The following is a 115,343-nucleotide window of genomic DNA, read 5'->3' on the forward strand; positions in this document are numbered from 1 at the left end:
GATCATCGGCGTCCCGACGGGCGTGAAGATCTTCAACTGGCTGTTCACGATGTACCGCGGCCGTGTGCAGTTCACCGCACCGGTGCTCTGGACGATCGGCTTCATGGTGACGTTCTCGATCGCCGGCATGACCGGCGTGATGCTGGCGATCCCCGGCGCGGACTTCGTGCTGCACAACTCGCTCTTCCTCGTTGCGCACTTCCACAACGCGATTATCGGCGGTGTGGTGTTCGGCTACCTGGCCGGCCTGCAGTACTGGTTCCCGAAGGTCTTCGGCATCAAGCCCAACGAGAAGCTCGCCAAGGCGTCGTTCTGGTGCTGGTTCGTCGGCTTCTGGGTGGCGTTCACGCCGATCTATGTGCTCGGCTTCATGGGCGCAACCCGTCGTCTGAACCACTACGACAACCCGGACTGGCAACCGTACTTCGTCATCGCGGCGATCGGCGCGGCCATCATCGCCCTCGGCATCGTGTTCCAGGTGCTGCTGTGGGTGATGGCATTCGTCAACCGCAACAAGGCGGAGTGCAAGGACCTGACGGGCGATCCGTGGGGCGGCCGTACGCTCGAGTGGTCGATCTCGTCGCCGCCGCCGGTTTATAACTTCGCGGTGATCCCGCACGTGCAGGAACTCGACGAGTTTGCCGATATGAAGGAAACCGGCCGTGGCCTGGGTCTTCAGGCGCACTACAGCGACATCCATATGCCGTCGAACACGGCAGGTGGCTTCCTGATCGGCGTGTTCAGCCTCTTGCTCGGCTTCGCGGGTGTGTGGCACATCACGTGGCTGGCTGTGCTGGCGCTCGTCGCCATCGTGTTCACGGTCGCTGCCCGCAGCTTCGGCAACAACGACGGTTACTACATTCCCGCCGCACGCGTGCGTGAAATTGAAGAAAGGCGTCATCGCGTCACTGCTGCAGACCGCGAACTTGCCGCTGTGGAGGCCAACTAATGTTGCAGAAAACCAATACGGCGAACCTCGCCGATTTCGCTCACGACGATCACCCGGAGTCGCATTCCGTATTCGGCTTCTGGATCTACCTGATGACCGACCTCGTGCTGTTCGCCTCGCTGTTCGCGGCGTTCGGTTGCTTCGCGCATCAGTTCGCGGGTGGCCCCACGGGCAAGGATCTGTTCGATATCCCGGGCGTCGCGCTCGAAACCGGCGTGCTGCTGCTTTCCAGCATTACCTACGGTTTTGCGATGCTCGGCGCGCACCAGCGCAAGAGGGGCGCGGTGCTCCTGTGGCTCGCGGTGACCTTCGTGCTCGGCGCGATGTTCATTACGTTCGAACTGCGCGAGTTCTCGCATCTGATCGCCGAGGGTAACGGCCCGCAGCGCAGCGCGTTCCTGTCGGCGTTCTTCACGCTGGTCAGCACGCACGGTCTGCACGTGTTCTTCGGTCTCGTCTGGATGGCCGTGATGATGCTGCAGGTCCTGCGCCGCCCGCTCGGGGAGCAGGAAATCCGCCGGCTGACGTGCCTGAGCCTCTTCTGGCACTTCCTCGACATCGTGTGGATCTGCGTGTTTTCTTTTGTCTATCTCGGGAGCGTGGTCTAAATGGCTCATTCTCAGTCGCAGGCTCACGGCAGTCTTGGTGGCTATGCCGTGGGCTTCATCCTTTCGGTGATCCTGACCGCGGCCGCGTTCGGTCTCGTGCTGCACGGTACGTTCACGTCGAGTAGCGCCTTGTTCGTGCTGGCCATCCTCGCGTTCGTGCAGGTCATCGTTCATCTCGTGTTCTTCCTGCATCTGAATACATCGAAGGGTCAGGGCATGAACGTGCTGTCGCTCGGCTATACGGTGCTTGCTGCCGCATTCCTGATCTTCGGCACGATCTGGGTCATGAACAACGTCACCATGCTCATGATGTCGCGTTAAGCACGGCAGCTGTTTCGCGGCGGTTTGTTGCCGCGATACAGTTTTCGTTAGCGTGCCCAACGGCCGCACAGACTTTGTGTCTGTGCGGCCGTTTCCTTTTTGGTGCACCAGTTTGCGTGAGGGGCGCTTGTCCGGTGTTTCCTGCTGGCATCAGTTTGATTTGTTCGACCGACGACCATGGTTGCGCACAGGAGCGTAGCCGTAACATGCGCGGCGTGATCAGGTGCGTCTGCACAATGCCTCGCGACAAGCGTGCCTCAAAACGAAAACGCCGGTGCGCAGCGATCAATTCGCTGCGCACCGGCGTTTTTCACAGGGCGCCCGGGGGGCGCCCGCTTTGCTTTACAGGCCGCCCATGCACATGTACTTGACGACGACGTAGTCATCGACGCCGTAATGCGAGCCTTCGCGGCCGAGGCCCGACTGCTTCACGCCGCCGAACGGCGCGACTTCGTTCGAGATCAGGCCAGTGTTGATGCCCACCATGCCATATTCGAGCGCCTCGGCGACTCGCCATACGCGGCCGATGTCGCGGCTATAGAAGTACGCCGCAAGACCGAACTCGGTATCGTTCGCCATCCTGATCACTTCTTCATCCGTCGAGAAGCGGAACAGCGGGGCGAGCGGGCCGAACGTCTCGTCGCGCGCGACCTTCATCGCGGGCGTCACGCCCGTGAGGATCGTCGGTTCGAAGAAGCCGTGGCCAAGCGCGTGGCGTTTGCCGCCCGTGATGACCTGCGCACCCTTCGCGAGCGCGTCTTCGATGTGCGATTCCACCTTCAGCACGGCGGCTTCGTTGATGAGCGGACCCTGCGTCACGCCCGCTTCGGTGCCGAGGCCGACCTTCAGCTTTTCGACGGCATCGCGCAGTTTGGCCGCGAACGTGTCGTACACCTTGTCGTGAACGTAGAAGCGGTTCGTGCAGACGCAGGTCTGGCCGCTGTTGCGATACTTCGATGCGACGGCGCCCGCAACGGCCGCGTCGATGTCGGCGTCGTCGAACACGATGAACGGCGCGTTGCCGCCCAGTTCGAGCGAAACCTTCTTGACGGTCGGCGCGCATTGGCCCATCAGCAGACGGCCCACCGGCGTCGAGCCCGTGAACGACAGCTTGCGCACGGTCGGGTTGCTCGTCAGTTCGCCGCCGATCGCCTTGGGGTCGCCGGTGATGACGCTGAAGATGCCTGCCGGCACGCCCGCGCGCTGCGCGAGCACGGCCATGGCGAGCGCGGAGAACGGCGTGGCTTCAGCCGGCTTCACGACGATCGGGCAGCCAGCGGCCAGCGCCGGGCCGACCTTGCGGGTGATCATCGCGGCGGGGAAATTCCACGGCGTGATCGCTGCGCAGACGCCGACCGGCTCCTTCGTGACGACGAGGCGGCGGTCGTTCGCGACCGTCGGGATCGTGTCGCCGTAGATGCGCTTGCCTTCTTCCGCGAACCATTCGAGGAACGAGGCGGCGTAGCCGATTTCGCCTTTCGCTTCGGCGAGCGGCTTGCCTTGTTCGGTGGTGAGGATCAGCGCGAGGTCGTCGGCGTTTTCGACCATCAGGTCGTGCCACTTGCGCAGGATTGCGCCGCGCTCTTTGGCGGTCTTCGCGCGCCAGGCCGGCCAGGCGGTGTTTGCGGCGGCGATCGCGCGTTTCGTTTCCGCCGCGCCCATGCGCGGCACCGTGCCGAGCAGTGCGCCGGTGGCGGGGTTCGTCACGTCCAGCGTGGCGCCATCGTCGGCGCCTTGCCATTCGCCGGCGAGGAACGCCTTGTTTTGCAGCAGCGATGCGTCTTTCAGGTTCATGGATGAACTCCGGACTAGCTTCGATTCAATTGATCAGTGATGCGAACGGATGGTGCTTTCGTGCCGCCCGTGCGTATGACTCAAAACGTCGGACGGCACAGCGGCGCGTGCCGCTGTGCCGTCCCGAGCGCGTGAGGTTACGCGCTTTCGCTCGATCAGGCAGCGACGCCGACCGCTTCCTTCAGCGATTCCGCGATGATCGCGAGCGCTTCGTCGAACACGTTGTCCGGCGTGGTCAGCGGGAACAGGAAGCGCACGACGTTCGAGTACACGCCGCAGACGAGCAGAATCAGACCGCGCTCGAGTGCCGCCGCCTGAACGCGCTTCGTGAAGTCGGCATCCGGCTCGGTCGTGCCCGGCTTGCAGAGTTCGACGGCGATCATCGCGCCCGGACCGCGCACTTCGGTGATCTGCGGGACTTCCGCCTTCAGCGCGTTGAGCTTGGCCTTGAGCTTGTCGCCGAGCTTCGTGGCGCGCTCGCAGAGCTTCTCTTCGTCGATGACGTCGAGCACCGCGTGCGCCGCCGCGACGGCCAGCGGGTTACCCGCGTAGGTGCCGCCGAGGCCGCCCGGCGCTGCTGCGTCCATGAGTTCGGCACGGCCGACCACGCCCGACAGCGGCATGCCGCCGGCGAGGCTCTTGGCGATCGTCATCAGATCAGGCGCGACGCCATGGTGTTCCATCGCGAACAGCTTGCCCGTGCGTGCGAAGCCGGTCTGGACTTCGTCGGCGATCAGCAGGATGCCGTGCGTATCGCAGATCTTGCGCAGGCCTTGCACGAAATCCGTCGGCGCCGGGCAGAAACCGCCTTCGCCCTGAACCGGTTCGAAGATGATTGCAGCGACACGCTTCGGATCGACGTCGGCCTTGAACAGCGATTCGATGGCCTTCAGTGCGTCGGCGGTCGTGACGCCGTGGAGCGCGTTCGGATACGGCGCGTGGTAGACGTCCGACGGGAACGGGCCGAAGCCGAGCTTGTACGGGGCGACCTTGCCGGTGAGCGCCATGCCCATCAGCGTGCGACCGTGGAAGCCGCCTGCGAACGCGATCACGGCCGGACGGCCCGTTGCGGCGCGCGCGATCTTCACGGCGTTTTCGACAGCTTCAGCGCCGGTCGTGAAGAAGGTGGCCTTCTTCGCGAAGTTGCCCGGGGCACGCTTCACGATCTTCTCGGCCAGCGAAACGTAGGACTCGTACGGCACGACCTGGTAGCAGGTGTGCGTGAAGTGGTCGAGCTGCTCGCGGACGGCAGCGATGATCTTCGGATGGCGGTGGCCCGTGTTGCACACGGCGATGCCGGCCGCGAAGTCGATGAAGCGGCGGCCTTCGACGTCCCACAGCTCCGCGTTCTCGGCGCGCGCGGCGTAGAAGTTGCACATCACGCCAACGCCGCGCGGGGTGGCGGCGTCCTTGCGGCTTACCAGTTCAGCGTTCTTCACATTCATCTCCTTCACGGTCGATTCTGGGTATGGGTGTATCGGTGTTTCGGTGGTTTCAGGCCGCCTGGCGGCCGATGGAGCGACTATACTCAGGTTTGGCTCTAAATTTCAGAGCCATTTAGTAAAATTCATAGGAGCCAATTTCGATGCGAGCGAGCGTCCTGTCCGACTGGCTGGCCCAGCGGCTCGAGCGCGGGAGCGGTCAGCCGGTCTATCGGCAACTGCACCGGCTGCTGCAACAGGCGATCCTGTCCCGCGAATTGCCCCCGGGGACGCGCGTGCCGTCGTCGCGGCTGCTGGCGGCCGAACTGGGGATTGCGCGCAATACCGTCACGCAGGTCTACGAGCAACTGGTGCTCGAGGGGTACGTCAGCTCGGCGACCGGGCGCGGGACTTTCGTCGCGGATTCGTCGCCGGACGAGATCGTGGGTGCGAACGAGTCCGGCTACATGGGGACGGATCGAATGGCGCTGACGCGCGGTGCCGCCGCGAGCCTGGTCCCTGCCGCGTCGCCCTCCTCGGGCAGCGCGGTGGCGCCCACAGTCGGCACGCATTCGTCGCGCGAAGCCGCACGCGCGCTCTCGTCGCGCGGCACGCGGCTGATCGCGGGTGCGGGGGTCTCGAAGCGCCAGGGCGGGGCGTTCATGCCAGGCGTGCCCGACGTTTCCCGCTTCCCGTCGCGCGTGTGGACGCGGCTGCACAACAAATACTGGCGCAGCCTGCGCCCGGACCTGCTGACTTACGCGCCGGGCGGCGGCCTCGCGCTGCTGCGTCACGTGCTCGCCGATTACCTGCGCACTTCGCGTTCGGTGCGCTGCTCGCCGGAGCAGATCATCATCACGACCGGCATCCACCAGTCGGTCGACCTGGCCGTGCGCCTGCTCACCGATTCCGGCGACGTCATCTGGACCGAGGATCCGTGTTACTGGGGCCTGCGCAGCGTGCTGCACGTGTCGGGTCTGAACTCGCGTCCGATCGCCGTGGACAGCGAAGGCATCAATCCCTCAGCCGATGACTTCGCCGCGCCGCCCAAGCTGATTCTCGTCACGCCGTCGCATCAATATCCGCTCGGCATGGTGATGAGCCTCGCGCGCCGCCGCATGTTGCTCGAATACGCGCGCCAGCATCAATGCTGGATCATCGAGGACGATTACGACAGCGAGTTCCGCTACGGCAGCCGTCCGCTCGCGTCGCTGCAGGGCCTCGATGATGCGGGGCAGGTGATCTATGTGGGGAGCTTTGGCAAGACACTGTTTCCGGGGTTGCGCGTGGGTTATCTGGTCGCGCCCGAGTCGCTCGCCGAGAGCTTCGCGATGGCAAGCGCCGAGCTTTATCGTGAAGGGCAGTTGCTCCAGCAGGCCGTGCTCGCGGAATTCATCGCCGAAGGGCATTTCACGTCGCACATCCGCAAGATGCGCGGGCTGTACGGGCAGCGCCGCGAGGCGCTGCTGCATGCCGCCGCGAGCCGCTACGGCGACGCGCTGCCCGCGATGGGCGGCGACGCCGGCCTGCACGTCGTGATGCAGTTGCCCGAGGGCTGCGATGACCGCGCCGTCGCGGAAGCCGCGCTCGCGCGCAATATCGTCGTGCGGCCGTTGTCGGGGTATTACGCCGAGCGTTCGCGTGCGGCGTCGGGCTTGCTGATCGGCTATGCGTGCGTGCCCGACGAGGAAATCGCGCCCGCGTTCAATACGCTGGCCGAAGCGATCGACGTGACGCTCCCGGCGATTGCCTGACAAGCAACACGGCGCAACGCGTTCACAGCCGGATCAGCACGGCGCCACCCGTCACGAGCGCGCACGCGATCAGGTGGCGCGCCGTGAGTTTTTCCTTCATGAAGAGCCAGCCGATCAGCACGGCGAAGATGGAGCTGAGTTCGCGCAGCGCCGAGACCGTCGCGATCGGCAGATAGCGGAACGCTTCGATCACGAGGCAGTACGCGGTAAGCGCGATGAGGCCGGCCAGCATGCCTTTCGCGACTTCGTTCTTCGACGCGAAGAACTGCTGCCTGCCGCCGCGCAGATGCCAGACCATGACGAACTGCGGGATGTTCCAGAGCAGGTAGACCCACATGATGTAGCTGAGGCTATTGCCCGCGAGCCGCGCGCCAAGGCCATCGACGACCGAGTACGAAGCGATGAAGAAGCCCGTGAGCAGCGCATAGGGCACGCTTTCGCCGGAGAAGCGCATGCCGCGCCGGAACGCGAGCGACATGATGCCGACCGAGACGAGCGCCACGCCGGTTGCCGCGAGCGGCTTGAGCGCCTCGTGCGCGAACACGAGCGCGCCGACGAAAACGAGCATCGGCGAAAGTCCGCGCGCGATCGGATAGATTTGCCCGAAGTCGCCGCTGCGATAGGCGCGGATCAGCGTGATGCAGTAGGCGAATTCCAGTACCACCGATGCGGCGATATACGGCCAGCTAGCGGGCAATGGTGCGGGCAGCACCATCACGCCGATCGCGCTTACGACGAGGTACGGAATCGACATCATGCCGAGCAGCCAGAGGCGGTCGCCGGACAGATGGAGAAAGGCGTTCCAGCTCGCGTGCAGAAGTGCCGAGAGCAGGACCAGCAGAACGACGAAAGTGGCCATCAGGGAAGGCGGGCGCGTTACGCGTCTTTGTTGTGTTGGGCTAGAACGCGATTATTCCAGCTTTTTTAGCATGCGATGCGCGCCGCCGGGATGGCTTTGCGAAAGGCGTAGTGAACGCGTTCAGATGACGCGCTCGCGCAGCCAGGCGGAGATGAGATCGATCAGCGTGACTACGGCGATCACCATGATCAGCACGGCGCAGGTCTGCCCGTACTCGAATGAACGGATTTCCTCGTACAGCACGACCCCGATGCCACCGGCGCCGACCATGCCCACCACCATGGCGGAACGCACATTCGATTCGAAGCGGTAAAGCGCATACGAGATCCACAGGGGCATCACCTGGGGCAGCACACCGTAGATGATTTCGTCGAGCGGTGTCGCGCCCGTCGCGCGCACGCCTTCGGCGGGACGCGGGTCGATGGCTTCGACCGCTTCGGCGAAGAGCTTGGCCAGCACGCCCGTCGTGTGGACCCACAGCGCAAGCACGCCCGCGAACGGGCCGAGCCCCACCGCGACGATGAACAGCATCGCGAACACCATCTCGTTGATGGCGCGGCACGCGTCCATTGCGCGGCGCACGGGATGGCGGATCCACGCGGGCGTGAGATTGCTCGCCGACAGGAGCCCGCACGGCACCGAGCAGACGATCGAGAGCGCTGTGCCCCATAGCGCGACTGCGAGCGTCACCCACATTTCGTGGACGTAGGTACGCCACTCCGTGAATTTCGGCGGAAAGAAATCGCTTGCGAACTGGGCCATGTTCCCGGAATCGGTGAACAGGTCGAGCGGACGCATGTCCGCGCCGCGCCACGCAGCGCCCAGCAGCATGAACAGAATGGCCCAGCCGGCCAGAGAGGACCAACTGCGCTTCGGAGGCTGGGCCGCCACGACGCGCGGCGCGAGTGCATCAGCCGGCGCCGGGCGTGCCATGGGCGTCGGCTGCGCGCCGGCGCTGTCCTGCACGACGCGCGCGGCGTCGAGGTCCGTCGTGTTCATTGCTTCGACGTTGCGGCGAGCGCGCTGATTTTCGCGTCGATGGCCGCGATCTGGCTCTTGCGGTCGCCCTCGGAGAGACTCGTATCGGCGGCGATCTTCTGCTTCTGCTGGAACAGCGCGATCTGGCGGACCGGATCCAGTTGTGCGTCCGTCGACGGTGCGAAGCCGGCGTAGCCCGTGATGTCAGCCATAATCTTCTTCTCGCGCGGATCGGTCTTGGCGTAGTGATAGAAGAAGTCACGCAGCTTCTGTTTCGTCGCTTCAGGCAGATCCTTGCGGAAGACGAGCGGGTCGGACGGGATGAGCGGAGAAGTCCACAGCACGCGCACCTGCTGGAAGCGATCCGGGTGCTTCTTCTCCAGCGTCGCGAGCTCTTCCGTGTTGTTGGTCGCGATATCGACCTTGTTGTTCACCACGGCGAGCAGGTTCGCTTCGTGGCTCGACGGCAGCACGGTCTTGAACGACGTCGAGTTGACCGGCACGTTGTGCTGCGCGAACAGGTAGTAGCCCGGGACCAGCGTGCCCGAGGTCGAGTTCGGATCGCCCCAGCCGAGCGTCACGTCTTTCGTGTTCTTGAACACGTCGTCGAGCGTCTTGAAACGGCTGTTGACGTTGGTGATCAGAATCGATTTGTAGCCCGTGTCGCCGTTTGCGTACAGCACCTTCGCAAATACTTCGCCATCCGAACGATCTACGGCTTGCATTGCCGACGCATTGCCGAAATAGCCGATCTGCACCTTGTTGAAGCGCATGCCTTCGATAATGCCCGAGTAGTCGGTTGCGAAGAATGCCTCGACGTGCAGGCCGGTCTGGCGATTCAGATCATCGATGAACGGCTGCCAGCGCTGTTTGAGCACCGCGGACGAATCCGTGGAGATGATGCCGAAGCTCAGGTCTTCGGCATGCGCAGCGGTGCCGGAAAACGCGACGCAAGCGGCGCTCGCGGCGAGCAGGGAGCGAAGCAGTTTCATGGGTTACGGTCCGTTTTCAGGGGGGGAAATCGTTCAGGCCACTTTCGGCTGCGTGCCGAAGTGGTTTGCAGCAGTCGGGGCCGCGGGGTCGAGCAGTTCACGCGCGGCGCTGCCGTAAAGCTGTTGAAGGAGCGCGGGTGTGAGCGCCGCGCTCGGGCCGTCGTAGACGACGCGGCCGTCGCGCAGCGCGATCGTGCGCGCACAGTACTGCATGGCGATATCGACCTGATGCAGCGACACGACCACGGTCAGCCGGTGATTGCGGTTCAGCATGGTCAACATGTCCATCACGCGGCGCGACGATTCGGGGTCCAGCGAGGCGATCGGTTCGTCGGCGAGAATGAGGCGCGCGTGCTGGACGAGCGCGCGCGCAAGCGCCGCGCGCTGCTGCTGGCCACCCGAGAGATTCGCGGCGCGTTCGTGCACCTTGTCGCCGATGCCCACTTCCGCGAGCGCCTGCCGCGAGCGTTCGCGTTCGCTTTGCGGAAAGCGCTTGAGCAGACGGCGCCACAGCGGCAGGCGCGCGAGCGCGCCGATCAGCACATTCGTCTCGACCGTGAGCCGGTGCACGAGATTGAACTGCTGGAACACGAAGCCGATGTCGCGACGGATGCTGCGCACCTCGCGCACGATACGGCCGTTCTGCTGAATGGGGCGGCCGAGAATTTCGATCTGCGAAGGTTGCGGGTCCGAAGCAGTGAAGCCCGCGATGTGACGTAGAAGCGTGGACTTGCCCGAGCCCGATGCACCGATCAGCGCAACCATCTCGCCGATACCGACGCGCAGGTTGATTTCGTCGAGTGCCTTGCGGCCGCTCGAAAAGGTCTTCGACAGGCGTTCGATGCGTATGGCGTCCATTTCAGTTCGCGACCGGAGTCAGGCGTAAGCCGTTGTGTCGGGGACATTCTAGAAAGTGAGTGTGACGGTTGAGTGAAGGCGTCGCGACGTCTAGACGACTATATGTTTTCGCGGTGTTTTCGAGGCGGCATGTGACAGCCGCGTGACGCCTCGAATGTGACACGCGCACGGCGGCGTGAAGGGGCTATATTGTGGTTTACAGATGTGCTGTCCCCTGTTTCATGGCCACGCGCGGCAGAGTCTTTTCATACAACTTTCGAACCGGCGCCGGAGGACTGCATCGATGTCACAAGCTCTGAGCTTCCTCCCCGACAGCTTTGCCGAATATGAGGATCTCAAGTCGATCCTCGATGACGGCAGCCGCTGGTTCCAGATCCGCAGCGAGGGTGAGGTGGAAGTGCGCGGCCGTATGTTCGACCTGTTCGTCGCGAGCATTGGATCGAACGATCCGTCCGCGCCTGCCATCGGCTTTTTCGGTGGCATTCACGGACTCGAGCGCATTGGCTCGCAACTCGTGCTGGATTACATGCGCGCGCTCGTGGACCGGCTCGCGTGGGACGAACTGCTCATGCGGCAGCTCGAATCGGTGCGGCTCGTGATGTTTCCTATCGTCAATCCCGGCGGCATGTGGCTCGCCACACGCGCGAACCCGAGCGGCGTCGATCTGATGCGCAACGCGCCGCAGGACGCCGACGGTCACGTCCCGTTTCTCGCAGGCGGTCAGCGTCTCGGCCGATGGCTCCCGTGGTATCGCGGGCATCGCGGCGAGCCGATGGAGATCGAGGCGGCGGCGCTACTGAGGATCGTCGAAGAGGAACTGACGCAGCGGCCGCTCAGTTTCGCGCTCGACTGCCACTCGGGCTACGGCTGGGGCGACAGCATCTGGTTTCCGTATGCGCGCACGCATCAGCTCATGCGTCATCTACCCGAAATGTACGTACTCAAGACGATGTTCGAGCACGCGCATCCGCATCACGGCTACACCTTCGAGCCACAGAGCCATCAATACCTGCTGCACGGCGATCTCTGGGACTTCGCCTACGATCGCGCACCTACGCAAAATGCGTTCTTGCCGCTCACGCTCGAACTGGGCTCGTGGCTCTGGATCAAGAAAAATCCGCGGCAGATTTTCTTGCGCCAGGGCATGTTCAATCCGTTGCTTCAGCATCGCACGGCGCGCGTGCTGCGGCGTCACACGAATCTGTTCGAGTTTCTCACGCGCGCCGCGTATTCCTCGTCGCATTGGCTGCCGCAAGGGCGGCCGCGGCAGCAGTTGCTGCACCGCGCGATCGAACATTGGTATCGCAAGTCCGACGTATGAGCACGTGGATTCTGCTGCGAGGCCTCACGCGGGAAACCCGGCACTGGGGACGGCTGCCGGTCCTGCTGCGCGAAGCGTCGCCTGCCGCGCGCGTGCTGATGCTCGACCTGCCGGGCAATGGAGCAAGCGCCGCGTTGAGCGCTCCGCTCTCGGTGGAAGACATGGTGACGTTCGTCAGGCGCGCTGCTTTGCAGCACGGTGCGCCGCCGCCGTATCGCGTCCTCGCCATGTCGCTTGGAGGGATGGTGGCGACGGCGTGGGCGCAGGCTCATCCAGGCGAGGTGGAGCAGCTCGTGTTGATCAATACCAGCATGCGCCCCTTCAATCACGCGTGGGAGCGGCTGCGTCCGCAACGATGGCTCGAACTCATTCGGCTTGCCATGTGCTGGCGCGACGCGCGTGCCGCGGAGACGGTGATTCACCGCATCACCTGCAACCGCCGCGACGCGTTCGATGCCGACCTCGCGGAATGGGTTGCGATTCGCGAAAACGCGCCGGTCAGCCGAGGGAATGCGGTCCGCCAACTCATCGCGGCGGCGCGATTTCGAGCTTTGTCGAGCCCGCCTGCCTGCCCGGTGTTGTTGCTGTCTTCGCAGCAGGACCGGCTCGTGAACGCGGCATGCTCGGCGAGCCTTGCCACCGCATGGCGCGCACGCCATGCTCAGCAAGCCTCGGCGGGGCACGATCTGCCGCATGACGATCCTGACTGGATCTGCGCCATGGTCGCGAGCTGGCAGGCTGAACTGGCGGCGGATCCGGTGCGCAGCGCATGAGTTCCGATATTTCGGATTATATGATTAATCCGGATAATGGTTATTAAACGTTGAGGGTGATTATATTTGCAATTATTGTGTGTCGGCGTACGTAGCTCCCTGGTGCCCGCTGTGACGTTTGTGTTAAATTTAATCGTAAGAAAATGTGTTGGGTTTGATGTTTATTTACGTGCGCTGCCGGTTAAAATAAAGGGACGACGCAGGACGGGTGAGGTCGTAAAAGATACGTTTTTGGATAACTCGTGTTTTTGGCTGGGAGGTCCTGTTTATAAGGCTGTTCAGCCGCTTTCCCCGATGCACCAAGGGCGTGCAGATGAATATATACATTAATGATATTAAACCTTGATGTAATTACTGATGTGGATCATGTAAAAAGAGAAACGTTTTTTGGTTGGTGATTTTAACGTCATATGAAAAATATAATTAATTGAATTTAAAGGGTTTTCCTGATTCATGTCGCGTGCCTGTGCGCGCGGTCCTGATTTGCATGTTTCACTTCTGAAACATAAACGGCAGTCGAAGTCCCAGGTAGCCCCGGCGACCCGTGGCGAACATCGTTTTTCCCCGTAAATTCAATCACTTAAATGCATGGCATCGCCTATGCGTGGAGTCGCCCGGATTGGCGCAGTCCGGCCAAGCCGCCCCCTTCATCAATAGGAGGATCCCATGCGAATGACAATACTGGCGACCGCTGCTGCCCTGGCCCTGGGTTTCAGCGGATACGCGATGGCAAATCCATGCAGTGGCAGCAGCGATTCATGCACTCAGGACGCGGTTGGTGGCTCGAACACGCTGACAAGCGAGGCATCTGCGACCCAGTCGGCGGGCACCGGTAGTAACGCCAATGAAGTTGCGGGTAACGTCTGGCAAGACAGCGGCAACAGCACCAAGGTTGTGGCGCTAAGCCGGCTCGATGGCACCGTCTCCAACGTCGGCGTTTCGGGCATCGGCAATTACGCTTCCAACTCCGGTAGCGTGGCTGGCGGTCGTGGCGGCCGTGGCGGTACGGGCTTTGGCGGCATTGGCTTAGGTGGTAACGGCGGTAAGGGCGGCGCAGGCGGTTCCGGTGGTTCAGGCGGCAGCGCGTCGATTGGCAACGCTTCGGCTGGCGACGCGACGATCGGCGATGCTACGGCCGGCGACGGCAACGCTGGCAATGGCGGCAAAGGCGGTTCCGCGCACGCAGGCGGCACGCAGGGCGGCAGTGGTACCGGTGGTGGCGGGTCTGCCGCAGGCGGTAGCGCAGCGCTGGGCGGCCTTGCTGCAGGCGCTGGCGGGACCAACGGCGGTGCCGGCGGCAGCGGTGGTTCTGGCGGAAGCGGCGGAGCCGGCGGCAACGCGAGTGGCGGCACGGTAGCAACGGTCACGTCGAGTGGTGGTGGCGCGGGCGCTGCAGGCGGAGCTGGCGCTGGCGGTGGCGGTACGGGCGGTGCTGGAAGCGGCACGGGCGGCGCGGCGACTACTGGCGCGGCTACCGGTACCGGCGGTGCAGGTACGGGTACCGGAGGCAATGGTGCCGCGGCGACGTCTACGGCTGGTGTCGGCGGAGCCGGCGGCACGGGTACGGGCGGAAGCGCAACCAACGGTTCAGCGACTACCACGGCCTCGAACGGCGCGGCAACGGCAGGCGGCGGTGCTGGCGGTGCAGGTGGTGGTGCTGGCGGCATGGGTGGCACGGGCACGGGTGGCGTGGGCAATGGCGCAGCGGGCGGAGCAGGTGGAGCAGGCGGTACCGTCACAGTCGATGCCGGCACGTTCAACATGTCCAACACCATGACGGGCGCTGCGCAATCGGCAGCGGGCATCGTGGTGATGAGCCAGAACAGCGGCGCAGCTTCGCTCGTGCAACAGGCTGTTACGGTGCAGGCGAATCTGACTGTTGGCCACTAGCCATCGGGAGGCTCTTATGCAACGAACTCTGATGGCGGCAGCTGCAGCGCTGGCATTAGGCTTCAGCAGCTATGCAATGGCCAACCCGTGCAGCGGTAACAAGGACTCCTGCGATCAGACCGCGGTGGGCGGTTCCAATGCCGCGACGGTCTCTGCGTCCGCGAACCAGACGAGCACGACGTCAGGCAGCAATGCCAACGAAGTGGCCAGCGGTGCAAGTGTCACTCAGGACTCCTTTAACAGCAGTACGGCAGTAGCTGCGAGCAAGCTGAACGGCACGGTCAGCTACCTCGGTGTCACGCACATTGGCAACGTTGCCTCCAACACAGGCAGCGTCGCTGGTGGTAACGGCGGCTCAGGTGGCACGGGCTTCGGTGGCATCGGTATCGGCGGCAAAGGCGGCAAACCTGGCAGTAGTGGCAGCGGTGGCGACGGCGGTACGGCCACGGTTGGCAATGCCACTGCCGGCGATGCCTCGGTCGGCAACGCCACGGCTGGTAACGGCAATGGTGGCGCCGGCGCTGCTGGCGGTTCCGCGTCTGCAGGCGGTACGCAGGGCGGAAGCGGTCACGGCACGGGCGGTGGCGCGCTTGCTCTCAGCGGGGCTGCGGGTGGTCTCGCGGTCGGCCTCGGCGGTAGCAACAAAGGTGGTGGCGGAAACGGCGGAAGCGGCGGGAGTGGCGGTGACGGTGGTGTAGCGACCGTTACCGGCACCGGCCCCGGCGTTGCCACGGTCTCGACGTCGCCAGGCGGCAATGGTGGTACTGGTTCAGCGGGCGGCACGGGTGCTGGGACGGCAGGCGCCGCCACAGCCACGGGCGGCACGGCGACGACCGGCACAACCACGGCCACTGGTGGGGCGGGCAGCGGCACCGGCGGTAATGGCGGTACGGCATCCGCCACTGCTGGCAACGGTGGTGCAGGCGGTATGGGCACCGGCGCTAGCGGTAGCAATGGTTCAGTGTCGACGAGTGCGAGCAACGGCAATGCAACCGGAGGGGGAGGTGGAGCCGGTGCAGCAGGCGTTGCAGGTGCGACGGGTGGCGCCGGCGACGGCGGCACGGGCTCGGGCGGAGCAGGTGGTGCGGGTGGAGCAGGCGGCAACGCGACGGTCAACGCGGGTACGTTCGATATGAGCAACACGATGACGGCAGCAGCACAGTCGGCAGCGGGCATTTCGATCATGACCCAGAACAGCGCAGCTGCAGCACTCACGCAACAGACGGTCACCGTTCAGGCCAACCTGACCGTGGGCCACTGAGCCGTTTTTGTCGTGCATGAATGCCGGGGGATCCTCCGCGGGGCGTGCGCCAGTGCGCCCCGCGGCTATCACACCGAGGTCCAGCGGATAGTTCGTTTCATCGATTCGCTTTTGCCCGACCGAGGTCCCGAACACGCCGTTTTTGCGCCCATCCAGGAACGCGGCGCACATAGGCAAAGGAGACGCCCATGCAAGCGCGAAGGAGCATTTCGCTGCTGTTAGCATCAACCGTGACGGCACTGCTCGGTGTGAGCGCTTATGCGGACGACGATCCGCAGACGAGCACCGCGCAAACCGTTGCAACGGATACCGGGGCGACATCCGCGGCGCCAGATTCCGCGGTCACGCCCAAGGTGCCCGATACGCAAGCCGGAGTGACGACGCCCGATAGCGACGCGGCGACGCCCGCAAGCGGTACGAGCGGCACAAGCGGCACGACGGCCGCAGCCCCGCCGGTGAACGACGTTTTTGGTGTGGCGATGACGTCCGATCAGCTCGACCAGCAGCGCGGCGGCGATGCTTTGGTCGGTCAGAATTTCTTGACGGGTGACGTTGCGAATAACGTTGCATCGCGAGTCCAGACGGGTTCCAACACGATTACCGACGGCTCGTTCTCGGGTGCCAGCGGACTGCCAACCGTGATCCAGAATACCGGCGCGAATGTGCTGATCCAGAACGCGACGGTGCTCAACGTGCACTTCGGGAACTGAGGTCATGAAGTCCGTCGCTGTCATCGTTGCGCTGGCGGGCGGCCTCGCCGCGTCGGCGGCGCTGGCCGATCCCATCGATGTCACCGATCCGTCCGGCGGGTATTACGCGTTGCACGTGACGAGTCTGAAAGAAGCCCGGTTCAAGCGGACCATCAGACAGCAATTCGACTTCAGTTGCGGCTCGGCCGCGGTGGCGACGCTGCTGACTTATCAGTACGACTATCCAGTCTCCGAGCAGAAGGCCTTCGTCGACATGTTCCAGAATGGGGATCAGGCGAAGATCCGTCGCGAAGGCTTTTCCCTCCTTGATATACGCAACTTTCTCGCGTCGCTCGGTTTTCAGGCCGATGGCTACGAGGTGCCGCTCGAAAAACTCGAGCAGACCCATACTCCCGCGATCGTCCTGATCGTCGAGCATGGCTATCACCACTTCGTGGTCATCAGGGGCTTGCGCAATGGGCGCGTGCTGATCGGCGATCCGGCGACGGGGACACGGGCCATGTCGCGGGAGAGTTTCGAGGAGAAGTGGCAGGACCGTGTGGTGTTCGTCATTCACAACAAGCCTCAATTGGCCAGATTCAACGATGAGCGTGACTGGCATATCGCGCCGGACGCGCCGCTTTACACCGGCATTTCGCGCAGCGGCCTGTTTAGTGTCGTGGTGCCGAAGCTCGGTCCAGGTGAATTCTGAGGACGATGATGAAACCTCAACCTTTAAAGCTCGCTGGCATGGTTGTCCTGGTGTTCGGCGGGGTAACGTCAGTCGGTGTGGGCGCGATCGAGCAGGACACGCCCACCGTAACCGTGGGAATCGTGATGACGCCCGACGATGCGCTCGCCACGCCGGCTCCGATGTCCGCGGATTCCGCGATTGATGGCGTGCCGCTAAAGGACGCCGCATCGCACGACGACGATGTCGTTGCCGCCGAGCCGCAACCGGAGCCGCAACCGCAACCGGAGCACACCGCCGATCCGCTCAGCGCAATTGCGCCTCTCGATCTTGATGCTGTACCCGTCACTGAGCCCGTGTTGTCCGCGGCCCCGATTGCCATGCCTCCGCGAATCGAGGACGCAACGGTCGCCGCACCGGACACGGATGCTGCCAACGGCGATCCCAACTGGCCGCCTCCCGGAACCATTGCCTTGACGTCCGAACGACTGGACACCATGCGCGGCGGCTTCGACCTGCCGACAGGGTTGAAGGTGTCGTTCGGCATCCAGCAGGTAGCGTTCGTCAACGGCAACATGGTGACGTCAACCAACTTCAACATTCCCGATATCAGCGCAATGACGGCGCAGCAGGCGCAGGCCCTGGCATCGGCGAATACGAGCGGCCTCGTGCAGGTCGGGCATGGCAACACGGTGCAGCCTGGCGCGTTGCCAGGGCTGACTGGCGGCGTGATCCAGAACACGCTCAGCAACCAGCAGATCCAGGCGCTGACGACGATCAACACTACGGTCAACTCGCTGGGCGCGTTCAAGACGTTCAATGTCGGCTCGACGATCAACAGCGCGTTGATCAATGCAGTGCGCCCCCGTTAGTGCTCGGGGGCGTACTGCAGTATTGAGGTTCGCTGGTGGAGGCGGGGCGCTTGCTGCCGTTTCAGAGTGACATCGGTATACGCAGCGTCAGCGTCACATCGGGTGTATCGCGCGTGAGGCCTGCGCCGATGGAAAAGTTGAGCGTCGTCGTGGGCGACAGCCGGTACGAATAGCCGATCAACAGCGTTCCAAGTACCACGCGCACCGATCCGGGCACGGTCTGGCCGTTCTGCGAGGTCGGCAATATGATGCTCTGGTCGTAGCCGATACTGACCGAAGCCTTCTCGTTCAGCGCGAGGCCCATGCCGATATTGAAGCCCCAGATGTCGCCAGGTTGAACGTTGCCGAGGAACTGGGTGGCGCCGTTTCTCAGCGTCAGGGTTTCATCCTTGCCGAAGCTGTGCAGATAGCTGAAGTTGCCGAAGAACACGACCGGGTCGGTCGGGAAGAGCCAGGTCAGGCCCGGCTGGATAGCCCAGAACCCCGAACCGGTCGGTTGCTGCAATGGCAGGCCGGTGCCGGTCGTGTTCGAAATACAGGTTGTCGTGCAGTCGGTGACGACGTCGAACGGGCTCTTGCCCGTGTCAGTCTTCAAGCGCAGCCAGCCCACGTAGTAGAACTTGTCCGGGCCGCCCTGATTGAACTGGTAGCGCATCGTCATTTCCACGTCGCCGATGCCATTGCCGTTGCTGCTGATCACGCTGTTGGCCGCTGCGCCCGTGAAGATCTGGCGCCCGACCGTATCGTTGGTCTGATAGACATACGGCACGCGCACTTCAAACTCCATCCGGTTCGTGATCCCGTAGCGCATTGCGACGCCACCCGTCAGCGTGGTGGTCTTGACCTCGCTCACGTTGATGAGGCCGATCAGCAGCGCCGGGATGATCGTGTATCCGACCAGTGAAAGCTGGTTCTCCGACGAATACGCGAACTCGAAGTATGGTTCGATTACAAACGTGTGCCTTGGCGTCAGCACGCCTGGCTGATCGAAGATCGGTGCGACCGCGGGAGGCCGGGTGTCGACAACGGGCGCCTGGCCCACCGGTGCATTCTGGCCGGAGCCAGCTTGCCCGCTTTGCACCGGCGCAGATGTGACGCCGCCTGACGAAGTGCCTTGCACCGGCACGGTTTGACCGGGTGTAGCGGCCTGTGCATTCGTCGTCTGCGGATTGGTGGTCTGCGGGTTGGTGGTATCGCTGGGTGCCGTGGACTGCGCGCTGGTGGCCTGGTCGGTCGTCGCGCCTTGGGTGCTTGGCGTTGCGCCGCTCGTCGCCGCTGCGCCTATGGGGAGGCCATTGGCATCGGTTCCGCCCGTGCCGCGTTGTTGCTCGAGCTTGCCGGTATCGAGTGCACGGCTCAGTCGTGCGAAATTCGCCTCCTCTTCGGCGAGCTTGTGCTTGAGCGCTTCGAGTTCCTTGACGCGAACGTTGAGTTCCTGACGCAAGGTGGTGATATTGTCCTGGGCCGACTGGTCTTCCAGCGACTGTGCCTGGCCCGTTACGCTAAACAGCGCGAGCGTTGCATACGTTATCGCTCGCATCCGACGAAATGGCATGCGCTTCACGGAGTCTCTCCATGATTAGGCCTGCTGGTTTTCCCCCGAAGAGGTACTACGGCAACAAGCCAACGCGCTCGGCGGTGTTCGATCGCCGGACTCCGGCGCTCACCTCCTGTCGCCATGAATACGTGGGACGGATGGTGGATTCGTCGAAGCACGCGCAGGCATTGGCGAGACGATGTATCTGCGAAACCAGACAGTTCAATGTTTCGAACCGCAGTGTTGCGCGAATTCGTTTTTGTTGAGTACGCCCGCTTCTAATCCGCTTTTTGCGGTACACGTAGCAGGTTACTCGATAAGAGTAGCGCACGTACTTTTGCAAGCCAATAAGGTGAAGCCCGGCTTATGATCGTTACATAACAGAAGCGCCTGTTTTCCAGAACGTTTTCATGCATTCATCACCACGTCACGATACGTTTCGCATCGCGCGTCTTCTCATTGACATGTTGATCGAGGTTGTCCATCAGGTTCTGTGCAAACGCACTGCACTGTGGCCAATTCCGCAGATGAAGACGCGCTTCCTGAGCAACGCGTAGCACGGGTGCTGAAGCGGTCGTGAGGATGGAACGGCGGCGCGACAGCCGCGCACATGCAGGGACCGCCGGGAATGGCCATAATAGCGGTTACGCAATTTTGTCACTCACTATCATGACCGATCCAGTCGTTGCTCCGTCCGCCGCTGTGCGCCTCACCAGTCTTTCGCATGGTGGCGGCTGCGGCTGCAAGATCGCGCCGGGCGTGCTTTCCGCGTTGCTCGCGCGCAGCACGCCGCTCACGGCTGCCTTTCCCAATCTGCTGGTCGGCACCGAAACCGCCGACGACGCTGCCGTCTACAAGCTCAACGACGAGCAGGCGATCGTCGCGACCACCGACTTCTTCATGCCGATAGTCGACGATCCGTACGACTTCGGCCGCATCGCCGCCACGAACGCGCTTTCGGACGTCTACGCGATGGGCGGCAAGCCGATTCTCGCGCTCGCGCTCGTCGGCATGCCGATCAACGTGCTGCCGCACGACGTGATTGCCGCGGTGCTGCGCGGCGGCGAGGATGTCTGTGCGGCGGCGGGCATTCCGGTCGCGGGCGGCCATTCGATCGACTCGGTCGAGCCGATCTACGGCCTCGCGGCGATCGGTGTCGTGCATCCGGATCGCGTGAAGCGAAATGCGTCGGCGCGTGCGGGCGATGTCCTCGTGCTGGGCAAGCCGCTCGGCGTGGGCGTGCTCTCGGCAGCGCTCAAGAAGGACCGGCTGGACGCAGCCGGTTATCGCGCGATGGTGGACGCCGCCACGCGGCTCAACACGCCGGGCGCGAAGCTCGCCGAACTCGATGGCGTTCACGCGATGACCGACGTGACCGGTTTCGGGTTGCTCGGCCACACGCTCGAGATTGCGCGCGGCGCGAACCTGACCGCGCGCGTGCGCTACGGCGACCTGCCGTTCTTGCCGGGCGTCGAGGCGTTTGTCGCGGACGGCGTCTTCACGGGCGCGTCAGGCCGCAACTGGGCCTCGTATGGCGAAAGCGTGACGCTTGGCGCCGCGCTGCCGTCCGTCGCGCAGGCGCTGCTGACCGACCCGCAAACCTCGGGCGGCTTGCTGATCGCCTGCTCGCGCGATAGCGTCGACGAAGTGCTCGCGATCATGCATGCGGACGGCTTTGCCGATGCCCGCATCATCGGTGAACTCGACGCGGGCCCGGCGCGCGTCGAAGTCGTATGAGCGGGGAGTCACCGAAAGCCATTTTCTACGCACTCGCGGCGAATCTGGGTATCGCGGCGTGCAAGTACGTAGCGGCCGCGTTTACCGGTTCCGGCTCGATGTACGCTGAGGCGATTCACTCTACCGCCGATTGCGGCAATCAACTGCTCCTGCTGTTCGGACTGCGCCAGTCGCGCAAGGCGCCAACGCCCGTGCATCCGATGGGGTCGGGTCGCGCGATCAACTACTACTCGCTGGTTGTCGCACTGCTGCTGTTCTTCGTGGGCGGCGCGTTCTCGGTGTACGAGGGCGTTCAGCGGTTGTTCGCGCGCGAGCCACTGCAGCATGTCTACATCGCGCTCGCGGTGCTCGGCATTTCGGTGGTGCTGGAGGCGCTCTCGCTGAGAGGTGCGCTGCGCGAGATTCGTGCGCGCGAACCCAATAAGTCACTGTGGCGCTGGTTTCGCGAGACGCGCGAATCCGATCTGCTGGTCGTGGCCGGTGAGGACATCGCCGCGCTCGCGGGTCTTGCCATCGCCTTCGTGGCCGTGTTGCTCACGCTTATTACCGGCAATCCGGTGTGGGACGCGTGGGGTTCGATTGGCGTGGGTGCGCTGCTGATGTTCATCGCCGCGCTGATTGCGCGCGAAGTGAAGTCGATGATCGTCGGAGAATCGGCGAGTCCGGAAATGCGTCGCGACATTGAAGCCTTTCTGCGAGCGCGTAGCGAAATTCGCAGCATCATCAATCTCATCACGCTTCAATGGGGCAAGGAGATCGTCGTCGCCGTGCAGGCCGAGATGATCGACTACGCCGAAAGCCGCGCGATGGTCGAGGCAATCAACGTGATCGAAGCGGACCTGCAGGCGAAGTTTCCTCAGGTACGCTGGGTGTTCTTCGAACCCGATTTCGCGGTCCGGTGACGGCGGCGTTACACGTGTGATGCACGACCTCGGCTCGGTATTCGGCTCCCCGAGTAGTGCTTCACGCCCGGCAATTAAAAACTTGCCGGGCGTATTCCTGCTTCTTGCGCTCAGTGCCGGAATGGCGTCCACACGGGCGTAGTCGTGTCCCAGTGGTCGAGTTCGGACGGTTGAACCGGTTTCATGGTGATCCCTCCTTCAATTCGAAATCCTGAATAAACGTCGATGCGTTGCCTTATTGGCCCGCGCGTGCGAGACGCGTGGCGTTGTCCCGGCCTTCTTCGACTGCGATGCGTTCGGCTTGCGTGCGGCCGATCAGGCTTTGATCCGGATAGCTCGTCTTGTTGAGCGAAGGCAGCGTGCCGTCGCGATACGCCTCGACGATTTCGGCCTTCACTTCAGCGCGGTTTTTTTGTGCGCCGCTATCAGCTCGCTGCGGTTGCGGACCATAGGTCCCGGACAGTCCGATCCCGCCTGCGAACGCGGCGGGACTGGCGATGAGTGCGGCGATAAATGCGGTGGCGAGAGTGCGTTTCATGATCTGCTCCTTAAATCGAAACGCCGCGCTGCGATCGGAATACGAAAGCGGTTTGGCGACAGGAGCAAATGTAGTTGTGCGATTGCCGCGGATAAACATCCCGGAAACGAAATGAATTGTCCAAATCGCGGAACAATGCTGGAACGATTGTCGCGCGCGATGGCGTGACGAGGCGAGGCGCTGGCGCTCTTCGCGAGCGCCAGCGTGTCAGAATCCCGCGGTGCGCAAGACGCGCTTGCCGCGCTTATCGCACGGTTACGCGACCCACTCCGAAACGACTGGCGTTTCGAGGGCCGGTCCCGATTCGCGCTCTTCGAGCGTGCGCAACGAGCAGGCTTTGTCGAGCGAGGCGCGCCCGCTCAAAAGTGGGCAGCGGTCGAACACTTCGGCGATCCAGTCGACGAACACGCGTACTTTCGGCGACAGATGCCGGCTGTGCGGATAGACGGCTGAGATCGGCATTGGCAGCGGCTTGAAGTCGGGCAGCACCTCGACGAGTTCGCCCGACTTCAGATGAGGCAGCACCTGGTAACGCGCGGGCTGGATCAGTCCGAAACCTTCGACGCCACAGGTGACATAGGCATCGGCGTCGTTCACCGAGACGAGGCTCTTTAGCTTGACTTCCACTTCCTTGCCGTCGACGAGGAACGCCCAGTCGATCACGCGGCCCGTGCGGCTCGAGAAATAATTCACCGCGCGATGGCCTTCGAGATCCTCGAGCGATTGCGGCGTGCCGTGCCGTGCCAGATAGTCCGGCGACGCGCATGAAACGCCTTCGAAAATGCCGATTCGGCGTGCCACGAGCGACGAATCCTGCAGCGCGCCCACGCGCACCACGCAATCGACACCTTCCTGCACCAGATCGACCGGCCGGTCGGTAAGTCCAAGTTGCAGATCGATATCCGGATAACGCGTGTGGAATTCGCACAGAGACGGAATCACGATCAGCCGGCCGATCGAACCTGGCATATCGATGCGCAGCTTGCCGTGCGGCTTGCGGTTGCGGTCCTGGAACGTCTGCTCGGTTTCATCGACGTCCGCGAGAATCCGCACGCAGCGCTCGTAATACGCGGCGCCGTCCGGCGTGAGCGCGAGGCGCCGCGTCGTGCGATGCATGAGACGCACGCCGAGAAAGGCTTCGAGATTCTGGATGATCGTCGTGACCGAGGCACGCGGCATGTCGAGCGTTTCGGCTGCGCGAGTAAAGCTGTTCGTATCGACGACGCGGGTGAACACCTGCATGGCCTGAAGGCGGTCCATTACCACTCTCCAAAAGAGTTCGGCCACACCGCGCGGCACGCAAAGAGGTGCGCCGCGCGAAAAAAACGAACCACATTGTTCAGGTGCGCCGAATTGTGTTGCCCGATTATAGGCATTTATTCGGAGGTCTGCCGAACGCACAATTCGCTCATTCAAACTTACCCTGGCGCATTGCGCCGGTTCGACATGGAAGCATTCAAGCCTTCGGGTTCGCGGGATGTGGCCGACGATGCGGCTCAAAATGCCGATGCGCCGACCGGCAGCATGGGTTCAGGTGTCGCGGCGGGCGATCTGCTCACGACTGACGTCATGATCGAGGGCTTTGCGCAGCAGATTGCCTTGCGCCTCTATCGACCCGCCGGTGCGAGCGGGTTGCCGATTCTGCTTTATTTTCACGGCGGCGGTTTTGTGCGCGGCACGCTCGACGACGCCGACGTTGCGGCACGCAATCTCTCAACGCGACTGCCTGCACTCGTCGTTTCAGTGGGCTATTCGCTCGCGCCGAAGTATCCGTTTCCGGCAGCGCCCGAAGACGCGTATCGCGCAGCGCTGTGGAGCATGACACTGGGCCGCGCATTTGGCGGCGACGCAAAACGCGTGGTCGCAGCGGGTCATGACGCCGGTGGCCAGATCGCCAACGTGCTCGCGTTCATCGGACGCGATCGCGGTGACGTGCGGCTCGTGGCGCAGGCGCTTTTCGCGCCGATGCTCGATCCGAGTCTCACGCGACTTGGCGACGAGCGCCGCCTCGGCTCGGACATCACAGCGGGCGAATGCGCCGCGTGCTATCGCGCCTATCTGCCCGATGCGGCCCAGCGCGTGCATCCGTACGCGGCGCCGCTCGAATCGATGCGGCTTGCCGGACTGCCGCCGACGCTGATCGTCACCGCGCAGAACGACGTCCTGCATATCGAAGCCGAGAAGTACGCAAGCCGTCTGATCGACGCTGGCGTGCGCACCCAGGTGGTGCGCTATCCGCGGATTTCGCACGCGCAGATCGCGAACTATGAGGCCGCGCTCAGCGAAGCGGTGCGCTTCTTCAAAGGCTGTTTCGAGGCTGGTGCATAACGATAACGAACATTGCTCACTTCTCCTGGAGCCCGACATGTCACTCAAATCGAAATCTCGTACGCGCATCGCGCTGGCGGCGCTAGCCGTCGTCGCGGTCGCGGGGTTCGGCACACTCGTCGCAATGCGGCTCGACGGGCATCCGGCTGTCGCGGCCGAAGCGCCGCCCGCGCCCGAAGTGGACGCGGCGGCCGTGGTCCTGCGCACCATCACCGACTGGCAGAGTTACTCGGGCCGTCTGGCTGCCGTCGAGAAAGTCGATATTCGCCCGCAGGTGTCGGGCACGATCGTTTCCGTGAATTTCCGTGACGGCGCGCTCGTGAAAAAGGGCGATACGCTCTTCGTGATCGATCCGCGTCCGTACCAGGCCGCCGTCGATCAGGCGGCCGCGCAGCTTGCCGCTGCCACGGCGCGCACGGGCTACGCGCAGAGCGACTGGGAGCGCGCGCAGCGGCTCATCGGCGATAACGCGATCGCGAAGCGCGACTACGACGAGAAGCAGAACAGCGCCCGCGAAGCGAGTGCGAACCTGAAGGCCGCGCAGGCAGCGCTCGAAGCCGCGCAGATCAATCTCGGCTACACGCGCATCGTCGCGCCGGTGGCAGGCCGCGTGTCGCGCGCGGAGATTACCGTGGGCAACGTGGTGTCGGCGGGCGCGAGCGCGGCGCCGCTCACCACGCTGGTTTCGGTCTCGCCGATCTACGCCGAGTTCGACGCCGACGAGCAGACCTATCTCGACTACATCAGCCGCATGAAGGAAGGCTCGAAGGTGCCGGTGGAACTGGGGCTCGCGAACGAATCGGGCTACTCGCGCAAGGGAACGATCGAATCGGTGGACAACCGGCTCGACACGACGTCGGGCACGATCCGGGTTCGCGCGCGCTTCGACAACGACGATGGCGCGCTCGTGCCAGGCCTTTACGCGCGCATCAAGGTGAGTGGTAGCACCCCGCATCCGGCGCTCCTCGTCAACGACACTGCGATCGGTACTGACCAGGACAAGAAGTTCGTCTACGTGCTCGACAAGGACAATCACGTCGCGTACCGCCCTGTGCAGATCGGCTCGCAGCAGGGCAACCTGCGCGTGATCGTGGGTGGTCTGCAGCCGGGTGAGCGCGTCGTGGTCAACGGCACGCAGCGCGTGCGGCCGGGCGCAGCCGTGCGCGTGCACATGGTACCGATGAACGGCGACCCGAACGGCGACGCGAACTCATCGCTAGCAAAGAGCCACGATGCCGACACGCTTGCCGATGCGCCGCAGGGCAGTTCTTCCGCGAAACCCGCGCAGCCGGCGGCCGTTGCCAGACAGGCGCACTCCGGCGCGAAGAACAACAAGACTTCCTGACGCAGGACGCGCGGCGCAGGGCACGACAAATTAGCGTCAAAGAGACAATTAGACAGTTAGCTGGTTAGTGATACTAAGCGTCTACTTAACGAGCAACCCATGAACATATCGAAATTCTTTATCGACCGGCCAATCTTCGCGGGCGTGCTATCCGTGGTCATTCTGCTGGCCGGGGTGATCGCGCTGTTCCAGTTGCCGATCTCCGAATACCCCGAGGTCGTACCCCCTTCGGTGGTTGTCCATGCGCAGTATCCTGGTGCCAATCCGAAGGTGATCGCCGAAACGGTGGCGGCGCCGCTGGAAGAGGAGATAAACGGCGTCGAAAATATGCTGTACATGCAGTCGCAGGCGAACAGCGACGGCAATCTCACGCTCACGGTTACGTTCCGTCTGGGCACCGACCCCGACAAGGCGACGCAGCTCGTACAGAACCGGGTGAACCAGGCGCTGCCGCGTTTGCCGGAAGACGTGCAGCGTCTGGGCATCACGACGATCAAAAGCTCGCCGACGCTCACGATGGTCGTCCACCTGATCTCGCCGAACAATCAGTACGACATGACGTACTTGCGCAACTACGCGCTGCTCAACGTGAAGGATCGGCTGGCCCGCATCCAGGGCGTGGGCGAAGTGCAGTTGTGGGGCGCGGGCGACTACGCCATGCGCATCTGGCTCGATCCGCAGAAGATCGCACAGCGCAATCTCACGGCGAACGATGTGGTCAATGCAATTCGCGAGCAGAACGTGCAGGTCGCCGCGGGCGTGATCGGCGCATCGCCGAGCGTGCCAGGCACGCCGATCCAGCTCAACGTGAACGCACGCGGCCGTCTCACGACCGAAAGCGAATTCGGCAACATCATCGTCAAAACGAATCCGGACGGTGGCGTGACGTATCTGCGCGATATCGCGCGCATCGAACTCGCCGCGTCCGAGTACGGGCTGCGCTCGCTGCTCGATAACAAGCCCGCCGTGGCGCTCGCGATCAATCAGGCGCCGGGGGCTAACTCGCTTGCGATCTCCGATCAGGTGCGCGCCGCGATGAAGGAGCTCAAGCAGGACTTCCCCGCTGGCGTGGACTATCGCATCGTCTATGACCCGACGCAGTTCGTGCGCGCGAGCATCGAGGCGGTCGTGCATACGCTGCTCGAAGCGATCGCGCTCGTCGTGCTGGTGGTGATCGTGTTCCTGCAGACGTGGCGAGCGTCCATCATTCCTTTGATCGCGGTGCCTGTGTCGATCGTCGGGACGTTCTCGCTGTTGCTGGCGTTCGGCTTCTCGATCAATGCGTTGTCACTGTTCGGCATGGTGCTGGCCATCGGGATTGTGGTGGACGATGCGATCGTCGTCGTGGAGAACGTCGAGCGCAACATTGCGAGCGGACTCTCTTCGCGCGACGCGACCTACAAGGCCATGCAGGAAGTGAGCGGACCGATCATCGCCATTGCGCTTACGCTCGTGGCCGTGTTCGTGCCGCTCGCGTTCATGAGCGGTCTCACGGGCCAGTTCTACAAGCAGTTCGCGATGACAATCGCGATCTCGACCGTGATCTCGGCGTTCAACTCGCTGACGCTTTCGCCCGCACTTTCCGCGCTGCTGCTGCGCGGTCACGGCGAGAAGGAGGACTGGCTCACGCGCTTGATGAATCGCGTGCTGGGCGGTTTCTTCCGTGGCTTCAACAAGGTGTTTCATAGCGGGTCGGAGGCGTACGGACGCGGCGTGCATGGCGTGTTGCGCCACAAAGGCGCGATGCTGATGGTCTATGTCGTGCTGGTCGGCGCGACGGCGATGATGGCGCATATCGTGCCGGGCGGTTTCGTTCCGGCACAGGACAAGGAGTATCTGATCGCGTTTGCGCAATTGCCGAACGGCGCTTCGCTCGACCGGACCGAAAACGTGATCCGTGACATGGGTGCGATTGCACTGAAGCAGCCGGGCGTGGAAAGCGCGGTTTCGTTCCCGGGCCTTTCCGTCAACGGCTTCACGAATAGCTCGAGCGCGGGCATCGTGTTCGTGACGCTCAAGCCGTTCAAGGAGCGCGGTGGCAAGGCGCTTTCGGCTGGGGCGATTGCGGGTGCGCTGAACCAGCAGTATGCGCAGATCAAGGACTCGTTCATCGCCGTCTTTCCGCCGCCACCGGTGCTTGGCCTCGGCACGCTCGGCGGCTTCAAGATGCAGCTGGAGGACCATGGGGCGGTGGGCTACGAGGCGCTCAATCGCGCAACGGAAGACTTCATCAAGCGTGCGGCGGCGACGCCCGAACTCGGCCCGACGTTTTCGAGCTATCAGATCAACGTGCCGCAACTGAACGTCGATCTGGACCGCACGAAGGCGAAACAGTTGGGCGTGCCCGTGACGGACGTGTTCGACACGATGCAGATCTACCTCGGCTCGCTCTACGTGAACGACTTCAATCGCTTCGGTCGCGTGTATCAGGTCCGCGTGCAAGCGGATGCGCCGTTCCGCCAGAAGGCGGACGACATACTGCAATTGAAGACGCGCAACGCCGCTGGTGACATGGTGCCGCTCTCATCGCTCGTGACGGTGACACCCACGTATGGCCCCGAGATGGTGGTGCGATACAACGGCTTCACCGCTGCCGATATCAACGGCGGTCCGGCGCCCGGGTATTCGTCGGGCCAGGCGCAGGACGCGGCGGAACGCATCGCCGCGGAAGTCTTGCCGCACGGCGTGAAGTTCGAATGGACCGACCTTACGTACCAGCAGATCCTCGCCGGCAATTCGGGCATCTGGGTGTTCCCGATCAGCGTGCTGCTCGTGTTCCTCGTGCTGGCCGCGCTCTATGAGAGTCTGACGCTGCCGCTCGCGGTGATCCTCATCGTGCCGATGAGCGTGCTGTGCGCGCTAACCGGCGTATGGCTCACGCGGGGCGACAACAACATCTTCACGCAGATCGGTCTCATGGTGCTCGTGGGGCTAGCGTCGAAGAACGCGATCCTGATCGTCGAATTCGCGCGCGAACTCGAACACGACGGCCACACACCGCTCTCGGCCGCAATCGAAGCGAGCCGGTTGCGTCTGCGGCCGATCCTGATGACGTCGATCGCGTTCATCATGGGCGTCGTGCCGCTCGTGCTTTCTACGGGTGCCGGTTCGGAGATGCGTCACGCGATGGGGATCGCGGTGTTCTTCGGAATGCTCGGCGTGACGGCGTTCGGTCTGATGCTGACACCTGTGTTCTATGTGGTGCTTCGGACGATGGCGGGCGGCAAGATTCACGTCGCGCAGAAGGATCGCGCGCACACGACGTTGCCTGCAGTCGATGCCTGAGGGGGAAAAAAGCATGACTAACTATTCACTCGATATAGCGGCGCCCGGCAACGCAGGCACATTCTGGCGCCGCACGCGGCTCGCGGCAGCCGTTGCGCTCGTCGCATGGCTTGCTGCGTGCTCGGTTGAACCGGTGTATCACGTTCCCGATTCGTCTGTCCCGCCCGCATTCAAGGAAGCGCAACCCACGTCCGCCAACCCGCACGACGTGGGCACCTGGGCGCCGGCCCAACCTGCCGACAACGCGAACCGGGGCCAATGGTGGGAGGTCTTCAACGACCCGACGCTGAACGCACTCGAAAGCGAGGCGGAGGCTGCGAACCAGGATCTGAAGGCCGCCGCCGCGCGCGTGCAGCAAGCACGTGCGGTGACGCAGGCGGCGCGCGCGTCATGGTTCCCGTCGATCGACGCGGGCTTCGGGCCGACCTATCTGCGTGAATCGCCCGCTTCGCTGTTCCTGCCGCAGAACGCCAACGTACCGACGCAGACGCTCTGGCGTGCTCAAGGCACGGTGTCTTACGAGGCGGATCTGTTCGGCCGCGTGAGTTCGAACGTCAACGCTGCGCGCGCGGATGCGCAGCAAAGCGAGGCGCTGTTCTTCTCGGTGCGGTTGGCGCTGCAGGCAGACGTCGCGCAGAATTATTTCCAGCTGCGCCAGTTCGACTCGGACGTCGATCTCTATCGCCGCACGGTGGCGCTGCGCGAGGACGCGCTCAAGCTCGTCGAGCGGCGTTTCAAGGAAGGCGACACCAGCGAACTCGACGTGGCCCAGGCCCGCAACGAGTTGTCGAGCGCGCGCGCCGATGCGGTGGGCGTCGCGCGCCAGCGGGCGGCTTCGGAGCATAGTCTCGCGATCCTGCTCGGTAAGGCGCCCGCGGACTTCACGTTCCCCGAGACGCCGCTCGCGCCCGTGATCGCGCGCGTGCCACCCGGCCTGCCGTCGACGCTGCTCGAACGCCGCCCTGATATCGCGGCTGCGGAGCGCGCCATGGCCGCCGCGAACGCGCGAGTCGGCGTCGCGAAATCGGCGTTCTTTCCGAAGCTCGATATCACCGGTGCGTTTGGCTTCGAGTCGGCGACGCTCGGCGATTTGTTCATGTGGTCTAGCCGCGCGTTCCTGCTCGGACCGTTCGCGGGCACGGCGCTCACGCTGCCGCTCTTCGACGGCGGCCGTCGCCGCGCGAATCTGGCGCAGGCGCGCGGCAAATACGATGAGGACGTCGCACAGTATCGCCAGCAAGTGCTCGTCGCCTTCCGCGAAGTGGAAGACAACCTCTCCGACTTGCGGCTGCTCGACGATCAGATTCGCGAGCAGGGCAACGCCGTGACTGCATCGGAGCGCTCGGCGCATCTTTCGCGCACGCAGTATGAGGAAGGCGAGGTGAGTTATCTGAACGTGATCGACAGCGAACGATCGGTGCTGGTCGCGCAGTTGCAGGCGAGCCAGTTGCAGGGCTCGCAGGCGGTCGCGACGGTCAACCTGATCCGCGCGCTCGGCGGCGGCTGGGGTGACATCAAGGCCGATGATCCGAAGCGCGACGGCAGTGGTGCAGCGGCGCCGCTCGCTTCGCGCTGAGGCCGTTGTACGCGTTCGCGGTGCTGCCCGGGTTGTGCCGCGACGTGAGCTGCGCGCTGCTGACGCCGTTGAGCGTGCAACCGACGTTTGCGCGCAGGCGTGCCGACAAGACCCTGTGGCTCGCTTCGCAGATGTTCAGTGGGAATTGAAACAGGAGAAACAGGAAAGGAAGGGAAAAGCGCCTTGCCGTCCGGCGTGATGTCGCGCCGGACGGCTTCGCGTCTTTATATTACGTCCGGGTGGGCCCGGATCTTCTCTCCTCGCTACGCAGCCGCGGCGATGCCATCCGGCGTAACCGGAAGGTCGCTTTTGGTCTGCATGGCGCCCCGCCGCGCCGCAGCCGCCTTTTTCGTCTTGCCGGCGCGCGAAGGCGGCTGGCATGCTCCACACACGACGTTGTGCTGCAGGTCGTGTCGGTGCGCGACGAATTTGCCGCCGCAGCGGCAGCAAGGCGTCAGCTGCAGAATATCTGCATCGAAAAATCGCACCAGGGTCCACGCACGTGTGAGATCGAGCACGGGCTCGGTCGCGCCGTGGCGGCAGTGTTCCAGATACAGACGGAACCCCTTGGTCAGCGCGTCGAGATGCGAACAACGCGCTTCGTTTTTGAGGAAAAGGTACGTGTTATAGAACAACGAGGCGTGGATGTTGGCGAGCCACGTCATGTACCAGTCTGCCGAGAAAGGCAGCATTCCCTTGGGCGGCGATACGCCCCGGATCTCGCGATAAAGGCGGATCATGCGGTCGCGCGAGAGCGTCAGTTCGCTCTCGAGAACCTGCATGCGCGCGCCCAGCTCGATCAATGCAATCGCGCGAAAAACTTCCTGAGCATCTTCCGTGAGGCTGCGCCGCGTCATGGAGATCTTTCCTCAGGCGAATTGCGCGGCTGACTGTCCTGCGAGCAGGATGGCCGTGTGCGTGGTCGCCACGTCGGCATGCTTTGCGGTCTGCGTGAGCGCGGACAGCATCGCATGGTCGTCGAAGCGGAAAAGACAAAGAATCTGGTCGGAAGAGGCCAGCCTGACGATCTGCGCGAGCGACAGACCGGCGAGCAGATCAGCCAGTTCCGACGACAGACCCAGCCGGAACATGCCGACTGGCTTGTCCTCGCGCAGCATGCGCTGCGCGAGCATCAGGTACGACAAATTAATCTCGCGGATAGAATCCAGCGTCTCGCTGCTACGGTCCATTTCTCTTTTTCCGAAGCCCCGAATTATTAGCCCCCAGCGTTTGCCGCCGTTGTCGGTCTGGTCTTTGTGTGCCGGCCGTCGCTCTTGTGTTTCCCGGCGGGGCCTTGCAATTGAAACAAGGTGTTACAACTCGTAACACCTTGGCTCAAATTGTATGAGGGCCTATCTCGGAAATCAATCCCCGGTGTCAAGAATTTATTGTTCGCCAGCAAACAATTTCGGTAATTTTTTCTTCTATTTCATTTCGCTTGTATGACAGCCGTCAGCGAGCCGATGCCTGGCGTGCATTTGCCGGGACAGCCAATGAAATTAAGGCGCTGAAAAATTTCGGTTGAATATGCAACTAGTTCTGCGTGCACTGTTGGCTGGATGAGACATATTCACATTCGGAAAGATTTCCGCCTCGACGGTAAGAAATGCAATAGGCGGAATCGATAAGTGAAAAGCGAAATATGTAACAAAGGATCGAACCCCTTTGATACAAATTCGACGGAGCGCTGAGCGGACTTAACTGGCGTCGTGTAATACAACGCCGAGCGTATAACGCTGGCCCTCGCGAATGCGGCTCACCCCGTGACGCAGCATCGCACGAGCCGCGCCGCGCGCGCCCTGCAGCGGGCGGTGCCGGACCGCGAAAAGCACGGCGTCGCCTTTGCCAAGCGGCACGACTTCGACGCGCGACTGCTGCCGCGCGCGCTGCTCCGTCAGAACAAACTCGCCGCCGCGGAAGTCGGCGCCGGGCGCGCTAAGCAGGATGGTCGCCTGGACCGGAAACACGTGCTCACCATAGAGATCCTGATGCAGACAGTTGTAATCGTGGCAGCCGTAGCGGAGCAGCAGCGGCGTAGGGCGCGTCTGGCCCGCTTCGTGGCAGCGCGCGATAAATGCGTCGTGGGTGGGAGGAAAATCTACGCCGGTGCCGAGCCAGTCGGCCCAGCGGTTCGCGAGCGCAACGAGTCGGGCGTACAGCAGCGTTCGCAGTTCCGCGACAGTCTCCGGAAGCGGATACGCAAAGTAACGATATTCGCCGCTGCCGAACCCGTGGTGCGCCATCACGACCCGACTGCGGAACGGCGCGTCGCGCTCGTAGAGCGACGCGAGCGCGTCGCATTCGGCGTCGTCGAGCAGGCCAGGGATCAGCGCGTAGCCGCGCTGATCAAGATCGTTTTCGATGGCGGACCACAGTTGGGCGTCGAGGCGGGCCGCGAACTCACGGGATGACGCAGCGCGCGTATCCGGTCGAAGGGCGGTGAGGGGCATGGTGGCTCCATGACGGTGTCAGATGACGACAGTGTCGCGTCGGCCCGCCGTGTGCGCACTCCGGGGCTTGCGCTCCAATTCGCAGACCGGCTTGCTGCGACGTCCTCACCGGGAGCGTACGCGCGCCAGCCCGCGACGAGCCTGGGGGCCGGGTCCGCGTCGCCGGTTTTGCGAAAAACTCGCACGCACCGCGATGACCTCACGGGTAAGATGCAGGAGACGCAGCGTGCGCGGCGCGGCGGATTTCCGTGCATGCAGCATGCACACGCCGGCGTCGGGAGCAGGGGCAAGCTTTATCGGTGAACGTGCGATCGCCTAAAATGAAAGCGTCACAATGTGGCGTCGCGGCGAGGAGATTGCCATGAGGGAAACCGTAGTTGCCTATCTTCTGGGCCCGGCCGTGATGCTGGCGGTGTGCGCCGTCATGTGGGCGGTGTCGCGCCGCAGCCGGGGCGTGCTCGAAGCGCGCCTCACCCGCTGGCTCGAGGCCCATCGCGGCCACGGCATGCGTCACCGGCACTGAGCGTGGCCGTCGAGACGCTTCCAGGCGGAGCCTGCGCAGGACATGGCGCAGGCGCGCAGAGCCCGCCGCAATTGTTGTGCGGCGCTCCAGTCGCCGGGAAGCGATCAGCCCGCGTTGGATGCCGCGCTAGATATCTAGCACTCCGAATCAATATCGATGGTGACGGACAAGACATCCGCCGCGCACGCGTTGCCGTGCGACGATGGATGGCTTGTGTCATCGCGGGAACTGTGCGCCGGTCGCGATGTCAGTCCCATATTGCACACCGGAGCCCTTCATGATGAGACTCGCCGATTCCTTCATCATCTTCATCGCACGCCTCGCTCTTGCGGTCCTGTTCCTGTGGGGTGGCGCAATGAAACTGCTGGGTTACGCGGGCTTCATCAGCTATCTTCAGACCAAGGGTGTTCCCTACGTGCACATCGCAGCGCCCATCGCGGTGGCGGTGGAACTGCTTGGCGGCATAGCGCTCGTGATCGGTGCGCGCACGCGCATAGTGGGTTTGCTGCTGGCCGGTTACGTCATCGTCACGGCGATTTTCGGCCACGATTTCTGGAACATCGCCGATGTCGCGCTCCAGCACGACGCGGTCGTTCACTTCTGGAAGAACGTTGCGATCGCCGGTGGCTTGCTGCTGCTGGCTGTGACGGGCGCCGGGCGGGCTTCCATCGACGGAATGCGCGCGCCGCGCGGCGGGCTGCGCGGCTGACACAGGCGCAGCTACGCAGCGAGGGAGCGGGCCTTGATACAGGACTTCGATTTCAACGTGGGCGGCAAGGTCGAGCGTTTCAGCGCAAGCCTCGCCGAGGACGGTTCGCGTCGCGTGCTGATCAGCTATGCGGATTCGGCGAAGACGCTGGTCATACTCGATGCGTCTGGTTTACTCGGCGCGCTGATCGCCGAACTGGAAGAGCCCGACCGGCTGATTGCCCACGCGATTCGCAAGGCAACGATCGAGGGTCTCATCGAACGCGCGATCACCACTGGGACGATTCAGGAAACGTCGCTGTAGGTGGCGTGCGCTACGAGTTAGCGTTTTCTTCCGCGCGCCCTGCGCGCACCGCGTTCACCGCGTGCCGTCGAGGCGTGGCGCCGAAGCCGTGCGTCTCGGCGCGTGCACCGCGTCCGTGCGCACGTACCACGCCAGCACAACTGCTACTAGCAACAGCGCCGTCGATATGACGGTATCCGCGTGAAGGCCCGCGACCACGTGTGAGGCGGTGCCCGTGGCAGCGAGCGCTCCGAATGCCGCGACACCGACGGCGCCGCCCGTCTGCCGCGCGGTGTTGAGCAGTGCCGACGCTGTGCCCGCACGCGCCGGTTCAACCGAGGCGAGCACGGCCGTCGTCATGGCGGGGACGGCGAGCCCCATTCCCAGAGGTATCAGCAGGCACGGCACGAGTAAGGCGGCGAGCGGTGTCGTCGCGTCGACGAAACTCAAGAGCGCGTATCCCGTCGCAGCGACCAGTGCACCGACGATCATCGGAGCGCGTGTCCCGTAACGTGCCACCGCATGACCGCTCGCAAGATTGGAGAGCAAGAACCCGCCGGTCAGCGGTACGAATGCGAGCCCTGCCTGCAACGGCGATTCGCCGCGTGCGTGCTGCAGATAGAGCGCGAGCACGAAGATCGTCCCGTAGTAAGTGAGATTCACGCAGACCCCGAACAGCACCGCCGCGCTGAACGTCCGGTTGCGCAACATGGCGAGCGGCAGCATGGGATCGGCGACGCGGGATTCGAGCAGGATGAACCCGCAGCCCGCGATGAACGCTACGACGAATCCCCCGGCCACGGCCGGGTGCGCGAAACCGAGCGGGCGCCATTCGATCACGGCGCCGGTCAACGCCGTGAGCGCGACGATGGCGAGCAACTGGCCGCGCAAGTCGAGGCTACGCGCGGCGCGCGGTTGCGTTCCGCCGGTCCTCGTGTCGGTAGCCGGGTGCGGCGCGGGAATCCACGCGAGCGTTGCGGCGAGTCCTGCGGCGCACAGCGGCAGGTTGACAAGAAAGATGCTGCGCCAGCCGAACGCGGCGATCAGCAGACCGCCCGCGACCGGGCCCATGGCGATCGAGATCGCGCCCGCCGCGGTCCATAACGCCACGGCACGTGCGCGTAGGGCGCCGTCGTGACGGCACGCTTCGTTAAGCAGCGCGAGCGAATTGGGCAGCATCATCGCTGCGCCTGCGCCCTGCACCGCGCGTGCGGCGATCACCGCTGCGGGCGCGAATGCGAGACCGCAGGCGAGCGAAGCGAGCGCGAAGACGACGAGGCCCATCGCGTACAACCTGCGCGCACCGTAGCGCTCGCCGAGCACGCCGCCAAGGAGCATCAGCACGGCGAAGGCGAGCGTATAGGCATCGACGATCCATTGCAGGCGGTCGACGCTTGCGTTCAGCTCGGTGGCGATCCGCGCTAGTGCGATGTTGACGATGGTCACGTCGAGTTGCGTGACGACGAATCCCACGCTGACGGTCGCGACGATGCGGGCAAGCACGGGCGTGAAGGGGGCAAGGGTAGGGTGTGCGGGTTTCATGTGCCCATTCTGGGGCGCGGATTGGCTTCGACGTTTCAGGGTGACGTGAAGTGTCGTCTGCGTGGGTGCGAGGTCACCCGCGCAAAGATGACAAAGTCGCAGGAAGCGCGTGCGCTGCCGGGTGCCGTAGGACCGAGCGTTCTGAACGCGCTTCATATGGGGGCGAGTGTTCGCGCCGCTTATCGGTATCCCGACGTATGCGCCACGCATCGCCGTAGGGTTTAACTGTTGCCGCCGTCAGATTGCGAGTGGCCGCTCGGCAATTAAGATTTTTCTGATTTGAGGGTTTTGCACTTCTCCACAAAATTGCGCCAATTCCCCATCAGATCGAAGCGAGGGTTCTTATGCGTATTGCGATCCTGCAGCGTGACACGGCGCAACGTGGAAATATCGAACTCGTGCTGGCTCAGGGAGGCCACACGTGTATGCCGTTTAGCGACGAGGTTGTTCTCACCAAAGCGCTTGCTGCGTCAACGGTCGACATGCTGGTGCTCGACTGGCACGGCACGCGCCTGTCGGGTGTCGACGTGCTCAGGAACGTGCGCGCGTTGAACGGCGACCATATTCCAGTGTTGTTCGCATCCGAGGACACGTCGGATGACAGCGTTGTTCACGCGTTTGCCGTGGGCGCTGACGACTACGTAAGCCTGCCGATCTGTCCCACGGTGTTCCGCGCGCGCGTCGATGCATTGTTCCGGCGCGCGTTTCCAGATCGTTGCGACAAGGTGACACTCGACGTTGGCCCTTACCACTTCAACATGCGTCGCCAGTCCGTGACGTTGAACGGAAAGCCGGTCGTGCTCTCGGGCACGCAATATCGGCTTGCGGCGCTCTTCTTTGCGAACATCGGGCGGGTATTGTCGCGCGACCACATCTACGCGATGGTCTGGGGACGCGAACTGCACACGCTTACGCGGACCATCGACAGCCATGTGTCCCGGTTGCGTGTGCTGCTGGAACTCGACGACTGCAATGGCTTCCGCCTGCAGCCCGTGTACAAGAGCGGCTACCGGCTGCTGAGCCTGCACGATGGTGTGGAAACGTTCGATCGCAAAGCGGCCTGACGCTCACCGCCCCTTGATCAGGGGCACAAAAAAGCGGCGGCACGCAAATGCGTGCCGCCGCTTTTTTGTTTACGCCTTTTGCCCTGAACTCCCGCTCGCGTCAGCGCGCGAGGCCGAGCCCCTGGAGAACGGCGCTGCCGGCCGACGTGAGGCGGATCTTCCCGGCACTGCCGGTATTGTTCGGTACCTGCTCGACGAGACCCGCTTCCTGAAGCATCGGGATTTCGGGCTTGGCCTGCGCGTCGATCGGCGCGTGCAGCAGCAGCAACAGTGTGGCAAGTTCGTGATGGCTTAGCAGGCGTCGCAAGATCGTTCGTTTCGCCGCCTTCGGCGTCCTTGCCGCGCTCGTATGCTTCGGATTCAATGCTTCCTGGATCATCGGATCAGGTGTCGTCACGGATACCCCCTGCTACGTATCTATTCGATCAACCGATCATGCGGACGAAGACTTAAACGATTCTTAAAACAGGCCCTGAAAATGTGTCGTCTTGCTACACGCTGTTACGTTGCGTAAAAATGTGTAAACGGTGCAGCGCTCCCGCGCCGTCGATCCGGGGAGCGGGGCATGCACCTCGATGGCATTCGAATCACCGAAATAGCGCATTTCACACTGCGGCAGCGATGTCGTATTGAACCTTGCACTATGCCTGCTCACCTTGACGGTCAGGCACTCAACCACGTCGCTGACCGACCGGATGGTCGTCGTATCGATTACGGACTGGCCCGAAACGGGGTTGCTCCGGAACCACCCTACTGGCGTGCGCGCCAGCACACCGCTGGGGGTTTCCACAGGTTGTGCGGGAACGAGTGTTGCGGCTTCGCGACTATCAGACGTGTGCCGTCATACGGCCATACAAACTCCTGCAGAGCGAGATAGACTATCTGACAGATGCCACTCCGCAATCTGGCGAAATGTCAGGGAGGATACGCATGAACCGCCCGTCGATCCGGTTTCCTTTTCGCACCTTCGGCGTGGGTGTGGCCTCACTCTGGCGGTGGATCAAGTGGGGGGCGCTCATCGTTTTGCTCGCCGCCGCGGTCATCATCGCGCGTATCGTCCAGATTGAAATCGACACGTCCCGGCTGCAGGCACACTATCTTTCCGAACTTACGCGCGATATCGGTTTCGCCCTCGACAGCGGGCCGAGCCACAATATCCGCTTCCCCACGACGAACGGGCCGTATGACGTGAGGCTCGGCTATGTGCAACTGCCTTCGTTCGAACAGCGGCTCGAGGCGCGTGGCTTTGCTATCGCGTCGCAGGCGCGTGATTCCGAACGCATGATTGCGCTTGCAGACCAAGGGCTCTTTCTGCCGTATGAAGAAAAGGATCAGGCGGGTCTCGTACTGCGCGACGCGGACGGCGCGACGCTGTTTCACACGCGCTATCCGCAGCGCGCCTACGAAAGCTTCAACGCAGTACCGCCGCTCGTGCGCGACTCGCTGCTCTTCATCGAAGACAAATATCTGCTGGCCGAAGATCAGCCGAACCGGAATCCGGCCATCGACTGGGGCCGCTTCAGTCGCGCGCTAGTCGATCAGGGCGCGCGTCTCGTAAACCGTCAGCAGCAGACGCCGGGCGGCAGCACGCTCGCCACGCAAATCGAAAAATTTCGCCACTCGAACGGCGGCCGCACCGCGACGCCGCCCGAAAAACTGCGGCAGATCGCGTCGGCTTCCGTGCGCGCTTATCTCGACGGCCCGCAGACCATGCCCGCGCGCCAGCAGATCCTCGTCCACTATCTGAATTCAGTGCCGCTCTCTGCGAAGCCGGGCGTCGGCGAAGTCAACGGTATCGGCGACGGACTTGCTGCCTGGTATGGCCGCGATTTTCGCGATGTGAACCGCATTCTGCGCGAACCGGTGTCGGCTGCGACGCTCGATGAGCAGGCGCTGGCGTTCCGCCAGGTGCTCTCGCTCTTGATCGCGCAACGCGCGCCGTCGTATTTCCTGCAGCATGACAATCCTGCACTCGCGAAGCTCACTGACAGCTACCTGCGCCTGCTCGCAAGCGGCGGCGTCATCACGCCTGCGCTGCGCGACGCTGCGCTCGCGACGTCGCTGACGCTCGACCGCTCGAAGCCGCAGCGCGCACCGGCGCCGTATGTCGAGCGCAAGGCAGTGCTGTCGCTGCGCACGCAATTGATGCAGACGCTCGGTTTGAAGACGCTCTACGACCTCGACCGCCTCGACCTCAGCGCGACCACGACGCTCGACGACGATGTGCAGGAAGCCGTCAACGCGCGTCTCGCCGACGCGACGACGAAGGACGGTGCGCGCCAGGCCGGGATCGTCGGATTCGAAATGCTGAAGCCCGCCGACGATCCGTCGAAGATCGCCTACAGCTTCACGCTATTCGAGCGGCGCAACGGTGAAAACCTCGTGCGCGTGCAAACGGACAGCGTGAACCAGCCGTTCGATATCAACTCGGGCGCGCGCCTGAATCTGGGCTCGACGGCCAAACTGCGCACGCTGATCACCTACTTGCAGATCGTGAGCGACCTGCACACGCAATACGCGGCGCTCGACACGAAGGAACTGCGCGCGATCCAGCCCGATCCTTCCGATGCGCTCACCCGCTGGGCACTCGACTATCTTTCGAAGACGCATGACCGTTCGCTGCCTTCGATGCTCGACGCGGCCGTGGAGCGCAAATATTCGGCCAGTCCGGGCGAAACGTTCTACACGGGCGGCGGCGCGCAAAGCTTCAATAATTTCGAGTCGAGCGACAACGAGCAGATCCTTACGGTGCATCGCGCATTCCAGCATTCGGTGAATCTGGTGTTCGTGCGGTTGATGCGCGACATCGTCCACTACGAGATGATCCAGACGTCGGGGCCGCCATCGCAATGGCTCGACGATCCGGCCGTGCGCAAGGCGTACCTCACGCGCTTCGCGGATGGCGAAAGCCAGGTTTACATGAAGCGCTTCTACACGCGCTACCAGGGCAAGAGCGCCGACGAACAACTGGCGACTCTGCTGCAGCACACGCGCAAAGGGCCGGCGCGGATCGCAACGGTGCTGCGCAGCGTGGTGCCGGACGGCTCGCAGACGTGGTTCGACGCGCAGATGCGTGCACAGCTCAAGGGAACGAAATTCCAGTGGCTCGACGACGAGGACCTTGCGAAGGAGTACGACAAGTATGCGATCGACCGTTTTAACCTGAACGACCGTGGCTATATTTCGGGCGTGCATCCGCTCGAACTGTGGCTGCTTAACTATCTGCGCGCGCATCCCGGTGCGACGCTCGATCAGGTTCAGCACGACAGCAAGGACGTGCGGCTGTACACCTATAGCTGGCTCTTCAAGACGAAGTATTACGCGACGCAGAATCGCCGCATCCGTCACATGATCGAACTTCGCGCCTACGATGCGATTGGCCAGTCGTGGCGTGCGCTCGGCTATCCGTTCGCGAACATCACGCCCTCGTATGGCGCGGCAATCGGCGCATCGGGCGATCGACCCGCGGCACTCGCGCAACTGATCGGCCTCGTGGCGAGCGACGGCGAAAAGTTGCCGACGCATAGCTTCGAATCGCTCGAATTCGCGCGTGGCACGCCCTACGAGACACGCTTCGTGCACGCGGAGTCGAAGCCGCAGTCGCTGGTTTCGCCGGAGATTGTTCAGGTCGTGCGCGCGATGCTGACTTCGGTCGTGGAGGGCGGCACTGCCAAGCGTCTCGCCGACGGCATGAGGTTCCCGGACGGCCGCACGATGGAGGTGTACGGCAAGACCGGCACGGGCGACCAGCGCTTCAACGTCTATGCGCCTGGGGCCCGACTCATCGCGTCGCGCAAGGTGAACCGCAGCGCGACCTTCGTGTTCGTGATTGGCGACCGGTTCTTCGGCACGCTCACGGCGTGGGTGCACGAACCCTATGCGGCGCGCTACTCGTTCACGAGCGCGTTGTCGGTGCAGTTGCTCAAATCGCTCGCGCCCGTGTTGCAGCCGTTGCTGGAGCAACGAGCGTCGCCGGGCGACGGAACTCATCCCGATCTGAAGCACGGGCCGCTGAAGATGACCTTGATCGATCCGCAGACGGGTGAGGCGCGCGACGTATCGTGGCAGCCATCCGTGGGCGGTGGAACGCTGGGCCAGTAGCGCGATGCGTTTGTACTTCGCTGTTTGAAGGGGCACGAGGTGGTGCCCTTTCTTCATTTCTGGCCATAAATATGGATTACTAAACAATCGCGCAGAAACAACCAGATGACGCAACGTTACCGGACGTGCCTTGCGGAACATGCCCGGTCTGCCTCGTTCAGATCACGCCTCGTCGCGGTCGGGCCTTTCTGCCGCGACCGCGACAAGGCGGTGGGTCATTGCATGGCGGGAGGCGGCGGAGGGGGCGATCCCGGCGGCGGAGGCGGCAGATAGCGCGGTGGCGTGCTCGCGACCGGGGGCGGCATGGTCATCATGCGCCCGGAGATGGGAATGCGGTTGCCTTGCGCATACATGCATTGCATGTACGCGAAGTCGAAGCGGCGCTGCACGTCGAACGAGGAACCCTGGGCCTGGTTCATGCCGACAGCACTGCCGGTGAGCAGCCCGGCACCCGCGCCGATGGCCGCGCCCTGGCCGCCGCCGAACGCCGCGCCAGCGGCCGCGCCAAGCGCCGTGCCGAGCGCAGCGCTGCCAACCGCCGCATTGGTGGCCGCCTGGTTGGTCGCATGGCCGCCGACCTGCTGGAAGGCGAATTCGCGGCACAGGGCATCGTCGTTGCGGAACTGGTCGAAGGTTTTGCCGGTGCCCGGCAGCGCCATCACGCTCGGCCCCTGGGGGACGACGGCGCAGGCGCTGAGCAGGCCTGCTGTGGCGAGTAGCGCGAGGTGGGTGGTTTTCATTTGACGCTCGATCAGGTACAGGGGTTTAGTTCTGAGGAGCCGGTTGGGCAGGGACCGGGCGCCAGCCCGACGCACACTCCTTCACATAAGGGTAGTAGGTCTTCGACGCATCACAGAAATACCACGTGCTGCCGGCATCGCCCTGTTCATCGGGGGCGGTGTATGCGGGACCTTGCGCATACGACGGATCGCTCGGGCCGGATTCCGGTTGTCCCTGCTCGATGTAGTCAGGCGGCTCGGGCGGGGGCGCGACGACCACCGGTCCCGGTGGTCCATAGTAGTAGGGCCCGGGGACGACAGGGTAGTACCACGGCCCGCCGACGCCCACCACGACGCCCACATGCGCATGGGCCGCGCCGCTCGCGCACGCGATTGCGGTCACGGCGGCCCCGAGTAATATTTTTGACCTTCTCACAGCAATCTCCAGAACGGGTAGCCCGGGCGCGCGTGCGCCCACGTGTGAATTATCGAACGCTACGACATCGCCGGTGCCAATGCAATTACGTGAATTGCACCGTTCTTTCGAGTTGTTACAACTGCTCCGCGGGCGTCTGAAATAGGGGGCGGATTGGTGGCGTATCGGCATGCAACCTCGCGCTACACGCTGGCATCGGTCGGGGTTCACGCTGCGTCTGATCATCGGCTGTCGGCTGTAGTTATACGTTCGGTAACAAATCAGCGACGCTTGCACGCCGATTAACGATGCTGGCCTGTTCGATCCGGAATTTGCGACGCACCAACCTCCATTTTCCGAAGTCATGCATCAATCAGAACGTTCCTAATATCCCGCATATTCCCTTGCGCCAGATATCCCGGTCAAGGATGCGTCGTTGACCTCGCCATCGTGGCCTTCGAAGGGCGACGCTTGTCGGCTCAACGCCCGTGACGCCTTTGATTCAAGGTGCGCCAGCTGTATCTATATCGCAAAAAAAGCGCGAGACAAAAGCGAATTGTCATTTCGACAGGATTCGCGAAAGAGACGTGTGCCCCGCCAGTAGACTCACCGCGCGCTGCGCAATCGCCGTGGTGCGAATCCACCTGCAAACAATCAGGACTGCAACGTGAAAGAGAAACTGATTTGCACCGGCGTCGCGGCACTACTCGCGTCTGTACCGGCGTGGGCCGCGCTCGGTGGCTCACCTTCGTTTCACGGCGTGCGCGGCACGCCGTCTTCCTCCATTCGCGTCATGGCCGCCAGCGGTACAGCCACCGCGCCGTGGACGGTGAACACGACCACCCAGGACGGCGGCACGGTGATCCGCGAGTACCTCGACAGCAGCGGCACGGTGTTCGCGGTGTCGTGGAGCGGACCGCGGGTCGCGTCGCTCGACACGTTGCTGGGCAGCTATTTCCCTGCCTGGCAGAAAGGCCTCGCAGCGGCGCATGCCGCACGCGGTGGCGGATACGGGCCCGTCACGCTTCGCGAGTCGGGGCTCGTTGTGGAATCGGGTGGGCACATGGGTGCGCTCATCGGCCGCGCGTGGCTGCCAAAGGCGCTGCCGCAAGGCTTCACGACTGATCAGATCCAGTGAGCGGGGAATTCATGATGCGCAAGATCACCTTGGCCTCGGCGTTATGCCTGGCTTTGATTCTCACGGCTTGCGGCGGGGGCGGTAGTGACGGAGATTCCGCCGGCAGCGACACGTCCGCAGCTGTGTCGAACACCGGAAACAATTCAGGCGGCAGTGGGACAGGCAGTTCAAATGCGTCGGGGTCGTCTTCGAACGGCAATGCGTCCGGGGGGACTGGTACCGGCACTGGCACGTCAGGTTCGGGCAACTCCGGTACCGGCAATACCGGCACGGGCAGTTCAGGTTCTTCGGGGTCTGGCAGTACTGGCTCGGGCAGTTCAGGTTCGTCGGGGTCCGGCAGTACCGGCACTGGCGGCTCCGGTTCGTCCGGTTCCGGGAATTCCGGCTCGGGTAGCTCAAGTTCGTCAGGGTCCGGTACGTCTGGTTCTGGCGGTTCGGGTTCCTCGGGGGCTTCTGGTAATTCGGGATCCTCAGGTTCGTCCACATCCTCGGGTACATCAAATTCCTCGGGCTCCGGTGGTTCCGGATCGGGCACGTCTTCGGGCGGTGCCAGCGCGGACACCGGCAACACGATTCCCGTTGTCGTGTCGTCGGCGAGTTCCGTGCGCAATTACCCACTCGTGAGCGTGACGATCTGCAAGCCTGGCAGCAGCGCGCAAACCAGTTGCTCGACGATCGACAAGGTGCTGCTCGACACGGGTTCCTTCGGGTTGCGTCTTTACGCGTCCGTGATTCCGTCCGCGACGCTGGCAGCGCTGCCCATCCGGACCGACGCCGCCAGTGGCAGTAACGTAGGCGAGTGTGCCGCGTTCGGGTCGGGTTACACGTGGGGCAGCCTGCGTACCGCCGACGTCAAGCTTGGCGGTGAGACGGCGGCGTCTTTACCGATTCAGGTCATGTCGGATCCGGCGATCGTGTCGAGAGTTCCAACTGCCTGCGTGTGGAATACGTCCCTGAACAGTCCGGCCGCGCTGGGCGCCAACGGCATACTCGGCGTGGGCGTAGCGCGCTACGATTGCGGCACCGCTTGCGCGGGCAGCACGGCGCGATGGGGCTACTACTACGCGGACACTAATCCGGCGACCGCAGTCGTGATGCCGCTCGTCAACCAGGTGACCAATCCCGTTTCGCTGTTTGCGGTAAACAACAACGGCGTGATCGTGGAAATGCCAACGATTCCGAGTGACGGTGCGGCTACGGCCACTGGCACTGTCACCTTTGGCATCGATACGCAGGCGAACAACCTGCTCGCGGGCGCCGGCGCGGCCGTGTTCAATACGGATCTGCACGGTGATTTCACTGGCAGCTACAACGGTGCGGGCACGGTGTCCACGTACATCGATTCGGGTTCGAATGCCCTGATCTTCGAGGACGCGACGATTCCGCAGTCAGGTGGGTTTTTCGCGCCGGCCAGCGCGCTGACGCGTTCGGTTGCGTTGAGCAGCACTAACGGCTCGGCTGCAACTGTCAGCTTCAACATTGGCAATGCGTCGTCGTTGTATGCGTCGATCAACTACGCGTTCAACAACCTCGGCGCATATCTGGCGCAGACCATTGATCTCGGTCTTCCGTTCTTTTACGGCCGGCGCGTCTACTACGGTATTGCCGACAAGACGTCGGCTGGCGGCGGAACGGGTCCGTACGTTGCATTTGTTGCCAGGTGAAGATTTAATCAACTGACAGCTGGACCGATGGAAAGCGCACCTTGTGGTGCGCTTTTTTTCTTCATCAAGGCGCTCACGCTTCGAGCGCGAGCGTCGCGAACGAAGCGAGCCAGTGTTCGCCCATGTAATCTCCCGCGACGTGGTTCAGCGCGCTGTGCAAATGCTTCTGCGCTGCTTCGCGCAAGATGTCTGCGCGCACGTCGCCCACTGGCAGCGCGCCCGCCAGCGTGCGCTGGCACCACGCGCGGCTCAGGTTGAGTCCGTCGAGGTGCGCGATTTTGCCATCGGTGCGGTCGGTAACCGTCGCGGGCGTGAAGAGGGTCGCCGGCATGCGCGTGGCGACGTCTGGAAGAAAACGTCCGAACCACGCATCGAATTCGTCCGCAGGCTGCACACGACTCATCAACACGGCTTCTATCAAAGTCGGCGAAAGAAAGTCGTCGCCCGATGGCTCCCACGCCTGGCATCCCGCATCGCTCTGATACCAGCGTCGCGCGGTTTCCTCGATCTGCATCGCCAGCGCGCCGTGCGCGGTCTGGCGCGCGAAATCCAGCGCGAGCGTCAACGCAAACGCCGTGTTGAAGTGCGTGCCGACGCGCACCGGGTAGGTGGCCTTCGGCAGAAATTCCGCGAAACGTTCGACAAACGTCTCCGTGAGTGGGGCAAGCGCGCGTGACCAGCGCGCAGCCTCGGGCGTCTTCATCGTGTCGAACTGCGCGGCAAGTGCGAGAAGCCAGGCCCAGCCATATGGCCGCTCGAAGCTGCGGTTTTGCGGCAGGTCGAGATAGGCGCGCTCGCCGGCCATTTTCTCGTTGGTGAAGTGTTCGTCGATTACGGCGACGATGCGCGGTGCTTCGGGTAGATCCGGGAAGCGCGACAGCAGACGTGAAATCAGCCAGTACCCATGGACGCATGAGTGCCAGTCGTAGCTGCCGTAAAACACCGGGTGCAGTGCGCGCGGCGCCTGCACGTCCCGCGGACCGGCCAGCGAATGCGTGAGTTTGTTTGGATACTCACGCGTGAGATGCGCGAGCGCAAGCGAGGCAAAGCGGGAAGCGATCGGGGCGGTGAGCGTATCGGTCATGGCGACGGTGCGCGGCGGCGAAAGCGAAGCCGTCAGCGTACCGCGGAATCAGTCGGGTGTGGCCGCTGCGCCCGGCTTGCCCGTGGCGCGCTCCTGCTCGAGGCGGCGTACCGCGTCGCTAACGTCCTGGCCGAATCGCGCGAGTGCGGCCAGTTCGATATTGGGCGGTTGCAGCGCGATCCACAGCACGTCGACGAGCCGCTGCGCCGTGGCGTCGATATCGGTTCGCCGGTTGCCGAGTGTCGCGTCCCATAGAACGTGCTCCATCGGTCCGAAGACCAGCGAGCGCAAGAGGCGCAGCGGCATGTCGTTGCGGATCTGGCCGCTTTCCTGTCCGCGAGCGAGCACGCGCATGAGCGGCGCCGTGTAGCGGCGCTGCATTTCGGTGAGCGCTTCGCTCAGGTCGTGATGACGCGTGCGGCCCTCGGAGAGCACCAGCTCGCAGATGCCGGTTCCGCTTTCGAGCATCAGCCGCAGATGCATGCGGACAATGAATGCAAACTGCTGTCGCACGGTGCCGTCGCGCGGCAGGCCCGCCTCGATCGCTCCGATGGATTCGTCATACCAGTCGCCGATCACGCGCGCGCAAAGTTCGCGCTTGCCGCGAAAGTAGCTGAACACGGTGGCCTCGGACACGCCGAGCCGCTGTGCGATCTCAGCGGTGGTCGCACGCGCGTAGCCCTTTTCGGAGAACACGTCGCGGCCAGCCTGAAGGATCTCCTTCACGCGCTGCTGCGATTTGCGCCCCGCGGGCTGCCGGCGCGAGGCGGGCAAGGCGGTTCTGGTAGCGGCTGGCATTCTGAGTAAGGGTCAGTTAGCGGTGGGTCTGTGCGTAATTATCGGTGAATTAAGGCCTTGAGAACAAGGAATTTGCTCAATCTGAGAAATTTGAGCGTTACTCAATAAAACCTATTGACGTGTACGTAAATGTGGCGTGAAATGGGCGTCCATGGGGCGAACGGCATGCCCGTGCCCGTATCGAACTTTGCATGGAACTGGAGTAAGTGCGTTGCATGGGGCTGGAGTAAGCGCTAAAGCGCCTACTCCAGCCGACAGCTAAAGCGCTAACTCCGGTCGACCGCCCTGAGGGGGCATGGGACCGGAGTAAGTGCTAAAGCACTAACTCCGGTCGACACAGGAGACACTCATGAGCAATGTACCCGGACTGCATTTCCCGCTTGGCGAAGAAGTCGAAATGCTGCGCGACAGCCTCACCGCCTTCGCGGCAAAGGAAATCGCGCCGCGCGCGGCCGAAATCGACCGTACCGACCAGTTCCCCATGGATCTGTGGCGCAAGTTCGGCGATCTGGGCGTGCTCGGCATGACGGTTTCCGAGGAGTACGGCGGCGCGAACATGGGCTACACGGCGCATATGGTCGCGATGGAGGAGATTTCGCGAGCGTCGGCGTCGGTTGGACTTTCCTATGGTGCGCACTCGAACCTGTGCGTGAACCAGATCCACCGCAACGGCACCGAAGCGCAAAAACGCAAGTACCTGCCGAAGCTCGTGTCCGGCGAGCACGTCGGCGCGCTCGCGATGAGCGAGCCGAATGCGGGTTCGGACGTCGTCAGCATGAAGCTGCGCGCCGAAAAGAAGGGCGACCGCTACGTGCTCAACGGCACGAAGATGTGGATCACGAACGGCCCGGATTGCGACACGCTCGTCGTCTACGCAAAGACCGATCCAGAAGCGGCGTCGCGCGGCATCACGGCGTTCATCGTCGAGAAGGGCATGAAGGGCTTCTCCGTGGCGCAGAAGCTCGACAAGCTCGGCATGCGCGGCTCGCATACGGGCGAACTCGTATTCCAGGACGTCGAAGTGCCCGAAGAGAACATCCTCGGTCAGCTTAACGGCGGCGTGAAGGTGCTGATGAGCGGCCTCGACTACGAGCGCGCCGTGCTCGCGGGCGGTCCCACGGGCATCATGGCCGCCGTGATGGACGCCGTCGTGCCGTACATTCACGACCGCAAGCAGTTCGGTCAGGCGATCGGCGAATTCCAGCTCATCCAGGGCAAGGTGGCCGATCTCTACACGACCTTCCAGGCGTGCCGCGCGTATCTCTACGCGGTGGGTCGCCAGCTCGACACGCTCGGCACGGACCACGTGCGTCAGGTGCGCAAGGATTGCGCCGGCGTGATTCTCTACACCGCGGAAAAAGCAACGTGGATGGCCGGGGAGGCGATCCAGATTCTCGGCGGCAACGGTTATATCAACGAGTATCCGGTCGGGCGTCTCTGGCGCGATGCCAAGCTCTATGAAATCGGTGCGGGCACGAGCGAGATCCGCCGCATGTTGATCGGCCGCGAGCTGTTCGCGGAAACGATGTAACGCCGACGACCGTCACGAAAGGAAGCACGCGATGCCGATCATCGAATCGAAGCTCAACCCGCGCTCGGACGATTTCAAGGCGAACGCCGCCGCGCTCGAAGCGCTCGTCGCAGACCTGCGCGAGAAGATCCAGAAGCTGTCGCTTGGCGGCGGCGAGGCGGCGCGCGACAAGCACCTCTCGCGCGGCAAGCTGCTGCCGCGCGATCGCATCGCGCAACTGCTCGATCCGGGCACGCCGTTCCTCGAGTTCTCGCAACTCGCCGCCTACGGCATGTACAACGACGATGCACCCGGGGCCGGCATCATCACCGGCATTGGCCGCATTGCGGGCCAGGAGTGCGTGATTGTCTGTAACGACGCGACCGTGAAGGGCGGCACGTACTATCCCGTGACGGTGAAGAAGCACGTCCGCGCGCAGGAGATCGCGCAGGAGAACCGCTTGCCGTGCGTGTATCTCGTCGATTCGGGCGGCGCGAACCTGCCGAACCAGGACGAGGTCTTTCCCGATCGCGACCACTTCGGCCGCATCTTCTACAACCAGGCGAATCTCTCGTCGCAGGACATTCCGCAGATCGCGGTCGTGATGGGCTCGTGCACCGCTGGCGGCGCATACGTGCCCGCCATGAGCGACGAGTCGATCATCGTGAAGAACCAGGGGACGATTTTCCTCGGCGGCCCGCCGCTCGTGAAAGCCGCGACTGGCGAAGAAGTGAGCGCTGAAGATCTCGGCGGCGGCGATGTGCACACGCGGCTTTCCGGCGTAGCCGATCATCTCGCGCAGAACGATGCCCACGCGCTCGCGATTGCGCGCAGCATCGTCGGCAATCTGAACCGCACGAAGACGCCGCCTGTCGTTTTGCGTGATCCGCTGCCGCCGCGTTATGACGCGAAGAGCCTGTACGGCGTGATTCCCGTCGATACGAGAAAGCCCTTCGACGTGCGCGAAGTGATCGCACGCATCGTCGATGACTCCGCCTTCGATGAGTTCAAGGCCCGTTACGGCACGACGCTCGTGACCGGTTTCGCGCATATCTGGGGCCACCCGGTCGGCATCGTAGCGAACAACGGCATCCTGTTTTCTGAATCGGCGCTCAAGGGCACGCACTTCATTGAACTGTGCTGCCAGCGCAAGATTCCGCTCGTGTTCCTGCAGAACATCACGGGCTTCATGGTGGGCCGCAAGTACGAGAACGAAGGCATCGCGCGCAATGGCGCGAAGATGGTGACCGCTGTCGCCACAGCGAAGGTGCCGAAGTTTACGGTGATCATCGGCGGGTCGTTCGGCGCGGGCAACTACGGCATGTGTGGCCGCGCGTACTCGCCGCGCTTCCTGTGGATGTGGCCGAACGCGCGCATTTCGGTGATGGGCGGAGAGCAGGCCGCGTCCGTGCTCGCGACGGTTCGCCGTGACGGTATCGAAACGAAGGGCGGCGCCTGGAGCGCGGAAGAGGAGGACGCGTTCAAGCAGCCGATCCGCGACCAGTACGAGCGCCAGGGTCACCCGTATTACGCGAGCGCGCGGCTGTGGGACGACGGTGTGATCGATCCGGCGCAGACGCGCGATGTCCTCGGGCTGGGCCTGTCCGCGTCGATGAACGCGCCCATCGAAGATACGCGCTTTGGCGTGTTCCGCATGTAAGCGCCGGGCAGCAAGGAGACCTTGACGATGCAATACGAAACGCTGCTGGTCGACATCGCGGGCCATGTCGCGACGGTCACGTTGAATCGGCCCGACGTGCGCAACGCTTTCAACGAGACGATGATCGCGGACGTGACAGCCGCATTCACGGCGCTCGGCGGGCGCGATGACGTGCGCGCGATCGTACTGGCGGGCAACGGGAAGGCGTTTTGCGCAGGCGCGGATCTGAACTGGATGCGCAAGATGGCGGGCTATTCCGACGAGGAAAACCGCGCCGACGCAATGCGTCTTGCGCTGATGCTCTCGGCGGTCTATCGCTGCCCGAAGCCCGTCGTCGCGCGCGTGCACGGCGACGTTTACGCGGGCGGCATGGGCCTCGTCTGCGCGGCCGATATCGTGGTCGCCGTCGAGACCGCTCACTTCTGCCTCTCGGAAGCGCGCCTCGGCCTGATGCCGGCGACCATCGCGCCTTATGTGATTCGCGCACTGGGCGAGCAGGCGTCGCGCCGCTATTTCGTCACGGCAGAAGCGTTCGATTGCGCGACGGCGCAGCGCCTCGGCCTCGTGGGCGAGGCAGTGAACGCGGACACGCTCGATGCAACGGTTCAGCGCATCACCGACGCGCTCGTCGCGAACAGCCCGAACGCCGTGCGCGAGTGCAAGCGGCTCGTTCAGGACATCGCGGGTCGAACGCTCGACGACGCGCTGATCGAAGATACGGCCGTCCGTATCGCGCGCATCCGGGCAAGCGACGAAGGGCGCGACGGCGTTTCATCGTTCCTCGAAAAGCGCACGCCACGTTGGCGCGGCTAGGCCGCTTTTGTGAAGAGCAGGGCTCACCCGAACGACAGCGAGACCAAACATGTTCAACAAAATCCTGATCGCCAACCGGGGCGAAATTGCGTGCCGCGTGGCGGCGACCTGCCGCCGGCTCGGCGTGAAGAGCGTAGCCGTTTACTCGGACGCCGATGCAAACGCGAAGCACGTCGCGGCGTGTGACGAAGCCGTGCATATCGGCGAGGCCGCGGCGGCGCAGAGCTATTTGCGCATCGAACGCATCATCGCCGCTGCACGCGCCACCGGCGCGCAGGCGATTCATCCGGGTTACGGATTTCTTTCGGAAAACGAAGATTTTGCGCGAGCCTGCGACGAAGCGGGCATCGTCTTCATCGGGCCGCCGGTCGGGGCGATTGCCGCGATGGGTTCGAAGGCGGCTGCCAAGGCGCTGATGCATGCGGCGTCGGTGCCGCTCGTGCCGGGCTATCACGGCGACGAACAGGACCCGGCACTGCTCCAGCGCGAAGCCGACGCGATGGGCTATCCGGTGTTGCTCAAGGCGAGCGCGGGCGGCGGCGGAAAGGGCATGCGCGTCGTCGAGCGCAGCGAGGACTTCGCGGCGGCGCTGGCTTCGTGCAAGCGCGAGGCCGCGAGCAGCTTCGGTAACGATCGCGTGCTGATCGAAAAGTATCTGCTGCGTCCGCGTCACGTCGAAGTGCAGGTGTTTGCCGACACGCATGGCGGAGCAGTCTATCTGTTCGACCGCGACTGCTCGGTGCAACGCCGCCACCAGAAGGTGCTGGAAGAAGCGCCCGCGCCGGGGCTCGACGCGAGCGTGCGGCGCGCGATGGGCGAAGCGGCCGTCGCGGCCGCGCGCGCGGTGCAGTACGTGGGCGCGGGTACGGTCGAGTTCATCATGACCGGCGCGCACTTCTACTTCATGGAAATGAACACGCGTCTGCAGGTCGAACACCCGGTGACCGAAATGGTCACGGGCCTCGATCTCGTCGAGTGGCAATTGCGCGTGGCCTCGGGCGAGCCACTGCCGCTCGAACAGTCGCAACTCGCCGTAGAGGGGCATGCTCTCGAAGCGCGTATTTATGCCGAAAGCCCGGCGCGTGGTTTCCTGCCTTCGACGGGTACGCTCAAGCATCTGCGTATGCCGGAAGGCGTAGAGTTCGCGATCGGCGAGGCAGGGCGGCGCGCTGCGGTGCGCATCGATAGCGGCGTGCGCGAAGGTGACACGATCACGCCGTTCTACGACCCGATGATCGCGAAGCTGATCGTCCACGGCTCGTCGCGCGAAGACGCGCTCGCGCGCATGCAGCGCGCACTGGAAGCGTGCGAGGTGGTAGGGCCGCATACGAACGTTGAGTTCCTGCACCGGCTTGTGACCTGCGAGCCGTTCGCCGCCGCCGACCTCGATACGGGTTTGATCGAGCGTCATCACGATGCGCTTTTCGCGCCGCATCGCAAGCCCGTCCGTGAAGCGCTCGCGCTGGCTTGTGCCGCGCTGCTCGTGCGCGAGCGCGCGTCGGCGGGTGACGCGTCGCCGTGGACCTCGCTCGCGCACTGGCGCCTGAACGGCGGATACACGCAATCGCTCGGCTGGCGCGAAGTCGAAAGCGACACCGCGTTTTCGGCGACGTTTGCGCAGGACGGTGGCGCGCAGACGCTCGCCTGTGCGGGCCGCGTCGATTCGTATACATGGTGGCGCGGACGGGGCGCGGACGAATACGGCGCGACCATCGGCGACACGCGTGTTACCGGGCGCGTGTTTGTCGACGGCGATGTGTTCCATGTGTTCTGCCTCGGTACTGCCATGTCGTTCGAATGGCAGAACCTGCTCGCTCATGCCGCCGACGCGGAGCACGGCGAAGGGCGCCTCACGGCGCCGATGCCTGGCAAGGTCATCGCGGTGCTCGTGGAGCCGGGCGCAACGGTGGAAAAGGGTACGCCCCTCATCGTCATGGAGGCGATGAAGATGGAGCACACGATCGGTGCGCCGTTCGCAGGAAAGGTGACTGAGGTGCTGTATTCAGTGGGCGATCAGGTTGCCGATGGCGCGCAACTGCTGGTGCTCGAAGCCGATTGACGGGAATATTACGGTTGTACCCTGTTGGGCGTTTCGCGAAGGCGGAACGCCTTTTTTTTGTTCGTCGTGGATTGCCGGGGCGCGTGGCGGGGATGCAGAATGCGTTTGAACGGTCCCGCTGCCCGTGCAGTTTGCAGCGTACGGCACGGTGCGGTTCTACCTGGTTGGGGCGAGCCGACGAGGCACGCCTCGTGAAATCGGTGTGAATTTGTTGGAGGAGTGAGCGCCATGAATCAATTCGGAAACGTCGGAGTCCTGTTCATTGCGGGCTTTGGTCCTATCGTCCGAGACACGGTGGCGAGCCGCAAGCTCTATGGCGAGAACCTCGGAATTCCCTTCAAAGAAGAGACCGGTGGCTACCTTCACACGGAGGCTCTGAAAGGCGCAAACAGCTTTGCGCTTTGGCCGCTCTCTCACGCAGCCCAGTCGTGCTTTGGCAACGACGCCTGGCCCGATGATATTCCTGCTCCACAGGCCTGGCTTGAGTTTGATGTTGATAGCGTCGAGGAGGCTACCGCGGAGCTTGAGTCGCGAGGTTATCGAATGCTTGTCAACAACAGGACAGAACCGTGGGGGCAGACGGTCAGCCGTTTTCTTTCACCGGAAGGATTGCTGGTTGGTATTACTTTCACTCCCTGGATGCGAACAAACAAATAACGCGGCCATCACGGCAAGCGACACTTTATCTTTTGATTATCTATCGAAAGCTTATTTGGAAAACTTCGTTTGAGATCTCCGATCGGATGAATAGACTCTGTCCCCGCTACAAATTCCAAACATTATTCGGGGAAACGCATGAGGCTACACGGGACCACTCGCGCACTCGTTGCTGTCGTCGCAGCAGCACCGGGGTTCGCAGGCGCTACGAACGGTTATTTTTCCAATGGCAATGGGGTTGCCTCACAAGGTATGGCCGGCGTGGGCATTGGCCTGCCCCAGGATGCGCTCGCTGCAGCTGCCAATCCCGCGGGCATTGCCTTTGTCGGCAATCGTGTCGATGGTGGCGTCAGTCTCTTTCTGCCAAAACGCGGTGCTGAAATCTCGGGCAACGGTTACGGCGCTGATGGCAACTACGACGGCAATAATCGCTCGATTTTCGCTCTGCCCGAATTCGGCGTTACGTACGAGTTCCTGCCGAACGCGTATGCGGGTCTTGCGCTGTACGCAAACGGCGGGCTCGATACCGGCTACGCCCATAATCCCTTTCAGGCGTTTGGTGCCACGGGATCGGCAGGCGTGGATCTCGAGCAACTGTTTCTCTCCCCGACGATTGCCTACAAACTGTTCGACCGGCATGCGTTCGGCATCGGCCTGAACATCGCGTATCAACGCTTCACGGCGAGCGGGTTGCAGCCGTTCACGGGCCAGTCGGTCGCACCCGGCAACGTGACCGATCAGGGTGCAGACTCGTCGGTCGGGGTTGGCGTGCATCTCGGCTATACCGGTCAGATTACGCCGGCACTGACCGTTGGCGTGACGTGGGCGTCCAAAATCCACGGTCGTTTTGACAAATACAAAGGCCTCTTCGCGGATGGCGGCTCATTCGACATTCCGGAGAATTACGGCCTCGGGCTCTCCTGGAAGGTCACACCCGCATGGACGGTGGCCGCCGACTTTCAGCGCATTCTGTACGGCAACGTGAATTCGATTGCGAATCCCCTCGCCAACCTGTTGGCAGGCAACGCGTTGGGATCGTCCGGCGGCCCTGGTTTCGGCTGGCGCAATACGAACGTGATCAAGATCGGCACCAGCTATGAAGTGACGAGCCGCCTGACACTCCGCGCGGGCTACAGTCATTCGAGCCAGCCGGTGGCCAGTACGGAAACGTTCCTGAACATCCTCGCACCGGGTGTCGTGCAGAATCAGGCGACGCTCGGTGCCTCGTGGAAGAGCGATGCGAAGACTTCGTTCGGCTTCTTCTATGGGCACGCGTTCAAGAAGACGGTAAACGGCGACAACTCGATCCCCGCAGCCTTCGGTGGCGGCAACGCGAATGTGCATCTTTCCGAAGACGTGGTGGGCGTCTCGCTCGGCAGGCAATTCTGAAACCGGTTGAATCCGCAGGTCAAAACGGCCACTGGACGTGTATGAGTCAACGGACTGCTCCGGGCCTTCAAGCGCGGTTCATCTCCCGCAACGCGAGGGATGAACATCACCTCACGCGAGCAACACCACACGCGTGATCGAGCAACCCTTCGGCGGTACCCGTACCACCTTCAACATCACGTCCGCTGTTGACGATGAGCCAGCCGTAGCGGTCGGCATCGGGTCCGGCACCGGTCACGAGGATCGTTTGCGCGCCCATCGTTTGCTCGGGGACGAGATCGCGCGCCACCACCCGGAACGGATTGTCGCGCTCCTGCAGGCTCGTGACGCGCGTCACACGATAGCGCTTGCCGTCGAGAGTAATCCAGCTCCACACGCCGGGCGGGTCGGCGCGATGCGCAGCGAGGGCATCGGTGATATCGGTTCGCATGCAATCCACGTGGATGTGCAGCTGATTCTGCGAGCGCTGTGTCGAAGAGTTGATTTCGAGGCCGAGCTGGTTCGCGGCGAGTTGCATGTCGATCCTCGCATTGACGTGGCGCCCGGCATTCCATGCGCCGACCCAGTATTCCGGCGAACCCGCGTAAAGAATTTGGGGACTTTCGATGCCCGGTACGCGGTCGGTCGGAATCAGCAGATATTGCGCCCGGCCTGAGATGTCCTTGAGCACTGCAAAGCGATTCTGCAAATCGACGGTCGTGCAAGGCGCGGGTTTGCCGGTGTCGCGTGCGTTCGGTACGCATTGGCCGCCCACGATTTTCCAGAGTGCGTCAGAGTCGACCGTCGACAGGCGGGCGCAGCCGCCGACGGCGAATAGCGCGGCGGTACTGGCTGCGAGAAAGACATTCCGTATCAGCTTGGTGTATTGCATCGGCGCGGCGCGATCGTGACAGGGGAACGGACCACGCCGCTGTTGCTACGTCGCGTTGGCGGGTGGCCGGATGTTGCGGCGAGTGTAGCCGAAAGCGTGTGTCACGCGTGTGAGTACGGGTCGGCGCCGGGCCGCAAGGCATCGGGTTCCGTAATCACCAGCGAGTGCGGATGAGTCCCGGCAAGCGAAGGCATTCGCGCTCGCGCGACCGCTGTGTACCAACGGAACGTTGTGGACCGACGACAAACGCGCGCCGCTTACTTGCGCGGCGGATAAAACGTGAGCGGACGCTCGCTTTTTTTCCCTTCGGCGGCGGGCGTCGGGCCACATGAGCCGCATGTCCCGCACCCGTCGGCGCAATTACCTGTCGCGCCGCGCGGTTGCAGCGCGCGGCCGACGCGCTGTGCGAATGGGCCGCGTCCTGGCTTGAGCAGGGTGGCGGCGAGGGCGGCCTGCCGCTGCGCTGCCAGCGTTGGGGCGAGCTTGCGCAGCGTATAGAGCAGGCTCGCGGCCACGAGTGCCGCGATCACCGCATATTGGGCGATGAGTCCGGCGCTCATGCGAAGCGACTCGCGATCTGGTAGGTGATAAACGACGCGACGTACGCCACCGCGAACATGTAGCTGAACGAGATCACCACCGCGCGCCACGAGCGCGTTTCGCGGCGGATCACGGCGAGCGTCGACATGCACTGCGGCGCGAACGCGAACCACACCATCAGCGAGAGCGCGCTCGCGAGCGAGAAATTCTGCGCGAGCGTGTGGCCGAGTCCGGCGATATCGGAGTCGCCGGTCGCCACCGAATAGACCGTGGCGAGCGCGGCCACAGCGGTTTCGCGCGCGGCGAACGCCGGAATCAGCGACAGGCTGATCTGCCAGTTGAAGCCGAGCGGCGCGAACGGATACTGCAGCACGCGGCCGAGATAGCCCGCGAAGGAATAGTCGATGGCGGGACCGGTCGCGCCTGCGGGCGGCGAGGGGAACGTCGAGATGAACCACATCAGCACGGTCAGCGCGAGGATGATGCCGGTGAGGCGCTTCAGGAAGATCATGCCGCGCTCCCACAGGCCGATCGCGACGTCACGCGCGCGCGGCATGCGATAGGACGGCAGTTCCATCAGCAGCGCGTGCTCGCGATGGTCGCGGCGAAGATGCTTCATCACCCAGCCCACCACCATCGCGCCCACGATGCCCGCGACATAGAGCGCGAACAGCACGAGCCCCTGCAGGTTGAACACGTCGAAGACCATGCGCTGAGGAATGAACGCACCGATGAGGAGCGCGTAGACGGGCAGCCGCGCGGAGCAGGTCATGAGCGGCGCGACGAGGATCGTGGCGAGACGGTCGCGCGGATCGGTGATGCTGCGCGTGCCCATGATGCCGGGAATCGCGCACGCGAAGCTCGAGAGCAGCGGAATGAACGAGCGTCCGGTGAGCCCGACCGACACCATGATGCGGTCGAGCAGAAACGCCGCGCGCGGCAGATAGCCCGATTCCTCCAGGACGAGGATGAAGAAGAACAGTACGAGAATTTCAGGCAGAAAGCCGAGCACCGTGCCGACGCCGCTAAGGATCCCGTCGGTGAGGAGGCTGCGCAGCGGCCCCTCGGGCAGCAGCGTGCCGGTGGTGGCGCCGAGCCAGGTAAAGCCGTCGCCGATCGCATCCGTGAGCGGTTTGCCGAGCGAATACACCGCCTGGAACACGAGGAACATCACGAGTGCGAGGATCAGCGGACCGAAGACCGGGTGCAGCGTCCAGCGGTCGATGGCGTCGTCGCGCGCGTCGGTGGCGCGCGGTATCGTCACCGCCGCGGCGAGGATGCTTCGCACGGTGGCATGCAGGTCTGCGGTGTCTTCGGGACGGGCGCCGGTGTTCGCGGTCTGCTCGTTGGTCTGCTGGTCGAGCAGATCGATCAAGGCGTGGGCGCCGCCGCGCCGCACGGCCACGGTTTCGACGACGGGCATGCCGAGCTGGCGCGAGAGTTCCGCCACGTCCACGGTGATGCCGCGGCGCTTCGCGGCGTCCATCATGTTCAGCGCGAGGACCGCCGGGCGCCCGAGCCGCTTCACTTCGAGCACGAAGCGCAGGTGCAGGCGCAGGTTCGTCGCGTCGGCGACGCAGACCACGAGGTCGGGCACCGCTTCGCCGGGATAGCGGCCGAGCAGGACGTCACGCGTGACGCGCTCATCGGGGCTCGTCGAATCGAAGCTGTACGCGCCGGGCAGATCGAGCAGCTGGACCTTGCGGCCCGAGGGCGTCACGAAGCGGCCTTCCTTGCGCTCGACGGTGACGCCCGCGTAGTTGGCCACCTTCTGGCGCGCGCCGGTGAGCAGGTTGAAAAGCGCGGTCTTGCCGCAATTGGGATTGCCGACGAGGGCGATACGCAGTGGTGCCTGATTCACGACGCGCAAGCCTCCGCGACGCTCACGCGCAGGGCTTCGGCGCGGCGCAGCGCGAAGCGCGTCGAGCCGATCTGGACGAGCAGCGGGTCGGCGCTCCAGGGCGCATGGGCGACGACGCGCACCGGCTCGCCCGGCACGAAGCCGAGATCGCGCAGACGCTTTGCGATGGGGTCGTGCTCATGGGCGTCGTCGACGCGCTCGACGTAGGCGGTGGTACCTCTGGAGAGGTCGGTCAGACGCATGGCAGGGAGGGAGATCAAATGCGAATGGATCTCATTGTACGCCCCCGCCCAAACGATGCGTTGGCAACGACCGAGTCAATATGTCGCAATGATCTGAGATAAGAACGGCTGAATGGGCTGAATGCGCCAAGTGGCGGGATCTCGCGGGTGGGACCGCCACGCGGCGGGCGGCGCGGCAGGCGGCGCAATGCCGCACGCCGTGCCGTCAGGCGAGCGGATCGGCCACCGCCCGTTGCGGTCGATTCAAGCGGCGCCGCGCTTCAGATCGCGGGCGCGGGCAGGGTACCGAGAATTTCCTCGAACGCGAGTCCGATCGCGAGCAGACGCCGGTCGCTGCCGAGCGGCCCATCGAGTTCGAGCCCGACCGGCAGTCGCCCGTCCACCAGCCCGGCCGGCAGCGAAAGGCCTGGAATGCCGGCGTTGCTGGACGGATCGGTATTGCGCAGGAAGGCGCTCATTTCGTCGATGGGCGGAGCCCCGTCGATCGAGACGCGCGAGGAGCCGTTCATGTCGTCGATGGGCACGGCGACGAGACGCGTCGTCGGGAATAGCAGCGCGTCGACTCCGCACCCCGCGAACGTATGCGCGTAGAGCTGCTGCAGACGCGGTCGCCATACGGTAATCGCCGTCTGGTAATCGCCGCCGAGTTCGTTGGCGAGCACGGCGTCATAGGTTGCGTGCACGTCCGGGCTCGCAATGCGCGCCACGATCTCGGCGACGCTTTGCACCGGCGCCTTGTTCGCGACGAGCCACGCGTGCAGGTCCTCGAGCGGCTCGTGCAGCGCGATCGCCGTGCTCACGCGCGCGTTGATCGCGAACAATTCGCTCATTTCGACCGGTACGAGCGTGACGCCCGCCGCCTCCAGCTTGACCAGCGCTTCGCGCGCCACGCCTTCCAGCGCCGCTTCGAGCCCTTGCCAGAACGGCTCGGGCAAGCCAATGCGCAGGTTTGCGATCGACGCCTGCGCGAGCGGGCCGTGACCGGTGATGAGGCCGTCGAGCAGTGTTACGTCGGCGACAGTGCGAGCCATCGGCCCGACCGTGTCGCGCGTGTGGCTAATGGGCACGACGGCTTGCGGGTCGTGATAGCGGCGCTGCGTCCCACCGTCACCGACGGATGGCCGCAGGCCGACGATGCCGCACAGCGCGGCTGGAATGCGCGTCGAGCCGCCCGTGTCGGTACCGAGTCCCGCCGGCGCCATGCGGGCGGCTATCGCGGCGGCTGTCCCGCCCGACGATCCGCCGGGAATCAGTCCGGGATCGTAGGGATTGCGCACGGACCCCGCACCGGGGCTCAGATTCGTGCTCGTGATGCCGAACGCCAGTTCGTGCATGTTGGTCTTGCCGAGCAGGATGGCGCCCGCATCGATGAGCCGCTGCACCGAAGGCGCATGCCGGGCGGGTGTGAACCCTTCGAGCGCGGGTGTCGCCGCCGACGTCTGCAGGCCGCGTGTGTTGATGTTGTCCTTCACGACGATGGGCAGCCCCGCGAGCGGCTGGCGGGCGCGTTCGTTTTCGCCGAGCGCGTCGATGCGGTGCGCGGCCGCGAGTGCGCCTTCGACGTCGAGCACGGTGAACGCGTTCAGGTTCGAGAGCGCCTCCGCACGCGCGAGCAGCGTCGCGACATATTCGGCGGCCTTCAACTGGCCGGACTGGATCGCCTTGACGGCTTGCGTCGAGGTAAGGGCAAGCTGCTTGTCGACAGTCCACGTCATGGACTCGTTCTCCTTATGCGGCGGGCTCGGACGCGTTTGGCGGCGATGGCGCCATCAAGCGCGACACCAAAAAGCTCGACCGCGGGCATGACTGCCGGACGCGGGAATCGCGGATCATAGCCAGGCTCGTCCCGCGGTTCGCGATGGGGAAGCTGGCATCGTGCGTGATGCCGTCAGCGTCAATGCTGCTCGCGATGGCGAGGCGCCTCCATGCCAGGAGAAACCCTGTCGCGCTTGCGCGCGGCGAATGCCACAGCGGACACGCTCCAGACATCGGCTTGCGATAGCACGCCAGGCCGCTCACGAAGTGCCGGATGTATCGGCGTTTCTGGCGTGGCGCACAGTTGTGTCCGGTGATGTGGTTCGTATTCTGTCACAACCGTAAGGAAGCCTGTTCCTTTAAGCGCAGTGGCGCTGTTCGTCGATCCACATGCGCGCCCAGCGGTACGCGTAGGCGAGCGCGTGCTCTTCGTCGAAGAAGTAGTCGACGGCGTAAAACGAGCGGGTGTTGTCCGGCGGCGTGCCGATGGTCAGGTTGGCGGCGTAAAGGCCGTTCGGCAGTCGCTGCGCTGCCGTGGCGACGTCGTAGCCTTTGTAGCGGAAGGGTGCGTTCATGGCGAATGGATCTCGGCTTGCGTTCCAGGCGGCGCGCAATTTCGGTTGCGCGAGCACGAGCCAAGCGTAGTTGCAGGCGCGTGCCGGCGGAACCAATCTTTCGTCGCAAGCAAATCACGGGCGGCCTGAAACGGTCAGCAGAATGATCCGGATGAGGCGAGTTGCGTGTCCGGTTTCAATGTCGTCTGCTGGCTTTCCGCTGTCTGTGGGGTGACGCACGAGACCGGGCCGGGCATCGCGCCGGCTGTGTGCGGTGCCGGACGGTTGCACGGCGTGCGCGCCTCGCGCGGTGACCCTCAGTCGGCCGCGCGCGTGCGGTAACCCACCTGCAGCACATTGCCGTCGGGGCCGATCTGCGGCGCAATGAGCGGCGAGCGGTTGTGGCCGGGCGCCGCGTTGCCCGGTGTGGCCGGGCCGGTCGGAGGGTTTGCGCGCAACGCGGGCTGGGCGACCATGCGTGGGGTGGGGTGATCGGCGGAAGCCAGCTTGCGTTTTGTGTCGTGGTGCGGACGAGCCTTTTTGCCGGTCTGGGGGGAACGCATCCCGGGCGTGCGCGCCTCCGGGGGATTCCAGATCTCGACGTAGCGCTCTCCGGCAATTGCCGGGGACGCGACGACGCACAGCAAGATCCCCGTCGTGATGAATCGCACTTCGTCTTCTCCGTATCGATGAACGTAGCCGGCTTGCAGGCTGCGGCGGGAAACGCTTGCTCCCGTCGAGGATCGTGCCGGTTGCGGCGCTGCGCCGGGCGCGCGCCATGGGCGGAACACTTCCGGATGCGGCATCGGCCAGCGCGTTGGCGATGCGGCACGGATGGCCGAGTGCACGCACTGTACCTTCGGGCAGTCGCTAACGCAAACGTTTGCATGCGCGTGTTGGGGCGATGTTGTACGCATGGAACGGGCGGTCGATCGGGCGCTAGCCTTGCCGGGTTTCAGCAAGGTGACAACGGTAGAAATGGCGATCGCGCGGACAGGGCGGCCCGTGACTTCGTGAAGTAGCACATCGCGGGTCCGCACGGCCCGCGAATCGCGGGCGCGACGGCCGGTCAGGGGGCGCTAGTGCGCGATTCGACAGGTTATGGATTAGCGATCAGATTAGCCCTGGCAGCACAACACCGGATAGGCGTACTCCAGCGAGTGTCCATTCTGGTGCGAGATCGCGATGTCGGGCCGCTTCACCGGTGCGTTGGTGACCGATGCATCAACAGAGTTGCGATCTCTGTGTCTCGCACGGCCTGACTTCACATCGAGCAAGGGATGGTGTAAATAGTCTCGCGGTTTTCAAATGCAATGGATAACTAAATATATGCGCGTCTTGAGCGATAAACCTCAGGTCGGGACGGAACGCTTGTGCAGTTCTTTGGACGCAGCAAGCGGAATGCGCGCGTCGTCCCAGGTCGTGAGCCATTCCACTTCCTTCGACGCGAAAATCTCTCCGTGATTGCGCAGCGCGTACTGCAATGAATCGATGATGTGATTGCGGATGATTTCGGGCGTGCGCCGGTCGTCGAGAACGGCGCGGAAGGCTTCGAGTGTGGCCATCGCGTGGGCTCCAGCGGCTGTTGCGATTACGCCCTTATCACACGACAAAAAAACTCGCGCCACGCAACAAAAACCCGCGGAGAAATTAGCCGAAGCGCTCGGCACGCCAGGGACGCGGATCGGTGAAGGTGGGGGCGCCCGTCATCATGTCCGCGAGCAGGCAGCCTGTCACGGGCCCGAGCGTGAGTCCGTGATGATTGTGGCCGAACGCGAACCAGAGCCCCGGGTGACGCGGCGCAGGACCGATCACCGGGCGCATGTCGGGCGTGCAGGGCCGCATGCCGAGCCACGGTTCCGGGTCGACGCGTTCGCCGAGTCCGAACAACGGCTTCGCAATCGCCTCGGCACGTTCGAGCTGGACGCCCGTCGCGGCCGTGCCTCGCCGGGCGAGTTCAACGCCGGTGGTGAGTCGTACGCCCTGTTGCATCGGCGCGATGGCGTAACCCATTTCGCTGTCGACGACCGGCGCAGATAGCGTTCCACGCTCCGGCCGGTAGTGCATGTGATAGCCGCGTTTAGCGCGCAACGGAATGCGATAGCCGAGCGGCTCGAACACGGTGTCCGACCATGGACCGAGCGCGACGACCGCGTCGCGCGCGGCAACGAGGCCTTGCGCGGTCTGCACGGTCCACGCGTCACCTGTGCGGCGCAACGTGGTCGCGTCGCCGGTCGCGAGCGTGCCGCCCTCGGCCGCGAACAGGCGCGCGTAACGCGCCACGAGCGCGCCGGGATTGATGACCGTCTTCGGGTCGAGCCAGTGCAGCGCGCCTGCAAATCCCGGCGCAAGACTCGGCTCTCTTGCGCGCAGGCCAGTTTTGTCGAGCACGCTCACCTGCAGCCCGTGATCGCGCGCCGTGCGTTCCGCCTGTGCCGCTTCACGTTCGAAGCGCTGGGGGGTGTGATACGCCTGCAGCCAGCCGCTCGCCCGGACGAGCGATGCCGCATCCGCGCGCGCGACAAGTGCATCGTGCTCGGCGACGCTGCGCTCGATGAGCGGCAGCATGTCACGCGAGGCGGCTGCGTGGCGCTGCGGCGACGATTCCCACCAGAAGCGTGCGAGCCACGTCGCGTATGAGGGCAGGGCGCGATAGTCCCAGTAGAGATCGGTCGAACGGTTGCGCGCATAGCGCAGCAGCGTGCCGGCGTCGCGCGGAAAGCCGTATGGCACCACCGACGATCGCTCGATGAGGCCCGCGTTGCCATAGCTCGTTTCTTCGCCGGGACCGCGGCGGTCCACGAGTACTACGCGTCGGCCACGATCCTGCAGATGCAGCGCCACACTCACGCCGACAATGCCGGCTCCCAGAACGATGACGTCGAAATCCATAGGCTTGTGCGACTCGGGGTGCGGTGTGAGGTTGAGTGGCGACGGGACGCCGCCCGGCGTGTGGAGCGGGCGCCTCAAACTGTAACGACGGCGCGACCGGTTCGCAAGCGCGTGAACCGGACTGTGGCCGAGGGTGCATCGTGCGTTCGCTCGCGAAGATTTCGGGCATGCCGACGTGCGGCTCGATCTTGCCGCGGGCGTATTGCTTCACGGACTCGTCGGTGTCTTTGAACAGCAGCGGCGCGAAATCGGCCTTGTGGAGTTCGGTGTCGATGAAACCGGGTCACGGCTGCGGTCGCGCACGTTCACGCGTACCTGCTGGCAACGCGGCTGAGGCGACGGCGCAAGGCGCAACCACATACACGCACGCCGCGCCAATTAGAGGTTGCCTGTGTCCGTTGTTAAACTAGGAAGGTCGCGCAAGCACGCCGTGCGCTATTCACGAGGGGAACACAATGGTGCGGTACCGGCATTACAAGGGTGGCATCTACGAACTGGTCTGCGAGGCGACGCTCGAAGCGGATCCGTCGGTCACCATGATCGTGTACCGCGCCGCAAACGGCACGATCTGGACGCGGCCTGCTACGGTGTTCTTCGAACTCGTCGAACACGAAGGTGCGCTGGTCCCGCGGTTTGCGCCCGTCAACTGAATCCTGAAACCCTGCATGTGAGGCTCTGAGGCCATGCGTCTCCTGATTGCGATTCTCCTCCCCTGGTTGCTCTTTTTCACGATTGGACGTCCGCTGGCGGGCATCATCTGTCTGATCCTGCAGATCACGCTGATCGGCTGGATTCCGGCCGCCATCTGGGCCGTCTATTCGCTCAGCCAGTTTCATACCGACCGCAAGATCGACCAGGCGCTGGGCAAGCGTCCGTGAGTGAGGGGGCCGGAACACTGCCGTTACGCGCGTAACAAAGAAACGTAATTCGGCAAGAACTTAATTACGCCTCTGCTTTCTTACAAATAGAAAGGGGAGGTGTGCAATGCTGAAGAACATTGTTATCGCAGGCGCGGTTGCGCTGCTGGCCGGGTGCGTGGCGGTCCCGGCCTACGACTATGGTTACGGTAACGCGTACGGTTACGGGTACGATCAACCTTACTCCACCGGCTACTACGGCTACGGACCGGCCTATGTGCCCGCGTACGGGGCCGTGAACATCGGTATCTGGGGCGGCGGAAGGGACCACGACCATCGCGGTGGCGACTGGCACGGTGGCCCGCGTGGGCCGGGCGGTCATGGACCCCTTGCCCCGGGTGGTCACGGCGGTGGGGGAGGCCACGGCGGCCCAGGGGGCCCCGGCGGTGGCCGGTAGTGTTCGGCTCTGACCGGCCCGGACCAGATGAAATCGATCTGAACGGATCCAGAAGCTGGAAACAGTCAGGCCCGCTCCTCTATCGAGGGCGGGCCTGATGCGTTTATCGAACCTGTCAGCCGATCAGGGCTGTGCCGAACGGTATCACTGGCCGTATTGCGACGTCCCGGTCGTCGACGGGCCGTACGCTTGTCCAGCCTTCTGCGCCTGGATTTTTGCCTCCGCGGCCTGAGCGTTTTCCGGATAGTGCATCCAGTCGGCTGGATCGTAACCGGCGGCGCGAAACTGTACGAGTTCGTCGCGCACCTGGGCACGCGTCAGCGGTTGCTGTTGCTGCGCGAACGAAATGGCCGGGACGGCGAGGACAGCGGCTACCGCGACGGCCTTGAGAAACGATTTCACGACGTTACCTCCGATATTTCTAGTAAGGGCTGCAGCGCGTTGCACCGCCCGTCCATGCAATTTAGGTGGTAACAGGATCAGGGTAAATACGTAAAACGTGAACTTAATGTTGTCGTTGCGACAATAGTCGCTGCCCCTGTCGTTAAGACGAATATTTGCGCGAAATGCTTAAGTGGCGGGAAGGACCGGCTGGGGTCGCGTTATTGCGGGTGCGCTGATTATTGCAAATCACGCAACAGGAATTAAACGATAAAGGCATATATCCGGGTCGGGTGCTTACCTAGAATCCAGTCACTTGCTGCGAGCAGCATTGCGGCAGCAGGCAATTCAAAAAAATCCCGGAGGTTGCAATCATGAAATCGCTCGTTCAAGCCGTTGTCGTCGCTGTTGCCATCGCGGCGCCGGTGGCTGTCTTCGCCCAGTCCGCCGATCAAGGCCTGACCCGCGAACAGGTGCGCGCACAACTCGTCGAATTCCAGCAGATGAGCCGCAATCAGGTCGCAGGTAGTGACGTCGCGGTGAGCGCGCCGGCCGCTCAGGGCGACACTTCATATGGCGGCGTCAGTGGCACGTCGTCGATGGCGGGTCACGGATTTGTTCCCGAAGCGGCCCGCAGGGGGCCGCAGGCCGTGTATTTCGGCGGCGCGTAAGCGAGGCCGGGACGTTCGCGTCCCCGGACTGCCTTTCAGGGAAAGCCCGTGGCGTGTGCCGCGGGCTTTTTCATTTGCAGGATTGTGTCCGTATCCCGATGATCGTCACGACGATGTCGCGTCGGGCACGTCGAGCACGAGATCGGTCTGTGCAACTGCCACGCACGTCAGCACGTAGCCTTCCGCCTTCTCCTCACGGCTCAGCCCCGGCCATTCGATCGTAAAGCGCACTTCGCCGCTCATGACGCGGCAGATACACGTCCGGCACGTTCCGTTGCGGCACAGGCGCGGCAGGTGGATGCCGGCGAAGCCAGCCGCCTCCAGCAACGTGAGTTCCGGCGGCGCATCGAACGTGACGCCGAGCGGCTCGATGCGCACGCGCGGCACTGTGCTGTCCAGCTTGTCCGCACTCACGAAATCGATACTCCCAGCAACCGGCCAGCGCCCGCGGTGAACGCTGCTGCGACGAGCCCGATTGCGATCTGCCGGAACGCTGAAAACGCGGCGCTGCGTCCGTTGAAGAGCGACGTGAACACGCCGACGGTCGCAAGTCCGATCGCGCTCAACACGACCGACTGCACGATCGCCGTCGTGCCGTGCGCCCAGAGAAACGGCGCGGTGGGAAACGCCGCGCCGAGCGCAAACAGACAGAACGACACCGCCGCCGCCGACCACGGATTGCCGCCCAGTTCTTTCGGATCGATGCCGAGTTCCTCGCGCGCGAGGGTATCGAGCGCGTGATCTCGGTCGCGCATGATCTGTGCGGCGACGCGCCGCGATTCCTCGACGTCGAGGCCCTTCGCCTGATAGATCAGCGCGAGTTCGTGGCGTTCGGCATCGGGTGTGTGCTCGATTTCGTCGGCCTCCTTGGCGAGCTGCGTGCGCGCGAGTTCGCGTGCGTTGGTGACCGAAAGCCATTCGCCGAGCGCCATCGAACATGCGCCCGCCACGAGTCCCGCGAGGCCGGTGAGCAGGATCGCGCGGTTGGCGCTGCCCGCGCCCGCGACGCCCATGATGAGGCAGAAGTTCGAGACAAGGCCGTCGTTCGCGCCGAGCACTGCCGCACGCAGATCGTTGCCCGAGGTCGCGCCCTTGTGCCACGACTCGGCGGCGGCGATCTGCTCGCCTTTCGAGCGGCCGCGCTCGGCCCTGCTCGCGACGATCGACTGCACGATCGCCGCGTGCTGTTGCTCTTGCGCGGAGAGCGCTTCGGCACCCGGTTCATGCGCGTAGCGGTCACGGTCGGCGAATTCGGCTGCGGCGACGGTTGGCAGTACGATCGACGGACCGAAAAAGCGCGTGAGCGTCTGTAGCAGTCTGGTCTTCGCGCTGCGTCGATGCGGTCCTGGCTCGATGCCGTTTGCCACGAGTTTGTCGTGCCAGACGCGCGCATGCTCGCGCTCGGACGCAGCGAGTTCGGCGAAGATCGTCCGGCGGTTTGCGTCCTGCTCGACCGTGGCGAGTGTGTCGTAGACAGCGGCGCTGTCGAGTTCGTCGGCGAGGTTGCGCCGAAAGCGTTTGAGTTCCTGGGCAGAGGCCATGGGGCACGAAAAGGAAAGAACGGTGCAAGCTTAACCTGGCGCGCCGCGCGAGCGCTTGCGCGGCACAAGCGCGAGCGCCGGAATCGCCGGTACACGGGAGGTCGTGTGCGTGACCGCGTTCACGTGCTGCGGCCACGACGCTGAAGCAGCGGCGCCGCCCCGTCTTGCAGGCGGGCACGGTATCAGCTCGCGTCCGTCTGCGGTTGTTCCGGGCGGTCTGAGCGCACGGCGGCGACGGTATATCGCTCGCATGTTTCTCGTTGCTCCGCAGCGTGACGCGGTATTTATTTGCGCGGATTTGCGCGTCGCTTTCCGATCGCGGAACTGCGGCCAGCTTTAGACCGGATGGCACGCCGCAGATTCCGCTTGCGTTCGTTTGCGCCAGTGCCAGGATGGTAGCGAGGGCGCAGCGCGTCTCGCGCCCCGGCGGCGGCTGACGGGCCGAGGCCGGCTCCGTTTTGCGGAGTACATCATGGTGCAAAGCGAATTCAGGATTCTCGTGGCGACGCTCGCCACGTTCGTCTCGCTGTTTGGCCTGGCGGTCGTGATCCACGGACTGTTCTTCGACTTGAGCGACGTCGTGCTCTACGGCGTGGCAACGATCGGGGCAGGTGTCATTGCGTTCGTGGTGATGCTGACCCTGCATCCCCACGATGTCGAGCAGCATCGGCATCGCGAAACGTAACGCGGGTACACCGCTACCCACGTTTCGCGGCAGTGCAGCATCCGTGCACGCGGACGGGGGCAGTCTGTGCGCACGCAACCGGTGCATGACGGAAATGGTGCCGGACGCTCGTTTTCACGCATGTGGCGACGTCGACCTTGCGGCCTGTCAGAAGTCGTCTAAAGTGAATCCAATCAATCGCCGCAAACGTGTCATGCAGAGCATCAACGGACGGCGGCTGATGAGAATTCCGCGCGTGCGCCGGGGAGGAGCAGCGGTAGCGCGGCCCGGTCACCCTCAACCGAAGGCCATCCCCATGCAGATCATTTTTCCGAAAGTAGTTCCCGAATATTCGGGGGGCGAATTGACCCTGGCGTTTCCGGCGATGGTCGATGGGCAGAGGGTGGAATGCACGATCACCGCTGAGGCGCTGGAAGATCACTTCGGCGCGGCGTCGCCACGTGCCGAGGACATGCTCCATGCGTTTGACAGCCATCGCGAACGGATCGAAGCCGTCGCGCGTCGGCTGCTGTCCGATACGCGTGCCCAGTGCCTTGTGCTGCGCAGCGGCTATGTCCGCTTCGCGCAGGCCCACGGCGCCGCTTCCTGAGCGCAGGCGCCCGCGTGCCGGGCGCATTTCCTTGTGTTGTTCGCGAATGCCGGGCTTTGCGCCCGGCTTCGCATTTTCACGCTCAGATCATGCGACGCAGCGTGTTGTCGCGCAGCACGAAGTGGTGCGCGATCGCTGCCAGCGCGTGTAGTCCAACTACCCAGTAAAAGACATTGCCAATCAGTTCGTGCGCGTTCTTGAAGATCTCGCGCGCGATCGGATCGGCTCCGATTAGCGTGATCTGCAGGTCGACGCCCTGGAGCGCCACTGGGTGGCCCGCCGCGTTGATCATCAGAATGCCGAGCAGCGGCTGCACGAAGATGAACAAATAAAGCATGAGATGCACCAACCGCGAGAGGAACGCGAACAGGCGCTTCGAATCGATTTCGGCGGGTGCGCCATGCCACAGCCGCCACAGGAGGCGCAAGGTGGCGAGCGAGAGCACGAGCGAGCCCGCCCAGAAGTGCACGTTGCTCCAGAACACACGGCTGTCCGTGCCTTTCGGCCCGCGCACTTCGATCGAGAGCCAGGCGAGCGCAACGAGCAGAAAAATGAGCCAGTGAAAGAATTTCGCGGGCTTTGAATAGCGGTCGGCGGTGGCTGCGTAGGTGGCCAAGGGAACTCCTGTAATCGGTAACGCGGTAACGTATTGCGAGCAACCTCATATGATAAGGACGGTGAGCTACTGCGTGGGCTCGGACGTTGACTGATTTTGACGCGGCGCGGTATTGATGCACGTCAAGCGCTCTTGTGCGGCATGTTGCGAGGGTGTTTGGGCGGCGCTGCGTGACGGGCGCTGCGCCCAGGAAGTGATGCAACGAGCCGTGGGGTATGTGGCGCGAAGTCGCGGGGAGGGTGCGGCCGGCGCTATATGGCCGGAAAGGCCGGAGAGGCAACGGGCGGCGCAAGGCCGCCCGTTCAGCGCTTATTCGGCGCCCAGGTAGGCATAGCGGAACAGGAACACCGCCGCGACGATCCACACGATCAGCTTCACCTGGCGCGCGCGGCCGGTCAGCAGCTTCAGTCCGGCGTATGAGATGAAGCCGAACGCCACGCCGTTCGCGATCGAAAACGTGAACGGCATTGCGAGCGCGGTGAGCGTGGCGGGCACGGCTTCGGTGGCGTCGTCCCAGTCGAGGACGGCGATCTCGCGCATCATCAGGCACGACACATAGAGCAATGCGGGCGCGGTCGCGTAACCGGGCACGACGCCCGCGAGTGGCGCGACGAACAGGCACGCGAGGAACAGCACGGCCACGGTCAGCGCCGTGACGCCGGTGCGCCCGCCCGCCTGCACGCCCGAAGCGCTTTCGATATACGCCGTGGTCGACGACGTGCCGAGCACCGAACCCGCGAGGATGGCGGCACTGTCCGAGAGCAGCGCACGGTTCAGGCGGTGCATCTTGCCGTGCACGAGCAGGCCCGCGCGGTTCGCCACGCCCATCAGCGTGCCGGTGGCGTCGAACAGTTCGACGAGAAAAAACACAAGGATCACGTGCAGAACGCCTTTCGAGAGCGCCGCGCGGATGTCGAGCTGCATGAAGGTCGGCGCGAGCGAAGGCGGTCGGGCGAAGACGCCGTGAAACTCGTTGCCGCCAAAGAAGAACGAGAGGACCGTGATGCCCACGATGCCGATCAGGATCGCGCCGCGCACGCGCAGGACGTCGAGCGTGACGATCGCGAAGAACCCGATGATCGCGAGAATCGTGTGCGGATCGTGCAGGTTGCCGAGCGCGACGAGCGTGGCCGGGTTGCCGGTGATCACGCCGGCGCTCTTGAGTGAAATGATCGCGAGGAAAAGGCCGATGCCGGCCGTGATCGAGACGCGGATCGAATGCGGAATGCCGTTGATGATCGCTTCGCGCACGCGCAGCAGCGTCACGATGAAGAACAGAATCCCCGAGACGAACACGGCGCCGAGCGCCGCTTGCCAGGTAAAGCCCATTCCTTTGACGATGGTGTACGCGAAAAAGGCGTTCAGGCCCATGCCCGGCGCGAGCGCGATCGGGTAGTTCGCGTAGAGACCCATGACGATCGACGCGAGCGCGGCGACGAGGCAGGTGGCGACGAACACCGCGTCCTTCGGCATGCCGGCATCCGCGAGGATGGCCGGGTTGACGAAGATGATGTAGGCCATCGTGAGGAATGTCGTGAAACCGGCGAGCACTTCGGTGCGCAGGTTGGTTCCTGCTTCTTCGAAGCCGAAATAGCGTTGGATGGCGTCCATGAGGATCGGGCCCTTGGGTGTCGAGCGAAATGCTACGTTGGGGGGATCGACGGCGTCGCAGAGAACGCAAACGCGCAGCGTCCGCAGCGTCGTTAACGGCGCGATTGTAAACACGCTTGCGTGGAGGCGTGCCCGAATGTGGCAGCGGCAGTAGTGCAGGCGCAGCAGCGCTGGCGGGCTGAGGAATCCGCCTCGGTGCCGCTCGCGGGTGTCGATAGGGGCGCTCGTCTGCCTTGCATGCAGACTAGCGCGCCCGAAACGGGCGAGTATTGCAGGATGCGCTGGCGCGAAGCGGGAACTCCGCGCCGGCGATGACAGGCCCGACGTTCAGGGCTGGCGCATTACTGCGATTGCATCGGCTGCATGGCCCCGCCTGCGGCAGCGCGTTCCGCGCGCCGCTGCGCCACGATGACGCTCGCGCGCTGTGCGTTTTCTGGATATTCGAGCCAGTTGAGCGGATCGTAGCCGGCCTGAAGCCAGTCGATCAGGTCGGCGCGGACCTGGGCGCGTGTGAGGGGACCCTGCGGGTTGTTTGTCAGGTCTTGCGCCAGCGCCGAAGCCGAGGCGACCGAGCAAGCCGCCACAAGTGAAGCGAGTGCGATACGAGAGGACGTGGTCATGGCAATACCTCTAATGCCAGGGATTACCCGCAAAAGTATAGGTGTTATCTCGATAAATTGAAGGCGCGCCGATGCAACCGGAGACGATGGCCGCTATTGCCGATGGGGCGTCGTTTGGGTGAGCGCGCGCGGCGCTTCACGCATGGCCGCGTCATTGCGCGGTTTCCCGCTGGCGGGCAAGCCGATAGTCGGCGGGCCGCATCCCGGTCCACTTGCGGAAGGCCCGGTGGAATGCGCTCGGTTCGGCGAAACCGACTGCCGCCGCGACGTCCGCGACTGACCGGCGCCCATCCTGCAGCGCGGCGATCGCCAGGTCGCGCCGTAATTCGTCCTTGATCGACTGGCAGCTATGACCCTCGTGCTTGAGTCGCCGTCGCAGCGTAGCGGGCGCGACGTTCAGGCGATGAGCGATCGTGTCGGCGTCGGGCCACGCTGCGACTGGAAGCGCGCGCAGCGTCCGGCGTACGCGCGCGGCGAACGAACCAGGATTGCGGTACTTCACGACGAAGTTGCCCGGCGCATTGCGCAGGAATGTGCGCGCCGAGTCGGGCGTCTGGATCACCGGCAGGTCTAGAAACGCAGGCGACAGATCGACGTACGACGTTTCCTGGCCGAACGCCATGTCGTCGCAGAACATGAGCCGGTACTCTTCCACCGCCGCGGGCGCCGCGCAGCGAAACCGTGCCGTGGCGAGCGGAATGCGCCGCCCCACCAGCCAGCACACGAGCCCGTAGACGAGGATGAACCACGTCGCGTAGGCGAACATCGTCGGCGTGGGCGTGCCGTCGCGGTGGGCGAAGGTGATGCGGACGCGCGTCTCGTCGATGTCGATGTGCGCGGCCAGGTCGTCGAGCACGAGCCGCATGAAGTCCACCGCGCGCTGCAGCGCGCGGCGGCCCGTGCGTGCGCCCAGCGCCGCATGCGTCATCGCGACGAAGCTCCCGCTCTTCATCGCGTGCGAGTCCTGACCGAAGAATTCGTCGTCGAGCGCGCGTGCGATCACCGTCCAGAGCGCGCCATATTGGGCCGCGCTCACGCGCGCGCCGGGTGTCGCGAGCGTGGCGCGGGCGATGCCCGCGGCCTCCAGAAGCGGCGTGGCGTCGAGCTTCCGGGCTCGCGCCAGCGCGAGCGTTTCGTTGACGAGACTCATCGCGATGGTGCCTTTTTCGCTCAGCCTGCCTGGTTTTGCGTGTTGCAAGAGATGCCTCGCCAGAGGGGTTGCCGGGACCTATATGGTAAATCCGATCAGCGACTTTGATCGTGGCGGACATAGGACGCCGCTCTCCGGATGCCTACACTTTTTGCAGGCCTTGCAACCGCGAGCGCGGGGCGTGACAGTGGCAACGAAAGGTATCGCGGGCACCGCGCGCCTCGCTGCAACGCACCATGCGGGCTACGCGCGAAAGACAGGAAGGGGACACAGATGGACGAGTTCTACACCGACGATCAACGGATGATCCGCGACGCCGCACGCGACTTCGCGACCGAACGCCTCGCGCCGAACGCCGCCCAATGGGACCGCGACGGCAAGCTGCCCGACGAGGTCGTGACGCAGCTCGGCGACCTGGGCTTTCTCGGCATGATCGTGCCGCAGGAACTGGGCGGTTCGTACACCGACTACGTGGCTTACGCACTCGCGATGGAGGAGATTGCGGCCGGTTGCGCGTCGTGCGCGACGCTCGTGAGCGTTCACAACTCGGTCGGCTGCGGGCCGATCCTGCAGTACGGCACCGAGGCGCAGAAGGACAGCTATCTGCGCAAGCTCGCAACGGGCGAGATGATAGGCGCGTTCTGCCTGACCGAGCCGCAGGCCGGCTCCGAGGCCAACAACCTGCGCACGCGCGCCGAATTGCGTGATGGCCAGTGGGTGATCAACGGCAGCAAGCAGTTCGTCACGAACGGTTCGCGCGCCAACATCGCGATCGTGTTCGCCGTTACGGACCCCGGCGCGGGCAAACGCGGCATTTCCGCTTTCATCGTACCGACCGGTACGCCGGGCTTCAACGTCGGACCGACCGAGAAAAAGATGGGCATTCGCGCTTCCGACACCTGTCCGATCACGCTCGACAATTGCGCGATCCCCGAAGCGAACCTGCTCGGCCAGCGCGGGGAGGGCTTGAAGATCGCGCTGTCGAACCTCGAGGGCGGACGCATCGGCATTGCGGCCCAGGCGCTCGGCATCGCGCGTGCAGCGTTCGATGAGGCGCGCGCCTACGCACACGAGCGCGTGCAATTCGGCGAGCCGATCGTGCGGCACCAGAGCGTGGCGAACATGCTGGCCGACATGCACACGCGCATCAACGCTGCGCGCCTTCTCATTCACCACGCGGCGCGGCTGCGTACGCTCGGCAAGCCGTGTCTTTCGGAGGCGTCGCAGGCGAAGCTCTACGCATCCGAAATGGCCGAGGAAGTGTGCTCGCACGCAATCCAGATTCACGGCGGCTATGGCTTCCTCAACGACTATCCGGTGGAGCGTCACTACCGGGACGCGCGTATCACGCAGATCTATGAAGGCACGAGTGAGGTGCAGCGCATGGTGATTGCGCGTCAGCTTTGAAATAAAAAAGGATTGCCAGGTATTCGAATAATGAACAAGTAGGGAACACGCGCCGACAGTTCTACGTGGGATCGCACAAGGCGCGAAACACAGGAGACGACGATGACCGGCTTCACCCCTTCCGCGCAGGCCTTTCTCGACGCACGCGACCTGCTGCTGCGCCACCGCACCGACTACGCGCGCGCGTACAGCGAATTCGCGTGGCCGAAGCTCGACACGTTCAACTGGGCGCTCGACTACTTCGACGTGATGGCGCGCGGCAACGACAACCCGGCGCTCTGGATCGTCGACGACCCAGCGGGCGGCGGCACGCGTCTTTCGTTTGCGCAGATGTCCGAGCGCTCTTCGCGCATGGCGAATTTCCTGCGCGAACAGGGCGTCGTGCGCGGCGACCGTCTGTTGTTGATGCTGCCGAACCGCGTCGAACTGTGGGACGTGATGCTTGCGGCGATGAAGCTCGGCGCGGTGGTGCTGCCCGCCACGACGCAGCTTTCCCCCGACGACGTGCGCGAGCGCGTGGAGGCGGGCGGCGCGCGTTACGTTGTCGTGGATGCTGCGGAATTGGGCAAGTTCGAATCACTCGACATTCCCGTGACGCGTATCGCGGTCGGCGCGCAACGCGACGGCTGGATCGACCTCTCGCGCGCCTCCGAGGCGAGCGCCGCGTTCGAACCTGACGGCCCGACACGCGCGAGCGATCCGCTCCTGCTCTACTTCACCTCGGGCACGACGTCGAAGCCGAAGCTCGTCGAGCACACGCACGAGAGCTACCCGGTCGGCCATCTTTCGACGATGTACTGGATCGGCCTCATGCCGGGCGACGTGCACTGGAACATCAGTTCGCCGGGCTGGGCCAAGCACGCGTGGAGCTGCCTCTTCGCGCCGTGGAATGCGCAGGCCTGCGTGTTCGTCTACAACTACGCGCGCTTCGTGCCGAAAGACACGCTCACCGCGCTCGTGAAGTGTGGCGTGACCACGCTCTGCGCGCCGCCCACGGTGTGGCGCATGCTCGTGCAGGAACCGCTGGCGGAGTATCCGGTGAAGCTGCGCGAGATCGTCGGTGCGGGCGAGCCGCTCAATCCCGAGGTCATCGAACGCGTGCGCCACGCGTGGAATATCACGATCCGCGATGGCTACGGCCAAACCGAAACCACCTGCCAGATCGGCAATTCGCCAGGGCAGCCCGTCGTGCCCGGATCGATGGGCAGACCGCTCCCGGGCTATCGCGTCGAGCTGGTCGATCCCGACGACCACAGTGCCGCCGAAGGCGAGATCGCGCTCACGCTCGCGCAACGGCCGCTCGGGCTCATGACGGGCTATGCGAACAACGCAAAGGCAACCGAATACGCAATGCGCAACGGCTACTACCACACGTCCGATGTCGCCATGCGACGCGACGACGGCTACTACGTCTACGTGGGCCGCGCCGACGACGTGTTCAAGTCGTCGGACTACCGGCTGAGTCCGTTCGAACTGGAGAGCGTGCTGATCGAGCATGAGGCGATTGCCGAAGCCGCTGTCGTGCCGAGCCCCGACGAGCTGCGTCTCAGTGTGCCGAAGGCCTTCGTGATCGTACGCAACGGCTATGAAGCCGGCCCCGATCTTGCGCGCGAGGTGTTCCGCTTCTCGCGTGAAAAGCTCGCGCCGTACAAGCGGATTCGCCGCCTGCAGTTCAGCGACCTGCCGAAGACGATCTCCGGTAAGATCCGCCGCGTCGAACTTCGTCGCCGCGAAATGGACCGCCCGGCTGACGCCGCCCGCATGCCCGGCGAGTACTGGGAAGAGGATTTTCCCGACCTGCGCTGAATCCGGCCGGCGTGCTAAACGTGGTTGAATTCGAATACGTGCATGACGGCGCGGTGGCCATCCGCGGACGTCGTCGCGACCGGCGCGAAGGCGTCAACGCGTTCCTCGAAAAACGCGCACAAAGATAAAATATTGAAACGGAGAACTAATCAATGAGTGCATCACCCGCTTCCGTGCAGACCTCCGAGGAAGCCGAAGTGCTGTATCGCGTCGTCAACGGTGTCGCGATCGTGACGCTGAACCGGCCTGCCGCGCTCAATGCGCTTTCGCACGCGATGGTGCGGGATCTCGCCGTGGCGCTCGAACGCATGCGCGCCGACGACGACATCGTCGCAATCGTTCTCAACGGCGCAGGACCCAAGGGCTTTTGCGCGGGCGGTGACGTACGCGCACTCCACCAGCAGGCCGTGCGTGGCGAAAAGCTGGGCGTGACGGGCTGGCAGCAGTTTTTCGTCGATGAATACCGGCTCGACTACGCGCTGCATACGTTTTCCAAGCCCGTTGTCGCGCTGCTCGATGGCGTGACGATGGGCGGCGGCATGGGGCTCGGACAGGCGGCGACGCTGCGGGTCGCCACCTCACGCACGAAGATCGCGATGCCCGAGACGCGAATCGGCCTGCTGCCTGATGTGGGCGCGACGCACTTTCTCGCGGCGATGCCGGTGGAAATGGAACTCTACGTGGGTCTGACCGGTGTGACGCTGTCCGGCGCGGATGCGCTTTACTGTGGACTCGCGGACGCCTGCGTGTCAGGCGAATGGCTCGACGGATTCGAAGCGCGGCTCGCTCAAACGCCGATGCAGGCGGGCGACGTGAGCGGCGCGCTGCGCCGCGTGTTCGAAGCGCCTTGCCACGTTGCACAGACGGGTACGCTCGAAGCGCATGCGTCGCTGATCAAGCAGTACTTCGAGCGCAGCAGGACGGTGGAACAGATCGTTCACGCGTTGCAGGTGGGTCTCGCCGATGAAGCTGCGTCCGCGCAAACGCAGGCCTGGCTCAAGGCGACGCTCGACGCGCTCACGCACTACTCGCCGACGATGCTCGAAGTAACACGCGAGGCGCTCCTGCGCGGCCGCAACCTGACGCTCGCGGAGAGCTTCCGCATGGAGCTGGGCATCGTGACGCGCGCGATCGAAGAGGGGGACTTCTGCGAGGGCGTGCGCGCCCATCTCGTGGACAAAGACCGCATGCCGCGCTGGGTTCCGGCCAGGCTGCCCGAAATGCGGCCCGAGCGCGTTCAGCATTTTCTCGCTTCACCGTGGCGCAGCGACGCCCATCCGCTAGCGGATCTGGGCGTGTGATCAGACACGCCGCGGCCGTCATGGCTGCGGCGTACTGCTCTCCGGCACAGTGGGCCGCGTCGCCTGAACCTCGAACGGCTCGCCCGTCGAGAAGAACGTGCCACCCGCTACGTAGTGGCAGGTGCGCAGCCCGGGCGCATCGTCGAAGTGCCAGCGATTGTCCGAATACACGCGGCGGTCCGCATACGCCGCCACCACCTCCGCGAGGATCAGGTCGTAGCGCTGGCTGTCGTCCGGGATCACTTTGCATTCCATCCACGCGGTGCAACCCGAAAGCATCGGCACGTCGATCTGCTGCGCGCGGAAGGTCTGAAGCCGGAATGCCGCGAATTTGTCGAGCTCGAGGCCGTTGCTCGTGCCCACCGCGAGCGTCTCTCGCGCGAACGCCACACCCGGCACCTGCAGGCCGAACACGCCGCTCGCTTCGATGAGTCTGCGCGTGAGCGTGTTGTTGTCGATCACCACGACGACCTTCGGGGGCGAGAAGTCGAGCGGCATGGCCCACGATGCGGCCATCACGTTCGTGCGCCCTTCGTGCTGGCTTGTGATGATCGTGACGGGGCCGTGATTGAGCAGGCGCGTGCAACGCGCGAGATCGACGGTTTCGCGGAAATGTCCGGCGGTCATGATGCGGTCCTCGGGTTTGATGCGAGCGCGCGGCGCGCGGATGTCATTGCCTTGGCGGCCGCCGCCGCCCGGCCGGTCACACGGTCACAGATAGCTGCAGACGTAGTCGAGCGTTTCGATCACATCGATGTCGAAGCGGCTCTTGCCCGGCACGGAAAACGTTTCGCCCGCGCTGTACGTTTGCCACTCGCTGCTGCCGGCGAGACGGATGCGGCACTTGCCCGCCTGCACTTCCATCAGTTCGGGCGCATCGGTGCCGAAGTTGAGCGTGCCAGGCAGGATCACGCCGAGCGTCTTGCGGCTGCCATCGGCGAAAAGCACCGTGTGCGAGACGCACTTGCCGTCGAAATAAACGTTGGCACGTTTGATAACGGAAACCTGGTCGAATTGCGTTGCTGCCATCATGGCGGTCTTCCTCTGGGTCGTCGTGAATGGAATGGGGGCGCCCGCGCATCCGGCGTCGGGCGGCGAGTGTGTCCCGGCGATGTCGCTCGCCGCGAGCCCGACATAATACCGGCAGTGTGCGCTGTCTGCGATTTTTCCGCAGCGCATGGTTAAATCCGTTTGCCGGGCTCCGCGCGCCGGTCCGGGCTGCGATGAAGGCGTCGTCCGCATCCTTTGCGCATGGTTTCGATCCGGTATTTCGCTGAACTTGCTAGGATGTTCTGGACGGTACGTCCTGTTCCGTCGCCATGTCGCTATTCCCATCGCTTTGTTTCATTCGCTTTTTGCGATTTTTCGCCGAAGCGGTGACTTCTGTCGCTCGGGCGCCGGATCATGATGACCGGCTGTCGCCCGAATAACGTCAAAGGAGCATGACCATGCCGTACGTTATGACGAAGGATAATGTCGAGATCTTTTACAAGGACTGGGGTCCGAAGGACGCACAGCCCATCGTCTTCCATCACGGTTGGCCGTTATCTTCAGACGACTGGGATACACAGATGCTCTTTTTCGTCCAGAACGGCTACCGCGTCATCGCGCATGATCGACGCGGTCATGGTCGTTCATCGCAGGTCTCGGATGGGCACGACATGGATCACTACGCTGCCGATGCCTTTGCCGTTGTCGAAGCACTGGATCTGCATGACGCAGTGCATATCGGCCATTCGACGGGCGGCGGCGAGGTGGCGCGTTATGTGGCGAAACATGGACAGCCCGCTGGGCGCGTCGCCAAGGCCGTTCTGGTGAGCGCCGTGCCTCCGCTCATGCTCAAGACCGAGGCGAATCCGGAAGGACTCCCGATTGAAGTCTTCGACGGTTTCCGGAAGGCGCTTGCCGACAATCGGGCCCAGTTCTTCCTCGATGTTCCAGCCGGACCTTTCTATGGCTTCAATCGTCCCGGCGCGACGGTCCATCGCGGCGTGGTCCAGAACTGGTGGCGGCAGGGCATGATGGGCAGCGCGAAAGCGCACTACGACGGCATCAAGGCGTTCTCGGAAACGGATCAGACGGAAGATCTTCAGTCGATTACGGTACCCACGCTCGTGCTGCATGGGGAGGACGATCAGATCGTACCGATCGCCGATGCGGCGCTGAAGTCGGTCAAATTGTTGAAGAACGGAACGCTGAAGACGTATCCGGGTTTTTCGCACGGCATGCTGACGCTCAATGCCGATATTCTCAATGCCGATCTGCTTTCCTTCGTGCGGGCTTGAAGGCGAGGACATGAGCCCGCTTCGGCGGGTTTTTTTATGCGTCGGTGGTGTTAATTCACGCTCAATCCCCTTCCGGCATCTTCGACGAATGATGGCTTGTAATTAGCCATTTATGCCCGTTCCACCCATAGGTGAACGTATAGCGCGCCTTGACCACGGTGCCGTCCGCGTACTTGAACGTGTATAGACCTGCGTCGATCGCCGTGTTGCAATCGATCACGACAAAACGGAAGTCGATCGTGCCGACGGGCTTGTTTTCGAGGAAGTGTCTGAAATAGTCTTCCTTCTCCTCGACGGTCAAACGCACCTTGTTCGAGACGGTCGGTATAAGGATCGAACGCGGCGCATAGTTCGCCGCGACCTTCGCCGGGTCGCCCGTCTTCAGCGAATCGTTCCAGCGATCGAACAGTGCGGAAATCTGCTTCTCCGATGTGGGATGGCAGGCTTCGGTCTTCGCGAATGCGCTCCCATGGACGGCAACACCCAGCACTGCAGCAACCGCGAACGACCTCGACAGGCGGACCTTCATGTTTCACCTCGCTGGTAACGGACCGATGTGTGGCAGGTGCGAGTGCAAGCGCCAGGTGCAAGCGCAAGCGAGTTACTCCTTGTCGCGATCGGGCACCTTGCTCCAGCCTGTGCCAGGGTCGAACGATTTCGTGGCCTGCGCTTTCGCCGCACTGTCCGGCCCGAGGTCGCGCTCATAAACCTGACCGGAATGGCTCACCATGAACGTCTTGATTCCCGTCTCACCGTACTTCACCGGCCAGGCGATGACCGCGAAGCCCCCGAACAACTTGCCTTTCACGACGTAGTCATAGGCGCCACCGGGCGCGTTGGGCCCCTGGGACTCCAGCAGTTTGAAGTGGTACCCGTAGTAGCCGGCGCTCTTCGCGTTACGCGAACTCGCATCGACGAAGGCAGCACCGAGCGGACTCGGCGTGTCGTCGGGGCCGGTTGGCCAGTAAAGGCCGTCGTGCTTGCCAGGCGAGCTCACCATCTTCGCGGCATAGGCGAGCACGCCTACGCCGTCGTGATTGGTCTGCGCGTATTCGCGCTGCGCATCGAAGATCGCCAGCATCGTCTGGATGACGGCCAGCTCGTTGCGGCCGATGCGCTCCACGCGAATGTCTTCCGCGCCAGCCCGCGTGTCGAAATGCCATCCCTGGTCGTTCTGGACGAGCGGAACCGGGAACGTCCAGCCATCGTCGCCTACGACGATGCGCGCGTGCCCGGCTTCCCCAGGCTGGATGGCGTGGGACTTCGCCCACTCGGCGATGAATGTATCCCTCACTGGCGCGCCGAAGGGTGGGATCAGCTCGCGAAAATCCTTGCCGAAGATCGTGCGCAACGCGTCCTCTCGATCCTTGACGACGGCGTCACCGAAGGCATTCATCGCAGCCTCGGGCGAGCTGAAGCTCTTCTGTGCGTGGGCGAGGGGCGCCGTCGCGAGCGACAGCGCAACCGACAGCGCAACTGTGGCCGCGAGGTTTGCGAACGTCTGCGCTAACAGTTTTTTCATATCGTGCGGATGAACGTTCATGGTTCACTCCCTAGCGTCTGCCACCACGTCCACCACCGCCACCGCGCATGCCACCGCCCGAGGGCCTGCTAAAGCCTGAACCCTGCATGCTTCGGCTGCCCCGGTCGAAGTTGCGCTGCGAGGCGCCACCGCCCCCTCCGACGCCTGAAAACGCGCCGTCGCGCCCGCCGCTGTATCCGCCGCCGCCGTAGCTCGCGCGATTGCCGTTATTGACCCGATTCACACCGCCCGCGGAACCGCGATTCCCTGCGCCGCCGGCGGATCGGTCTGCCACCGATGCACGATTGCCCGCGCCGCCCCGGTCCGCCGTGGCCACGCGGTTACCCCCTTCGGCGCCGCGCCCACGATACTGGGACCGCCTGTCGGCTCCCGACGAACCGGCGAACTTGTCGCGCGTGGCGTTATCGCGGTAGGCGACGCCTTGACGATGGCCCGCATCGTGTTGCCAGCGGCCGCCTCTCTCTCCGTTCTTGAGTTTCGAACTGTCGAAGTTACGGTCGACGTTCCGGGCCCGGTCGGAGTTGATGTTGATGTCGCCGCCGCCCCAGCACGAATTGCAGTCGCTGAAGATCGCACCGGCGGCGGCAAGACCGATGCCCCAGGCGAACCCTGTCGCGAGCGCCGCGCCGGGATAATAGCCGGGGTAGTAGGCCGGGTACGGTGGCCAGTAGTAGGGCGGATAGGCCGGGTAACCCCACGAGCCATATACGACTGCCGGATCGTAGGCGGGCACATAGATCACTTGCGGATTCGTCGGCTCGATGCGCACGATGGACGTACCGCCAGCGGCCGCCGGCTCAGTGATCACCTGCTGCTGCTCGTTCGACTTGAGGTTCCCCGCCTCCTGCGCGCGCGAGCGCAATCGCTGCACCGCGGCGAACACGTCTTGTTGCTGCGCGAGGAACGCATCGCCGAGCTTCTGTGTCCAGTCCAGCTTGTCGTACATCGGCTCGAGAATCTGGGGGAATGCCACCATCGACTTCACACTGGCGTCCCACGACTGATCCTGGACCGCCTGCACCGCGGCATCGCCCTTCACATCCGGGTGCGCTTTCACCCAGCGCGCCGCATGGACGATTTCGAGCGGATACGTGGCCGCCATCAACACCTGGGCGAGAACCGAATCCGGATAGAGCGCGATCGGCGCAACCAGCGCCTCTATCTCCTCCGGCTTGTATGGCGAAGGTCCTTCAGTACCGGCTTGCGCAAAGGCAGGAGCCGCTACCAGCAGGATCAGCCACAAAAGCGCGCCCCTCACCCATCGTTCTTTCCAGTTGCTCATGTCCCCTCCGTACGGCGGATGTCGACGCGGACAACGCTGCGTTCTTTGCACTCATGCAACCGCATAACATCAAACTGAGTGACACCCCCGTTGGTTGCGGGGTCTTATGGATCGTGCGGCCGGGCGCAGGTTCGTGATCGGTTTCGCCCGGTGTTGGTCGTTCCTGGAATTCGGGGGTATTCGTCGGACAGGTCGTCTTCTGCTTTTGTATCGTAGTGCGACTTCCGCACAAAACAAAGTTGTTCGCGAATGATTACGCTTCGTTACCGGCCGCACCGACGCAAGCGCGAAATGCGTGTCGGCGCACTGGCGCGAAACGACTTAACGCCATGCACTGCCAAACTGTATGTAAAACGCGTTCTGGTCTTTGCTATGAGCGACGTCGATGCCAATGGACGCCCCGATCTTGCGCGCGATGAGATAACGAAACCCCGTCCCGACGCTCACTACGTTCTGTGCCTGAGAAAAGCTTTCCAGCCGGCCATAGGCTTTGCCGAGCCCTGTGAAACCGAGCAGCGACCATCGCGGCGTCACGTCCCAGCGCAGTTCCGTCTCAGTCGAGATGGCATTGCGGTCCTGGTAGCGACCCTTCTGCACCCCGCGCAGATCGACATAGGGCTGCGCGAAAAACGGGATGTCACCTGTCGAAAACCGGGTGTCCACACGCAGCCCCAGAATGATCGTGCGCGTGAGGGGAATCCACTTGAAGGCACGAGCGGCATAGACGTCATAGTTATTCGTGCCGCCAAAGCCTGTCCTTGCGAATTGCGTTTCGAATTCGGCGAAGGTGCCCGAGGCGGGATAGAAGATGTTGTCGCGCGAGTCGTAATCCAGAATGAGGCTCCCCGCGCCGATGCGCACGTTCTTCTGAAAGTTGAGCACATCGGCCGGTATGTTGCCGCCAGAGAAACTGGACGTCGTGTCGAAGTAGACATAGCGCACGCCCCCGTACCATCGGCTGTTGCCGAGGCGCGCCAGAAACTGCTGAACCAGCGCATTCCCTTGCAGGGTATAGGCGCGTGGTTGACCGGAAAGACCGAAGTAGTCGAGGTTCGCGTCGACCTTTGCCACCGCGCCGAGGTAACGGTAGCGGTCATCATCCCAGGTGTGGAAGTGGGCGGCCGCCGCGGCCCAGGTACCGTTCTGCGTATACAGGCCGCCCACTGCCGTGACGTTTGGGGGAATCCGGCTGGGCTCGCCGGTGGACGAATTCGCGGCGGCTTCAGCGATCGGCCCGGAAAAGAAGAGCAGGCCCAACCCAAAGCCGTAGCCGACGGCCGGCTCGGTAATCACTATGGGTACCGGCAAGGCGCCCTTGTGCTTGAGAAGGAAGTCGCTCATGTCGAGCTGGCCGTCCTCCGGATCGAAGAAACTGAGCGGCTGGCGTTCGTCGGCGCGCGCGTCGATGCAGACTGCAACAGCCGTCGCGACCATCGCTGCAGTCAGCCTCGCAAGTGCGGTATGACAACGCATCGCCGGGTCCTCTTTTCCGATCAACGGGTGCACGTTTAGTCGTCTGAGAACTGAATCCCGGATACCGCTCATGGAGCCGCGTGCACCTGGCGTTTCATGAAATCAATTGGGCGTATTGATTCGTAGATCCACAAATATGTGCTCTCGTTCAAAGGCCCCGTGTTTGCAGGGAACATCTTTCGCTATCAAGCTCTGCTCGACCCATCGATGACAGCAACGGCGACGCGCCTTCGATCCGGAGACCTGGTATAAAAGACTCGTCGGCCTGCTTGATGGCAGGATAGCCGTCACTCACGCAGGCTTCTCCCGTACCATGACTTGAAGGCAGCACGATGTGTCATCCGTGGCGAGCGAAGGCGTCCATCGCGCGTAGCGTCAGCCGATCTGCTTTCGGTCCGCAAGAAGCCGTGCCGGCTACACCATCCGCGCACCTTAGGTCCCGTTCCGCTGCAGCTATTCCGGCCTCACCACCACGCAGGCCTCGGACGTCAGCATCAGGAACGTGAAGCTCTCCTGAAGATAAAGATGCACGCTCTGGTCATCGTGGCTCAGATACCCGATCGACACATCCTGCCCAAGGTGGAGCGCGAAGTCGCCGCCACGCGTGCTGAGAATGCAGCCACCGGCGATGGCCGGCGCCCAGATAATCTCGCCGCTCACGAAGCGACGGATGTGTTCGAGCACAGGATAGCCCTGGTCGTTCGCCTCGCTCACGGCCGTGTAGGCGTCCGAGCCAAGCAGCACGGTGTAAGGGCCGTCCACGCCCTGCAGGCGTAGTTCTTCGAGCGCTTTCGCGATCACGGCCGGGTAGCCCGCGGTCTCCGCAGGCAGTAGCAGCAGCGGGTTCGACGCCCCTTCGCGGATGCCCGTGATCTGCGCGGCCCCGTAGCCGTCGAAGATCGCGCGGTCTTCCGCGAACGCGAGCCGCAGGGCCGCGTCTTTCGCGGGCTGCCAGTCGGAGTCCTCGGCGCCCCGTTCGACGTCGTCGATGGCGTCGCGCGACAACGCGAACGGCACGCGCAACTCGACAAGCGGTTTCACTTCGCGCTGGCGCGCACGGATGCCTTCGAGCGGCGCTTCGATGCCGATCTCGTGCCCCGTACCGACGCCCGCGAGATCGGCGCCGCCGGGACCCGTGACGTCCACGACGCGGCGGCCCGCGACCAGGCGCTTGAACGTACGCGCGACTTCGTCTTCGATCTGCGACCAGGCCGCGCTGGAAATGGGCGCCAGCTCGCGATGGAGATTATTCATACCGGGGTGCTCCTTTGAGGGAACCGATGGCAAGCGAACCAGCGCTGGCCAGCGTGTCGTGTTTTGCCCGGGCGTTGGCGGTGTCCAGCGCGGACGCGACGGCAACGGTTTGCGCAGCGTGAGGATCGCGCACGGCGAGCGCCTCGAGCAGCGGCTCGGATGGCACGAAGAAGAGTCCGCCCGTCACGGCGCGGCTGAAGTCGAGCAGGCGGTCGTAGTTGCCGGGCGGCAGGCCGACGAACATGTTTTCGAGCATCTGTTCGATGGGCTGCGGAGAGCGCGCATAGCCGATGAACCAGGTGCCGAATTCGCCATGGCCCGGCCGGCCGAACGGCATGTTGTCGCGCAGGATCTTGATCTCGTCGCCATCGGCGTCTTCGAGTGTCGTGAGGGAACTGTGCGACCAGTCCGGCTTCACCGCGTCGTCGAGTTCGATGTCCTGGAGCTTCGTGCGGCCGATGATGTGCTCCTGCGCTTCCACGGACAGCGCATTCCAGCCCTTCATGTCGTGCAGATACTTCTGCACCAGCACGTAGCTGCCGCCCGCAAAGTCGGGGTCCGCGTCGCCGATCACCGTGAAATGCACTGCCTCGTCGCCGACCGGATTTTCCGTGCCGTCGACGAAACCGATGATCGCCCGCATGTCGAAGTTGCGGAAGCCGTGGACTTCGTCCACGGTCGTCACCGCGCCTTCGAGGCGGGTCATCAGTTGCGTGGCGAGTTCGAAACAGAGGTCGGTCTGGTCGGCGCGAATGTGCAGGAGCAGGTCGCCCGGTGTCGCGACCGCGACGCGCTCGCCCGTGCCGAATTCGCGGAACGGATGCAGTTCGGCGGGACGCGGTGCGCCAAATAGCACGTCCCACGCTTGCGAGCCGAACCCCACGACGCACGTGAGATTGCCCGACGGCACGCGCTTGCCGATGGCCCGCGTGAGATTCGCCACATCGGCGCACCAGGCGCGCACGCTGGCGCGGCTCGCGGCGTCATCGTTGACGGTCGCGACGATGAAGAAGGCGTTGCGCGTGACGGGAGAGGAGACGGCCTGGGGGGCGGGCGGTGCTGAGGATGGCGTCATGGTCTGATGTATCGCTCGGCGTGAACGGGAAAAAGGCGCGGGAAAAGGGCGCTATGAGCGCCTCCCTAGTGTAGTCAACTGGAGAAATGGACGTTTGCAGCCTGGGCGGGCGGCGTGCGACGATAGTGGCCATCCTGGCCACGGAGACACAACATGTGGGACCACACCGAGCACGAAGGCTTTGAGATCTGGGTACTGCCGATTCCGGCCTTCGGGCCGCGCTCGCCGGAACCGCTGTTCCACTACAGCGGCTACATCTGCCGGCACGGCGCGGATGCGCATCTGGACGGGCAAAGCGTCCGCTTTCACGACATGATGCGCAATTTCACCGGTGCCGACGCGGCGCTCGACGCCGCGTATGCCGACGCCCGCAAGCGTATCGATCGCTTTCAGACGACCGGGAGCTGGGCGGAACACGCGGGTTGACTGGCGGGCGCGCCGCTTTTCACACCGCTTTTCACGCCGTTTCGCGCGGCGCTTTTCATGACGCTTGTCAAGGCGTCGCGCGGGCCGGTTGCTGCACTGCGTCGCAGGCGGGCGGCTAGTGCTTTTCCGAAACGATCAGCGTCACAGGACGGCCCTGGCAGCCGCTGCCGCCTGGCACGGTCAGCACGCGCCATTCAGCGGGTTCGCCCGGCGCCATGAGGTCGAGCGGGCTACCGTCCTCTTCGGGGATGGCCGTGAGCACGTTGAACGGCCACGATCCGCGCCGCAGCCGCTCGTGAATCACCGAGCCCGTCCAGATCGGCACCGCAGCGCCGCCGTTTTCGGGCCCCAGCGCATAGCCTGTCGGCCAGAAGCGCAGCACGTCGCGCTGGTCGTCAGGGCGTGTGGAATCGCCATGGGGCGGTACGCGCGCGAATACGAGCGGCGACGGCATGCCATTGTTCAGCTTCGGCAGGAGCGGCAGCGTCAGCACGTTCACCTGCGGCGCCACGAGCGAAAGCGCGTCGCGCATCGTGAAGTGCGCGCCTTCGCTCCAGCCCGCGTCGCGCAGCGCGTCGCGCATGTCGCCGGCATTGGCGGCCCACTGGAGCGTCATCGGCTCGCGGCGCTCGCCTTTCATGTCGAATCGATAGCACGCGAGCGTTTTCCACAGCGCGCCGGTCCATTCCGTCTTCGAGACGACGACCGGCGGCGTTTCCACTGGCGCTGCGCCGCGCTTCACGGTACCGGGCTGTAGCGCGAACGATACGGCCAGCACGGCCAGCACCACCGACGGCATGAAATGGCGTGGCGTCGGCCGGTTTGGATAGCGCCACAGCGACATCAGCACGATGGCAGCAATCCAGATCGAGGCAAGCGCGGCGCCGCCGATCGCATCGGAGAACAGGAAGCGGTCGAAATAGAGTCCCGCGAACGTCGCGGCCACGATGATGACGTTCCCGAGCGAGGCGACCATGGCCCCCTGCAGCCTGTTCACGCGGCGCACGAGCAGGAACATCAGGAATCCGTAGACGATCACCATCGTCGCCACGCGGTCGCTCGGGAACACGAAGGCCGCGACGCTTTCGCCGCCGTGCGGCGCGTGATGAACACCGAGGCGGATCGAGAAAATCAGCACCTGCGAAACCGCCGCCGCAATGATCCAGTACGCAATGGTGCGCCAGTGCCGCTCGAACGCCATCCAGATGATGCCGGTCACGATGAGCGCCGCGAGCGTCGCGGTGCTGCCGAGCGTTTCGATGCGCGCAAGCGCGGCGTCGGCCCAGACCGAGTGGATCGAATACAGGAACTGGCGCACGGAATGGTCCACCTGCGCGAGCAGATTGCCGTGCAGCAGGTTGCCCAGCACGTACGAGAAGATGGCCGCGCCAATGGGGAGGAGCGCCGTGATCGCAATGACGGCGCCGAACGCGGGCTGCGCCGGGTCGAGCAGGCGTGCGAGCCGCCGCCCCGCTGCGCCGTGGTGCTCCTGCGCCCAGCGCGCTGCGCTGCGGCGCGAGGCGCTGGCCCATGCGTCGAGGTGCTGCAGGAGGATGCGCGTGAAGCGCCAGATGAGCCATCCCGCGAGCGCGAGTATCACGACGATCACAACGAGCCGGAACGACACCGCGCCCGCGATCTGCAGCGAGGCGCCGAACACGACGCCGGGCAGGATATGAGCGGGCGCCCAGATGAGCGCGGAGATGACGTTCATCACGAAGAAACGCATCGGCGTCATGCCCGCCATGCCCGCGACGATCGGCACGACCGCACGCAGCGGCGCGACGAAGCGCGCGAGGATCACGCTGCGCGCGCCATTGCGGAGGAAGTATTCGTGCGCCTTGGCGAACATGTCGGGATAGCGCGAAAACGGCCACCGCTGCGCGAGCGCGTCGCGATAGCGATGACCGATCCAGTAGCTGAGGGCGTCGCCGCCCACGGCCCCCGCGATGGCCACGACGAACAGCCAGCCGAGATTGACCGTGCCCGTGCCCGCGAACGCGCCCGCGATGAACATGGCCGTGCTGCCCGGAATGAACGTGCCGATGAGCGCCATCGATTCGAGAAACGACGCCGCGAACACGACAGCGAGGGTCCACTGTGCGTGCGCGGTGAGCAGTTGCAGCAACTGGAGGTAGGCGTACTCCATCGACAGGCGGGCTGGGTAGCGGTTGGATCGCGGTTGAGTCGCGCGTCACGCGCGAGGCGGCATCCGCAAAATATACCCGTGCGCAGTCCGGAGCGTGTTGACGGGTGCCGGATCGCGCGGGTCGATGGGGAGGTCCTGTGTTCCTGAGTCTGCGCTCCCTCAAGGCACCAGGGTGGCGCGCGGCCCGGCGTCGCGCCGGGTGCCGCGTTTCACATCACATCGGCATTCAGTCCGCGCTGCGGCCGAGCGCGATGTAGCGCGCGAGATGATGATCCTCGTCGCCGAGCTGATGATCGATCATGACGAGGCGCTTCGCGTAGTGCGAGAGCGGCAGCTCCCAAGTCATTCCGATGCCGCCGTGCAGCTGGATCGACTCTTCGGCCACGCGTGCGCCGATGCGTCCAGTCGAGTATTTCGCCGCCGAGAGCGCGCGTTCGCGTTCGGCCCGCGGGGCGTCGATCGCCGCCGCCGCGTTGATGACCGACGAACGTGCCTGCTCGATTTCGAGCAGCAGGTCGGCCATGCGATGCTGCAGCGCCTGGAAGCTGCCGATCGGCACGCCGAACTGCTTGCGCGTGCGCAGGTAGTCGAGCGTGTAATCGCGCGTGACGTCCATCGCGCCCAACGCTTCGGCGGCGAGGGCTAGAAGGCCGTAGCCCGTCGCGTGTTCGAGCGTGGCGAAGCCTTGTCCTTCGACGCCGACGATCGCGTGAGCGTCGAGCATGACGTCGTCGAGTGTCACTTCGCCAGCACGTCCTCCGTCGATCTTGCGATAGCCGCGCACGCTCACGCCTTGCGCGTTGCGCGGAACGAGGAAGAGCGAGATGCCGGCTTCATCGAACTCGCCACCGGGAAGGTCGCATGAGGTGCGCGCGGAAACGAGCAGCAGGTCCGCTTGCTCCGCGTGCTGCACGACGCCCTTGGCGCCGTGCAGCACCCATTGGTCGCCGCGTTTCGTGGCGCGCGTCGTCACGCGCGACGCTTCGTAGTGCGAACCCGGTTCGTCGTGGGCGAGCGCAACGATCTGCGAGCCATCGATCAGCGCAGCGATCGTCTCCTGCTGCGCGGCGTTGCCCGCGTGGGCGAGCGCGCGTCCGACGATGAGCGTATCGAGGAACGGTTCGACCACGAGGCCGCGTCCGAGCGATTCGAACACGACGGCCACGTCGAAGCCTTGGCCGCCGTATCCGCCGTGCGCTTCGTCGAACAGCGCGCCGATCACGCCGAGTTCAGCAAAGCGGCGCCACATGTCGACGCTGAATCCTTCTGCCGAGCGCGCGATCTTGTCGCGTGTGTCGAATCCGTACTGCTCGGCGATGAAGCGGTTGAGCGAATCCGCGAGCATCCGGCGGTCTTCGGTGTGCTGGAAATTCATGGCGTCGTCCTTTACAGACCGAGAATCATCTTCGAGATGATGTTCTTCTGAATTTCATTGGAGCCGCCGAAGATCGACAGCTTGCGGTTGTTGAAGTAGAGCGACGCGGCGCTCGCGGCTTCGTCCGGCCCGATGGGTTCGCCTGTGTAGCCGTCTTCGAGCGCTTCTTCGACGAACGGCGCCGCATACGGTCCCATCGCGCGACGCAGCAGCGACGAAATCTCCTGGCGGATCTCGGTGCCGCGAATCTTGAGCATCGAGCTTTCCGCGCCCGGCACGCCGCCGCCCGCCACGGCCGCGATCACGCGCAGGTTCGTGGTCTTCATGTTTTCCAGGTCGATTTCGACTTTCGCGAGGCGCGTGGCGAACTGCGGATCGTCTGCGAGCGGTTTGCCGTTGCGCGTGATCGTTTGCGCGGCGCGCTTCAGGCGCGCGAGCGCCGCGACGGAAAAGCCGACGCCCGCGATGTTCGTACGCTCGTAGGTGAGCAGATACTTCGCGTACGTCCAGCCCTTGTTTTCCTCGCCGACGAGATTTGCCACTGGCACGCGCACATCGGTGAAAAACACTTCGTTCACTTCGTGTTCGCCGTCGAGCGTGATGATGGGCCGCACTTCGATGCCCGGCGTGTTCATGTCGATCAGCAGGAAGCTGATGCCTTCCTGCTTGCGCACGTCGGTTGCCGTGCGCACGAGGCAGAAGATCATGTTCGCGTAGTGGCCGAGCGTGGTCCACGTCTTCTGGCCGTTCACGACGTAATGATCGCCGTCGCGAACAGCCGTAGTGCGCACCGCCGCGAGGTCCGAACCCGCGCCGGGCTCCGAATAGCCCTGACACCACCAGTCGGAGCCGTCGAGAATGCGCGGCAGCCAGTGGCGCTTCTGCGCTTCGCTGCCGTATTTGATGAGCACAGGCCCGAGCATGTTCACACCGAACGGCACGATGCGCGGCGCGCCCGCAATCGCGCATTCGTTCTCGAAGATGAACTTCTGCACGGGGCTCCAGCCAGGGCCGCCGTACTCCTTCGGCCAGTGGTTCGCGAGCCAGCCTTTCTCGTTGAGCGTGGCGTGCCAGGTCGCCATGTCGTCGCGCGTGAGGCGGCGGCCGTTGCGCACCTTGTCGGCGATGCGCTGCGGCAGACGTTCGCGCAGAAAGTCCAGCACTTCGGCGCGGAAGGCTTCTTCTTCCGCTGTGAATTTCAGGTCCATGCTCGTCTCATCTCCTCACTGCGTCGGTTCACTGCGTCGCTTCATCGGGCGGGCCCGAAGGCCCGCCGTGTTCACGCCGATTGATCGAGGCTCGCGAAGTTCGCGCCGCGCTCCACCAGTTCGACGATGAGCGGCGACGGACGCCAGAACAGCGGGTCCTCCTTCGCGAACTCGCGGATGTCGGCCAGCACGTTCGCGAGGCCCACCATATCGGCGTACTTCATCGGGCCGCCGCGATAGCGCGGGAAGCCGTAGCCGTAGAGCAACGTCACGTCGACGTCGAGCGGGCGCAGCGCGATCTTTTCGTGCACGACGTTGGCGCCTTCGTTGATCATCGCGGCCATGTAGCGGCGGATGATTTCTTCGTCTGTGAAGCTGCGCGGCTTGATGCCGGCGCGTTCGCGCTCGGCGGCGATGATCGCAACGACCTCCGGATCGGGCGTGCCGGTGCGCGCACCTTCCGGGTAGAGGTAGAAGCCGCGGCCCGTCTTCTGTCCGAACCAGCTACGCTCGCAGAGGCGGTCGGCGATCTGCACGTAGCGTGCGTTCGGATCGCGCGTCGCGGCGCGGCGCTTGCGCGAGGCCCAGCCGATGTCGCCGCCCGCGAGATCGATGACCTGGTACGGGCCCATCGGGAATCCGAAATCGCGCACGGCCTTGTCGATCTGATACGGCGAGGCGCCGTCTTCCATCACGTGATCGGCAGCCGCGCGATACACGGCGAGCAGGCGGTTGCCGATGAAGCCATCGCATACGCCCGCGCGCACGGGCACCTTGCGCATCTTCTTCGCGAGTTCGAAGGCCGTTGCGACGACGTCGGCCGTCACCTGCTTCGGCACCACGACTTCGAGGAGCTTCATGATGTTCGCGGGCGAGAAGAAGTGCAGACCGACGACATCCTGCGGTCGCGAGACGCTCGCGGCGATGGCGTCGATGTCGAGATACGACGTGTTCGTGGCCAGCACGGCGCCCGGTTTGCAGACGCGGTCGAGTTCGGCAAAGACGGCCTGCTTGACGCTCATCTCTTCGAACACGGCTTCGATCACGAGATCGGTCTGCGCGAGCGCGTCGTACGAGGTGCTACCGGTGTAGCGGGCGAGGACCTGCGCCTTCGCGTCGGCCGTCATGCGGCCCTTCGCGATGAGGCCGTCGTAGACCTTCTCGACGTGCGCGCGCCCGCGTGCGAGCGAGGCGTCGTCGCGCTCGATCATCGTCACGGGCAGGCCCGCGTCGAGCGCCGCGACGGCGATGCCCGCACCCATCGTGCCGCCGCCGATCACGCCGATCGTGTTGATCGCGCGCGGCGTGGCGCTCTTCGTTTCGGGGGCTTTCTGCACTTCGCGCTCGGCGAAGAACGCGTGCACGAGGCCCGCGCGCTGCGGGCTGTCGAGGCATTCGAGGAACTGCTTGCGCTCGAAACGCAGGCCGTCGTCGAACGCGTTGTTCGACGCAGCGTTCAACGCAGCTTCGACGCAGTCGACGATCTTCATCGGCGAGAAGAGTCCGCGCGACTTCTTCGCCGTGTCGGTGCGTGCGGCGGCGATGGCGGCCTGCGCGGACTCGCGGTCGGCGAGACCTTGTGCGTCGCGGGTACGGCGGACCGGTGCATGCGCGGCGAGCAGTTCCTGCGCGTAGGCGAGGCCCTCTGCGAGGACGTCGTCGCTCGCGCCCACGCGGTCCACGAGGCCGAGCTTGAGCGCTTCCTGCGCGCTCGCATGGCGGCCGCTCAGGATCAGCGAGAGTGCCGCTTCGGCGCCGATCAGACGCGGCGTGCGCTGCGTGCCGCCCGCACCGGGCAAGAGACCCAGCTGGACTTCGGGCAGGCCGAGCTTCGCACCCGGCACGGCGAGGCGGTAGTGCGCGCCGAGCGCGACTTCGAGCCCGCCGCCGAGCGCCGCGCCGTGGATCGCGGCGATCACCGGCTTGCGGCAAGCCTCGATGCGGTTGCAGACGTCGGGCAGCGCGGGCGGCTGCGGCGGCTTGCCGAACTCGCGGATATCGGCGCCCGCGATAAAGTTGCGCCCCGCGCCGACGAGCAGCACGGCCTCGACCGCATCGGTGGCGTCGGCGTGCTCGATCGCGGCGGCGAGGCCGCGGCGCACATCGACGCCCAGCGCGTTGACGGGCGGGTTGTCGATGGTGACGAGCAGCACTTTGCCGCGCAGTTCATACGAAACGGGGGAAGGATGGATGCTGTCGGATGCCATGTCTCGTGTCTCCAGAGGGCGGGCCCAGGGGCGCGCCGGGTGGCCGCCAGGTGATGGCCTGGTGGTGGGATGATCGCCCGATTGTGGGCTCGCCAAGGTTTATTGACAATTGCATTGGAGGTTGACAGACTGTCAAAATATCCTTGACAGTGAGCCGGCCGTGGACGTCAACGCGCTAACCCTGCTGGTGGAGATCCTCGACGCGGGCAACCTGAGCGAGGCCGCGCGGCGGCTGAAGATGAGCCGCGCGAACGTCAGCTACCACCTCAACCACCTCGAAAAGTCGATCGGGCTGCAACTCGTGCGGCGCACCACGCGCCGCGTCGAGCCGACCGAGATCGGCCTGAAGCTCTACGAGCACGGCCGCGCGATCCAGAACGCGATCCTCGCCGCGCGCGAATCGGTCACGACGCTCGGGCAGACGCTGCAGGGCCGCGTGCGACTCTCGGTGCCGAGCGGCTATGGCCAGCTCGTGATGTCCGACTGGCTCATCGAATTCAAGCGGCTTTATCCGGGCATCGTGCTCGATGTGATGTTCGAAAATCGCGTGGAAGACCTGATGCGCGACGAAGTCGACATCGCGGTGCGCGTGATGTCGGAGCCGCCGCAGAATCTCGTCGCGCGTGACATGGGGCTTGTGAAGTATGTGGCGTGCGCTTCGAAAGAGTGGGGAGAGACGCACGGCATGCCGCAACGGCTCGAGGATCTCGGCACTGCGCCCGTCATCACGGCAGCCGTGGTGGGCAGGCAGTTGCGCCTCGCAGGCTATCTCGGCGATGCGCGGCATGAAGTTCTGCTGGAGCCGACGATCATTTCGGAGAACTTTCTTTTTCTGCGCCAGGCCGTTCTGGCCGGGTTGGGCGTGGGCATTCTGCCCGACTACGTGGTTCACGACGACCTGCGGCGCGGCGATGTCGTCACATCGCTCGATCCGTGGCGGCTCAGCATCTTCGGCACGCACATGTACATGCTCTATATGCCGAACCGCCATCACACGCGGGCGGCGTCCACCTTCATCGAGTTCGTGCTGGCGGAAGCGGGGAAGGCAGGGCGAGGGGCCGGCGCCTGAATCACGTTCCCTTATTTTGTGCCGTTGTGAAATCCGTTCGCCGTATATTTTTCACATCGTCGTCCCAAAGGGGATTGACCGGGAAATTGTAGCCGTAGTCCTTGGCTGCCTGCATCAGTTCCTTGAGTTCATTCTGGTTGTGGATAACGCAGATTTCGTCGAATTTTCCCATCTTGAAGGGCAGCGCGAACGTTGCCGGATAGTTGGCACTCGGGTCGGTCGCCGGACTTCCCGAATCAGCATTGTGGTGGACGACTTTCGCACGCGGCGCCTCGACATCCAGCATCAGATCATTGTTGATGACCGGAATCAGGTTGCGGATGCGCTCGGTGGCGTTGCCGATATCGGGGTCTTCATTTTGGTAGAACTTATTCGGATCGTCATAGGCGTCCTTCAGCGCAGGATTGATTCCGTCCGTATTCTTGTATCCATCGACGCGCTGCCGAAACACCTTGTGCGACACGTCGGGTACCGGCAAATTGTCCTGGGGGCCGACGTCGCTGATATGGGGGGCGACGGCTAATAGATCGTAATCGGCGGTCAAGGGTTTTGCGCCGGGCGTGGTGGGGGCCAGCACCTCGATCGGCTTGCCTTCACTCGTGATAGTGAATCGATCTTCTCCCGGACCTTTAACGGGCGTTGCTTCGAAGTGGTATTCCTTTCCACTCGGCGCTGTGGCCGTAAAAAGACGAATCCCTTTTGCGTCGGGTTTCGACATCGCCGAGATGGCTCCGAACTGGTTAAGCGTTTTCAGCCTGCTCGTCGACAACTCCAGTGGCACCTTCACGACTTCCTTTTGTTGAAGGCTCTTCTGAACCTCCGCATTGAATTTGCCGATCCGTGCCGGTTCGACCCCTTCGAGTTTGCTGAAGTTTTGATCGACACAGATCAGCCCCGCCTGCGGTCCCCACGATGCGCTCTTCCCTTTGACATGGAAGCCTTTGGTTTCGTAGCCTTCTTCAATCAATCCGGTCGCAAACTTGTCGACAGGCCTGATGCCGATGATGGTGTTGTATCGATACGAAAGCTTCTGCAGTTTGGGCAAATCGCTAACGACGACGCCAGTTTCGTCTTCTAATTTTGACGCCATCTTTTCGAGTCGCGCGGGATAGTCGGCCGACGTCGGGGCGGGCAGATTTTCCTTTCGAATATGAAGATCACGCTCGGCTACGCTTGCAGCGCTGGGCGTAATCGACTGTGGGTTGGGCACAGGTTCGGCGTCGATATAGGGTAGATCCAGATTCTTGCCAAAGGCGTGCTGATTTTTCGGCTTGGTCGAACTGATCTTGGGGGCAGCATTGATTTGCTGAGGCGGCTGAAACGCGAATTCGCTAGTTTGCGAATCGTATCGCCATCTTGAACCCGAGGCGCCGGAGGAACTCCACATCGAAGGCGATTTGCCAGCGGCCAGTTCTGCATCGCTTGACGCGAGATCGTGCATCAGTTGCAGGGTCGATACGACCGCTGCGACATTGCCCCCTCTGCGATCCTCCGCCGTCATGCCGTGGGCGCTGTCATAAGCCCCGAAAACAATATTGCCCAGGTCACCGATCCCCGGCAGGTAGGCGAATGTGTTGCCCCATAATTCCTTTGTCCATTTCCAGTTTTGCTCATCGGAGCCGAACACCTGTGTCTGGTCTGTCCATTTGGCGTTTTTCGCGTTGACGGCCTGGTATTGGGCGGCGATGCTGGAGTCTTTGTCGTCGCCGGAACCCGACGTCAAATTGCCGCACTTCAACTGATACTCACTGCTTCGCGCTCCGGTGTAATTAAAAAGTTCTCTGACTGGAATGTCTCGGTCGGCAACGAGACTTTTGTGGCCGGGGTACGTCGTATCGTTACCCGCAATCAAATTGTCGAGGACATCATCTGCCTTCGGCCAATGGGCATCCAGTCCGCCTTGTCTGTCGCTGGCGTTGAAACTCTGACGCACGCTGTCGCTGTTTCTCTGGGCCCATTTCGCAAAATCGCCGTCCCCTTTGATTTCGCTGACGGTGCCTCTATTCAGGTCGATCATCAAGCCCTTGTTGGGGCGATTCTCGTTGTTTGCGTCATAGGGCGTGTACGGAATAAACGCGTGTCCTGCTAGTGGATAGCCATATACGTTGGGCACGATAATCTGCCCGGCATGGTCCAATGTCCGACCGATGGCCTGCTGCCCTTCGGGGCTTAATTGCCTGAAAGCCGTCTCGTCGGACCGCAGGCTTTGCAGCGTCGCCTGCGTACTGAATGCATCGGCTTTGCCGGAGCGCGCAGCGAGGATTCCCGAAGGATCCCGCATCGGCGCCGCCACGTTTTGTTCCCAATGAGACTGTAGCGTTTTACCAATGGACTCCAGATCGTTGACCTTCGCTTGATCCGCGGGGGCCATCTTCATGGACTCGAAATTGACGACGCCGCCTCGTGCCGGCTCGTCGTGCTTGAGCACGCCCGCGGCAACTTCCCATGCCTTATAGGTGCGTTCGGTGCTGTCGGTCAACGTTTCCGGGTGGCCAATTCCTGTGTAGTGGTTAAACCGCACTTTGACATCTGCATCGGGGGAATAACCGGCAGCCAGCAAACCACCGCGGAAATAACCCGATGGTGTCGTGAACGGTCGAGCGTTCAGGAATTTGATGTTTCTTTCCGCTTCGGTGCCGCTTTCCACATTGGCGATCTGCGTTTTCACGCGGTCGCTATAGGCCGCTACACGTTGTTCGCGTTGCTGCAGGGAGCTGTTCGCATCGGGCGACGACGCGGTGTTCGCACCGAAGATGGTGGACGTCGGGGTAGGGCCGAGGTTAGGCGCGGGAGTCGAACGCGCCTGCGAATCGGGTGTTCGCTGCTCCGAAGCAGTGGCGCGCTGTTTTGCACCAGGGGAGCCGGAAGACGCAACTGGAGCGTTGCCTGCACGAGGTCCGTTGGCTGGCGCAGTCGCGGACACGGGCGTGACGGGCGGATTTTCGCGCGCCGGAGCGTTAGACAGGTCGTAGGTTTGATGCGGAGTTACGTTATCGACTTGCATTTCTCGATCTCCGTAGTTGGATCGTAATCGAGTATCGATTCGCCGCGCATAACCGTGGGGATACCTGAGTGTATGCAGGCAAAGGGGGCGGGCGGCAATCCTGAACGCGGACATCGTTCGCACGCGCGGCGACGTCGAGAAACTCAAACACCATCCCGCTGACCTCCACTAAACCACGCCTGCCATGCCGCACGCCCGCGCCGTATGTTCATACGGTACGCGCCGCGACACCCGCCTCGATCAACCCGCGAACGTCCCGCACGTTGCGGGTTCCCGCACTCGCACCGTATTCGCATCACGCGTAGGCACGTCCCCTACCGCAAGTGTAGGAGGGTGACCCATCCACTCCTTCGTCGCGCGCAACCACAATTCGTGCAGGGCCGTGTTCGGTCTGGCCGCGGCGTGTCGGCGTGGCAGCAACGGCAAGATAGTTGACGTTGTGTCCGCCGCCCGCGGGGAGGAGGTCATATGCTCAGTCATGCCTGTCTGCGGAGCGGCGCGCTCGCGGTGCTCCTGACGCTGTCCGCGATGCCGTCTTTCGCGCAGTCCTTCCGCGTGCAGTGTCCCAGCACGACGAACTTGCATCCGACCGCGCTGCCTGCGGGCGCGAGCGAGCCGGCGTACAACGGGCCGTCTTTCACGGGACAGACTTCCCAGCCGACGAAAAATATCAACGGCGCCATCAAGTGCCAGCAGATTTCGGGCGGCGACGGTTACGCGACCATGGCCGACGGTACGCAAACGTACCTGTTCTCGTTCGGTCCGCTGTCGGGTCTCGCCGATATTCGCAACGGCCTGCCGGGAACGGAGTTCGCCGCCATCTTCAATACACTAGGCGACCCGAGGACGAACCCGGCCTACAACGGCGCGGTCGGACAAGTGCCCGATCCCGACTCGACTCCTAATCCGGGCGCGATTGACGGACACGTCGATCCGCGACCGATCATGGACATCGGCGTCATGAATGGCAACATTCCGGCGCCTACGATGGCAATCGATGAGGACGACGAATTTTTCCTGACGTTGACAAACGTCGGGATGATCATGCGTCCGGACCTCTTCGAGCAGCACACGGTCCACTTCCACGGCTATCCGAACGCCTCGTCGTTCTACGATGGCGTGCCTGACGCGTCGGTCGCGATCAACATCGGCGCGAGCTTTACCTACTACTATCTCGCGCCCGATGCCGGCACCTACTTCTGGCACTGCCATATCACGCCGCCCGAGCACCTGCAGATGGGCATGGTCGGCCAGATTTTCGTGAGGCCGCGTCAGAACCGGGTTCCGGGTGGCACGAGCCTCTATAGCTCACTGGTTCAGCAGCAGAATGACCCGCGCACGATGTGCGGCACGGACATTCTCTGCTCGACGCCGCTGCCGCCTTCCAACGGCGTGCTGCATGTCAACAACAAGAGCGGCACACCGACGCTTTACGCCTACAACGATGGCGACGGATCGACCGCCTACGACGTCGAGTATCCGGTCCAGATTCACGGCTTCGATCCGAACTTCCACTTCGTCGGGATGACGTTCAATCCCGAGCCCTTCACCGACATGAAGGACAAGTACTTCCTGCTGAACGGCCGCAGCTACCCGGACACGGTGACACAAGGCCCGATGCAGACGCCGGTCGCCGACGGAACAAAGCATTACTCGCAGCCGTTGCCCGCGCTGATCAACATTCCCTCGGGTGGCCGCGCGCTGTTGCGCATCTCGGACCTCGACGTCACCGAGTTCCAGACGCTCGCATCGCTGGGCATTCCGATGCACGTGATCGGTGTGAACGCACGCTTGCTGCGCGATTTGTCGGGCAACGACATGACGTACTTCACGAACTCGGTGACGCTTGGCGGCGGCGAATCGGTCGACGTGATCCTGGACGCGAGCGATACGACGCGTTACGCGCCGGGTTCCGTTTTCTACCTCTACACGCCGAATCTCGACCATCTGTCGAACGATGCCGAGAATTTCGGCGGGCTGATGACCGAAGTTCATATCTGCCACGCGGTCGACCCGACCACGAAGGCGTGCAGCTAGGAGAACGAACGTGAGCTACTTCCTGTATGGCTACCGTATCGTGTGCCGCGCGCGCCTTCTGGCGGCCGAACGCCTTGCGCGCGCAACGGGCGGCGCACTTCTCGCGCTGATACTCGGGCTGCCGGTTTCGTATGCATTCGCGGCGGCGCCCGGTATCACGGGACCGACATTCGACCTCGTCGCTTCGGCGGACCGCATCACGCAACCGGACGGCAACAGCATCTACTCGTGGGGCTACGGCTGCAATACCCCGCCCGCGGGATTTTCACCGGCCGCGATCCCGGGTGCGAATTGCACGGCCATGCAGATTCCCGGACCGACGCTGATCGTCAAGCAGGGTGACGTGGTGACGGTCACGTTGACGAACAATCTGCCCGCGGCCGCAGGCAATACGTCGATCCTGTTTCCGGGCTTCCAGGTCTGCGCCGCGAAACTCAACGCGGACGGCACCTGTCCCGCTGCCCAGACGGGTGTGCCGGGACTGCTGACGCGCGAGGCGCAGCACGGCGGCACGGTGACATACAGCTTCGTCGCCAGCACGCCAGGCACGCATGCGTACTACAGCGGCACGCAGGGCGATCTGCAGATCGAGATGGGGTTGTCCGGTGCATTGATCGTGCTGCCGACGACTGCCCCTGGTACGCTCGCCACGCCGGCCGGTTGCCACTTGATGAACGGCGGGGTACTGCTCGACGGGCAGCCCGATTTCCGCAATGCCGTCGCTGCGTACAACCACAGCTCGGCGTGCTACGACCGCGAATATCTGTTCCAGTTTTCCGAAATGGATCCGAACATCCACACCCAGGCGGAGCAGGAAGCCCAGAAGACGTGTACGCAGCAAACGGGCTGCATGCTCGTGCAGACCGAGCCGTACCATCCGGCGTATTTCATGATCAACGGCCGTTCGATGCCGGACGACATGGATCCGAACTACGCGTCGCAGTATCCGCATCAGCCGTACAACGGCAATCCGCACATGCATCCCGGCGAACTCGTGCTGTTGCGGGTGATCGGCGACGGTCGCTGGCAGCACCCGTTCCACGAACACGGCAACCATGTGCGCGTTCTCGCACGTGACGGCAACCTGCTGTTGAGCCGGACGGACCCGACCAAGCTGGCCGGCCCGCTCCTGTTCACCACGACGACGACGCCAGGTCTCGCGATGGACGGCATCTTCTACTGGACGGGCAAGGGCCTGAACTGGGACGTCTACGGACACAAGCCCGGCGACGGCAGCGTGTGCATTCCCGATGCGAACGGCTACTACACCTCGAATCCGTCGGCGCCCAACTACTACGAGTGGTGCGCCGACCACGCGAAGGCGCTCGAGGCGCATCCATTCGGCAACGTGGCGAGCGGCGGACCGGTGACGTTGCCGGACGCGCGCGTGCTGACCAACGGCACGTGGTACGGCGGCAGCCCCTACCTCGGTCCCGACGCGACCATGCGCGCAACCGGTTTCACGGGAACGACGCCGCCTTCCGGCACCGTCGTCAACCCGCCGTCGTCCGAGGCTGGCTTCGCCTTCATGTGGCATTCGCACAATGAGCGCGAGATCACGACGAATAACACGTTTCCAGGCGGGATGATGATGATGATGCTCGTCGATCCGCAGGCGTACACGATCAACGAAGGCAACTAGATCGGGGAGACTCGCGATGAGAACCGCACACGTGAAAAGAGTGCTTCGCGGCCTCGTTCGGGCAAGTGCAGCCGCGATGTTGCTGGCTGCCGCAAGCCACGCGGCCCATGCCCAGACCGTCGTCAACCTGACGGCGCAGGCCTCGGTCATCGCACTGCCCGATGGTCAGTCGGTGCCGATGTGGGGCTACACTTGCGCATCGGGGGCGACGCCTGCGACGGCGTGCGCGTCGGCCAATCCGGGCGCGGGCACGAGCACGAGCTGGTCGCCGGTGGTGATTACCGCGCAGACCGGCCAGTCGCTCACGATCAACCTGACCAACAGCCTGCCGGGCCTGGTGCCGACCTCGCTCGTCATCGTCGGCCAGCTTGGCGGCGGACTCGGCAAGACGGCAACGACCACGCCAAGCCCCGCGCACGCGACGCAGAGCGCCACAACCTGGCCGATTGCCGCCAGTTCTTCAAGCGTCGCGCAGTTCGTCCCGCCCACTCAGGGTCCGCGCGTGCAGTCGTTCGCGACAGAAGCGGCGCACGGCCAGCAGGTCGCGCTGACGTGGAGCAACCTCTCAGCCGGCACGTATCTGATCGAGTCCGGTACGCACCCGTCGATCCAGGGGCCCATGGGTCTCTACGGCGTGCTGATCGTCAAAACGCCCGCGAACGGCACGACGCGCGCGCTGGCCTATCCGGGTGTCAGCTACGACGCCGATGTGCCACTCGTATTGAGCGAGATCGATCCGGTGCAGAACGCGGCGGTGGCATCGGCGGTCGTGACGTCGGGGTTCAGCGAAACGAAAGTGTGGTCCGGGCAGTCGGGGCAGTGCGGCGATCCCCAGTCGTCCTCGTTCGGCACCTGCTATCCGCCGGCGGTCAATTACGACCCGCGCTATTACCTGATCAACGGCGTGGCTTTTGACCGCTCGAACACCGGGGCATCGACGTTCCCGGCGACCGCGCCCGCCGGCACGGGGCAAGTGCTGCTTCGCTTTGTCAACGCCGGCCTGCGGATGCATGTGCCCTCGGTGGTCGGTGCGCAGACAGGCGCTACGCCGAATTCCGGCTTTTCGCTCGTCGCGGAAGACGGCAATCTGTTGCCCGGCACGATGCGCGTGCAGACGGTCGCGTTTCTTGCCGCCGGAAAAACTTACGATGTCCTGATCAATGCCCCGGCCACGGGATCGCTGGCATTGCCGGTGTTCGACCGGCAACTCAGTCTCTCGACGAACAATCAGCGTGACGGCGGCATGCAGGCCTATATCAGCGTGAACGGCGGGGCCACGCCGACGTCGCAGGCGGGTAACGCAGGCGCGGTCGCGAATCCTGATACGTACTTCCTCGTGCCGGGCAATACGCTGAGCGTCGCGGACCCGGCCAAAGGCGTGATTGCCAACGACGTCGGCGTGTACGGCGTAACGGTCCTCACGCAGCCGACTGGCGGAAAACTGACGCTTAATTCAAACGGCACATTCACGTATGTGCCGAATTCCGGCACGACGAGCGACAGTTTCGTCTATGAGGCCAACGGCAATCCCGCGATTACCGCGACGGTTACACTCGCGCCCTGCACGAGCGGTTCCGGCTGCTTGTCGGGCAAGCCCGTCGCGAACAACAGCAGCTATACCAGCAATATCGCGTCGCTCTTTCACTCGGGCGCGCCGGGCGTACTAGCGTACGCGAGCGATCCGGGCGGCCTGCCGCTCACGGCGGTGTTGTCCGGTTCGCCCTCGGGCGGTACCGTGACGCTGAACCAGGACGGCTCATTCAATGCCATCCCATCGGTGCCTCCGGTCGCGGGCGGTACCGCGACGGTGACGTTCACCTATACGGCGGTCAATTCGCAGAACAGCGCCAGCAGTCCGGCAACGGCCACTGTGACGTTCCAGGGGGGCAGTGGTCTGGTCGTTGCCGTCAAGGACGCGCCAACCGGCACGGCGATCAGCGACTACCGCTGGATCATCGAGGAAGACCGCACATTCCAGATCGACCCGGCGTGCCAGGTCAATTCGACGACGCGCCCGTCCACGTGCCCGCCGCTTCCCGTTCCGAGCCTCGGTACCAGCTTCCATACCAGCTACATGCCGGTCGTGGCTGCGGGATGCGTCGGCACGGTTTCGTGCGAGTCGGGCCAGACTGTCTACGACCCGACGTCGCAGAGCCACAAGCCGGCCGTTTGTGACGTCGGCGATGGACAGTGCCGCATCACTGCCGGGCAGCAGACGCCGGTCGACCCGTCGCAGGTAAAACTCGATCCGACGAAGCACTACTACATCTCGATCCTGCCCGGTGATGCGGGCAACACGTTCACGAACGGCGCGGGCACGCCGCAGCCGGTCAATCCGAGCAATCCGACCGGGGCGCAGCGCCAGTTCGACATCTCGAAGGATTGCCCGTCCGGTCCTGGCGGCGCGGACTTCGCGCCGGGCAGCGGCAAGTGCGGTCACGCGATCGGCGGGGCGATGATCGCGGCCAACCAGTTGAGCGTCAACGTGCTCCTGCAACAGACGCCGCTGCAGACGGCCAAGATCTCGGTATTCGTCTTCGAGGACGATTCACCGCTCAACGGCGAAATCGACGTGAGCGGCGGCACCGACGCGTTCGGCACCGCGCGCGAGCCCGGCCTCGGCGGCTTCGAAATCAAGCTGTTCGACGATGCGGGCGGCACGGGCGACGCGACCGGGCAGATGACCTACGACATGTTCAACATGCCGCTGTCGAATTCGCTGCAGAACGTAACCGATCCCGCGACCGGGCTGAACGCTTGCCCGATTTCGGTCAAGACCACGAACGGGATCGTCGGCATGATCCCGACCTGCCCGAAGTTCGAGTCCGATGGCAAGACGCTGTCGCCGCTCGTCGGCCAGGCGATCATCGCGAACCTGATGCCGGGACGCTATGGCGTCGTTGCCTATCCGGCTGCCGACCGCATCGCGCGCGGCGAGGAATGGCTGCAGACCAACACGCTCGACGGGCAGAAGGCACACGATGCATTCATCCGGATCGGCGGACCCTCGTACTTCCAGGAATTCGGACCGGCCGGCTTCCACGTGACGATCGGCTTTGCGAATCCGAAGATCATCAACGCACGTCTGCCGCTGTTGTGCCCGGCGGGCACCGCGTGCAACAACTCGTTGAGCGGACGCATCACGAATCTGCACTACAGCCGTCCGCCGAATGAGAATCTGTATGGCGCTGGCACGCGCGATTCGTTGAGTTTCACGCAATGCTACGTGAGCGTTGGTGATCCCGACGGCGACGATGTCGCGTTCACGAAATGCAATCAGGACGGGTCGTTCAACTTCAGCGGCCTGCCCGACGGCACGTACCGCATCACCGTGTTCGACCAGTGGAACGATCAGATCGTCGACGGGCTCGCGACCGCCGTGCAATTGAAGGGTGGTACGAACACCAGCGTCGGCGAACTACCGGTTCTGCAATGGCACACGAACCTCTATACACGCACGTACCTCGATAACGACGGCTCGCACGTCTCGAGCGCCAGCCAGCCCGGTTTGGCGTTGGTGCAGACCAACATTCGCTATCGCGACGGCAGCTATTCGAATTTCAACAACACGGATCTGAACGGCTATGCGTCGTTTAACGAAGTATTTCCGTTGTTCAACTGGTACGTTGCCGAAGTCGACACGACGCGCTTCAAGCAGACTGGCGTGCACGTAGTCTATGACGCCGGCGGTCCAGTCGACGGAACCGGCAAGGGCGGCGGCAATTCGACGATCGCCTCGCATTACGCGAACACGGTGGAGACGTTCCACGTGCCAACCAACCTGCGCGTGCCGGGTGCCACCTACTGCAACGACGCAGACTGCAAGGACCGCTCCGGAACCAACCCCTCGACTGGCCGTATCGACCCGCCGTGGGTCACGACGATGGGCTGGCAGGGATTCTCGGGACAAAGCTCGTTCATCGAGTTCGGCAAGGCGCCATTCGCGACAGGCGAAAACGGTGGCATCACCGGCGAGGTCGTCTACGCGTCGACGCGTCCGTTCGACGACCCGACGTTGCTCGTCCACGCGAGCTGGACGCCCAATGTGCCAAACGTAACGGTCAACCTGTATCAGGAGGGCACCGCGGCGGACGGCACGCCAAGCCTTCAACTGGTGGACTCGACGAAGACGAGCAGCTGGGACGACTGGGCGCAGGGCTTCCGGTCGGACGGCATGCCGAACATGAACTGCCCGGGCCAGGACCCGAACGATCCGTTCTTCTACACGTTACAGAACACGACGCAGTGGCTCGATGCCCAGAATCGTCCGCTGCCGGCTCAATCGCAGTTCAAGTGCTACGACGGCATGCACATGTTCAACCAGTTGCAGCCTGCGCCCTATGACGGCATGTATCAGTTCCCGAGCGTCACGGGCCGCGATCCCTCGACCGGAAAGCCGACCGGCACGAACTGCACGGTTTGCGTGGCGAACCCGACGGATGCCAGCGCGAAAATGCTGCCTGCCGGCAAGTATGTCGTCGAGGTGATCGTGCCTCCCGGCTACGAACTCGTTAAGGAAGAGGACAAGAACATCCTGATTGGCGACAACTACATTGCGCCGGTGACACAGCAGTTCGGCAGCCTCGGCAACATCTTCATCCTGCCCGACCAGGCGGCCGTGAACGAGGCGTACAACCCGAACAATGCGCAGAACCCGACGACGAATCTGGGTTCGAATCCGGAGAGTGACTCCGGGAAGCAGGGCAACGAGCAACTTTGGCCCTGCGTGGGAACGCTGCGCATCGTGCCGGACTACATCAGCCTGTTCCCGGGTTCACAGGAAGTGGCACCCTTCGCCGGAGCGTCGCGCCATCTGTGTGATCGCAAGGAGGTCACGCTGACCGACCAGATGCAGGCGCGCGCGAAGTTCTGGATCTTCAGTTCGACGCACGTTGCCGCGCACTTCACGGGCTTCATGCTCGACGACTTTTCGTCGGAGTTCGATCCGTACTCGCCGCAATTCGGCGAAAAATTCGCGGTGCCGAACGTGCCGGTATCGCTGAAGGACTTCGCGGGTAACGAGGTCGAGCGTGTGTACTCGGATCAATGGGGCATCTTCAACGGGCTCAACTACTCGACGTGGGAGGTCAACCCACCGAATCCGACCGGCTATGCGCCGACGATGATGATCGCCTGCATGAACGATCCGGACAAGCCCGACCCGGCGCATCCGGGCCAGACGATGCGCGATCCGCTCTACAACCCGGCGTACAGCCAGTTCTGCTATGAAATTCCGTTCATGCCTGGACAGACCCAGTACATGGACACGCCGGTCGTCCCGGTGCAGGCTTTCGCCGATGGCTATAACCCGCCCGACTGCGCGTATCCGGATGGCACGCCGGCGGTTTCGTCGGTGACGGGCGACAGCATCGGCGGCGGCGCGGGACCGTGGGTATCGACCGCCGGTCATACGCTGACGATCAACGCGCTCGGCGATCAGACTGTGCCCAACCATGCGTACGACGGTCCGGCAGCAACGACGGCCCCGTACAACCAGAAGTTCGTGACGCGGCACTACGGATTCGGGACCACGAAGGGCACCGGGTCGGTCACGATTGGCGGCGTGAACGCGCCGGTCACGTCGTGGAGCGACACGCAGATCACCGTGACGGTGCCTACCCTGAACGTGTTGCAGTCGAGCTGCACGATACAACAGCGCGGCATCACGACGGCGACCCGTTGCGGAGAGCTTGTCATCACGTCGGGCAACGGCAAGAAGTCGATCGACACCGTGACCGTCACGATCGGCGGCAAGACGCCGACCTATGTCGCGGGCGAGAACGGCACGAGCAATGCGATCCAGAAAGCGATCGACGCTGCGACGCCGGGCGACATGATCATCGTTGGGCCGGGCACGTACAACGAGATGCTGCTGATGTGGAAGCCCCTGCGGTTGCAGGGTGTCGGCGCGCCGTCTGTCATCGTGAATGCGAACACGCATCCGTCCGGCAAGATGGATCCGTGGCGGCGTCAGGTCGACTGTCTGTTCGGCGTGTCGATCAATGGCGGGCTGATCAGCAGCACCAATCCGTACGACCCGACCGGCACTTATACGTGCTCGCCGACGATGCAGCGCCAGGTTGATGCCATCCCGCTGGAACCGACCGTTGGGTGGGACAACACGCTGAATGGCAATCTCGGCGAGCTGCTGATGGAGCCGACGCTAATGGGCGCTTACGAAGGCGCGGGGATTACCGTGCTCGCGAAGGGCGTGCGCGATGTGACCGTGCGCGGAGTGCGGCAAGCCGACCCGAACTGCACGGCCAACGGCGTGTGCACGCCGCTCACCATCCTGGACTGCGCGAATTATCCGAGCAACTTCCTGTGCAATCCGTCTCGCGTCGACGGCATGTCGTTCCAGAACAGCTCGCAGGGCGGCGGCGGGATCTTCCTGCACGGCTGGAACCACTTGACCGAGGTGTCGAACAACCGCGTGTCGAGCAACGCGGGCACACTGACTGGCGGCATCACAGTCGGCCAGGTCGAGGTGCCGGATGGCACGATCGCGGCGGACGGCGTCACGCAACTGCCGTTCGGGTACAACATCAACGTGAACGTGCACCACAACGCCGTTACGTCGAATTCGTCGTACGGCGACGAAATCAACTCGACGACGCCATCGTCCGCGGCAGGCGTGACGTTCTGCTCGGGCGCGGATAACTATCACTTCAACTACAACTTCGTGTGCGGCAACATGAGCAGCGGCGACGGAGGAGGCGTTGCGCACTTCGGCTTCAGCTATAACGGCGACCTGTCGCACAACTGGATCATCTTCAACCAGAGCAACAACCCGACGCTGCCGACCTATGGCGGCGGGCTGATCGCTCAGGGTGTACCGCCGGACGGCACGTACTGCGAAAACGCGGCGGTGGACCAGGACTGTGCGCCTCAGTTGTCCGACGGCGTCGGGCCGGGCCTCCTGATCGACGGCAACCTGATCGTCGGCAATACGGCGGAAAGCGGCAAGGGCGGCGGACTGCGTCTGCAGAACGTGAACGGCACAGACGTACAGCGCAGCCCGACCAACGCCAACCGCTGGTACCAGGTGAGCGTGACGAACAACATCATCGCGAACAACGTGGCAGGTTGGGCCGGTGGCGGTGTATCGCTGCAGGACGCCGTGCGGGTGAATTTCATCAATAACACCGTCGTGTCCAACGATTCGACCTCGTCCGCCGGCGTGCTCTTCAACACGGCGCTCGCTGCGCAGGCGAACGTCGGGCCGCCGAACTGCGTGACGGTGGGTGCGCAGACCACCTGCAGCCCGATCACGACGTCGACGTTCCAGCCTGCGGGTCTGGAAGTGGCAGCGCACACGCAGAACCTGCTGGGCGCGTTCACAAGCGCGAACGTCAATTGTCCGGCGAACCTGCCTGGCTGCAAGCAGTTCTCGGTGCCGGTGCTGACGAACAACGTGTTCTGGCAAAACCGTTCGTTCTACATCACGGTGAGCGGAAACACGAACCCGAACATTCAGCAAAACGTGGTCACGCTGAACCCCACGCTGAACCAGGCGGGCCAGGCGACCGGCTACTGCCCGTCGGGTGCGATGTACTGGGACATCGGCGCGTTTGGCGACATGAAGCCATCGACGCATGAATCCGGGATCACGCTGTCTCCGCACTATTCGATCATCACGGATGCGACCGACTACCCGAACGCCAACAACAGTGGAGCGAACCCGAACCTGATCAGCCAGTACTGCAACGGCTCGCGCGTGCCGCCTGAAGCGAAGAATCCGTTCGCCGGCTACGCTGTGCCGCCTGGCATTGCCGACACGGTGTTGCCAAATCCGATGTTCAGCCTGCAGCCGTCGGCCACGCCGGACGAAGGCAACAACTGGATCAACATGTCCTATGGGCCGCTTTCGTTGTCGAACGCGACGATCACGGTCGGCAGCGCGGGATACGGCACGCCGCTCGGCAACTACGCGATCCAGTCGACGTCGCCGGCGGTGAATGCCGGCACCGCGACCGGTGCGCCGAGATATGACTTCTTTGGCACGACGAGGCCTCAGGGAGCACGCGTGGACATCGGCGCGGTCGAATTGCCGTCGACAGGCGGGGTCGCAACGACGCTCAATAATCTGTTCGGTCCGGGCGCCATTGCGGAGGTGCTGCCGTGAGGCGCCGGATGATTCGAGCGCGTTCAGCAGGATGCCTGGTTGCACTCGGGTGCAGCGCCGGACTGGCCGTGCTCGCGGGGCAACCGGCCGCCGCGCAGCAGGCGGGGGCGGGCGAGGCGGCGGCCCGCACGTCGCCGTATGTGCCGGTCACGATGCCGCGTCAGGCCCGCGAGCTTTACGACGCGAGCCGGGGTGTCGACTCGCTGAGCGTGCGGCGTACCGCATCGGGCAACCTGCTGCGCTTCAGCTTCCGGGTGACCGACCGGACCGTCGCGAAGATGATCGGCGACAAGAGTGCTACGCCTTATCTGTTCGGGCACATGAGTCATGCCGTGCTGGAAGTGCCGGTCATGGAAAACATCGGCCAGTTACGGCAGACGGGCGAGCTCGAAGTGGGCCGCGAGTACTGGATGGTGTTTTCGAACAAGGGCAATCTCGTGAAGGCGGGTGAACGGGTCGACGTGTTCATCGGGTCGTTCCATGTCGATGGTCTTGTCGTCGAGTGACCGTGCAATGCGCCGCCGGGGCGGTGGCTGGGACAACACACGTGCGGAGGTGACAGATGAAACGAGTAACGGGACGGGGGGGATGGGGGAGCCTGTTCGTGGCCGGCCTGCTGGCTGGCAGCGCCCTGACCGCCGCAGCGGCGGGGATGAGCGGCGCTCAGGTGGCCGACCGCAACGCCGAGGCGCGCGGCGGCTTGCAGACATGGCGATCCGTCAACACGCTGACGATGACCGGTCAGATCGATGTCGGCGGCACGAAGCCCGTTCAGTTGCCTTTCACGCTGACGATGAAGCGGCCGCACAAGAGCCGCTTCGAGCTGCGCTTCAACGGTCAGACCTCGTACCAGGTCTTCGACGGCACGCAGGGCTGGAAGGTCAGGCCGTTCCTCGGGCGCACGGAACCGGAACCGTATTCGCCGGCCGAGTTGCATTCGGCAGCCGGTACTGCCGATCTCGACGGTCCGCTCATTGACTATGCGGCGAAGGGCAATCGTATTGATCTGGTCGGCACGGATTCGATCGACGGTCACCGGGCGCTGCAACTGAAGGTGACACTGAAGGATCACAGCGAGCGGCACGTGTGGGTCGATGCATCGACGTTCCTCGAAACGAAAGTGGAGGGCGACCCTCGCAAGCTCGACGGCAAACTCCACACGGTCTCCGTGTACTACCGCGACTACCGCAAGGAAAGCGGCGTGATGATTCCGCACGTGATCGAGACGGTCGTTGCGGGGGTGAAGCAGGTGCATCGCATCACGATCGAGCATGTGACGGTCAATCAGCCCGTCGATGACGCGCTCTTTGCGAAGCCGCTGCCCGCTGCCACGAGGGTGGCTGCGAAGTGACGGCGACACGCGTCGGTGAGCGCCCATTCCGGCGCGCAAGTAACGGATTTGTCATCGCGCGGGCATGGTCATTGTGACGAGGCGAACGACGGGGACAATGATGACTCGGATCGCAAGATGGATAACGAGAGGGATAACCGCGGGCTGCATGAGCGTGCTGGCCGTCGCGATGGGTTGCGCGACCGACATGAACATGACGGCTGCACAGATCGTGGCTAAAAACGTCGATGCTCGCGGTGGTGCCGAGGCCTGGCGGAAGGTGCAGACGATGGTATGGAAGGGCCACGTCGACAGCCCCAATTCACCTGCGCCGGGCATGCCGTTTTCGCTGACGCTGGCGCGTCCGGACAAGACGCGCTTCGAAGTCACCGCGATGAACCAGATCATCATCCACGCGTTCAACGGGCAAGTGGGCTGGAAGGCGCGGCCCTCCAGCGGCGGCGCGCCCGACGTGCGCGAATACAGCCCGCAGGAAGTCCGGTTCGCTCGCGACGAACAGGTCATCGACGGACCGCTCATCGACCACGAGCGCAAGGGCATCGCGGTCGCGCTGGAGGGCATGGATCAGGTCGATGGCCACGATGCCTGGCGGCTGTCGCTGAAGCTGCCGTCCGGCGCGATTCACCACGTATGGATCGACGCGCACAGCTATCTCGACGTCAAGTACACGCGCGAAGGACAGGGCCTCGGCGGAAAGCCCGCGACGACCGAGGTCGTTTTCCGCGACTTCCGCGAGGTCGACGGTGTGCGGATGCCGTTCGTTATCGAAAGCGGTCCGGCAGGCGGCGAGCGTCGCGACCGGTTGGTGATCGACACGATTGCGCTCAACGTGCCGCTCGATGCGCTGGTGTTCGCGAAGCCGGTCGCAGCGGCGCGGCATCACACCATCGACATCGGCACGGGCGCTGCGCCGATGAACGCCGCCAGCGTACCGCCACTGGGTATCCGCCGGCCGGTGCACTGACCATGACGGCGCGAAGCCATACCGCGCATACGCTCGCACGCTGCGCGTTCGTGCTGTTCGCCGCATTCTTCGTATCGACGACTCCAACGCTCGCCGCGCCGCTTGCCGATGCAGGCGAGGCGATCTACCAGCGCGGCATCGCCGGGTCGGGCGAACCGGTCGAGGCGATGCACGACGGCGCAGTCCGCATGCGCGGGGCCGAGGCGGCCTGCGTCAACTGTCACCGGCGCAGCGGACTTGGCGCGCGCGAAGGCAACAACCTGATACCGCCGATCACCGGCGAGTATCTGACGCACGCGCGCACGCGCGACCCCAACGCGGGCGATGCAGGCGATGCAAGCGACATCCCGTTCATCGACGGCATGCGCACCGCACGCGATCCGTACACGGACGCGACGCTGGCGCGGGCGATCCGCGATGGCGTCGACCCGAACGGCCGGCAGCTCGGCTATCTGATGCCGCAGTTCGCGTTGAACGATGCCGATATGGCTGCGCTGATCGCGTATCTGAAACGTCTCGATCACGCCCGTGCGCCGGGTGTCGCCGATACCACGCTGCACTTCGCGACCATCATCACCCCCGACGCCGACCCGGTGAAGCGACGCGGCATGCTCGCCGTGCTCGAACAGTACTTCGCGGACAAGAACGCTACGCCGCTGGGCGCGACACCGGCGCTGCGCAGCTCGCGCAAGATGATGTTCATGGTGAACCGTCGCTGGGAGCTGCACGTCTGGGAACTGCACGGCCCGCCGTCGACCTGGCAGGCGCAGCTTGTGGAGGACATGGCGCGGCAGCCGGTGTTCGCGATTCTCTCTGGCCTTGGAGGCAGCAACTGGGCGCCGGTCCACGACTTCTGCGAGGCGCAGCGGGTGCCGTGTCTCTTTCCGAATGTCGAAGTGCCTGTGACGTCGCCGGGCGACTTCTATTCGCTTTACTTCTCGAAAGGCGTGCTGCTCGAAGCGGAACTGATCGCGCAACGCATCGTGGATGAGGCTCACGATCCTCCCGGCACGCCACATCACACGGCGACGAGGGTGCGCCAGATCTATCGCAAGGGCGATAGCGGCGAGGCCGCTGCCGGGGCGCTTGCGGCGGCGCTGAAGGGCAAGCCGTTCGAGGTGGCCAATGTTGCACTGGCGCCGGGCGAGAGCGTCGCGCACGCGTTGCGCGGCGTCGCTGCGGGAGAGGTGCTCGTGCTCTGGTTACGCCCGAACGATATCGAGGCGCTACGCGGATCGCCGCCCCCGCCGCGCGTGTTCGTTTCTGGCCTGATGGGCGGACTCGATCATGCGCCGCTCCCGGAACGCTGGCGTAACGTCGCTTCGCTTGCTTATCCCGTCGACCTTCCGGACGGCCGCCGCGTACGCGTCGACTACGCGTTCGGCTGGTTCGCGATTCGCCGTATTCCCGTCGTCGACGAACGCGTGCAGGTGGACACATGGCTCGCGTGCGGGCTGCTCGCGGAAACGTTGAGCCATCTGGTCGATGCGTTCGTGCGCGACTATCTTGTCGAGCGCGTCGACGACATGCTCGAACACCGTGTGCTGACCGGTTTCTATCCTCGCCTTAGCCTCGCGACGGGACAGCACTACGCGTCGAAAGGAGGCTACATCGTGCGGTTTGCCCAGCCGGATTCTTCGCGGGTAGTCGCCGACGGACCATGGACCGTGCCGCAATCCGCGTCACCTTCACCAACGGCAGCGCCAATCGCGAAACTCGACACTCACTTGCCGCTGGCGGACAGCAAGGCCCGGTAGCGCGAGAGCACGCGCGGCACATAACCGCGCGTCTCCGGATAAGGCGGGATCCGGTAGCCGGCGCGGATCACGGCGTCCTCACCGGCGTTGTACGCCGCAAGCGTGAGTTCCATATCGTTGTTGAAGAGATCGAGCAGGAAGCGCAGATAGCGGGCACCCGTCAACACGTTTTCGCGTGGATTGAGCATGTCGCCGCCCGCAAAGCGGCGCGCCGTATCAGGCATCAACTGCATGAGGCCCAGCGCGCCTTTATCGGATACGGCAGCAGGATCGTAGCGAGACTCGACGTCGATAACCGCGCGTATCAACTCGGGTTGCAGCCGGAATTGCCGGCTCGCTTCATCGATAACGTTAGATACGAGAACGGCATCGGCCCTGTTGCGCGACGGAGTGGACCGCTTTGCTGTGATGCTCGCGGGGGCGTATGCCTCGACGATGATCCTCAGCCCCGCTTTGCCGGGTGTATCGGTGAGCGTTATCGTGCCGTCTGTTCCGACCGCGCCGAATATCGCGCCTCCCGCGTGGGCGCCAGCCGCTGCGGCGAGACTGATCGCAGCCACCAGAGCACGACGCTTGCCGACAGACGAGATTCGATCGCGAACGCACATCGTCGCCTCCCTCCGCATTCTTATTGTGGAGTCCGCAACGTGTGCAAATCAATGGGGAATTGTCCTCTTTCGTGATGAGTGGGGGAAGCAAATCACCAGCCTACATGGGGATGTTACATAGTCGAACCCAATTTAGTCAGGCTTTCTTAAGGCTATCTTCAACCCTTAGGAAAACCTGAAGACGGTCCGGGAGAATATTTTTCTTGTTTGCCGGAGTCCGAAATTTACCGGGCGGAATGTCAGTGT

The 115,343-nt window shown here is 63.8% G+C and carries 98 protein-coding genes (1 of these 98 running past the window's edge); 49 read left to right on the forward strand and 49 right to left on the reverse strand.

Features of this window, described 5'->3' with window-relative positions:
* The 3 genes in view from cyoB to cyoD are tightly spaced (each overlapping or abutting the next) and all read left to right on the forward strand, a layout consistent with a single transcriptional unit that may run on beyond the window.
* Positions 1-949: the 3' portion of a cytochrome o ubiquinol oxidase subunit I gene (gene cyoB / locus D1Y85_RS15105; protein WP_124151877.1), read on the forward strand. 1,055 nt of this gene lie to the left of the window's left edge; only the last 949 of its 2,004 coding nucleotides appear in the window; the start codon falls outside the window, past its left edge; its stop codon occupies positions 947-949.
* A complete protein-coding gene (cyoC, locus tag D1Y85_RS15110) occupies positions 949-1,557 on the forward strand; it encodes a cytochrome o ubiquinol oxidase subunit III (RefSeq protein WP_124151878.1) in 609 nt (202 codons plus the stop codon). Before cyoB ends, cyoC begins: the two co-directional genes overlap by 1 nt.
* Positions 1,558-1,878, forward strand: coding sequence for a cytochrome o ubiquinol oxidase subunit IV (gene cyoD, locus D1Y85_RS15115; protein WP_124151879.1), 321 nt, complete (start codon positions 1,558-1,560; stop codon positions 1,876-1,878).
* Positions 1,879-2,220: 342 nt separating this feature from the next.
* Here the strand turns inward: cyoD and gabD are convergent, their stop codons facing one another.
* The gene (gene gabD, locus D1Y85_RS15120) at positions 2,221-3,672 is read right to left on the reverse strand and encodes an NADP-dependent succinate-semialdehyde dehydrogenase (RefSeq protein WP_124151880.1); all 1,452 of its coding nucleotides are present in this window, start codon (positions 3,670-3,672) and stop codon (positions 2,221-2,223) included.
* 155 nt (positions 3,673-3,827) lie between these two features.
* Positions 3,828-5,117, reverse strand: coding sequence for a 4-aminobutyrate--2-oxoglutarate transaminase (locus D1Y85_RS15125; protein WP_124151994.1), 1,290 nt, complete (start codon positions 5,115-5,117; stop codon positions 3,828-3,830).
* Positions 5,118-5,257: 140 nt separating this feature from the next.
* Between D1Y85_RS15125 and pdxR the strand changes: the two genes are divergently transcribed.
* A complete protein-coding gene (gene pdxR, locus D1Y85_RS15130) occupies positions 5,258-6,847 on the forward strand; it encodes a MocR-like pyridoxine biosynthesis transcription factor PdxR (RefSeq protein WP_124151881.1) in 1,590 nt (529 codons plus the stop codon).
* Between the two features lie 22 nt (positions 6,848-6,869).
* Here pdxR and D1Y85_RS15135 read toward each other — a convergent pair whose 3' ends face one another.
* The 4 genes from D1Y85_RS15135 to phnC all read right to left on the reverse strand — a co-directional run bounded on the left by D1Y85_RS15135 (position 6,870) and on the right by phnC (position 10,534).
* Positions 6,870-7,706 carry a DMT family transporter gene (locus D1Y85_RS15135; protein ID WP_124151882.1) on the reverse strand — a complete coding sequence of 279 codons (837 nt, stop codon included), beginning with the start codon at positions 7,704-7,706 and terminating at the stop codon, positions 6,870-6,872.
* 120 nt (positions 7,707-7,826) lie between these two features.
* Positions 7,827-8,639 carry a phosphonate ABC transporter, permease protein PhnE gene (gene phnE / locus D1Y85_RS15140; RefSeq protein WP_124151995.1) on the reverse strand — a complete coding sequence of 271 codons (813 nt, stop codon included), beginning with the start codon at positions 8,637-8,639 and terminating at the stop codon, positions 7,827-7,829.
* Between the two features lie 62 nt (positions 8,640-8,701).
* Positions 8,702-9,676: a phosphonate ABC transporter substrate-binding protein gene (gene phnD / locus D1Y85_RS15145; RefSeq protein ID WP_124151883.1), complete on the reverse strand. Its 975-nt coding sequence runs from the start codon at positions 9,674-9,676 to the stop codon at positions 8,702-8,704.
* Between the two features lie 33 nt (positions 9,677-9,709).
* On the reverse strand, positions 9,710-10,534 hold the full coding sequence (gene phnC, locus D1Y85_RS15150; RefSeq protein WP_124151884.1) for a phosphonate ABC transporter ATP-binding protein: 825 nt from the start codon (positions 10,532-10,534) through the stop codon (positions 9,710-9,712).
* 283 nt (positions 10,535-10,817) lie between these two features.
* Here phnC and D1Y85_RS15155 point away from each other — a divergent pair, with 283 nt between their 5' ends.
* The 7 genes from D1Y85_RS15155 (at position 10,818) to D1Y85_RS15185 (ending at position 18,031) form a co-directional block, all read left to right on the forward strand.
* On the forward strand, positions 10,818-11,855 hold the full coding sequence (locus D1Y85_RS15155) for a M14 family zinc carboxypeptidase (RefSeq protein WP_124151885.1): 1,038 nt from the start codon (positions 10,818-10,820) through the stop codon (positions 11,853-11,855).
* Positions 11,852-12,628, forward strand: coding sequence for an alpha/beta fold hydrolase (locus D1Y85_RS15160; RefSeq protein WP_124151886.1), 777 nt, complete (start codon positions 11,852-11,854; stop codon positions 12,626-12,628). Before D1Y85_RS15155 ends, D1Y85_RS15160 begins: the two co-directional genes overlap by 4 nt.
* Before the next feature lie 666 nt (positions 12,629-13,294).
* The gene (locus D1Y85_RS15165) at positions 13,295-14,518 is read left to right on the forward strand and encodes a hypothetical protein (RefSeq protein ID WP_124151887.1); all 1,224 of its coding nucleotides are present in this window, start codon (positions 13,295-13,297) and stop codon (positions 14,516-14,518) included.
* A gap of 16 nt (positions 14,519-14,534) precedes the next feature.
* On the forward strand, positions 14,535-15,779 hold the full coding sequence (locus D1Y85_RS15170) for a hypothetical protein (protein WP_124151888.1): 1,245 nt from the start codon (positions 14,535-14,537) through the stop codon (positions 15,777-15,779).
* A 188-nt stretch (positions 15,780-15,967) separates the two neighbouring features.
* On the forward strand, positions 15,968-16,489 hold the full coding sequence (locus D1Y85_RS27600; protein WP_246024918.1) for a hypothetical protein: 522 nt from the start codon (positions 15,968-15,970) through the stop codon (positions 16,487-16,489).
* Between the two features lie 4 nt (positions 16,490-16,493).
* Positions 16,494-17,180, forward strand: a complete 687-nt coding sequence (locus D1Y85_RS15180; RefSeq protein ID WP_124151889.1) for a C39 family peptidase — start codon at positions 16,494-16,496, stop codon at positions 17,178-17,180.
* An 8-nt stretch (positions 17,181-17,188) separates the two neighbouring features.
* On the forward strand, positions 17,189-18,031 hold the full coding sequence (locus D1Y85_RS15185; RefSeq protein ID WP_221410294.1) for a hypothetical protein: 843 nt from the start codon (positions 17,189-17,191) through the stop codon (positions 18,029-18,031).
* A gap of 61 nt (positions 18,032-18,092) precedes the next feature.
* Here the strand turns inward: D1Y85_RS15185 and D1Y85_RS15190 are convergent, their stop codons facing one another.
* Positions 18,093-19,586: an acetate kinase gene (locus D1Y85_RS15190; RefSeq protein ID WP_246024933.1), complete on the reverse strand. Its 1,494-nt coding sequence runs from the start codon at positions 19,584-19,586 to the stop codon at positions 18,093-18,095.
* Between the two features lie 651 nt (positions 19,587-20,237).
* Between D1Y85_RS15190 and selD the strand changes: the two genes are divergently transcribed.
* Positions 20,238-21,305, forward strand: a complete 1,068-nt coding sequence (selD, locus tag D1Y85_RS15195; RefSeq protein ID WP_124151892.1) for a selenide, water dikinase SelD — start codon at positions 20,238-20,240, stop codon at positions 21,303-21,305.
* On the forward strand, positions 21,302-22,207 hold the full coding sequence (locus D1Y85_RS15200) for a cation diffusion facilitator family transporter (RefSeq protein ID WP_124151893.1): 906 nt from the start codon (positions 21,302-21,304) through the stop codon (positions 22,205-22,207). The genes selD and D1Y85_RS15200 overlap by 4 nt, the downstream gene beginning before the upstream one ends.
* Before the next feature lie 235 nt (positions 22,208-22,442).
* On the opposite strand, the gene D1Y85_RS15205 is transcribed toward D1Y85_RS15200, so the two are convergent.
* Both D1Y85_RS15205 and D1Y85_RS15210 read right to left on the reverse strand, forming a co-directional pair.
* Entirely contained in the window at positions 22,443-22,745 is a 303-nt protein-coding gene (locus tag D1Y85_RS15205) for a DUF4148 domain-containing protein (RefSeq protein ID WP_124151894.1), read from the reverse strand.
* A 255-nt stretch (positions 22,746-23,000) separates the two neighbouring features.
* The gene (locus D1Y85_RS15210) at positions 23,001-24,005 is read right to left on the reverse strand and encodes a LysR family transcriptional regulator (RefSeq protein ID WP_221410295.1); all 1,005 of its coding nucleotides are present in this window, start codon (positions 24,003-24,005) and stop codon (positions 23,001-23,003) included.
* Between the two features lie 186 nt (positions 24,006-24,191).
* Here D1Y85_RS15210 and D1Y85_RS15215 point away from each other — a divergent pair, with 186 nt between their 5' ends.
* From D1Y85_RS15215 to D1Y85_RS15230, 4 genes are all read left to right on the forward strand, one after another.
* A complete protein-coding gene (locus tag D1Y85_RS15215; RefSeq protein WP_425466935.1) occupies positions 24,192-25,073 on the forward strand; it encodes an alpha/beta hydrolase in 882 nt (293 codons plus the stop codon).
* Between the two features lie 37 nt (positions 25,074-25,110).
* A complete protein-coding gene (locus tag D1Y85_RS15220) occupies positions 25,111-26,418 on the forward strand; it encodes an efflux RND transporter periplasmic adaptor subunit (RefSeq protein WP_124151897.1) in 1,308 nt (435 codons plus the stop codon).
* A gap of 99 nt (positions 26,419-26,517) precedes the next feature.
* Positions 26,518-29,703, forward strand: coding sequence for an efflux RND transporter permease subunit (locus D1Y85_RS15225; protein WP_124151898.1), 3,186 nt, complete (start codon positions 26,518-26,520; stop codon positions 29,701-29,703).
* 13 nt (positions 29,704-29,716) lie between these two features.
* Positions 29,717-31,279 carry an efflux transporter outer membrane subunit gene (locus D1Y85_RS15230; protein ID WP_124151899.1) on the forward strand — a complete coding sequence of 521 codons (1,563 nt, stop codon included), beginning with the start codon at positions 29,717-29,719 and terminating at the stop codon, positions 31,277-31,279.
* Between the two features lie 263 nt (positions 31,280-31,542).
* Here the strand turns inward: D1Y85_RS15230 and flhC are convergent, their stop codons facing one another.
* The 3 genes from flhC to D1Y85_RS15245 form a co-directional block, all read right to left on the reverse strand.
* Positions 31,543-32,136, reverse strand: coding sequence for a flagellar transcriptional regulator FlhC (gene flhC / locus D1Y85_RS15235; protein ID WP_124151900.1), 594 nt, complete (start codon positions 32,134-32,136; stop codon positions 31,543-31,545).
* Positions 32,137-32,148: 12 nt separating this feature from the next.
* Positions 32,149-32,469 (reverse strand): flagellar transcriptional regulator FlhD, encoded by a 321-nt coding sequence (gene flhD / locus D1Y85_RS15240; protein WP_124151901.1) that lies wholly within the window; start codon positions 32,467-32,469, stop codon positions 32,149-32,151.
* 507 nt (positions 32,470-32,976) lie between these two features.
* Positions 32,977-33,729 (reverse strand): 2OG-Fe(II) oxygenase, encoded by a 753-nt coding sequence (locus D1Y85_RS15245; RefSeq protein ID WP_124151902.1) that lies wholly within the window; start codon positions 33,727-33,729, stop codon positions 32,977-32,979.
* Between the two features lie 361 nt (positions 33,730-34,090).
* Here D1Y85_RS15245 and D1Y85_RS27055 point away from each other — a divergent pair, with 361 nt between their 5' ends.
* The 3 genes from D1Y85_RS27055 to D1Y85_RS15255 all read left to right on the forward strand — a co-directional run bounded on the left by D1Y85_RS27055 (position 34,091) and on the right by D1Y85_RS15255 (position 35,264).
* Positions 34,091-34,252, forward strand: a complete 162-nt coding sequence (locus tag D1Y85_RS27055) for a hypothetical protein (protein ID WP_185218993.1) — start codon at positions 34,091-34,093, stop codon at positions 34,250-34,252.
* Positions 34,253-34,529: 277 nt separating this feature from the next.
* On the forward strand, positions 34,530-34,961 hold the full coding sequence (locus D1Y85_RS15250) for a DoxX family protein (RefSeq protein WP_124151903.1): 432 nt from the start codon (positions 34,530-34,532) through the stop codon (positions 34,959-34,961).
* 33 nt (positions 34,962-34,994) lie between these two features.
* Positions 34,995-35,264 (forward strand): hypothetical protein, encoded by a 270-nt coding sequence (locus D1Y85_RS15255; protein ID WP_124151904.1) that lies wholly within the window; start codon positions 34,995-34,997, stop codon positions 35,262-35,264.
* A gap of 54 nt (positions 35,265-35,318) precedes the next feature.
* Here the strand turns inward: D1Y85_RS15255 and D1Y85_RS15260 are convergent, their stop codons facing one another.
* The gene (locus D1Y85_RS15260; RefSeq protein WP_124151905.1) at positions 35,319-36,785 is read right to left on the reverse strand and encodes an MFS transporter; all 1,467 of its coding nucleotides are present in this window, start codon (positions 36,783-36,785) and stop codon (positions 35,319-35,321) included.
* A gap of 344 nt (positions 36,786-37,129) precedes the next feature.
* Between D1Y85_RS15260 and D1Y85_RS15265 the strand changes: the two genes are divergently transcribed.
* Positions 37,130-37,849, forward strand: coding sequence for a response regulator transcription factor (locus tag D1Y85_RS15265; protein ID WP_124151906.1), 720 nt, complete (start codon positions 37,130-37,132; stop codon positions 37,847-37,849).
* Positions 37,850-37,949: 100 nt separating this feature from the next.
* Here the strand turns inward: D1Y85_RS15265 and D1Y85_RS15270 are convergent, their stop codons facing one another.
* Entirely contained in the window at positions 37,950-38,228 is a 279-nt protein-coding gene (locus D1Y85_RS15270) for a hypothetical protein (protein ID WP_124151997.1), read from the reverse strand.
* A gap of 551 nt (positions 38,229-38,779) precedes the next feature.
* On the opposite strand from D1Y85_RS15270, the gene D1Y85_RS15275 reads away from it, so the two are divergent.
* Positions 38,780-41,950 (forward strand): transglycosylase domain-containing protein, encoded by a 3,171-nt coding sequence (locus tag D1Y85_RS15275; protein WP_124151907.1) that lies wholly within the window; start codon positions 38,780-38,782, stop codon positions 41,948-41,950.
* A 215-nt stretch (positions 41,951-42,165) separates the two neighbouring features.
* Here the strand turns inward: D1Y85_RS15275 and D1Y85_RS15280 are convergent, their stop codons facing one another.
* Positions 42,166-42,690 carry a YMGG-like glycine zipper-containing protein gene (locus tag D1Y85_RS15280; RefSeq protein WP_124151908.1) on the reverse strand — a complete coding sequence of 175 codons (525 nt, stop codon included), beginning with the start codon at positions 42,688-42,690 and terminating at the stop codon, positions 42,166-42,168.
* Positions 42,691-42,715: 25 nt separating this feature from the next.
* Positions 42,716-43,072, reverse strand: coding sequence for a hypothetical protein (locus tag D1Y85_RS15285; protein ID WP_425466936.1), 357 nt, complete (start codon positions 43,070-43,072; stop codon positions 42,716-42,718).
* 679 nt (positions 43,073-43,751) lie between these two features.
* Here D1Y85_RS15285 and D1Y85_RS15290 point away from each other — a divergent pair.
* Positions 43,752-44,222 carry a DUF2844 domain-containing protein gene (locus tag D1Y85_RS15290; RefSeq protein WP_124151910.1) on the forward strand — a complete coding sequence of 157 codons (471 nt, stop codon included), beginning with the start codon at positions 43,752-43,754 and terminating at the stop codon, positions 44,220-44,222.
* Here the strand turns inward: D1Y85_RS15290 and D1Y85_RS27605 are convergent.
* The gene (locus D1Y85_RS27605; RefSeq protein ID WP_246024919.1) at positions 44,200-44,832 is read right to left on the reverse strand and encodes a hypothetical protein; all 633 of its coding nucleotides are present in this window, start codon (positions 44,830-44,832) and stop codon (positions 44,200-44,202) included. The genes D1Y85_RS15290 and D1Y85_RS27605 overlap by 23 nt on opposite strands.
* On the opposite strand from D1Y85_RS27605, the gene D1Y85_RS27610 reads away from it, so the two are divergent.
* On the forward strand, positions 44,825-45,886 hold the full coding sequence (locus D1Y85_RS27610; protein ID WP_246024920.1) for a DUF3443 family protein: 1,062 nt from the start codon (positions 44,825-44,827) through the stop codon (positions 45,884-45,886). The genes D1Y85_RS27605 and D1Y85_RS27610 overlap by 8 nt on opposite strands.
* A gap of 73 nt (positions 45,887-45,959) precedes the next feature.
* Here the strand turns inward: D1Y85_RS27610 and D1Y85_RS15300 are convergent, their stop codons facing one another.
* Positions 45,960-46,970, reverse strand: a complete 1,011-nt coding sequence (locus tag D1Y85_RS15300; protein ID WP_124151911.1) for a DUF2891 domain-containing protein — start codon at positions 46,968-46,970, stop codon at positions 45,960-45,962.
* 48 nt (positions 46,971-47,018) lie between these two features.
* Complete coding sequence (locus D1Y85_RS15305) at positions 47,019-47,768, reverse strand: TetR/AcrR family transcriptional regulator (RefSeq protein WP_124151912.1); 750 nt, start codon at positions 47,766-47,768, stop codon at positions 47,019-47,021.
* A 349-nt stretch (positions 47,769-48,117) separates the two neighbouring features.
* Between D1Y85_RS15305 and D1Y85_RS15310 the strand changes: the two genes are divergently transcribed.
* The 6 genes from D1Y85_RS15310 to D1Y85_RS15335 all read left to right on the forward strand — a co-directional run bounded on the left by D1Y85_RS15310 (position 48,118) and on the right by D1Y85_RS15335 (position 55,856).
* Positions 48,118-49,299 (forward strand): isovaleryl-CoA dehydrogenase, encoded by a 1,182-nt coding sequence (locus D1Y85_RS15310; protein ID WP_124151913.1) that lies wholly within the window; start codon positions 48,118-48,120, stop codon positions 49,297-49,299.
* A gap of 31 nt (positions 49,300-49,330) precedes the next feature.
* On the forward strand, positions 49,331-50,938 hold the full coding sequence (locus D1Y85_RS15315) for a carboxyl transferase domain-containing protein (RefSeq protein WP_124151914.1): 1,608 nt from the start codon (positions 49,331-49,333) through the stop codon (positions 50,936-50,938).
* A gap of 27 nt (positions 50,939-50,965) precedes the next feature.
* Positions 50,966-51,751, forward strand: coding sequence for an enoyl-CoA hydratase/isomerase family protein (locus D1Y85_RS15320; protein ID WP_124151915.1), 786 nt, complete (start codon positions 50,966-50,968; stop codon positions 51,749-51,751).
* A 49-nt stretch (positions 51,752-51,800) separates the two neighbouring features.
* Positions 51,801-53,810, forward strand: coding sequence for an acetyl/propionyl/methylcrotonyl-CoA carboxylase subunit alpha (locus D1Y85_RS15325; RefSeq protein ID WP_124151916.1), 2,010 nt, complete (start codon positions 51,801-51,803; stop codon positions 53,808-53,810).
* Between the two features lie 228 nt (positions 53,811-54,038).
* Positions 54,039-54,467, forward strand: a complete 429-nt coding sequence (locus D1Y85_RS15330) for a VOC family protein (protein WP_124151917.1) — start codon at positions 54,039-54,041, stop codon at positions 54,465-54,467.
* A gap of 138 nt (positions 54,468-54,605) precedes the next feature.
* Complete coding sequence (locus D1Y85_RS15335; RefSeq protein ID WP_124151918.1) at positions 54,606-55,856, forward strand: OmpP1/FadL family transporter; 1,251 nt, start codon at positions 54,606-54,608, stop codon at positions 55,854-55,856.
* 106 nt (positions 55,857-55,962) lie between these two features.
* On the opposite strand, the gene D1Y85_RS15340 is transcribed toward D1Y85_RS15335, so the two are convergent.
* The 9 genes from D1Y85_RS15340 to D1Y85_RS15380 all read right to left on the reverse strand — a co-directional run bounded on the left by D1Y85_RS15340 (position 55,963) and on the right by D1Y85_RS15380 (position 64,571).
* Complete coding sequence (locus D1Y85_RS15340; RefSeq protein WP_124151919.1) at positions 55,963-56,727, reverse strand: CDP-diacylglycerol diphosphatase; 765 nt, start codon at positions 56,725-56,727, stop codon at positions 55,963-55,965.
* Between the two features lie 257 nt (positions 56,728-56,984).
* Positions 56,985-57,287 (reverse strand): DUF6587 family protein, encoded by a 303-nt coding sequence (locus tag D1Y85_RS15345; RefSeq protein WP_124151920.1) that lies wholly within the window; start codon positions 57,285-57,287, stop codon positions 56,985-56,987.
* The gene (gene feoB, locus D1Y85_RS15350) at positions 57,284-59,128 is read right to left on the reverse strand and encodes a ferrous iron transporter B (RefSeq protein ID WP_124151921.1); all 1,845 of its coding nucleotides are present in this window, start codon (positions 59,126-59,128) and stop codon (positions 57,284-57,286) included. The genes D1Y85_RS15345 and feoB overlap by 4 nt, the downstream gene beginning before the upstream one ends.
* Positions 59,125-59,388, reverse strand: a complete 264-nt coding sequence (locus D1Y85_RS15355) for a FeoA family protein (protein ID WP_246024921.1) — start codon at positions 59,386-59,388, stop codon at positions 59,125-59,127. The genes feoB and D1Y85_RS15355 overlap by 4 nt, the downstream gene beginning before the upstream one ends.
* A gap of 242 nt (positions 59,389-59,630) precedes the next feature.
* Positions 59,631-61,085 carry an indoleacetamide hydrolase gene (iaaH, locus tag D1Y85_RS15360; protein ID WP_124151922.1) on the reverse strand — a complete coding sequence of 485 codons (1,455 nt, stop codon included), beginning with the start codon at positions 61,083-61,085 and terminating at the stop codon, positions 59,631-59,633.
* A gap of 399 nt (positions 61,086-61,484) precedes the next feature.
* The gene (locus D1Y85_RS15365; protein ID WP_124151923.1) at positions 61,485-61,700 is read right to left on the reverse strand and encodes a transcriptional regulator; all 216 of its coding nucleotides are present in this window, start codon (positions 61,698-61,700) and stop codon (positions 61,485-61,487) included.
* Between the two features lie 296 nt (positions 61,701-61,996).
* Positions 61,997-62,527: a hypothetical protein gene (locus tag D1Y85_RS15370; protein ID WP_246024922.1), complete on the reverse strand. Its 531-nt coding sequence runs from the start codon at positions 62,525-62,527 to the stop codon at positions 61,997-61,999.
* Between the two features lie 504 nt (positions 62,528-63,031).
* Complete coding sequence (locus D1Y85_RS15375; protein ID WP_124151924.1) at positions 63,032-63,244, reverse strand: hypothetical protein; 213 nt, start codon at positions 63,242-63,244, stop codon at positions 63,032-63,034.
* An 85-nt stretch (positions 63,245-63,329) separates the two neighbouring features.
* On the reverse strand, positions 63,330-64,571 hold the full coding sequence (locus tag D1Y85_RS15380) for an NAD(P)/FAD-dependent oxidoreductase (protein ID WP_124151925.1): 1,242 nt from the start codon (positions 64,569-64,571) through the stop codon (positions 63,330-63,332).
* A 455-nt stretch (positions 64,572-65,026) separates the two neighbouring features.
* On the opposite strand from D1Y85_RS15380, the gene D1Y85_RS15385 reads away from it, so the two are divergent.
* The 3 genes from D1Y85_RS15385 (at position 65,027) to D1Y85_RS27615 (ending at position 65,885) form a co-directional block, all read left to right on the forward strand.
* Complete coding sequence (locus D1Y85_RS15385; RefSeq protein WP_124151926.1) at positions 65,027-65,221, forward strand: DUF1653 domain-containing protein; 195 nt, start codon at positions 65,027-65,029, stop codon at positions 65,219-65,221.
* A 33-nt stretch (positions 65,222-65,254) separates the two neighbouring features.
* A complete protein-coding gene (locus D1Y85_RS15390) occupies positions 65,255-65,449 on the forward strand; it encodes a YqaE/Pmp3 family membrane protein (RefSeq protein WP_124151927.1) in 195 nt (64 codons plus the stop codon).
* A 106-nt stretch (positions 65,450-65,555) separates the two neighbouring features.
* Positions 65,556-65,885 (forward strand): hypothetical protein, encoded by a 330-nt coding sequence (locus tag D1Y85_RS27615; protein WP_124151928.1) that lies wholly within the window; start codon positions 65,556-65,558, stop codon positions 65,883-65,885.
* 144 nt (positions 65,886-66,029) lie between these two features.
* Here the strand turns inward: D1Y85_RS27615 and D1Y85_RS15400 are convergent, their stop codons facing one another.
* The gene (locus D1Y85_RS15400; RefSeq protein WP_124151929.1) at positions 66,030-66,287 is read right to left on the reverse strand and encodes a DUF4148 domain-containing protein; all 258 of its coding nucleotides are present in this window, start codon (positions 66,285-66,287) and stop codon (positions 66,030-66,032) included.
* 353 nt (positions 66,288-66,640) lie between these two features.
* Between D1Y85_RS15400 and D1Y85_RS15405 the strand changes: the two genes are divergently transcribed.
* Entirely contained in the window at positions 66,641-66,937 is a 297-nt protein-coding gene (locus D1Y85_RS15405) for a DUF4148 domain-containing protein (RefSeq protein WP_124151930.1), read from the forward strand.
* Positions 66,938-67,042: 105 nt separating this feature from the next.
* On the opposite strand, the gene D1Y85_RS15410 is transcribed toward D1Y85_RS15405, so the two are convergent.
* Positions 67,043-67,351 carry a 2Fe-2S iron-sulfur cluster-binding protein gene (locus D1Y85_RS15410; protein WP_246024923.1) on the reverse strand — a complete coding sequence of 103 codons (309 nt, stop codon included), beginning with the start codon at positions 67,349-67,351 and terminating at the stop codon, positions 67,043-67,045.
* On the reverse strand, positions 67,348-68,478 hold the full coding sequence (locus D1Y85_RS15415) for a VIT1/CCC1 transporter family protein (RefSeq protein ID WP_124151931.1): 1,131 nt from the start codon (positions 68,476-68,478) through the stop codon (positions 67,348-67,350). The genes D1Y85_RS15410 and D1Y85_RS15415 overlap by 4 nt, the downstream gene beginning before the upstream one ends.
* A 472-nt stretch (positions 68,479-68,950) precedes the next feature.
* Here D1Y85_RS15415 and D1Y85_RS15420 point away from each other — a divergent pair, with 472 nt between their 5' ends.
* Both D1Y85_RS15420 and D1Y85_RS15425 read left to right on the forward strand, forming a co-directional pair.
* Complete coding sequence (locus D1Y85_RS15420) at positions 68,951-69,163, forward strand: DUF2964 family protein (RefSeq protein WP_124151932.1); 213 nt, start codon at positions 68,951-68,953, stop codon at positions 69,161-69,163.
* Positions 69,164-69,458: 295 nt separating this feature from the next.
* Complete coding sequence (locus D1Y85_RS15425; RefSeq protein WP_124152002.1) at positions 69,459-69,752, forward strand: DUF1488 family protein; 294 nt, start codon at positions 69,459-69,461, stop codon at positions 69,750-69,752.
* An 82-nt stretch (positions 69,753-69,834) separates the two neighbouring features.
* Here the strand turns inward: D1Y85_RS15425 and D1Y85_RS15430 are convergent, their stop codons facing one another.
* From D1Y85_RS15430 to D1Y85_RS15445, 4 genes are all read right to left on the reverse strand, one after another.
* Complete coding sequence (locus tag D1Y85_RS15430; RefSeq protein WP_124151933.1) at positions 69,835-70,368, reverse strand: cytochrome b; 534 nt, start codon at positions 70,366-70,368, stop codon at positions 69,835-69,837.
* A 309-nt stretch (positions 70,369-70,677) separates the two neighbouring features.
* The gene (locus tag D1Y85_RS15435) at positions 70,678-71,979 is read right to left on the reverse strand and encodes an NCS2 family permease (protein WP_124151934.1); all 1,302 of its coding nucleotides are present in this window, start codon (positions 71,977-71,979) and stop codon (positions 70,678-70,680) included.
* 341 nt (positions 71,980-72,320) lie between these two features.
* On the reverse strand, positions 72,321-72,599 hold the full coding sequence (locus tag D1Y85_RS15440; RefSeq protein ID WP_124151935.1) for a DUF4148 domain-containing protein: 279 nt from the start codon (positions 72,597-72,599) through the stop codon (positions 72,321-72,323).
* Positions 72,600-72,750: 151 nt separating this feature from the next.
* Positions 72,751-73,749 (reverse strand): AraC family transcriptional regulator, encoded by a 999-nt coding sequence (locus tag D1Y85_RS15445; protein WP_124151936.1) that lies wholly within the window; start codon positions 73,747-73,749, stop codon positions 72,751-72,753.
* A gap of 273 nt (positions 73,750-74,022) precedes the next feature.
* On the opposite strand from D1Y85_RS15445, the gene D1Y85_RS15450 reads away from it, so the two are divergent.
* The 3 genes from D1Y85_RS15450 to D1Y85_RS15460 all read left to right on the forward strand — a co-directional run bounded on the left by D1Y85_RS15450 (position 74,023) and on the right by D1Y85_RS15460 (position 78,263).
* Positions 74,023-75,156: an acyl-CoA dehydrogenase gene (locus D1Y85_RS15450; protein WP_124151937.1), complete on the forward strand. Its 1,134-nt coding sequence runs from the start codon at positions 74,023-74,025 to the stop codon at positions 75,154-75,156.
* 102 nt (positions 75,157-75,258) lie between these two features.
* Positions 75,259-76,962, forward strand: coding sequence for an AMP-binding protein (locus tag D1Y85_RS15455; protein ID WP_124151938.1), 1,704 nt, complete (start codon positions 75,259-75,261; stop codon positions 76,960-76,962).
* A 152-nt stretch (positions 76,963-77,114) separates the two neighbouring features.
* Positions 77,115-78,263, forward strand: coding sequence for an enoyl-CoA hydratase/isomerase family protein (locus D1Y85_RS15460; RefSeq protein WP_124151939.1), 1,149 nt, complete (start codon positions 77,115-77,117; stop codon positions 78,261-78,263).
* Between the two features lie 18 nt (positions 78,264-78,281).
* Here D1Y85_RS15460 and D1Y85_RS15465 read toward each other — a convergent pair whose 3' ends face one another.
* Both D1Y85_RS15465 and ppnP read right to left on the reverse strand, forming a co-directional pair.
* Entirely contained in the window at positions 78,282-78,890 is a 609-nt protein-coding gene (locus D1Y85_RS15465; RefSeq protein WP_124151940.1) for a flavin reductase family protein, read from the reverse strand.
* Positions 78,891-78,974: 84 nt separating this feature from the next.
* On the reverse strand, positions 78,975-79,295 hold the full coding sequence (ppnP, locus tag D1Y85_RS15470) for a pyrimidine/purine nucleoside phosphorylase (protein ID WP_124151941.1): 321 nt from the start codon (positions 79,293-79,295) through the stop codon (positions 78,975-78,977).
* Positions 79,296-79,711: 416 nt separating this feature from the next.
* On the opposite strand from ppnP, the gene D1Y85_RS15475 reads away from it, so the two are divergent.
* A complete protein-coding gene (locus tag D1Y85_RS15475; RefSeq protein WP_124151942.1) occupies positions 79,712-80,548 on the forward strand; it encodes an alpha/beta fold hydrolase in 837 nt (278 codons plus the stop codon).
* 61 nt (positions 80,549-80,609) lie between these two features.
* Here D1Y85_RS15475 and D1Y85_RS15480 read toward each other — a convergent pair whose 3' ends face one another.
* From D1Y85_RS15480 to D1Y85_RS15505, 6 genes are all read right to left on the reverse strand, one after another.
* Positions 80,610-81,077: an SgcJ/EcaC family oxidoreductase gene (locus tag D1Y85_RS15480; RefSeq protein ID WP_124151943.1), complete on the reverse strand. Its 468-nt coding sequence runs from the start codon at positions 81,075-81,077 to the stop codon at positions 80,610-80,612.
* Positions 81,078-81,149: 72 nt separating this feature from the next.
* Positions 81,150-82,091 (reverse strand): DUF2950 domain-containing protein, encoded by a 942-nt coding sequence (locus D1Y85_RS15485; RefSeq protein WP_185218994.1) that lies wholly within the window; start codon positions 82,089-82,091, stop codon positions 81,150-81,152.
* Positions 82,092-82,101: 10 nt separating this feature from the next.
* On the reverse strand, positions 82,102-83,373 hold the full coding sequence (locus tag D1Y85_RS15490) for a DUF3300 domain-containing protein (RefSeq protein WP_124151944.1): 1,272 nt from the start codon (positions 83,371-83,373) through the stop codon (positions 82,102-82,104).
* Positions 83,374-83,694: 321 nt separating this feature from the next.
* Positions 83,695-84,807, reverse strand: coding sequence for a BamA/TamA family outer membrane protein (locus D1Y85_RS15495; RefSeq protein ID WP_124151945.1), 1,113 nt, complete (start codon positions 84,805-84,807; stop codon positions 83,695-83,697).
* A 492-nt stretch (positions 84,808-85,299) separates the two neighbouring features.
* The gene (locus D1Y85_RS15500; RefSeq protein WP_124151946.1) at positions 85,300-86,100 is read right to left on the reverse strand and encodes a family 1 encapsulin nanocompartment shell protein; all 801 of its coding nucleotides are present in this window, start codon (positions 86,098-86,100) and stop codon (positions 85,300-85,302) included.
* Positions 86,093-87,175: a Dyp-type peroxidase gene (locus D1Y85_RS15505; RefSeq protein ID WP_124151947.1), complete on the reverse strand. Its 1,083-nt coding sequence runs from the start codon at positions 87,173-87,175 to the stop codon at positions 86,093-86,095. Before D1Y85_RS15505 ends, D1Y85_RS15500 begins: the two co-directional genes overlap by 8 nt.
* Before the next feature lie 153 nt (positions 87,176-87,328).
* Here D1Y85_RS15505 and D1Y85_RS15510 point away from each other — a divergent pair, with 153 nt between their 5' ends.
* Positions 87,329-87,601, forward strand: coding sequence for a hypothetical protein (locus D1Y85_RS15510; RefSeq protein WP_124151948.1), 273 nt, complete (start codon positions 87,329-87,331; stop codon positions 87,599-87,601).
* Between the two features lie 115 nt (positions 87,602-87,716).
* Here D1Y85_RS15510 and D1Y85_RS15515 read toward each other — a convergent pair whose 3' ends face one another.
* The 4 genes from D1Y85_RS15515 to D1Y85_RS15530 form a co-directional block, all read right to left on the reverse strand.
* Positions 87,717-89,750 (reverse strand): VTT domain-containing protein, encoded by a 2,034-nt coding sequence (locus tag D1Y85_RS15515; RefSeq protein WP_124151949.1) that lies wholly within the window; start codon positions 89,748-89,750, stop codon positions 87,717-87,719.
* 226 nt (positions 89,751-89,976) lie between these two features.
* Positions 89,977-91,125 (reverse strand): acyl-CoA dehydrogenase family protein, encoded by a 1,149-nt coding sequence (locus tag D1Y85_RS15520; RefSeq protein ID WP_124151950.1) that lies wholly within the window; start codon positions 91,123-91,125, stop codon positions 89,977-89,979.
* Between the two features lie 11 nt (positions 91,126-91,136).
* Positions 91,137-92,333, reverse strand: a complete 1,197-nt coding sequence (locus D1Y85_RS15525) for an acyl-CoA dehydrogenase family protein (RefSeq protein WP_124151951.1) — start codon at positions 92,331-92,333, stop codon at positions 91,137-91,139.
* Positions 92,334-92,404: 71 nt separating this feature from the next.
* Complete coding sequence (locus D1Y85_RS15530; protein WP_124151952.1) at positions 92,405-94,540, reverse strand: 3-hydroxyacyl-CoA dehydrogenase NAD-binding domain-containing protein; 2,136 nt, start codon at positions 94,538-94,540, stop codon at positions 92,405-92,407.
* 160 nt (positions 94,541-94,700) lie between these two features.
* On the opposite strand from D1Y85_RS15530, the gene D1Y85_RS15535 reads away from it, so the two are divergent.
* On the forward strand, positions 94,701-95,609 hold the full coding sequence (locus D1Y85_RS15535) for a LysR family transcriptional regulator (RefSeq protein WP_124151953.1): 909 nt from the start codon (positions 94,701-94,703) through the stop codon (positions 95,607-95,609).
* Between the two features lies 1 nt (position 95,610).
* Here the strand turns inward: D1Y85_RS15535 and D1Y85_RS27620 are convergent, their stop codons facing one another.
* Positions 95,611-98,613, reverse strand: a complete 3,003-nt coding sequence (locus D1Y85_RS27620) for an anthrax toxin-like adenylyl cyclase domain-containing protein (protein ID WP_246024924.1) — start codon at positions 98,611-98,613, stop codon at positions 95,611-95,613.
* A 468-nt stretch (positions 98,614-99,081) separates the two neighbouring features.
* Between D1Y85_RS27620 and D1Y85_RS15545 the strand changes: the two genes are divergently transcribed.
* The 7 genes from D1Y85_RS15545 to D1Y85_RS15575 all read left to right on the forward strand — a co-directional run bounded on the left by D1Y85_RS15545 (position 99,082) and on the right by D1Y85_RS15575 (position 114,489).
* Positions 99,082-100,650, forward strand: a complete 1,569-nt coding sequence (locus D1Y85_RS15545; RefSeq protein ID WP_124151954.1) for a multicopper oxidase domain-containing protein — start codon at positions 99,082-99,084, stop codon at positions 100,648-100,650.
* 106 nt (positions 100,651-100,756) lie between these two features.
* Positions 100,757-102,292: a multicopper oxidase domain-containing protein gene (locus D1Y85_RS15550; RefSeq protein ID WP_425466938.1), complete on the forward strand. Its 1,536-nt coding sequence runs from the start codon at positions 100,757-100,759 to the stop codon at positions 102,290-102,292.
* Between the two features lie 16 nt (positions 102,293-102,308).
* The gene (locus D1Y85_RS15555) at positions 102,309-110,417 is read left to right on the forward strand and encodes a choice-of-anchor Q domain-containing protein (protein WP_124151955.1); all 8,109 of its coding nucleotides are present in this window, start codon (positions 102,309-102,311) and stop codon (positions 110,415-110,417) included.
* Between the two features lie 8 nt (positions 110,418-110,425).
* Positions 110,426-110,923 carry a hypothetical protein gene (locus D1Y85_RS15560; RefSeq protein ID WP_246024925.1) on the forward strand — a complete coding sequence of 166 codons (498 nt, stop codon included), beginning with the start codon at positions 110,426-110,428 and terminating at the stop codon, positions 110,921-110,923.
* Positions 110,924-110,979: 56 nt separating this feature from the next.
* The gene (locus D1Y85_RS15565; RefSeq protein ID WP_124151956.1) at positions 110,980-111,768 is read left to right on the forward strand and encodes a LolA-like protein; all 789 of its coding nucleotides are present in this window, start codon (positions 110,980-110,982) and stop codon (positions 111,766-111,768) included.
* 148 nt (positions 111,769-111,916) lie between these two features.
* Complete coding sequence (locus D1Y85_RS15570; RefSeq protein ID WP_124151957.1) at positions 111,917-112,732, forward strand: LolA-like protein; 816 nt, start codon at positions 111,917-111,919, stop codon at positions 112,730-112,732.
* A gap of 2 nt (positions 112,733-112,734) precedes the next feature.
* On the forward strand, positions 112,735-114,489 hold the full coding sequence (locus D1Y85_RS15575) for a c-type cytochrome (RefSeq protein WP_124151958.1): 1,755 nt from the start codon (positions 112,735-112,737) through the stop codon (positions 114,487-114,489).
* Here D1Y85_RS15575 and D1Y85_RS15580 read toward each other — a convergent pair.
* Positions 114,456-115,097, reverse strand: coding sequence for a lytic transglycosylase domain-containing protein (locus D1Y85_RS15580; protein ID WP_124151959.1), 642 nt, complete (start codon positions 115,095-115,097; stop codon positions 114,456-114,458). The two genes, D1Y85_RS15575 and D1Y85_RS15580, sit on opposite strands and share 34 nt — an antisense overlap.
* Positions 115,098-115,343: the final 246 nt, after the last annotated feature.

It is taken from the genome of Paraburkholderia dinghuensis (genome assembly GCF_003837865.1).
GTDB classification, from domain to species: domain Bacteria; phylum Pseudomonadota; class Gammaproteobacteria; order Burkholderiales; family Burkholderiaceae; genus Paraburkholderia; species Paraburkholderia dinghuensis.

Bases quoted from the DNA above. Each gene is read 5' to 3' on its own strand.
- cyoC (WP_124151878.1), top strand. From the start codon at position 949: ATGTTGCAGAAAACCAATACGGCGAACCTCGCCGATTTCGCTCACGAC.
- cyoD (WP_124151879.1), top strand. From the start codon at position 1,558: ATGGCTCATTCTCAGTCGCAGGCTCACGGCAGTCTTGGTGGCTATGCC.
- gabD (WP_124151880.1), bottom strand. From the start codon at position 3,672: ATGAACCTGAAAGACGCATCGCTGCTGCAAAACAAGGCGTTCCTCGCC.
- D1Y85_RS15125 (WP_124151994.1), bottom strand. From the start codon at position 5,117: ATGAATGTGAAGAACGCTGAACTGGTAAGCCGCAAGGACGCCGCCACC.
- pdxR (WP_124151881.1), top strand. From the start codon at position 5,258: ATGCGAGCGAGCGTCCTGTCCGACTGGCTGGCCCAGCGGCTCGAGCGC.
- D1Y85_RS15135 (WP_124151882.1), bottom strand. From the start codon at position 7,706: ATGGCCACTTTCGTCGTTCTGCTGGTCCTGCTCTCGGCACTTCTGCAC.
- phnE (WP_124151995.1), bottom strand. From the start codon at position 8,639: ATGGCACGCCCGGCGCCGGCTGATGCACTCGCGCCGCGCGTCGTGGCG.
- phnD (WP_124151883.1), bottom strand. From the start codon at position 9,676: ATGAAACTGCTTCGCTCCCTGCTCGCCGCGAGCGCCGCTTGCGTCGCG.
- phnC (WP_124151884.1), bottom strand. From the start codon at position 10,534: ATGGACGCCATACGCATCGAACGCCTGTCGAAGACCTTTTCGAGCGGC.
- D1Y85_RS15155 (WP_124151885.1), top strand. From the start codon at position 10,818: ATGTCACAAGCTCTGAGCTTCCTCCCCGACAGCTTTGCCGAATATGAG.
- D1Y85_RS15160 (WP_124151886.1), top strand. From the start codon at position 11,852: ATGAGCACGTGGATTCTGCTGCGAGGCCTCACGCGGGAAACCCGGCAC.
- D1Y85_RS15165 (WP_124151887.1), top strand. From the start codon at position 13,295: ATGCGAATGACAATACTGGCGACCGCTGCTGCCCTGGCCCTGGGTTTC.
- D1Y85_RS15170 (WP_124151888.1), top strand. From the start codon at position 14,535: ATGCAACGAACTCTGATGGCGGCAGCTGCAGCGCTGGCATTAGGCTTC.
- D1Y85_RS27600 (WP_246024918.1), top strand. From the start codon at position 15,968: ATGCAAGCGCGAAGGAGCATTTCGCTGCTGTTAGCATCAACCGTGACG.
- D1Y85_RS15180 (WP_124151889.1), top strand. From the start codon at position 16,494: ATGAAGTCCGTCGCTGTCATCGTTGCGCTGGCGGGCGGCCTCGCCGCG.
- D1Y85_RS15185 (WP_221410294.1), top strand. From the start codon at position 17,189: ATGAAACCTCAACCTTTAAAGCTCGCTGGCATGGTTGTCCTGGTGTTC.
- D1Y85_RS15190 (WP_246024933.1), bottom strand. From the start codon at position 19,586: ATGCCATTTCGTCGGATGCGAGCGATAACGTATGCAACGCTCGCGCTG.
- selD (WP_124151892.1), top strand. From the start codon at position 20,238: ATGACCGATCCAGTCGTTGCTCCGTCCGCCGCTGTGCGCCTCACCAGT.
- D1Y85_RS15200 (WP_124151893.1), top strand. From the start codon at position 21,302: ATGAGCGGGGAGTCACCGAAAGCCATTTTCTACGCACTCGCGGCGAAT.
- D1Y85_RS15205 (WP_124151894.1), bottom strand. From the start codon at position 22,745: ATGAAACGCACTCTCGCCACCGCATTTATCGCCGCACTCATCGCCAGT.
- D1Y85_RS15210 (WP_221410295.1), bottom strand. From the start codon at position 24,005: ATGGACCGCCTTCAGGCCATGCAGGTGTTCACCCGCGTCGTCGATACG.
- D1Y85_RS15215 (WP_425466935.1), top strand. From the start codon at position 24,192: ATGGAAGCATTCAAGCCTTCGGGTTCGCGGGATGTGGCCGACGATGCG.
- D1Y85_RS15220 (WP_124151897.1), top strand. From the start codon at position 25,111: ATGTCACTCAAATCGAAATCTCGTACGCGCATCGCGCTGGCGGCGCTA.
- D1Y85_RS15225 (WP_124151898.1), top strand. From the start codon at position 26,518: ATGAACATATCGAAATTCTTTATCGACCGGCCAATCTTCGCGGGCGTG.
- D1Y85_RS15230 (WP_124151899.1), top strand. From the start codon at position 29,717: ATGACTAACTATTCACTCGATATAGCGGCGCCCGGCAACGCAGGCACA.
- flhC (WP_124151900.1), bottom strand. From the start codon at position 32,136: ATGACGCGGCGCAGCCTCACGGAAGATGCTCAGGAAGTTTTTCGCGCG.
- flhD (WP_124151901.1), bottom strand. From the start codon at position 32,469: ATGGACCGTAGCAGCGAGACGCTGGATTCTATCCGCGAGATTAATTTG.
- D1Y85_RS15245 (WP_124151902.1), bottom strand. From the start codon at position 33,729: ATGCCCCTCACCGCCCTTCGACCGGATACGCGCGCTGCGTCATCCCGT.
- D1Y85_RS27055 (WP_185218993.1), top strand. From the start codon at position 34,091: ATGAGGGAAACCGTAGTTGCCTATCTTCTGGGCCCGGCCGTGATGCTG.
- D1Y85_RS15250 (WP_124151903.1), top strand. From the start codon at position 34,530: ATGATGAGACTCGCCGATTCCTTCATCATCTTCATCGCACGCCTCGCT.
- D1Y85_RS15260 (WP_124151905.1), bottom strand. From the start codon at position 36,785: ATGAAACCCGCACACCCTACCCTTGCCCCCTTCACGCCCGTGCTTGCC.
- D1Y85_RS15265 (WP_124151906.1), top strand. From the start codon at position 37,130: ATGCGTATTGCGATCCTGCAGCGTGACACGGCGCAACGTGGAAATATC.
- D1Y85_RS15270 (WP_124151997.1), bottom strand. From the start codon at position 38,228: ATGATCCAGGAAGCATTGAATCCGAAGCATACGAGCGCGGCAAGGACG.
- D1Y85_RS15275 (WP_124151907.1), top strand. From the start codon at position 38,780: ATGAACCGCCCGTCGATCCGGTTTCCTTTTCGCACCTTCGGCGTGGGT.
- D1Y85_RS15280 (WP_124151908.1), bottom strand. From the start codon at position 42,690: ATGAAAACCACCCACCTCGCGCTACTCGCCACAGCAGGCCTGCTCAGC.
- D1Y85_RS15300 (WP_124151911.1), bottom strand. From the start codon at position 46,970: ATGACCGATACGCTCACCGCCCCGATCGCTTCCCGCTTTGCCTCGCTT.
- D1Y85_RS15305 (WP_124151912.1), bottom strand. From the start codon at position 47,768: ATGCCAGCCGCTACCAGAACCGCCTTGCCCGCCTCGCGCCGGCAGCCC.
- D1Y85_RS15310 (WP_124151913.1), top strand. From the start codon at position 48,118: ATGAGCAATGTACCCGGACTGCATTTCCCGCTTGGCGAAGAAGTCGAA.
- D1Y85_RS15315 (WP_124151914.1), top strand. From the start codon at position 49,331: ATGCCGATCATCGAATCGAAGCTCAACCCGCGCTCGGACGATTTCAAG.
- D1Y85_RS15320 (WP_124151915.1), top strand. From the start codon at position 50,966: ATGCAATACGAAACGCTGCTGGTCGACATCGCGGGCCATGTCGCGACG.
- D1Y85_RS15325 (WP_124151916.1), top strand. From the start codon at position 51,801: ATGTTCAACAAAATCCTGATCGCCAACCGGGGCGAAATTGCGTGCCGC.
- D1Y85_RS15330 (WP_124151917.1), top strand. From the start codon at position 54,039: ATGAATCAATTCGGAAACGTCGGAGTCCTGTTCATTGCGGGCTTTGGT.
- D1Y85_RS15335 (WP_124151918.1), top strand. From the start codon at position 54,606: ATGAGGCTACACGGGACCACTCGCGCACTCGTTGCTGTCGTCGCAGCA.
- D1Y85_RS15340 (WP_124151919.1), bottom strand. From the start codon at position 56,727: ATGCAATACACCAAGCTGATACGGAATGTCTTTCTCGCAGCCAGTACC.
- D1Y85_RS15345 (WP_124151920.1), bottom strand. From the start codon at position 57,287: ATGAGCGCCGGACTCATCGCCCAATATGCGGTGATCGCGGCACTCGTG.
- iaaH (WP_124151922.1), bottom strand. From the start codon at position 61,085: ATGACGTGGACTGTCGACAAGCAGCTTGCCCTTACCTCGACGCAAGCC.
- D1Y85_RS15365 (WP_124151923.1), bottom strand. From the start codon at position 61,700: ATGAACGCACCCTTCCGCTACAAAGGCTACGACGTCGCCACGGCAGCG.
- D1Y85_RS15375 (WP_124151924.1), bottom strand. From the start codon at position 63,244: ATGGCCACACTCGAAGCCTTCCGCGCCGTTCTCGACGACCGGCGCACG.
- D1Y85_RS15380 (WP_124151925.1), bottom strand. From the start codon at position 64,571: ATGGATTTCGACGTCATCGTTCTGGGAGCCGGCATTGTCGGCGTGAGT.
- D1Y85_RS15385 (WP_124151926.1), top strand. From the start codon at position 65,027: ATGGTGCGGTACCGGCATTACAAGGGTGGCATCTACGAACTGGTCTGC.
- D1Y85_RS15390 (WP_124151927.1), top strand. From the start codon at position 65,255: ATGCGTCTCCTGATTGCGATTCTCCTCCCCTGGTTGCTCTTTTTCACG.
- D1Y85_RS27615 (WP_124151928.1), top strand. From the start codon at position 65,556: ATGCTGAAGAACATTGTTATCGCAGGCGCGGTTGCGCTGCTGGCCGGG.
- D1Y85_RS15405 (WP_124151930.1), top strand. From the start codon at position 66,641: ATGAAATCGCTCGTTCAAGCCGTTGTCGTCGCTGTTGCCATCGCGGCG.
- D1Y85_RS15415 (WP_124151931.1), bottom strand. From the start codon at position 68,478: ATGGCCTCTGCCCAGGAACTCAAACGCTTTCGGCGCAACCTCGCCGAC.
- D1Y85_RS15420 (WP_124151932.1), top strand. From the start codon at position 68,951: ATGGTGCAAAGCGAATTCAGGATTCTCGTGGCGACGCTCGCCACGTTC.
- D1Y85_RS15425 (WP_124152002.1), top strand. From the start codon at position 69,459: ATGCAGATCATTTTTCCGAAAGTAGTTCCCGAATATTCGGGGGGCGAA.
- D1Y85_RS15435 (WP_124151934.1), bottom strand. From the start codon at position 71,979: ATGGACGCCATCCAACGCTATTTCGGCTTCGAAGAAGCAGGAACCAAC.
- D1Y85_RS15440 (WP_124151935.1), bottom strand. From the start codon at position 72,599: ATGACCACGTCCTCTCGTATCGCACTCGCTTCACTTGTGGCGGCTTGC.
- D1Y85_RS15445 (WP_124151936.1), bottom strand. From the start codon at position 73,749: ATGAGTCTCGTCAACGAAACGCTCGCGCTGGCGCGAGCCCGGAAGCTC.
- D1Y85_RS15450 (WP_124151937.1), top strand. From the start codon at position 74,023: ATGGACGAGTTCTACACCGACGATCAACGGATGATCCGCGACGCCGCA.
- D1Y85_RS15455 (WP_124151938.1), top strand. From the start codon at position 75,259: ATGACCGGCTTCACCCCTTCCGCGCAGGCCTTTCTCGACGCACGCGAC.
- D1Y85_RS15460 (WP_124151939.1), top strand. From the start codon at position 77,115: ATGAGTGCATCACCCGCTTCCGTGCAGACCTCCGAGGAAGCCGAAGTG.
- D1Y85_RS15465 (WP_124151940.1), bottom strand. From the start codon at position 78,890: ATGACCGCCGGACATTTCCGCGAAACCGTCGATCTCGCGCGTTGCACG.
- ppnP (WP_124151941.1), bottom strand. From the start codon at position 79,295: ATGATGGCAGCAACGCAATTCGACCAGGTTTCCGTTATCAAACGTGCC.
- D1Y85_RS15475 (WP_124151942.1), top strand. From the start codon at position 79,712: ATGCCGTACGTTATGACGAAGGATAATGTCGAGATCTTTTACAAGGAC.
- D1Y85_RS15480 (WP_124151943.1), bottom strand. From the start codon at position 81,077: ATGAAGGTCCGCCTGTCGAGGTCGTTCGCGGTTGCTGCAGTGCTGGGT.
- D1Y85_RS15485 (WP_185218994.1), bottom strand. From the start codon at position 82,091: ATGAACGTTCATCCGCACGATATGAAAAAACTGTTAGCGCAGACGTTC.
- D1Y85_RS15490 (WP_124151944.1), bottom strand. From the start codon at position 83,373: ATGAGCAACTGGAAAGAACGATGGGTGAGGGGCGCGCTTTTGTGGCTG.
- D1Y85_RS15495 (WP_124151945.1), bottom strand. From the start codon at position 84,807: ATGGTCGCGACGGCTGTTGCAGTCTGCATCGACGCGCGCGCCGACGAA.
- D1Y85_RS15500 (WP_124151946.1), bottom strand. From the start codon at position 86,100: ATGAATAATCTCCATCGCGAGCTGGCGCCCATTTCCAGCGCGGCCTGG.
- D1Y85_RS15505 (WP_124151947.1), bottom strand. From the start codon at position 87,175: ATGACGCCATCCTCAGCACCGCCCGCCCCCCAGGCCGTCTCCTCTCCC.
- D1Y85_RS15510 (WP_124151948.1), top strand. From the start codon at position 87,329: ATGTGGGACCACACCGAGCACGAAGGCTTTGAGATCTGGGTACTGCCG.
- D1Y85_RS15515 (WP_124151949.1), bottom strand. From the start codon at position 89,750: ATGGAGTACGCCTACCTCCAGTTGCTGCAACTGCTCACCGCGCACGCA.
- D1Y85_RS15520 (WP_124151950.1), bottom strand. From the start codon at position 91,125: ATGAATTTCCAGCACACCGAAGACCGCCGGATGCTCGCGGATTCGCTC.
- D1Y85_RS15525 (WP_124151951.1), bottom strand. From the start codon at position 92,333: ATGGACCTGAAATTCACAGCGGAAGAAGAAGCCTTCCGCGCCGAAGTG.
- D1Y85_RS15530 (WP_124151952.1), bottom strand. From the start codon at position 94,540: ATGGCATCCGACAGCATCCATCCTTCCCCCGTTTCGTATGAACTGCGC.
- D1Y85_RS27620 (WP_246024924.1), bottom strand. From the start codon at position 98,613: ATGCAAGTCGATAACGTAACTCCGCATCAAACCTACGACCTGTCTAAC.
- D1Y85_RS15545 (WP_124151954.1), top strand. From the start codon at position 99,082: ATGCTCAGTCATGCCTGTCTGCGGAGCGGCGCGCTCGCGGTGCTCCTG.
- D1Y85_RS15555 (WP_124151955.1), top strand. From the start codon at position 102,309: ATGAGAACCGCACACGTGAAAAGAGTGCTTCGCGGCCTCGTTCGGGCA.
- D1Y85_RS15560 (WP_246024925.1), top strand. From the start codon at position 110,426: ATGATTCGAGCGCGTTCAGCAGGATGCCTGGTTGCACTCGGGTGCAGC.
- D1Y85_RS15565 (WP_124151956.1), top strand. From the start codon at position 110,980: ATGAAACGAGTAACGGGACGGGGGGGATGGGGGAGCCTGTTCGTGGCC.
- D1Y85_RS15570 (WP_124151957.1), top strand. From the start codon at position 111,917: ATGAGCGTGCTGGCCGTCGCGATGGGTTGCGCGACCGACATGAACATG.
- D1Y85_RS15575 (WP_124151958.1), top strand. From the start codon at position 112,735: ATGACGGCGCGAAGCCATACCGCGCATACGCTCGCACGCTGCGCGTTC.
- D1Y85_RS15580 (WP_124151959.1), bottom strand. From the start codon at position 115,097: ATGTGCGTTCGCGATCGAATCTCGTCTGTCGGCAAGCGTCGTGCTCTG.